General features: G+C 67.4%; 85 protein-coding genes and 1 tRNA gene (2 of these 86 running past the window's edge). 32 read left to right on the top strand and 54 right to left on the bottom strand.

Annotated features, from left to right (window positions below; all coding sequences use genetic code 11):
* The 5 genes from FHJ30_RS07200 to FHJ30_RS07180 form a co-directional block, all read right to left on the bottom strand.
* Positions 1–491, bottom strand: the 5' portion of a protein-coding gene (locus FHJ30_RS07200; protein WP_139028618.1) for a DUF5666 domain-containing protein. 109 nt of this gene lie to the left of the window's left edge; the window shows 491 of its 600 coding nt (coding positions 1–491); its start codon is at positions 489–491; the stop codon falls past the left edge of the window.
* Between the two features lie 214 nt (positions 492–705).
* On the bottom strand, positions 706–2,214 hold the full coding sequence (gene gatB, locus FHJ30_RS07195; protein WP_139028617.1) for an Asp-tRNA(Asn)/Glu-tRNA(Gln) amidotransferase subunit GatB: 1,509 nt from the start codon (positions 2,212–2,214) through the stop codon (positions 706–708).
* The gene (gene gatA / locus FHJ30_RS07190; RefSeq protein WP_139028616.1) at positions 2,214–3,794 is read right to left on the bottom strand and encodes an Asp-tRNA(Asn)/Glu-tRNA(Gln) amidotransferase subunit GatA; all 1,581 of its coding nucleotides are present in this window, start codon (positions 3,792–3,794) and stop codon (positions 2,214–2,216) included. The genes gatB and gatA overlap by 1 nt, the downstream gene beginning before the upstream one ends.
* A gap of 3 nt (positions 3,795–3,797) precedes the next feature.
* Positions 3,798–4,094 carry an Asp-tRNA(Asn)/Glu-tRNA(Gln) amidotransferase subunit GatC gene (gene gatC, locus FHJ30_RS07185; protein WP_139028615.1) on the bottom strand — a complete coding sequence of 99 codons (297 nt, stop codon included), beginning with the start codon at positions 4,092–4,094 and terminating at the stop codon, positions 3,798–3,800.
* Between the two features lie 146 nt (positions 4,095–4,240).
* Positions 4,241–5,716: a CitMHS family transporter gene (locus FHJ30_RS07180; protein ID WP_139028614.1), complete on the bottom strand. Its 1,476-nt coding sequence runs from the start codon at positions 5,714–5,716 to the stop codon at positions 4,241–4,243.
* Between the two features lie 211 nt (positions 5,717–5,927).
* Between FHJ30_RS07180 and FHJ30_RS07175 the strand changes: the two genes are divergently transcribed.
* Together FHJ30_RS07175 and FHJ30_RS07170 are read left to right on the top strand one after the other, a co-directional pair.
* Positions 5,928–7,673: an ATP-binding protein gene (locus FHJ30_RS07175; RefSeq protein WP_139028613.1), complete on the top strand. Its 1,746-nt coding sequence runs from the start codon at positions 5,928–5,930 to the stop codon at positions 7,671–7,673.
* Positions 7,666–8,331, top strand: coding sequence for a response regulator (locus tag FHJ30_RS07170; protein ID WP_139028612.1), 666 nt, complete (start codon positions 7,666–7,668; stop codon positions 8,329–8,331). Before FHJ30_RS07175 ends, FHJ30_RS07170 begins: the two co-directional genes overlap by 8 nt.
* A gap of 14 nt (positions 8,332–8,345) precedes the next feature.
* Here the strand turns inward: FHJ30_RS07170 and FHJ30_RS07165 are convergent, their stop codons facing one another.
* From FHJ30_RS07165 to FHJ30_RS07075, 19 genes are all read right to left on the bottom strand, one after another.
* Complete coding sequence (locus FHJ30_RS07165; RefSeq protein ID WP_139028611.1) at positions 8,346–8,726, bottom strand: RidA family protein; 381 nt, start codon at positions 8,724–8,726, stop codon at positions 8,346–8,348.
* Between the two features lie 47 nt (positions 8,727–8,773).
* A complete protein-coding gene (locus FHJ30_RS07160) occupies positions 8,774–9,277 on the bottom strand; it encodes a GNAT family N-acetyltransferase (protein ID WP_139028610.1) in 504 nt (167 codons plus the stop codon).
* A 64-nt stretch (positions 9,278–9,341) separates the two neighbouring features.
* Positions 9,342–10,151 carry an inositol monophosphatase family protein gene (locus FHJ30_RS07155; protein WP_139028609.1) on the bottom strand — a complete coding sequence of 270 codons (810 nt, stop codon included), beginning with the start codon at positions 10,149–10,151 and terminating at the stop codon, positions 9,342–9,344.
* Positions 10,148–12,358 (bottom strand): NAD-dependent DNA ligase LigA, encoded by a 2,211-nt coding sequence (gene ligA / locus FHJ30_RS07150; protein ID WP_240793635.1) that lies wholly within the window; start codon positions 12,356–12,358, stop codon positions 10,148–10,150. The genes FHJ30_RS07155 and ligA overlap by 4 nt, the downstream gene beginning before the upstream one ends.
* A gap of 80 nt (positions 12,359–12,438) precedes the next feature.
* Positions 12,439–13,044 carry a hypothetical protein gene (locus tag FHJ30_RS07145; protein ID WP_139028607.1) on the bottom strand — a complete coding sequence of 202 codons (606 nt, stop codon included), beginning with the start codon at positions 13,042–13,044 and terminating at the stop codon, positions 12,439–12,441.
* 120 nt (positions 13,045–13,164) lie between these two features.
* A complete protein-coding gene (locus FHJ30_RS07140) occupies positions 13,165–17,610 on the bottom strand; it encodes an FtsK/SpoIIIE domain-containing protein (protein ID WP_139028606.1) in 4,446 nt (1,481 codons plus the stop codon).
* Entirely contained in the window at positions 17,607–18,311 is a 705-nt protein-coding gene (locus FHJ30_RS07135; protein ID WP_139028605.1) for a hypothetical protein, read from the bottom strand. The genes FHJ30_RS07140 and FHJ30_RS07135 overlap by 4 nt, the downstream gene beginning before the upstream one ends.
* A gap of 65 nt (positions 18,312–18,376) precedes the next feature.
* Entirely contained in the window at positions 18,377–20,092 is a 1,716-nt protein-coding gene (locus tag FHJ30_RS07130; protein WP_139028604.1) for a serine/threonine-protein kinase, read from the bottom strand.
* On the bottom strand, positions 20,089–21,930 hold the full coding sequence (locus FHJ30_RS07125; protein ID WP_139028603.1) for an FHA domain-containing protein: 1,842 nt from the start codon (positions 21,928–21,930) through the stop codon (positions 20,089–20,091). The genes FHJ30_RS07130 and FHJ30_RS07125 overlap by 4 nt, the downstream gene beginning before the upstream one ends.
* Complete coding sequence (locus tag FHJ30_RS07120; RefSeq protein WP_139028602.1) at positions 21,927–22,850, bottom strand: PP2C family serine/threonine-protein phosphatase; 924 nt, start codon at positions 22,848–22,850, stop codon at positions 21,927–21,929. The genes FHJ30_RS07125 and FHJ30_RS07120 overlap by 4 nt, the downstream gene beginning before the upstream one ends.
* Positions 22,847–24,124 (bottom strand): RDD family protein, encoded by a 1,278-nt coding sequence (locus tag FHJ30_RS07115; protein ID WP_139028601.1) that lies wholly within the window; start codon positions 24,122–24,124, stop codon positions 22,847–22,849. Before FHJ30_RS07115 ends, FHJ30_RS07120 begins: the two co-directional genes overlap by 4 nt.
* A 311-nt stretch (positions 24,125–24,435) precedes the next feature.
* The gene (locus tag FHJ30_RS07110) at positions 24,436–27,081 is read right to left on the bottom strand and encodes a transglutaminase domain-containing protein (protein WP_171058955.1); all 2,646 of its coding nucleotides are present in this window, start codon (positions 27,079–27,081) and stop codon (positions 24,436–24,438) included.
* Positions 27,078–28,409 (bottom strand): DUF58 domain-containing protein, encoded by a 1,332-nt coding sequence (locus FHJ30_RS07105; RefSeq protein ID WP_139028600.1) that lies wholly within the window; start codon positions 28,407–28,409, stop codon positions 27,078–27,080. Before FHJ30_RS07105 ends, FHJ30_RS07110 begins: the two co-directional genes overlap by 4 nt.
* A gap of 49 nt (positions 28,410–28,458) precedes the next feature.
* Positions 28,459–29,430 (bottom strand): MoxR family ATPase, encoded by a 972-nt coding sequence (locus FHJ30_RS07100; RefSeq protein ID WP_139028599.1) that lies wholly within the window; start codon positions 29,428–29,430, stop codon positions 28,459–28,461.
* 50 nt (positions 29,431–29,480) lie between these two features.
* On the bottom strand, positions 29,481–35,606 hold the full coding sequence (locus FHJ30_RS07095; protein ID WP_139028598.1) for an Ig-like domain-containing protein: 6,126 nt from the start codon (positions 35,604–35,606) through the stop codon (positions 29,481–29,483).
* Positions 35,607–35,923: 317 nt separating this feature from the next.
* Positions 35,924–37,048 (bottom strand): adenylate/guanylate cyclase domain-containing protein, encoded by a 1,125-nt coding sequence (locus FHJ30_RS07090; protein ID WP_139028597.1) that lies wholly within the window; start codon positions 37,046–37,048, stop codon positions 35,924–35,926.
* Entirely contained in the window at positions 37,038–37,637 is a 600-nt protein-coding gene (locus FHJ30_RS07085; RefSeq protein WP_139028596.1) for a PH domain-containing protein, read from the bottom strand. The genes FHJ30_RS07090 and FHJ30_RS07085 overlap by 11 nt, the downstream gene beginning before the upstream one ends.
* Positions 37,630–38,538 (bottom strand): biotin--[acetyl-CoA-carboxylase] ligase, encoded by a 909-nt coding sequence (locus FHJ30_RS07080; RefSeq protein ID WP_139028595.1) that lies wholly within the window; start codon positions 38,536–38,538, stop codon positions 37,630–37,632. The genes FHJ30_RS07085 and FHJ30_RS07080 overlap by 8 nt, the downstream gene beginning before the upstream one ends.
* Before the next feature lie 80 nt (positions 38,539–38,618).
* Positions 38,619–39,506 (bottom strand): NAD(P)-dependent oxidoreductase, encoded by an 888-nt coding sequence (locus FHJ30_RS07075; RefSeq protein ID WP_139028594.1) that lies wholly within the window; start codon positions 39,504–39,506, stop codon positions 38,619–38,621.
* A 222-nt stretch (positions 39,507–39,728) separates the two neighbouring features.
* On the opposite strand from FHJ30_RS07075, the gene FHJ30_RS07070 reads away from it, so the two are divergent.
* The 4 genes from FHJ30_RS07070 (at position 39,729) to FHJ30_RS07055 (ending at position 44,908) form a co-directional block, all read left to right on the top strand.
* Positions 39,729–41,312, top strand: a complete 1,584-nt coding sequence (locus tag FHJ30_RS07070; protein WP_139028593.1) for an acyl-CoA carboxylase subunit beta — start codon at positions 39,729–39,731, stop codon at positions 41,310–41,312.
* Positions 41,309–41,545 (top strand): acyl-CoA carboxylase subunit epsilon, encoded by a 237-nt coding sequence (locus FHJ30_RS07065; protein ID WP_139028592.1) that lies wholly within the window; start codon positions 41,309–41,311, stop codon positions 41,543–41,545. Before FHJ30_RS07070 ends, FHJ30_RS07065 begins: the two co-directional genes overlap by 4 nt.
* A 41-nt stretch (positions 41,546–41,586) precedes the next feature.
* Positions 41,587–43,269: a DUF885 domain-containing protein gene (locus tag FHJ30_RS07060; protein WP_139028591.1), complete on the top strand. Its 1,683-nt coding sequence runs from the start codon at positions 41,587–41,589 to the stop codon at positions 43,267–43,269.
* Positions 43,270–43,450: 181 nt separating this feature from the next.
* A complete protein-coding gene (locus FHJ30_RS07055; protein WP_139028590.1) occupies positions 43,451–44,908 on the top strand; it encodes a dicarboxylate/amino acid:cation symporter in 1,458 nt (485 codons plus the stop codon).
* 112 nt (positions 44,909–45,020) lie between these two features.
* Here FHJ30_RS07055 and FHJ30_RS07050 read toward each other — a convergent pair whose 3' ends face one another.
* Positions 45,021–45,587 carry a hypothetical protein gene (locus tag FHJ30_RS07050; protein ID WP_139028589.1) on the bottom strand — a complete coding sequence of 189 codons (567 nt, stop codon included), beginning with the start codon at positions 45,585–45,587 and terminating at the stop codon, positions 45,021–45,023.
* 163 nt (positions 45,588–45,750) lie between these two features.
* Here FHJ30_RS07050 and FHJ30_RS07045 point away from each other — a divergent pair, with 163 nt between their 5' ends.
* From FHJ30_RS07045 to FHJ30_RS07020, 6 genes are all read left to right on the top strand, one after another.
* Positions 45,751–46,455, top strand: a complete 705-nt coding sequence (locus FHJ30_RS07045; protein WP_139028588.1) for a TetR/AcrR family transcriptional regulator — start codon at positions 45,751–45,753, stop codon at positions 46,453–46,455.
* Positions 46,456–46,473: 18 nt separating this feature from the next.
* Positions 46,474–48,996, top strand: a complete 2,523-nt coding sequence (locus FHJ30_RS07040; RefSeq protein WP_139028587.1) for an MMPL family transporter — start codon at positions 46,474–46,476, stop codon at positions 48,994–48,996.
* Between the two features lie 9 nt (positions 48,997–49,005).
* Positions 49,006–49,653, top strand: a complete 648-nt coding sequence (locus FHJ30_RS07035; protein WP_139028586.1) for a nucleoside triphosphate pyrophosphatase — start codon at positions 49,006–49,008, stop codon at positions 49,651–49,653.
* 155 nt (positions 49,654–49,808) lie between these two features.
* On the top strand, positions 49,809–51,620 hold the full coding sequence (locus tag FHJ30_RS07030) for a biotin carboxylase N-terminal domain-containing protein (RefSeq protein ID WP_139028585.1): 1,812 nt from the start codon (positions 49,809–49,811) through the stop codon (positions 51,618–51,620).
* A gap of 16 nt (positions 51,621–51,636) precedes the next feature.
* On the top strand, positions 51,637–52,071 hold the full coding sequence (locus FHJ30_RS07025) for a nuclear transport factor 2 family protein (protein WP_139028584.1): 435 nt from the start codon (positions 51,637–51,639) through the stop codon (positions 52,069–52,071).
* A gap of 46 nt (positions 52,072–52,117) precedes the next feature.
* A complete protein-coding gene (locus FHJ30_RS07020) occupies positions 52,118–52,849 on the top strand; it encodes a glutamine amidotransferase (protein WP_139028583.1) in 732 nt (243 codons plus the stop codon).
* Between the two features lie 137 nt (positions 52,850–52,986).
* Here FHJ30_RS07020 and FHJ30_RS07015 read toward each other — a convergent pair whose 3' ends face one another.
* Positions 52,987–54,399: an MFS transporter gene (locus tag FHJ30_RS07015; RefSeq protein ID WP_139028582.1), complete on the bottom strand. Its 1,413-nt coding sequence runs from the start codon at positions 54,397–54,399 to the stop codon at positions 52,987–52,989.
* Positions 54,400–54,685: 286 nt separating this feature from the next.
* Here FHJ30_RS07015 and FHJ30_RS07010 point away from each other — a divergent pair, with 286 nt between their 5' ends.
* Genes FHJ30_RS07010 through FHJ30_RS07000 form a run of 3 tightly spaced genes read left to right on the top strand, consistent with a single transcriptional unit; the run spans position 54,686 to position 59,932 of the window.
* On the top strand, positions 54,686–56,146 hold the full coding sequence (locus FHJ30_RS07010; protein WP_139028581.1) for an MFS transporter: 1,461 nt from the start codon (positions 54,686–54,688) through the stop codon (positions 56,144–56,146).
* A 1-nt stretch (position 56,147) separates the two neighbouring features.
* Complete coding sequence (locus FHJ30_RS07005) at positions 56,148–58,376, top strand: molybdopterin oxidoreductase family protein (RefSeq protein WP_139028580.1); 2,229 nt, start codon at positions 56,148–56,150, stop codon at positions 58,374–58,376.
* Positions 58,373–59,932, top strand: a complete 1,560-nt coding sequence (locus FHJ30_RS07000; protein WP_139028579.1) for an FAD-dependent oxidoreductase — start codon at positions 58,373–58,375, stop codon at positions 59,930–59,932. Before FHJ30_RS07005 ends, FHJ30_RS07000 begins: the two co-directional genes overlap by 4 nt.
* A 33-nt stretch (positions 59,933–59,965) precedes the next feature.
* On the opposite strand, the gene FHJ30_RS06995 is transcribed toward FHJ30_RS07000, so the two are convergent.
* The 8 genes from FHJ30_RS06995 to FHJ30_RS06960 all read right to left on the bottom strand — a co-directional run bounded on the left by FHJ30_RS06995 (position 59,966) and on the right by FHJ30_RS06960 (position 65,670).
* A complete protein-coding gene (locus FHJ30_RS06995) occupies positions 59,966–60,511 on the bottom strand; it encodes a flavodoxin domain-containing protein (RefSeq protein ID WP_139028578.1) in 546 nt (181 codons plus the stop codon).
* A gap of 83 nt (positions 60,512–60,594) precedes the next feature.
* Positions 60,595–60,780: a PspC domain-containing protein gene (locus tag FHJ30_RS06990; protein ID WP_139028577.1), complete on the bottom strand. Its 186-nt coding sequence runs from the start codon at positions 60,778–60,780 to the stop codon at positions 60,595–60,597.
* A 72-nt stretch (positions 60,781–60,852) separates the two neighbouring features.
* Positions 60,853–61,224: a hypothetical protein gene (locus FHJ30_RS06985; RefSeq protein WP_139028576.1), complete on the bottom strand. Its 372-nt coding sequence runs from the start codon at positions 61,222–61,224 to the stop codon at positions 60,853–60,855.
* Positions 61,225–61,234: 10 nt separating this feature from the next.
* Complete coding sequence (locus tag FHJ30_RS06980; protein ID WP_139028575.1) at positions 61,235–62,839, bottom strand: radical SAM protein; 1,605 nt, start codon at positions 62,837–62,839, stop codon at positions 61,235–61,237.
* Between the two features lies 1 nt (position 62,840).
* Positions 62,841–63,110: a hypothetical protein gene (locus tag FHJ30_RS06975; RefSeq protein WP_240793623.1), complete on the bottom strand. Its 270-nt coding sequence runs from the start codon at positions 63,108–63,110 to the stop codon at positions 62,841–62,843.
* 43 nt (positions 63,111–63,153) lie between these two features.
* Positions 63,154–63,450, bottom strand: coding sequence for a hypothetical protein (locus FHJ30_RS06970; RefSeq protein ID WP_139028573.1), 297 nt, complete (start codon positions 63,448–63,450; stop codon positions 63,154–63,156).
* Complete coding sequence (locus FHJ30_RS06965; protein ID WP_139028572.1) at positions 63,447–64,205, bottom strand: prolipoprotein diacylglyceryl transferase; 759 nt, start codon at positions 64,203–64,205, stop codon at positions 63,447–63,449. The genes FHJ30_RS06970 and FHJ30_RS06965 overlap by 4 nt, the downstream gene beginning before the upstream one ends.
* A gap of 49 nt (positions 64,206–64,254) precedes the next feature.
* On the bottom strand, positions 64,255–65,670 hold the full coding sequence (locus FHJ30_RS06960; protein WP_139028571.1) for an NAD(P)H-quinone dehydrogenase: 1,416 nt from the start codon (positions 65,668–65,670) through the stop codon (positions 64,255–64,257).
* 105 nt (positions 65,671–65,775) lie between these two features.
* On the opposite strand from FHJ30_RS06960, the gene FHJ30_RS06955 reads away from it, so the two are divergent.
* Both FHJ30_RS06955 and FHJ30_RS06950 read left to right on the top strand, forming a co-directional pair.
* Positions 65,776–66,594: a purine-nucleoside phosphorylase gene (locus FHJ30_RS06955; protein WP_139028570.1), complete on the top strand. Its 819-nt coding sequence runs from the start codon at positions 65,776–65,778 to the stop codon at positions 66,592–66,594.
* An 83-nt stretch (positions 66,595–66,677) separates the two neighbouring features.
* Positions 66,678–68,438: a phospho-sugar mutase gene (locus FHJ30_RS06950; RefSeq protein ID WP_171058954.1), complete on the top strand. Its 1,761-nt coding sequence runs from the start codon at positions 66,678–66,680 to the stop codon at positions 68,436–68,438.
* Between the two features lie 6 nt (positions 68,439–68,444).
* Here the strand turns inward: FHJ30_RS06950 and nirD are convergent, their stop codons facing one another.
* On the bottom strand, positions 68,445–68,819 hold the full coding sequence (nirD, locus tag FHJ30_RS06945; protein WP_139028568.1) for a nitrite reductase small subunit NirD: 375 nt from the start codon (positions 68,817–68,819) through the stop codon (positions 68,445–68,447).
* A 274-nt stretch (positions 68,820–69,093) separates the two neighbouring features.
* On the opposite strand from nirD, the gene nirB reads away from it, so the two are divergent.
* From nirB to FHJ30_RS06915, 6 genes are all read left to right on the top strand, one after another.
* Complete coding sequence (nirB, locus tag FHJ30_RS06940) at positions 69,094–71,736, top strand: nitrite reductase large subunit NirB (protein WP_139028567.1); 2,643 nt, start codon at positions 69,094–69,096, stop codon at positions 71,734–71,736.
* A gap of 2 nt (positions 71,737–71,738) precedes the next feature.
* The gene (cobA, locus tag FHJ30_RS06935; protein WP_139028566.1) at positions 71,739–72,773 is read left to right on the top strand and encodes a uroporphyrinogen-III C-methyltransferase; all 1,035 of its coding nucleotides are present in this window, start codon (positions 71,739–71,741) and stop codon (positions 72,771–72,773) included.
* A gap of 14 nt (positions 72,774–72,787) precedes the next feature.
* Positions 72,788–73,948, top strand: coding sequence for a uroporphyrinogen-III synthase (locus FHJ30_RS06930; protein ID WP_139028565.1), 1,161 nt, complete (start codon positions 72,788–72,790; stop codon positions 73,946–73,948).
* Between the two features lie 216 nt (positions 73,949–74,164).
* Complete coding sequence (locus tag FHJ30_RS06925; RefSeq protein WP_139028564.1) at positions 74,165–75,025, top strand: FAD-dependent oxidoreductase; 861 nt, start codon at positions 74,165–74,167, stop codon at positions 75,023–75,025.
* Positions 75,026–75,159: 134 nt separating this feature from the next.
* Positions 75,160–75,885 (top strand): deoxyribose-phosphate aldolase, encoded by a 726-nt coding sequence (deoC, locus tag FHJ30_RS06920; RefSeq protein WP_139028563.1) that lies wholly within the window; start codon positions 75,160–75,162, stop codon positions 75,883–75,885.
* A 53-nt stretch (positions 75,886–75,938) separates the two neighbouring features.
* A complete protein-coding gene (locus FHJ30_RS06915) occupies positions 75,939–76,214 on the top strand; it encodes a hypothetical protein (RefSeq protein ID WP_139028562.1) in 276 nt (91 codons plus the stop codon).
* A gap of 136 nt (positions 76,215–76,350) precedes the next feature.
* On the opposite strand, the gene FHJ30_RS06910 is transcribed toward FHJ30_RS06915, so the two are convergent.
* Both FHJ30_RS06910 and mfd read right to left on the bottom strand, forming a co-directional pair.
* Positions 76,351–77,163 carry a metal-dependent hydrolase gene (locus tag FHJ30_RS06910; RefSeq protein ID WP_139028561.1) on the bottom strand — a complete coding sequence of 271 codons (813 nt, stop codon included), beginning with the start codon at positions 77,161–77,163 and terminating at the stop codon, positions 76,351–76,353.
* 6 nt (positions 77,164–77,169) lie between these two features.
* Positions 77,170–80,874, bottom strand: a complete 3,705-nt coding sequence (gene mfd / locus FHJ30_RS06905) for a transcription-repair coupling factor (protein ID WP_171058953.1) — start codon at positions 80,872–80,874, stop codon at positions 77,170–77,172.
* Between the two features lie 234 nt (positions 80,875–81,108).
* Between mfd and FHJ30_RS06900 the strand changes: the two genes are divergently transcribed.
* The 3 genes from FHJ30_RS06900 to FHJ30_RS06890 are packed head-to-tail and all read left to right on the top strand — an operon-like array spanning position 81,109 to position 83,383.
* A complete protein-coding gene (locus tag FHJ30_RS06900; protein WP_139028560.1) occupies positions 81,109–82,617 on the top strand; it encodes an SDR family oxidoreductase in 1,509 nt (502 codons plus the stop codon).
* A 43-nt stretch (positions 82,618–82,660) separates the two neighbouring features.
* The gene (locus FHJ30_RS06895; RefSeq protein WP_139028559.1) at positions 82,661–83,158 is read left to right on the top strand and encodes a DUF2505 domain-containing protein; all 498 of its coding nucleotides are present in this window, start codon (positions 82,661–82,663) and stop codon (positions 83,156–83,158) included.
* Positions 83,159–83,161: 3 nt separating this feature from the next.
* The gene (locus tag FHJ30_RS06890; RefSeq protein WP_139028558.1) at positions 83,162–83,383 is read left to right on the top strand and encodes an SCO4848 family membrane protein; all 222 of its coding nucleotides are present in this window, start codon (positions 83,162–83,164) and stop codon (positions 83,381–83,383) included.
* 86 nt (positions 83,384–83,469) lie between these two features.
* On the opposite strand, the gene sufU is transcribed toward FHJ30_RS06890, so the two are convergent.
* From sufU to FHJ30_RS06845, 9 genes are all read right to left on the bottom strand, one after another.
* On the bottom strand, positions 83,470–83,919 hold the full coding sequence (gene sufU / locus FHJ30_RS06885) for a Fe-S cluster assembly sulfur transfer protein SufU (protein ID WP_139028557.1): 450 nt from the start codon (positions 83,917–83,919) through the stop codon (positions 83,470–83,472).
* 21 nt (positions 83,920–83,940) lie between these two features.
* Positions 83,941–85,266: a SufS family cysteine desulfurase gene (locus tag FHJ30_RS06880; protein WP_139028556.1), complete on the bottom strand. Its 1,326-nt coding sequence runs from the start codon at positions 85,264–85,266 to the stop codon at positions 83,941–83,943.
* 475 nt (positions 85,267–85,741) lie between these two features.
* Entirely contained in the window at positions 85,742–88,282 is a 2,541-nt protein-coding gene (locus FHJ30_RS06875) for a LuxR C-terminal-related transcriptional regulator (RefSeq protein ID WP_139028555.1), read from the bottom strand.
* A gap of 106 nt (positions 88,283–88,388) precedes the next feature.
* Positions 88,389–91,124, bottom strand: coding sequence for a LuxR family transcriptional regulator (locus FHJ30_RS06870; protein ID WP_139028554.1), 2,736 nt, complete (start codon positions 91,122–91,124; stop codon positions 88,389–88,391).
* 169 nt (positions 91,125–91,293) lie between these two features.
* A complete protein-coding gene (gene pth, locus FHJ30_RS06865) occupies positions 91,294–91,887 on the bottom strand; it encodes an aminoacyl-tRNA hydrolase (protein ID WP_139028553.1) in 594 nt (197 codons plus the stop codon).
* A 125-nt stretch (positions 91,888–92,012) separates the two neighbouring features.
* Entirely contained in the window at positions 92,013–92,630 is a 618-nt protein-coding gene (locus FHJ30_RS06860) for a 50S ribosomal protein L25/general stress protein Ctc (protein WP_139028552.1), read from the bottom strand.
* 244 nt (positions 92,631–92,874) lie between these two features.
* Positions 92,875–93,855, bottom strand: a complete 981-nt coding sequence (locus FHJ30_RS06855; RefSeq protein WP_139028551.1) for a ribose-phosphate diphosphokinase — start codon at positions 93,853–93,855, stop codon at positions 92,875–92,877.
* Between the two features lie 2 nt (positions 93,856–93,857).
* On the bottom strand, positions 93,858–95,336 hold the full coding sequence (glmU, locus tag FHJ30_RS06850; protein ID WP_139028550.1) for a bifunctional UDP-N-acetylglucosamine diphosphorylase/glucosamine-1-phosphate N-acetyltransferase GlmU: 1,479 nt from the start codon (positions 95,334–95,336) through the stop codon (positions 93,858–93,860).
* A gap of 102 nt (positions 95,337–95,438) precedes the next feature.
* Positions 95,439–95,510: transfer RNA gene (locus FHJ30_RS06845), tRNA-Gln, on the bottom strand.
* A gap of 165 nt (positions 95,511–95,675) precedes the next feature.
* On the opposite strand from FHJ30_RS06845, the gene FHJ30_RS06840 reads away from it, so the two are divergent.
* Complete coding sequence (locus FHJ30_RS06840) at positions 95,676–96,302, top strand: TetR/AcrR family transcriptional regulator (protein ID WP_139028549.1); 627 nt, start codon at positions 95,676–95,678, stop codon at positions 96,300–96,302.
* Positions 96,303–96,410: 108 nt separating this feature from the next.
* Here the strand turns inward: FHJ30_RS06840 and FHJ30_RS06835 are convergent, their stop codons facing one another.
* From FHJ30_RS06835 to FHJ30_RS06815, 5 genes are all read right to left on the bottom strand, one after another.
* On the bottom strand, positions 96,411–98,234 hold the full coding sequence (locus FHJ30_RS06835) for an ABC-F family ATP-binding cassette domain-containing protein (RefSeq protein ID WP_139028548.1): 1,824 nt from the start codon (positions 98,232–98,234) through the stop codon (positions 96,411–96,413).
* Positions 98,235–98,271: 37 nt separating this feature from the next.
* Complete coding sequence (locus tag FHJ30_RS06830; RefSeq protein WP_139028547.1) at positions 98,272–99,234, bottom strand: 4-(cytidine 5'-diphospho)-2-C-methyl-D-erythritol kinase; 963 nt, start codon at positions 99,232–99,234, stop codon at positions 98,272–98,274.
* The gene (rsmA, locus tag FHJ30_RS06825; RefSeq protein ID WP_139028546.1) at positions 99,231–100,100 is read right to left on the bottom strand and encodes a 16S rRNA (adenine(1518)-N(6)/adenine(1519)-N(6))-dimethyltransferase RsmA; all 870 of its coding nucleotides are present in this window, start codon (positions 100,098–100,100) and stop codon (positions 99,231–99,233) included. Before rsmA ends, FHJ30_RS06830 begins: the two co-directional genes overlap by 4 nt.
* Positions 100,101–100,309: 209 nt before the next feature.
* Positions 100,310–101,500: a resuscitation-promoting factor gene (locus FHJ30_RS06820; RefSeq protein ID WP_171058952.1), complete on the bottom strand. Its 1,191-nt coding sequence runs from the start codon at positions 101,498–101,500 to the stop codon at positions 100,310–100,312.
* A 255-nt stretch (positions 101,501–101,755) separates the two neighbouring features.
* Positions 101,756–102,661 (bottom strand): TatD family hydrolase, encoded by a 906-nt coding sequence (locus tag FHJ30_RS06815; protein ID WP_139028545.1) that lies wholly within the window; start codon positions 102,659–102,661, stop codon positions 101,756–101,758.
* Between the two features lie 162 nt (positions 102,662–102,823).
* On the opposite strand from FHJ30_RS06815, the gene FHJ30_RS06810 reads away from it, so the two are divergent.
* Genes FHJ30_RS06810 through FHJ30_RS06800 form a run of 3 tightly spaced genes read left to right on the top strand, consistent with a single transcriptional unit; the run spans position 102,824 to position 107,913 of the window.
* Positions 102,824–103,951, top strand: a complete 1,128-nt coding sequence (locus FHJ30_RS06810; protein ID WP_139028544.1) for a MoxR family ATPase — start codon at positions 102,824–102,826, stop codon at positions 103,949–103,951.
* Positions 103,952–103,960: 9 nt separating this feature from the next.
* Positions 103,961–105,394 carry a DUF58 domain-containing protein gene (locus FHJ30_RS06805; protein ID WP_139028543.1) on the top strand — a complete coding sequence of 478 codons (1,434 nt, stop codon included), beginning with the start codon at positions 103,961–103,963 and terminating at the stop codon, positions 105,392–105,394.
* A complete protein-coding gene (locus FHJ30_RS06800; protein WP_139028542.1) occupies positions 105,391–107,913 on the top strand; it encodes a DUF3488 and transglutaminase-like domain-containing protein in 2,523 nt (840 codons plus the stop codon). Before FHJ30_RS06805 ends, FHJ30_RS06800 begins: the two co-directional genes overlap by 4 nt.
* 20 nt (positions 107,914–107,933) lie before the next feature.
* Here the strand turns inward: FHJ30_RS06800 and FHJ30_RS06795 are convergent, their stop codons facing one another.
* Together FHJ30_RS06795 and rsmI are read right to left on the bottom strand one after the other, a co-directional pair.
* Positions 107,934–109,433 (bottom strand): NAD-dependent succinate-semialdehyde dehydrogenase, encoded by a 1,500-nt coding sequence (locus tag FHJ30_RS06795; protein ID WP_139028541.1) that lies wholly within the window; start codon positions 109,431–109,433, stop codon positions 107,934–107,936.
* 186 nt (positions 109,434–109,619) lie between these two features.
* Positions 109,620–110,495, bottom strand: coding sequence for a 16S rRNA (cytidine(1402)-2'-O)-methyltransferase (gene rsmI, locus FHJ30_RS06790; RefSeq protein WP_139028540.1), 876 nt, complete (start codon positions 110,493–110,495; stop codon positions 109,620–109,622).
* Positions 110,496–110,541: 46 nt separating this feature from the next.
* Between rsmI and FHJ30_RS06785 the strand changes: the two genes are divergently transcribed.
* Both FHJ30_RS06785 and FHJ30_RS06780 read left to right on the top strand, forming a co-directional pair.
* Positions 110,542–112,269, top strand: coding sequence for a dolichyl-phosphate-mannose--protein mannosyltransferase (locus FHJ30_RS06785; RefSeq protein ID WP_139028539.1), 1,728 nt, complete (start codon positions 110,542–110,544; stop codon positions 112,267–112,269).
* Positions 112,270–112,336: 67 nt separating this feature from the next.
* Positions 112,337–114,166 (top strand): long-chain fatty acid--CoA ligase, encoded by a 1,830-nt coding sequence (locus FHJ30_RS06780; RefSeq protein WP_139028538.1) that lies wholly within the window; start codon positions 112,337–112,339, stop codon positions 114,164–114,166.
* Between the two features lie 104 nt (positions 114,167–114,270).
* On the opposite strand, the gene FHJ30_RS06775 is transcribed toward FHJ30_RS06780, so the two are convergent.
* Positions 114,271–115,343: the 3' portion of a TIGR01906 family membrane protein gene (locus tag FHJ30_RS06775; RefSeq protein ID WP_139028537.1), read on the bottom strand. Its footprint extends 97 nt past the window's final position; the window shows 1,073 of its 1,170 coding nt (coding positions 98–1,170); its start codon lies beyond the right edge, outside the window; the stop codon is at positions 114,271–114,273.

The raw sequence follows: 115,343 nt of genomic DNA, 5'->3' as shown, positions 1-115,343 counted from the left end.
GCCTGGTCCCCGTTCTTGACCCCGGAGATCCGGACCGTGCTCCCGGTGGCGATGTCCGCGATAGTCCCGTCGGTTGGCTTAAGCCGCTTGCCGCCGTCGGGCGTTGCCGAAGAGCCGTCTGCAGAAGGTGCCGGCACCAGCTTGATCTTCGTCTCGGCGTTGACCGCGTAGGTCTGCGAGTAGCCGTCCTCACTCTTGACGGTAATCGAGCTGTCACTGACAGCGTCCACTGTGCCGCGCTGCTCGAGGACGGTCTGGAAGGTGCCGTCAGCTTTCTTGACCACCCCCTCGCTGTGCAGGTGCTGCGGTCGCTGGGACTTGTCCGGTTTGGCCGGCCGGTCCGACCGCCCGGGCGCGGACTGCGACGGCGACGGGGAAGGTGGGGGCGAGTCGGCGGCCCAGGCGATGGCCACCCCAGCCCCAGTCAGGGTCAGGGCCACAGCGCCCGCCAGCACGGCCTTGCGAATCTTCAACGGGTCCCGGACGGACATGTTGCTCCTCCCACAGCATCCTCCACGGCACCGGCAGGGCCTGGTTGTGCCCGGAGCGGTGCCCTGCGCTTCAGTGTAGGACCGCGGCCGGCCAGTGAACATAAGTACTTTCGCGGCACAGGCACCTGAGTACTTAAAACAAAACTGGGTAGCGCTAAGTGTCGTTATGGGCGGTCAAAACGACACTTAGCGCTACCCAGTTGGGGTGGGAGGGCTAGACGGTGACGCCCAGCTTCTCCAGGATCAGCTCGCGGACCCGGGCGGCGTCAGCCTGGCCACGGGTGGCCTTCATGACCCCGCCCACGATCGCGCCGACCGCCTGGACCTTGCCGCCGCGGATCTTGTCCGCGACGCCGGGCTGGGCAGCCAGTGCGGCGTCGATGGCCTCAAGCAGGGGCCCGTCGTCGGAGACCACGGCCAGGCCGCGCTTCTCCACGATCTCCGCAGGGGTGCCCTCGCCGGCGAGGACGCCGTCCAGCACCTCGGAGGCCATCTTGTTGTTGATCTTGCCGGCTTCCACCATGCGGGCGAGCTCCACTATGGTGGCGGGCTGGACACCCAGCTGGCCGGGGTCGACGTCGGCGTTCTTGGCGCGGCCCACGATCTCGCCCATCCACCATTTACGGGCAACCGATGCCGAAGCGCCGGCGGCGATGGTTTCCTCGATCTCGTCCATCACACCGGCGTTCACGACGTCTCGGAACTCCAGGTCCGAGTAGCCCCAGTCGGCCTGGAGGCGCTTGCGGCGGGCGGCCGGCGGCTCGGGCAGGGTGGCCCGGAGCTCCTCGACCCATTCGCGGGACGGAACAACGGGGACCAGGTCCGGCTCCGGGAAGTAGCGGTAGTCGTCGGCGTCGGACTTGGCACGGCCGGACGTGGTGGTGCGGGTGTCCTCGTGCCAGTGGCGCGTCTCCTGAATGACAGGGTCGCCGGCGTCCAGGACGGCGGCATGGCGCTGGATCTCGTAGCGGACGGCGTGTTCGACGGCGCGCAGCGAGTTCACGTTCTTGGTCTCGGACCGGGTGCCGAACCTTTCACGGCCGTGCGGGCGGAGCGACACGTTGGCGTCGCAGCGCACGTTGCCGCGTTCCATCTTCGCGTCGGACACGCCCAGGTTCTTGACGATCTCGCGGACTGCCGCCACGTAGGCCTTAGCCAGCTCGGGCGCGCGGGAACCGGCGCCCTCGATGGGCTTGGTGACGATCTCCACCAGCGGCACGCCGGCGCGGTTGTAGTCCACCAGGGAGAAGTCCGCGCCGTGGATGCGGCCAGTGGCCCCGCCCATGTGCGTCAGCTTGCCGGCGTCCTCCTCCATGTGGGCGCGCTCGATCTCCACCCGGAACACAGTTCCGTCAGACAGCTCGACATCCAGGTAGCCGTCATACGCGATGGGTTCGTCGTACTGGGACGTCTGGAAGTTCTTGGGGGTGTCCGGGTAGAAGTAGTTCTTCCGGGCGAAGCGGCAGGACTCGGCGATCTTGCAGTTGAGGGCAAGGCCGATCTTGATGGAGGACTCCACCGCGGCCTTGTTCACCACCGGCAGGACGCCGGGCATCCCGAGGTCCACTTCGTTGACGTTGGTGTTGGGCTCGTCGCCGAACACGTTCGGGGCGGAGGAGAACATCTTGGTCTTGGTGTTGAGCTCCACGTGGACCTCGAACCCCAGGACGGGATCGTACTTCTCCATGGCCTCTTCGAAGCTCAGGACTGCGTCAGTGTTCATTATTTTGCCTCCTGGCTTCCAACAAGGGTTTCGACGGGCTCAACCGCGGAGGCCGCCAAGGCCGGGGCCTGCGCCAGCAGCGGGCCGCCCCACTTCGCCTCGAGCAGCGATTCCAGGACGGCGCCCACCCGGTACAGGCGGGCGTCCTCGCGGGCAGGGGCCAGCAGCTGGATGCCCACGGGCAACCCATCCTCGTCCGCCAGGCCGCCCGGCAGGGACAGCCCGGGAACGCCGGCAAGGTTGGCGGGGATGGTGGCGACGTCGTTCAGGTACATGGCCAGCGGATCGTCCAGCTTCTCGCCAAGGCGGAAGGCCGTGGTGGGGGCCGTGGGCGAAATCAGGACGTCCGCCACGGTGAAGGCGGCGTCGAAATCGCGCTGTACCAGGGTGCGGACCTTCTGGGCCGAACCGTAGTAGGCGTCGTAGTAGCCGGCGGACAGCGCATAGGTGCCCAGGATGATGCGGCGCTTCACTTCGTCGCCGAAACCGGCGGCGCGGGTGGCAGCCATGACGCGTTCAATGGTCATGGGGCCCTCCTCGGGGAGGACGCGCAGGCCGTACCGGACGCCGTCGAACTTGGCGAGGTTGGAGGACGCCTCGGAAGGCATGATCAGGTAATAGGCGCCCAGGGCGTACTGGAAGTTGGGGCAGGACACCTCAACGATTTCCGCGCCGGCCTCCTTGAGCAGTTCCAGGGCATCGTTGAAGCGGTTTTCGACGCCGGCCTGGTAGCCCTCGCCGTGGAGTTCCTTGATGATGCCGATCCGGAGGCCCTCAACATTGCCCGTTTTCGCAGCGGCAACGAGGTCGGCGAGCGGGTCCGGCAGCGAGGTGGAATCGCGGGGATCGTGCCCGCCGATGACCTGGTGCAGGAGCGCGGAGTCCAGGACAGTCCGGGAAACCGGCCCGATCTGGTCCAGCGAGGACGCCATGGCGATGGCCCCGTAGCGGGACACGCTGCCGTATGTGGGCTTCACGCCCACAGTGCCGGTGACGGCGCCGGGCTGGCGGATCGACCCGCCGGTATCGGTGCCAAGGGCCAGTGGGGCCTCGAAGGCAGCGACGGCGGCAGCGGAGCCGCCACCGGAACCGCCGGGGATCCGGTCCAGGTCCCACGGGTTGAGGGTGGGACCGAAAGCGGAGTGCTCCGTGGAGGAGCCCATGGCGAACTCATCGAGGTTGGTCTTGCCCAGGATGGGCATCTTCGCGGCGCGCAGGCGCTCGACGACGGTGGCGTCGTACGGGCTGTGCCAGCCTTCGAGGATCTTCGATCCCGCGGTGGTGGGCTGGCCCACCGTGACGATGAGGTCCTTCACGGCGATGGGCACGCCCGCGAGGACATGCAGGGCTTCGGCCTCGGCTCCGCCGGCGGCGCGGATGGCGTCCACCTCGGCGGCGACGGCGAGCGCCTCCTCCGCGTTGACGTGCAGGAACGCGTTGACGCCCCGTGCGCCGCCGTCCACCTCGGCGATCCGGTCGAGGTACGCCTGGGTGACCTCGACGGAGGTGACCTCGCCGGCTGCGAGCTTTTCGGCCAGCTCGGCGGCGGAGAGGCGGATGAGTGTGTTGGTGTCAGTCATGGGTTATGCCTCATCCAGGATTGCCGGGACCTTGAAACGGTTGTCATCGGAGTCCGGCGCGCCGGAGAGTGCCTGTTCCGCCGTGAAGGTGTGGCCCACCACGTCCTCGCGGAACACGTTGGCCAGCGGAATCGGGTGCGAGGTTGCCGGGACATCGTCCCCCGCGGCTTCGCTGACCGACTTGACCGAATCAACGATGACGGCGAGTTCTCCGGCCATCCTGTCCAGCTCTTGAGCACTCATCTCAATGTGAGCGAGGCGCGCGAGGTGCGCAACATCGTCACGGTTGATCGCAGCCATGGATCTCCCCTGCAAAGTTTGAATTGATTTCCGATCCATTCTAGTGGGGAAACGGAGATGCCCGTCTGACGACCCCCAGCGGGCGTCAGACGGGCACCTTCATACCGTGGTGCCACCCACAAGGGGCAGCACACGGCAACTACAGACTAACCGATTCCGATGGCTCCAGTCAGCATGCCAATTCCCAGCATGACCAGGGACACCACCGCGCTGCGCCACAGGACTTTCTTGTGGTGGTCGCCGAGGTCCACCTTCGCCAGCGAGACCAGGAGCAGGATGGCGGGAACCAGCGGGCTCTGCATGTGGAAGGGCTGGCCGGTGATGGATGCCCGGGCCATTTCCGCAGCGCTGATGCCGTAGTGGCCGGCGGTCTCGCTCAGGACCGGCAGGACGCCGAAGTAGAAGGCGTCGTTGCTCATGAAGAACGTCATGGGGATGCTGAGGACGCCGGTGATGACGGCCATGAGCGGGCCCATGCTGAACGGGATGATCTGCACCAGCCACGCGGACATCGCTTCCACCATGCCGGTACCGGTCAGGACGCCGGTAAGCACTGCCGCAGCCATGACCATGCTGACCACGGCAACGATCGACGGCGCGTGGGCCACGATTTGCGTGGCCTGGTCCTTGACACGGGGGAAGTTCACCAGCAGGGCGATGGCCGAGCCCACCATAAAGACGTACGGCAGGGGCACGAGGTCGGCGATGAGCATCCCCATCACGGCCACCGTGAGGACCAGGTTGAACCAGAACAGCCTGGGCCGGAGCGTGGCGCGGTTGGGGTCCAGGGCCGTGTCCGCCAGCCCGGCGTCCTGCGCGTCCGCGGGAGCTTCGGCGCGTTCCAGGACTGCAACGGAAGAGCTTCCGACGGCGGGGGCTGCTCCGCCGGGGTTTCCCGCCTTGCGTCCGCGGCCTGAAGCGTTGCCCAAGCTGCCGCTGCCGCCCACCGGCGCGCCGCCGTCGAACGCTTCAGCAGTTTCCGGTACGGCCCAGATTTCAGGCTGGGTGGCGCGGAGGCGGTTGCGCTCCTGCAGTCCGAGGACCCACGCGAAGGCCATGACGACGGTGATGCCCGCGAGGAGGGACGGGATCATGGGGACGAAGACGTCGTTGACGTCGATCTTCAGGGCGGTGGCTGCACGGGCGGTGGGGCCGCCCCACGGCACGATGTTCATGGTGCCGTTGGCCAGGCCCGCCACGCAGGTGAGGACCACGGGGCTCATCTTCAGCCGGAGGTAGATCGGCAGCATCGCGGCGGTGGTGAGGATGAAGGTGGTGGAGCCGTCGCCGTCCAGGGATACGGCGGCGGCGAGGATGGCGGTTCCCAGGACAACCTTGGCGGGGTCGTTCCCCAGCTTCCGGAGGATGAACCGGACCAGCGGATCAAAGAGCCCGACGTCGATCATCAGGCCGAAGTAGATGATGGCGAACATGAGCAGGGCTGCGGTGGAGGTCATGGACTTCATGGAGTCCATCACCATGTCTCCGATGCCCAGGCCGGCGCCCGCAAAAAGACCAAAAACAGTGGGGACGATGATCAACGCCAGCACTGGCGTCAACTTCTTCGTCATGATCAGCACCATGAATACCGCGATCATGGCGAATCCAAGTAATACCAGCACGGCCGGCTCCTTCTTGTGAACAGCGGCACAGCGGTGTGACGCGTGCTACAGACTGTAGGGTGGCCGCCGTCACGGCGGTGTCTTTGGCTCAATTGATTGGCATACTGCTTATTGGGAGCATTTTGCTCATTGTGCTCACATGGCTTTGGCCACTTGTGAGCCGCCGCCCCAGCCGCACCAGGGCCGTACCAGAGCCGTATCGAGGAGGATCATGCAGCGTTCCAGCCGGCGCGCGCCGCTGCGGTTCTCCACCCAGACCCTCCTGCTGCAACTGTCCGTGGTGCTGCTGGTTGTCCTGTTCAGCACTGCGGTGCATGCGTGGCTGACCTACGACCGCGTGGGGAGCGAGGCGGAGAACCAGGCGCTGACCTTGGCCCGCACGGTGGCCTCGGACGCTTCGGTGCGGGCGGACGTGCTGGCCATCAGCCAGCAGCCCGGCACTCCCCCGCCGTCCCAGCTGGCCGCCGGCCCCCTCATGGAGGCAGCCGAAGCCGCGCGGGCGCGGACCGGTGCCCTGTTCGTGGTGATCACCGACGAGACCGGCCTCCGGCTGGCCCACCCGGACCGGCAGCGGCTCGGTGAGAAGGTGAGCACCGATCCGTCCGAGGCCTTGGCCGGCCGGGAGGTCACCACCCGGAACACAGGGACGCTGGGACCCTCCGCGGGGGCGAAGGTTCCCGTCTACGCGCCGGAGGGCACCACCGTGGTGGGCGAGGTCAGCGTGGGCTACTCCATGGAAACCGTGGGACAGAGCCTGGCCCGCGATATCGGTCCGGTGGCCGTCACGGCGGCCGGCGCACTGCTCGCCGGCGTCCTGGGGTCTTTCCTGCTGCGCCGCCGGCTGCAGCGGCTCACCCTGGGGCTGGAACCCGAAGAGATCAGCACGCTGGTCCACGACCAGGTGGCTGTGCTCGAAGGCGTGGACGACGGCGTCATTGGCGTTTCGGCCGACGGCCGGATCAGCGTGTTCAACACCGCGGCGCAGCGGCTGCTGGGGTTGCCGGACCTCGCCGGAAGCCGCTGGGACGAGGCGCCGGTTCCGGACCAGCTGAAGTCGCTGACCCGGCCAGGATCCGGCGGAACGAAACGTCCCGGCCCGGAGGCCCTGGAACTGGTGGCCGGCGGGCGGGTGCTGGTGGCCAACGCCCGCAAGGCCCTGCACCGGCGGGAGGACCTGGGCTGGGTGGTGATGCTGCGGGACCGCACCGAGCTGCAGCAGCTCACCCGGCAGCTGGACGCCGTGGGAACCATGTCCACCGCATTGCGGGCCCAGCGCCATGAGTTCGCCAACCAGCTGCACACCATCGCCGGTTTCATGAGCATCGGCCAGCACCAGCAGGCCCGCGAGTACCTGGCACGGCTGGCTGCCACCGGCCCGTTGAAGTTCCCGGTGGACCAGGCGGAACTGCTCCAGGACCCCTACCTCCAGGCGTTCGTGGGGGCCAAGGGCGTGGAGGCGGACGAGCGGGGCGTGGCCCTGCGGATCGGCCCGGAGACCCTGGTCCGCGGTCAGGTTGCAGAACCCCAGGACGTCACCACCGTACTGGGCAACCTGATCGACAACGCGGTCAACGCTGCGGTGGCCGGCTCCTCGGCGGACCGCTGGGTTGAGCTGGAGGTGCTGGACGAGCCGGACGACGACGGCGGCACGCTGCACATCGTCGTCGCCGACTCGGGTGACGGGCTGGCGGAGGGAACGGACCCGGAGGCCTTCTTCGCCGAAGGGTTCAGCACGGCGTCCGGGCCGCTGGCCCGGAACGGCCGCGGCGGCGGCCAGGGGTTTGGGCTGGCCCTGGCGCGGCAGCTGGCCCGGCGCCGCGGCGGGGACGTCAAACTGCTGGATCCGGGCACCACCGGTGGACCCGGGGCAGTCTTCATGGCCACGCTGCCGCGGACAACCGCGGGACGGGCCGGCAGGAACATCACGGGGGCAACCGGAAAGGACACCAATGCCTGAAGACTTTCGGGTGCTGATCGTTGACGACGACTTCCATGTGGCCAAGCTGCACGCGGCATATGTGGATTCCGTGGCAGGATTCCTGGCGCTGGCCCCGGTGGGCACGGCGTCGCTGGCCCTGCAGTCCATCCACAGCCTGCGGCCGGACCTTGTGCTGCTGGACGTCTACCTGCCGGATGCCTCCGGCCTGGACCTGCTCCAGCAGCTGGACGTGGACACCATCATGCTGAGCGCGGCCTCCGATGCCGACTCCGTCCGGACGGCGTTCCGCCGCGGAGCCCTGGGCTACCTGCTGAAGCCGTTCACGTCCGAAGCCCTGTCCCGGCAGCTGCGGTCCTATGCCCGGTACCGGCGCCTGCTGGCGCAGCCCGGGGCGCTGGACCAGGACGCAGTGGAGCGTGCCAAGCGGGCCCTGATCCCGGGCGATGCCACGCCGTCGTCAAAACCGCGTTCGGCCACGGAGGCAGCGGTGCTGGAATCGCTGGTGCCCGGGGAGCAGTATTCGGCAGCGGAGGTGGCCGGCCGGGTGGGCGTCTCGCGCGCAACCGCCCAGCGGTACCTGTCCTCCCTGGCGGACGACGGCGCGGTGGACATCCAGCTGCGCTACGGGACCACGGGCAGGCCGGAGCACCGCTACGGCCTGCCGGCAACGTCCTAAAAACCCGCTCGCTGCTAGCTGGCCTTCTGCGCCACAAGCTCGATTTCCACGAGCATCTTGGGGTCCAGGAACGGCAGGACGTGCACCAGGGACAGCGTGGGGCGGATGTCGCCGAAAACCTCGCCGTGGGCCCGGCCTGCGTCTTCCCACTTGCTGATGTCCGTGATGTACAGCTTGGACTGGACCACGTCCTCGAAGGTGAAGCCGGCGTCGGCCAGGACTTTGCCGAGCTTCTGGAGGATGTACTGGGTCTGGGTGTAGAAGTCCTCGCCCACGATCCCGTCCTCGCCGCTGGCAGCGGTGGCTGAGATGTAGAGGGTGTTGTCCACCTGGACGGCCCGGGAATAGCCGAGGGTCTGCTCCCAGACGGAGCCGGTGCCGAAGGTCTTGCGCATGGTGGTGCCTTTCAAAGCTGGAGTGGGTCGGCACCACTGTAGGGCCGCTACAGGTCCAGCCGGTAAACCAGCAGTTTTATGTCCGTTCCGGGGACCAGCCAGTCACGCTCCGGGACCCGGCTGAAGCCTGTCTTGCGGTACAGGCCGTGGGCGCTCTCCCAGGTTGCTCCCGTGGTCAAGGCAACGGCCCTGATGCCGGGAAGCGACCGGGCGTACTCGATGATGGCCGCCACCATGGCCTTGCCGGCACCGCTGCGCTGCACCGCCGGGTCCACCACCAGCATCCGGAACTCCAGCTCATCCTCCAGCGCGATGTCCGCGTACGGTTCCCCTGCACGGGCCAGCGTCACCGAACCGACCACCTCGCCGTCCCGCTCGGCCACCCAGATGGTGGCGCTTCCGGCCCGCAGCGCAACGTCCTGGACCTTGCGCATGTACGGGTGGTTGGCGTCCTCGAAGTAGCCCGCCGCAAGGTAGGAATCACGCGTGATGCGGGCAACGGCGTCGTAATCTGTTGCGACGGCGGGACGGACTGTTATCTGCGGCTGCACCCGTCAATGGTAGTGGTACTGCCCGGTAACCCCCGGCGAAACGGCAGCTTCCGTGACCGAACTATCAGAGCGGAAACTTGCCGGAGAGCTCCAGGCCGCCGGCGCAGGTCCAGGCGTCCAGCCGGTCCCCGTCCGTGGGGCCACCCTCCAGCGGGCTGGCAAGGCGGGGCCGCCGGACCCAGCAGCCGGCCTCTTCCGCGATCAGCGCCCCGGCGGAGAAGTCGTGCTCGTTGAGGCCGCGCTCTCCATAGGCGTCATGGGTGCCGTCCGCAACGAGGCACAGGTCCAGGGCCGCGGACCCCAGCCGCCGGACATCCGCGAAACCGTCCAGCAGTTCGGCGAGGAAGGCGGCCTGCTCGGCGCGGACGGCGGGATCGTAGCTGAAGCCCGTGGCAAGGATCTGCCCCTTCCGGCCGGGAACGGGCCCGTCCAGCCGGGTGACCCTGCCGCCTTCCTCAAGCCAGGCGCCGTGGCCTCGGGCGGCGTAGTAGGTGCGGCCCAGCGCCGGGGCGTTGACGACGCCGGCCAGCCAGACGCCGTCGGCATCCGCCACCGCCACCGACGTGGCGTAGTAGACGATGTTGCGGATGAAGTTGGTGGTGCCGTCCAGCGGGTCGATGGACCAGCGGTAGCCGCTGGGTGCCTCCGGTCGGGTGGTTCCGTGTTCCTCACCAGTGATGCTATCCCGCGGCCGTGCTGCCGAGATGACGTCCCGCACCGCGTGCTCAGCGGCGACGTCGAACGCGGTGACCCAGTCGCCGGCGTCGCCCTTGTTGCTGGCCTGCAGTTCCTTGGCGTTCCTGCCGGCCAGGACCCGGGCACCCGCGGCCGCGGCCGCCTTGGCGATCTCCAGCAGTTCCGTGGGGCTGGTCATGAGTCGGCGCTTTCTTCCAGGGCGGCGGGGCCGCCGGCCAGGAGCCGGCGGAAGCCGTCCTCGTCCAGCACGGGAACGCCGAGCTGCTCGGCCTTGTCCAGTTTGGTGCCGGCGCTTTCGCCGGCCACCAGGTAGCTGGTGTTCTTGGACACCGAACCTGCCGCCTTGCCTCCCCTGACCAGGATGGCTTCCTTGGCCTCGTCGCGGCTGAAGTTCGGCAGGGACCCGGTGACCACCACGGTCAGTCCTTCCAGGGTCCGCGGCGTGGACTCGTCGCGTTCGTCCTCCATCCGGACCCCGGCGGCTGCCCAGCGGTCAACGATCTCCCGGTGCCAGTCCTCAGCGAACCATTCCTTCAGCGCTGCGGCAATGGTGGGGCCTACGCCGTCAACATGTGCCAGGTCTTCCTCGGACGCCTGGCGGATGGCGTCCATGCTGCCGAACGCCGTCGCCAACGCGCGCGAGGCCCGCGGCCCGACGTGCCGGATGGACAGGGCCACCAGCACCCGCCACAGCGGCTGGGCCTTGGCCTTGTCCAGTTCCTTGAAGAGCTTCTCGGTGGTGGCCGTCGGCCTGGACGGGGTCTTCGCCGTGCCCTTGCTGTAGAAGTAGGGCACAAGTTCGTATTCCCCGGTGGGGACGCCCTTTGACCGTTTCTCGCGCCGGATCCGGACGCCGGCAAGGTCCTCGGGGGTGAGGTCGAACAGCGCAGCTTCCGAGGTGAGCGGAGGAACCTCGGGTTCGGCCGGCTGGGTCAGTGCGATGGCCGCCTCCCAGCCAAGGGCCTCGATGTCGAAGGCTCCGCGGCCGGCCAGGTGGAACACCCGCTCCCGCAGCTGGGACGGACAGGACTTGGCGTTGGGGCACCGGATGTCCACGTCGCCCTCCTTGGCCGGGGCCAGCGGGGTGCCGCAGGAGGGGCATTCGGTGGGCATCACGAAATCCCGGACCGGAGGGTCCTGCTGGTCCCGGAGGGCAAGGACGGGGCCCACGATCTCCGGGATGACATCGCCGGCCTTGCGCAGCACCACGATATCGCCGATTTTCACGCCTTTGGCCTTCACCACGTCCTGGTTGTGGAGGGTGGCCATCTCCACTGTCGAGCCCGCCACTTTGACCGGCTCCATGAGGCCAAAGGGCGTCACGCGGCCGGTGCGGCCCACGTTGACCTGGATGTCCAGCAGTTTGGTGTGCACTTCCTCAGGCGGGTACTTGTAGGCGACAGCCCACCGCGGCACCCTGGTGGTGTAACCGAGCGCCCGCTGGGTGGCGAAGTCATCCACCTTGATGACGATGCCGTCGATCTCGTGCAGCAGCTTGTGGCGTTTGTCCCCGTACCGCTTGATGAATTCCAGGACCTCGTCCAGGCTGCCCAGCACCTCGGAATAGGGGCTGACGGGAAGGCCCCACCCCTTCAGCAGGTCATAGGTTTCGGACTGGCTGCGGGCCTCGAGGCCCTCCCGTGCACCGATGCCGTGCACGAACATCTTCAGCGGGCGCTTGGCCGTTTCTGCCGGGTCCTTCTGCCGCAGGGAGCCTGCTGCTGCGTTGCGGGGGTTCGCCAAGGGCGCCTTGCCCGCTTCAATGAGTGCCTCGTTGAACTCGGCGAATTCCTTGGACGGGATGAAGACCTCGCCCCGGACTTCCATCTCTGCCGGAAACCCGCTGCCCTGGAGCTCCTGCGGGATTTCCTTGATGGTCAGGACGTTGTGGGTGATGTCCTCACCGGTGGTTCCATCGCCGCGGGTGGCGGCGCGGACCAGCTTTCCGTCGCGGTACAGGAGGTTGACCGCCAGGCCGTCGATCTTAAGCTCGGTCAGCCAGGCTGCGGGCGGGGTTCCGTTACCCAGTTTCTCGATGCCGGCTGCCGCTTTAGTGAGCCAGGCTTCGAGTTCTTCGAGGGAAAAGACGTCCTCGAGGCTGTACATCCGCTGCAGGTGCTCCACGGCCGCGAATGCGGCGGACACTTCCCCGCCCACCTCCTGCGTGGGCGAATCGTTGGCCACGAGTTCGGGGTGGAGCGCCTCAATCTCCTCCAGGCGGCGGAAGAGCTCATCGAATTCGGCATCGGAGACCAGCGGGGCGTCTTCCTGGTAGTACGCGAACCGGTACTTCCTGACCAGGTCCACCAGGTCCTCGTACTCCCCGCGGACGGAGTCGGACGGGACAGCCTCCGGCTCGACGGGTTCCGTGGTGCGGGTGGCGATCTGTTCTGCGGGGCCTGGTCCTGTACTCACAGACCTATCTTGCCATCTAGCCGAGACGGGGCCATGGCTCAGTGGTCCTGTCAGTGCGTCCTGAAGCGGTTCCTGCCCCACCAGGCGAAGGCGGCCGCAGCCACGCCCAGCAACAGGGTGCCAGCGATAATCGGCAGGAGCGCGGGCCCGCCGTCGCCGTCTGCGGGTGCTACTGCCGCCACCCGGGTGGCCGTGGCGGACTTGGTGACGGGCTTGTTCCAGTCGTGCCCGCTGGATGCGCCGGTGGGCGGCGGGGAAACTGCCGATTCCGTGGCGCTGGAAACGGTGGGTTCGGAGGTTGGTTCTTCCGGTTCTGCCAGGGGCGCGTCCGGCGCTGGAACAGTCCCGGCGGGTGTCTCCACGGGCGGAGCGGGCTGCTGCGGAGGCGCCGGCACAGGATCAGCGGGCGGGGCCGGCGGGCTCTGCGGTTCCCTCGGTTTCTGGGTCCGTGCGGGCTCGCCGGGTTTTGGATCAGCAGCGGTTTGGGGCTCACACAGCAGCAGGAAGCATTGGTCCGGAGATGTTGTGGCGGCCGGGGTTGGTTCCGTGGAATCAGCGCTTGCCGGGCCGTCCGGGAAGAAACACAAGGTGACGGCCAGGACAGCTGCTGCTGCGGTTGCCGGGACGTAGCGGAGTACTGGTGCGGACGGGGTCATGCACTACCTTTCGATGCGCGCGGTCCCCCCGCCGCGGCTTTCTGGTGTCCCCGGTAGTCTTCTACACCTCATTGGGGGCCGCAAATCACCGGGATCTGCGGCCCCCATTCTGCCCGGGCGTCAGTCCCTGTTTTCCGGGGGCAGTGCCACCTGGATCTTCCGTGCCTTGCCGCGGCCCACCACGTAGCCGCGGCCAGGGACGAAGTCCGGGCTGACCCGGCCCAGGGAGGTGTTGAGCAGGCTCTCCCCTTCGATGTCCCCCGGGTTCAGCAGCAGTCCACGCCGGCCGGATTTGAAGGGCTGCGCAAGGGACCATGCCGAGGACCAGGTGGAGGTTTCGGACTCCCCCACCACCCACTGGTCGGCCTTGATGGACACCGCCACCAGCTGCCCAACGCCCGATTCGGCCAGCGTGTCCGTGAACTCTGTCAGGCCCTCAATGAAGAAGGCCAGGGACCCGGGGTTGCCGGACGAATGTTCAACCAGGTCCTCCACGACCTCCGCGAGGTCGTCCGCACCCACCACGGACCGGTTCCAGATGGGCAGCGAGGCGACGGCGGAGCGCCGGGCACCCAGGTAGATCAGCTCGGTGTCCGGGTTGGAGCGCCGCAGGGCGTAGGCGAGCGTCACCAAAGCAACGGTGCGGCCCGCACCCGGAGGGCCGGCCAGGAGCAGCGGGCCCCTGGCCATGATCTCGGCGGGCCGCAGCGTTTCGTCGTCGACGCCAATGACCGGAAGTCCCGGGCTGCCGGCTGGCAGGACATCCAGGTCCACCTGGTCCGGAAGCCTTTCGATGCCGGGTGCGGCCTCCAGCCCCTGCCGGAGCATGGCTTCGCTGAGCTTGTGCACTTCACGGGCCTGCAGCGCCAGGTTGGAGTTGCCGCCAAGGACTGCCAGCTGGACTTCGAGCCCGTCCAGCAGTCCCCGCCCGGGCGGCGAGGCAGCGGTGAGGACGTCCCGGGGCACATCCATGGAAATGTAGTCGTCCTCGGAGGACAGGCGGAGCACCAGGCGGCGCTGGATGGACGCGAGCAGGGAGGCGGGAACGGCGTTGGGCCGGTCCCCGGTCACCACAAGGTGGATGCCCAGGGTGCGCCCGTCCGTGGCCAGTTGGAGGAAGATGTCCCACAGCGCGGACAGCCTGCTGTGTTCGTAGGCCTCCCGGAAGGCGGACATCCCGTCCACCAGCACAAAGATGCGCTTTTCATCGGGCCTGTCCGCCAGTTTGCGGTACTCCACAATGGTGGACGCGCGGACCTCGGCAAACCGTGCCGACCGCTGCTCGGCGATGTCCCTCAGCAGGCGCAGCAGCCGCCCAACACGTTCAACGTCGTCGCCGTTGATGACCTCGCCCACGTGGGGCAGCTCTTCCAGCATGCTCAGCCCGGAGGAGCCGCAGTCGATCCCGTAGACGTGGACCGGCCCGCCGCGGGGCGTCACGGCCGCGGCAATGGCGATGCCGCGCAGCGCAGCAGATTTTCCGGAGCCGCCGGTGCCGTAGATGGCCATGTTGCCGTCCTTGTCCGGTTCGTAGAACACGGTGGGCTGGGCCTGGCGGGCGGGATCGTCGGCCACTCCCAGGAGCAGCTGTTCGTCGGTGCGGGGGTTGGGCAGCCTGGAGAAGTCGTAGGTCTTGGCGAGTTCGTCCAGCCACGGCTTGCGCGGGGCGTTGATGGACAGGGCCTCCGCTGCCCGGACGATGGTGGAGGTCATCCTGGCGATGTCGTTGGGGCCGGCGGGCGCGGCCGCTTCGGGTTTCTCCGGCGCCGGGGCCTCCCAGCTGGGGCCGGAGCCGAACGCCATTTCCACGACGTCGATCTGGGGCCGCTGCGGTTTCTCCGTAGTCCAGCCGCCAGCGTAGCCGGTCTGGAAACCCTGGATCCGGCCCGGGCCGGTCTTGGCCGCACCGCGGCCGGGGATGGCCGGATCGAAGTAGGCGGCGTCGGGAACGCCGAGGATGTCCGTGGCGTCGTCCTCATCGGCCATCCGCAGGGCAACCCGAAGATTGGTGTTGGCGCGCAGGCTGTCCTTGATGACGCCGGCCGGGCGCTGGGTGGCCAGGATCAGGTGCAGCCCCAGCGACCGCCCGCGGGCTGCAACGTCCACCACCCCGTCGACGAATTCGGGAACCTCATTGGCCAGCGCGGCGAATTCATCGACGACGATCACCAGGTAGGGCGGCGCGTCCGGATCTGCCTCCCGCTGCAGGGCCAGCAGGTCCTTGGCCTTCTTCCGGTTCAGCAGGTGCTCACGGTAGTGGAGTTCAGCCCGCAGCGAGGTGAGGGCACGCCGGACCAGGTGCGGTGAAAGGTCGGTGACCAGGCCCACCGTGTGGGGCAGGTTGATGCAGTCGGCGAACGCGGCCCCGCCCTTGTAGTCCACGAACAGGAAGCTGACCCGGTCCGGGCTGTAGGCGGCCGCCATGCCCATCACCCAGGACTGCAGGAATTCCGACTTGCCGGCGCCCGTCGTGCCGCCTACCAGGGCGTGGGGGCCCTCGTTTTTCAGGTCCAGGTACAGCGGCTCAATGCCTTTGGAACCCACCAGGGCCCGGAGGGTGCCGTTGTCCTTGCGGTTGGCCACGGCGCTGGCGTGCACGGAGTTGTTTTCCGTCCAACGTTCGGCCACGGCCTGCGGGTTGTCCAGGAAGTCCTTGCCGATCAGGGTGGCGTAGGAGACGGCCCGCGGAAGGTCGGAATCGTCGTTCACGGGTTTGCCCACGTCCATGACGGGCGCCAGCATCCGGGCAAGCTGGGCAGCCAGTTCCGCGTCGACGCTTTCGCAGCTGACGGGGTACGTGTGCCTGCCGAGCCGGACCTGCCCGGTGGTGGTGCCGTGCTCGCCGTCCACCACCATGAAGTCCCGACAGGCTGCGGGGAGGGACTGGATGTCGGTGGCCACCCAGACCACGTGGACGCCGGAGTCCGGGCCCCGCTCGGCAAGGCGCGTGAGCCGGCCACGGTCCACCGGGGCGTCGTCTTCCACGATCACCAGGACCGCCGGCAGCACAGGCTGGTCAACATCGTGCTTGGCCGGGTCCAGCCCGGGGCGAAGGTCCGGGCCGGAACGCTTGGCGGCGGCTTCCCTGGCGTCGAGCAGGTCCTCGAGCCGGGCCAGCAGGGAGGACCCGCCCGCCGATCCGGCGGCCAGGTGGTCACCGGCAAGGGGGCTGTGCCCCGAACCCACGTGCGGCAACCACTGCAGCCAGTTCCAGCGTTCCCGGGACTGCGCGGAGGTGATGGCCGCGAGGACAACTTCCGCGGGCGAGTGGAGCCCCACGAGCTGCAACACCATGCCCCGGGCGACGTCGTCCACCAGGCCGCGGGCACCTGCAACACCCAGGGACCCGGAGGTGCGCAGCTGGGAAACCACGGGGACGCCTTCGATGTCGCGGAACTGCTTCAGGCAGTCCCGGATCTCCTGCGCGTACTGCGCCTCGGTGTCGTTGCTCGACGGTTCCTCCAGCAGGACCCGCGACGGGGACGTTCCCAGGCCGAACCTGAGGCCCAGGAATCCTGTGTGCTCCGGACGGTGGGTCCACAGCAGCGGACCGAGCTTGTAGATGGCGTCCACGGTGTCGCTGACCGAGGGCGCTTCCTGCAGCCGGACGGCACGTTCAACCTGCTGCAGTTCCGTGAGGTCCTGCCTGAAGGAGGCCATGGCGGCGCGGAAGTGCTTGAGCTGTTCCTTCTGCTGGCCCCTGCTCCGCATTTTCTGGTCCACGTAGTGGCCCACGATGAAGAGCGGCATCATCATCATGAACAGCACAGAGAGCGCGTTGCCGGTGGCGGCGAAGATCACCGCCCCCATCAGCAGCGGGGCGATCATCATGATGTACGGGAACGGGTGGTCCTCGGGACGCTTGGGTCCGGCCGGGAGCACGCGTTTGGGTTCCTCGAAGCGGGGAACCACGCGTGGTGAGCGGTTGAAGTTCACCAAGGGCGACGACGGTGCTGCCGCCTGGTTGTGCCCCAGCGGCACCACAGTCACGGTGGTGTCCCCCAGGGTGACCGTGTCCGAGGAGTTCAGGGTGGCACGGGTGACGGGGAACCCGTCCATCAGCAGCCCGTTGGCGGAATTGGTGTCCACGATTTCCACGCCGTCGCCCACCGTGATGCGGGCATGGCGCTTGGACGTCAGGGGGTCCGAGAGGCGGATGTCCACGTCCCGGTCCCGGCCGATGTAGCTGGTGCCGACGGGCAGCGAAAACTCGCTGCCGGCGTCGGGCCCCGAAAGGACGCGGAGGGTGGCGGCCGCAGGGCCGCGGCTGGCACCCTGCACGTCGAACTGCGCGCTCACCTGGGCCAGGGACACCACGGAGCCGGGCCGCAGCCCGGACTCAAGGAGGTTGTCCGTGCGGGTGAGCATGTTCCCGCTCAGGCCTGCACCCACGAAGGCCTCTTCGATGCGCAGGGAAAGGTTGTCCGGAAGCGGGGTGCCCTTGCGCCCCGGATCCGCGGCCCAGAGCATGGCGGCGGTATCGGCCACGGTGGCCAGGCCGTCCACGGTGACGGCCAGGTCCTTTGTTTCGGCAGGGTCCCGGCGGAGGGTCAGGCGGATCCTCATCCCTCGTCCACGCCCCTCATCTTCTCCAGCAGGTGCAGGTCATCCGGGGTCACGAGGTGTGAGGTGACGGCGTGCTCCACCAGCCGGGCGCGGCGGTTGGTGGCAAGTTTGCCGCCGCCGCCCCGCAGTCCAGCCACGCCCACGCGGTCCAGCTTGTCGCACACATTGTCGAGCTTCCGGTTAAAGCGGGTCAGCGCCCATCCCAGAGTTTTGGCAGCCGCGGCCGAGGACGGAATGGCGCTGAAGCCGGTCCCTTCCCGCCGGAGCATGGGTTCCGCGAGCGCCACGATGAGGGCCTTCTGGGAGTCGGTGAACACTACGGGGCCGATGGTGGTGTCGCCGTTGCTGTCGCCCTCGCGCGCCTCCTGGCGGAAGGACGGAGTCCTGAGGTGCACGGCAAACTCGTAGGTGGTGGGCCCAGCCGTGAAGATGATGTTCGTGTGGCTGAAGACCAGCGGGATCCGGGCTCCCGGTGACAGCCAGGCCTGCATCCCTCCGCCGGCGTCGGCCACCGTGGCCGAGAGCATGCTTCCCACGTTACTGAGCCACCAGATCCCGTCATAGCGGGCCACCTGCAGGAACTGCCGGTGAAGATAAGGGTTGTCGTCGACTTCAAGGTCGCCTTCGCGGCCGATGTTGAAGACGTCCTCGTCCGACGGCTCGTACCATTCACCACAGAAATCTATTGCTAGATCCCCCATGTTCTGTGCCTCCTCGTTGGGCAAAACTGAGCTTGTTGCGGAGCTGGTTGCAGGGCTTTCCGCGGTCATGTGCCGGCGCAGGCGATCGAGCCTTCTTCCAGCGGCGAGAACGCTCCGTCCGAGCGCACGATCATCACCTGGATGCAGGTCTCGCCGGACGGATTCGCCGTGACACGGACCGGTGGCTGCGCGACGGACTGGTATTCGCCGCCGCCCCCGATGCTGTACACCCGCCATTTGTACGTGTCACCCTCTTTGGGCTGCGGGTTCAGCCACGTGAAGGACGCGTTGCCGTCGCCGGATACTGTTCCCGTGAGGCCTTCCACATCCGGCACCGTCCCGTTGTCCAGGGCGTCGGCCGGCGGCTTGCTGGCCTGCTGGGTTTCCACGGCCTGCGGTTTGTTGGGCGAGGCGTTGGCCACCACCAGCCCCACCGCCGCGGCAAGGGCCAGCAGGGTGCCGCCCGAGATTGCCAGCCACAGGTTGCGTTTTCCGTGGTCCGTGGCGGGCACAGAGTCGGCAGCAGGTTCGTCCCGCCTTGCTGGCCGGTGGATGGTCGTGTCGGCTGCGTCAGCGTCCCCGCGAAGCCGGTTCCGGGCCACCGTTCCGTCATCGTGGGTCATGGGCGCGCCGCCGGCGGCACCCCGCAGCACGGTGGCATGCGCCCACTCCTGCGGCTGCGGCGCCGGCTGCTGCGCCGGGGCGGGCCCGGGGGTAAACAGCGACGGCGGTGCGTCCGCTGGGCGAGCTTGCCCGCCAACGCCCTGCCCAGTACCGGCACCGGCTTGGGGCCAAGTGCGCGCGGGGAAGGTGGGCGCGCTGCCCGTCCGCTCCGGATCGATTGCCGCGATGCTCCGCACCCGCGTCTCCTCGACGCCGTCGTCCGGCTGGTTGTCCTCGTGGTGCGGCTCCTCCAGCACCTCGAAGGGCGTGACCGACAGGTTGAGTTCCGCCTGGATGCGCTGCAGGGCCAGGGCGAAGGCGTGCGCGGAGGAATAGCGGGACCGCGGCGACTTGGCCATCGCCGTCGAGAGCGCCAGTTCCAGGGACTCGGGGACGTCCGCGCGGCCCAGCCGCGGCAGCGGCGTATTGCTGATCCGGTTGATCAGCTCACGCTGCGAGTTGTCCGCTCCGGGCAGGACAAACGGTGAGCGACCGGCCAGGAGGGTGTAGAGCGTGGCTCCGAGGGCCCACACATCCACCATCACACCGTCCACTTGGCCGTCGGTGAACTGTTCGGGCGGGGACCACGGGATAGACATGCCGGAGTCGTCATCGGCGTCCCCGGCGAGGGTGCCGGAGATGCCAAAGTCGGTCAGGGCAGGGCGGTTGTAGTCCGTCACCAGGATGTTGGCGGGCTTGATGTCGCGGTGGGCGATTCCGGCCCGGTGGGCGGTCTCGACGGCGGACGCCACCTGGATGCCCACGGCCAGGACCTCGTCCACGCTGAACCGCTGGCGGCGGTACCGGACGTCCAGGCTGGGCCGTGAGCAGTACTCCATGGCCAGGTAGGAGTGCCCGTCGTCGGTTACTTCCGCTTCAAAGATGGTGACGATGTAGGGGTGCGAGGACAGCTGGGCCATGAGGTTGGCTTCGGACTCGAACCGCCGGCGGGCGCCTTCCGTCCTCAGGTCCGAGAGCAGCACCTTGACGGCCACCTTGCGGCGGGGCCTGTCCTGTTCATACAGGTAGACGTCGGAAAAACCGCCGGAACCGAGCAGGCTGATATACGTAAACCCCTGGATGCGGGGCGGCGGCGCTACAGGCCGTTTGGAACTCAAGGAATCTCCTCAAAACGCAGCGAGATATTGTCGCCAAGCTCAGCGATGTCCCCGTCCAGCAGGATGGCCATTTCGTTCTGCGCCAGGCGGCGGGGCGGCTGGCCTTCGCGCACCAGGACGGTGCCGTTTGTGGCTTTGAGGTCGCAGAGCATGACGTGCCAGCCCTCCAGCCGGACCTCCACGTGGGACCGGGAAATGTCGCCCTCAGGGCTCGGCACCTGGACCAGCCGGGGCATGATGCCGCCCTGGACCCGAGAGACGGACGGCTGCCTGCCAATGACCAAGGACTGGTCAAGGTCCAGCAGGTCACCGGTGGAGAGGCGCACGCGTCCCAGCCGGGGCCGGGGCACCTGCACCGCGTCCGGATGAAGCCCCGCCCCGCAGGCGGCGCACTGTGCGCGCGTGGGCGGATTCGCGTGGCCCTGGCTGCAGACCCGGGCCAGGACGGTGGGCCCACCGTGTGGGTCTGCAACCGCAGCCGGGGCGGGTTGCGCCTGCGGGGCCCCGATGCTGCCCTTCATGACCGTCCGTCCGTCATGGTCGTTGTCGAACGCCACGTTTCCAGGCAGGGACACGGGGATGGCCGCAGCTACCGGGACAGGCGCGGGTGCAGGCGCCGGCGCGGCATCGGCGGCGCCGGCCGTTCCTGGGATGGTGGTGCTCGTGCCGGTGCCCTTTTTCCACGGCACGGAATCGATGAGCACCCCGGCTGGCGGCACACCGGGCGCGGGTATTCCAGGCGCGTCTATTCCGGGCGCCTGCACCCCCGGCGCGCGTGTTCCGGGCACGTGTTCGACGGCGGACGGGGCCGCCGTCGCTTCCTTCGCATCTACGCCGGCAGGCGTGGGGAGTGGGATCGCGATGTGTTCCTCCGCCTCCGCAACCGCTTCGTGAGTCCCGGCGGGGGCAGCGCCGTTGCCCGCGGGTGTGCCGGCGCCGGCATCATCTGTGTCCTCGCGGACTGCGGCGTCTTCGATGCTGCGCATGACCGTCCGCTCCCACAGGTGGTCGTAGGAGCTGGTCTGGTCGCTCGCCGCCGTTGCCGCGTCTGCCGGCCGGGCTTCAGCGGTTTCGGTGGACCGCTGTATGCCTGCGACCGCCGCCATCCCGGAACCGGCGCCTGCTGGGGATACGTGGCCGTCATCGTCGTGCCCGGCGCCATGCGCACCGTCGTTCATATGGACGGGCGCCTCGTCGTCGGGCACGGCGAGGACCGTCTCGGCTGAGGCTTCCGGTTCCGGTTCCGGCACGATAGTTGTCCCGCGTGCTTCCGGCTCCGGCACAATGGTTGTCCCGCGCAGCTCGTCGGCACCGGGCGCGGCCTCGCTGATATCAACGACGCCTGCCGAATCGACCGCCACTGCCGCCGGTGCGGACGCCAGTTGGGCTTGGGCCGGGCCCAGCCCGAGGGCCAGCGACTGCAGCAGGACCACGCCCTCCCCCAGCGGCAGCTCCGGCGGATATGCGGAACCGGCCCCCGGGACGGTGATCCGGCAGCCGCCAGGCAGGGCAAACCGGCGCTCGTTCCAGGTGGTGACATCCCGTCCGTCCAGTTCCACCCGGCCGTCCGGGAGTTCCACGGCGAGGTCGAGGTCGCCGCGGAGGAACACCCGCAAGGGACCCGAAAAATCGAGGATGGCGAATGGCGGGATCCGCGTGAGTGAGCCGCCGGAACTGCCGGTGACGGCGTGGAGTACCTCGTGGACGGCCGGTTTGCTTCCGAGGAGTTCCCACACAGCGCCCGCCGTGGCCGGCGGCGTGTCCGGACCGAGGAGGACGGCGGTGCGCGAGCGGAGGATGCCCAGCCAGCTGCCCGGAACGTAGCTGGTGCCGGTCATCGTGGGCTTTCCCCGCTCTCGTGCGTCGAAGCGCCGTTATCCTGCTGCGGCAAGGGCTGGGTCACCGCCTGGCTCCCGGGCGAGCGGGGCAGCGTGTCTGCGTCTTCTGCGTCCGGATCGTGCCGCGGTGCGGTGGTGGCGGCGCCGGCATCGTTCAGGACGTTCCGGGCATCAACCACAATCACCGTGATGTTGTCGCTTCCCCCGTTCCGCAGCGCAGCCTGGATCAGGGCGTCGGCGGCGTCCTGCGGGTTGCCCGCCGTGCTGAGGATGCGCAGGATGTCCTCGTCGGCCACTTCGCCGGTCAGGCCATCCGAGCAGACCAGGACCCGGTCGCCTTCCTCCACGGGGAGCAGCCAGTAGTCGGCCTCGGTCTCGTCCCCGGTGCCCAGGGCGCGGGTGACAACGTGGCGGCGTGGATGGACCGTGGCCTGCTCGGCGGTGATCTCGCCCGCATCCACCAGTTCCTGCACTTCGGAGTGGTCCACGCTGATCTGCTCAAACCGTCCCTGGCTGAGGCGGTACGTGCGGGAATCGCCGATGTTCATGACCAGCCAGTAGGGCAGGCCAAGTTGTTCCACCACCACTGCACCGGTCAGGGTGGTCCCTGCCCTGGCGCCCGTAGCCTCCCGGATGGAATAGTCCGCCCGGAGCAGGTACTGCTGGAGGACCGCAGCGGTGATGCTGCGTTCACCCGTGGCGAGCTGCGGCATGCCTGCCAGGGCCCGGACGCACATGCCACTGGCCACTTCACCTGCTTCGTGGCCGCCCATCCCGTCCGCCACGGCGAACACAGGATCGGAAGCAAGGAAGGAATCTTCGTTCAGCTCCCGGCGGAGCCCCCGATCCGTGCCATAGCCGTAGCTCAGGCTGGGGCCCGGCTTGACGGTGGAGGGAACGCTGGCGGGCTGTTGGTTCATGCCTGTCCTAGGTAAAAGGTCCGGTCTCCGAAGTGGACACTGGATCCGGGCGTAACAAAAGTGGGGACGCCCGGTGCCAGCGGCGTCCTGGCACCGTTGGGGGTGGTCACGGCGCTGCCATTCGTGGAGTTCCTGTCCGTCACCCAAATCCCGGCGCCGTCGGTCAGCAGGTGGAGGTGGGTTTTGGAGATGGAACGGCCGGGGTCGTCGACGGCGAGGAGTTGGGCATGCTGTTCACCGGACTGGCCCACGGGATTACGGCCCACCAGGACACTGCGGTCCAGCTGGAAGTCGCGGCCGTCGTCCAGGCGGATCCGGAGGACGGCGACAGGCACGGGCCCGCCTGCGCCCGGGCGCACCTGGGTGCGTTCGACGTCGTCGTCCACGTGGTGCTGCCCGCCCTGCCCGCTGCCGGCCACCACGGCGGCACCGAGGGCAGGCGCCGGCGGCGGCGTGACGGACGACGGCGCGAGGGAGGGCGGTGCGAAGGAGGGCGGTGCGAAGGACGCAGGCGCGGTGTAGGGCATGGTCTGCGACGGCGACGTCTGCACAGGCGCGGCCTGCACGGGCCGGGCCTGCACGGGCGGGGCATCCGTGCGCAGGGGGGAAGCCGGGGCAGCGCCGGCCACCGGGGAGAGCACCTGCTGCACGGGCGGCAGGTCCAGCGGAGCAAAGCTGTAGGGGCCCTGGATACCGCCGGTGGCGATGGGATCGCGCCCCGCCTTCACATCGAACACGAGGGCTTTGGCCGCTTTGTCGTGCCAGCCGCGCAGGCGCCCGTTCCTGTCCCATGTGTTGGATACCACCACCAGCACGGCCCAGGCGGAACCGGCAATGAGCAGGGGCGCGAGGATGAACAGGGCCGGACCGAACCATTGGAACACCACCACCAGGACCGCCGCCAGCAGCACAACCAGGATGCCGGCACCGGTGATGAGTCCGCGGAGGAAGACTGCCCCGGCGCCGGGCGCGTAGCCGTCGTTGTCCGCGCTGCGGATGCCCATCAGCAGGTTGCCGGGCGTTTTGCCGGTCCTCGCTTCAATGCCCATGACCACGAACAGGTACACCAGCGTCAGGCCCAGCCCAATGCCGCCGAACAGCACCAGGGACCCGGTGTCATAGGTGATGTACTGGCCGTTGCGGGTGCGGGTGATCCCGGCAAAACCGACGGCGAGCGTCAGCACCAGGACTGCCAGCGGCGGCAGCCAGTCAATGACGGCAGCACCAAGCCGCTTGCCGGCCGTGGCCGGGACAAGCTGAAGGTTCACTGCCATTCCCGTTCCTCCCCCTGGGACGGCCCCCGTCTGAGCGGTGGAACCGCCGGCGCTCCCCCACCCGGTGCCTGCGTTTGCGAACCCCGCGGCCTGAGTCGCCGGAGGGCTTTGTACTACCGGGATAGTACCGGGAATCGCCGCGTGGTGGGCAGTCACAGCCACCGCCGGCGCATCGCTGCCCGTGGCGCCGGTGTGCAGGTTGCGGCTGCTGCGCGCCGCCCTGTTGGAAAGGGGCGCACCGCAGGAGGTGCAAAAGGCCGCGCCCGCCCGGATAGACCGCCGGCAGCGGGGGCACGGTTGCAGTTCCGCGGTCACGGCGCCTGAGGTCCTTGCCTTGGCGGTTCCGGCACTGGCGGCTCCTGCACTGGCGGCGCCGGCGCCGGCGCAGCCTGGGGTGCAGGGTCTGCGGAGCCTTCCCCTCCCATGCCAGGACGACGACGGGCGGCCGACTTGAGAGCCGGCAGGGCCGGCAAAGCCAGCCGGCCCCGCTGCGCCAGGGGGTTGCGGCGGGTCAGGGCATTGCGCGCGTCAGCAAGCAGCGACCGCGGGGAGAACCTCGCCTGCTGCCGCTGCCAGAAACCTGCCGTTGAGGTCATCTCCTTCAGCGAGCTGTCCACGATCGTCCAGTACTCCCGCACCTCGTCCTCGGTGGGCTGGCCGGCACCGAAGATGGATGCATCCGCCCGGCGGGCCAGCATCGTGGTGGTTCCGCCCGCGGCTGGAAACGCCTCGGCCAGGACAGCGGCGCTTTCGCGGCGGGTGGCGCGGGTGTCCACGGCCGCCCCCATGTCCGTGGCGAGGCTGACCACCTCGCTCCAGCCGCCTCCCACACGCTGCGCAGGGTGGCCTTCGCTGAACCGTGACTTCCGGCGTCGTGATTTCAAAAGGACGATCAGCAGCAGCGGCAGCGCAAGGACGGACAGCGGGATCAGGACGATGCCCAGCGCACCCAGCAGGGCACCCCAGAAGAGCCACGGGTTGTCCTTCTTCTGGTCCGCATCCAGCGCATCCGGCGACGAGTCCGGCGGAAGATCCGCGGGTTCCTGCGGCGGGGGCGGCGGCTGCAGCACCTGCGGCTTGGGCTTGGACTTGTTTTCCGGATCGGGCGGGATGGGAATGTTGTCCTTGGGCGGCGTCGGATCGAAGCTCACCCAGCCCACCCGTTCAAAGGCCACTTCCACCCAGGCGTGAACGTCCTTGCCGGTGATCTTGACTTCACCCGCTCCGTTTTCAGGACTGGTGGGCTCAGGGTAGAAGCCCATCACCACGCGCGACGGGATGCCCAGGTGGCGGAGCATCAGGGACATGGCCACCGCGTACTGCTCGTCGTCGCCCAGCATCTGCTTTGCCGTGAGGAGGTTCCTGATCCGGGCTGACCCGTGGCCGGACACGCTGGGGAGCTGGCCTTCGCTGACCAGTCCGTTGCTGAACGCCCCGGTCTTCTGGAAATGGGCCTCGATCTGGCGGACCCGGTCGATGGCGGTGGGCGCGTCAGTGGAGAGGTCATTGGCCTGCGACCCCACCACCGGGGGCACTTCAGCGGCGTCGGGCAGGGACAGTTTCGCGAAGTCGTACTGCGCCAGCTGCCCGTGTTCCAGCTTCACCGGATCCGAAACCTGGACCTTGTAGGAATCGCCGCGGGAGAGCCCGCTGGTGGTGACGGCGGTATCCGTGCCGGAGTTGAAGTAGAGGCCGGACGCCGCGGCCGAGGCGCTGTCATCAAAGCTCAGCCCCGTAGTTTTCCGGCCACCGGGCACGAAGAAGCCCTGGTAGTCCTCGATGCTGATGCCGAGGGAGTAGTCGTTGGTGGGGACCACTCCGGAGGTGTCTGCGAGGGTGTTAATGGACTCGGTATCCCCTACCTTGCTGAAGTTGCCCGAGCCGTTGGGATCCATGGTGTAGTTGGTGCCGTTGAAGGCGTCAAGGGCCCCCAGCCGGACCCGGCCGTCGCGCGGCAGGCCCTTGACCACAAACAGGGTGTCGTCCTTCTTGTCCTTGACGAACGTACGGAAACTGGCCAGCGGCGTGATGTAGTCCTTGGGGTCGAACGGCGGGACCACGACGTTCCGGAGCACTTTGCGCTCATTGCCCGCGGTGACCAGCGGGGCGGACAGCGCCGTAACGGCCACGCTGACGGCGATGACGCCGGCGGCCATCCCCAACCTGCGGACCTTCGCCCGCTGCGCGGTGGCGGTGTCCGTCTGCGGATTGTTGACGGCCACCTTTCGCGTGGAGTTCTTCCTGAGGGCATCCCGGCGGAAGGTCGCCCAGGCGATGCCCAGGACCGTAAGTCCAATGCCGCGCTCGAGGGTGAGGAAGGCGGCGTTGGTGCTGAAGGCGATTCCGGTAACGAACAGGACCAGCACCGGCAGGAGCGGAAAGTAGGGGCTTCGAAGGCGCCACGTCAGGACACCGGCTGTCAGGGCGGTGACCAGGGAGCTCAGGAACGGAACGATCAGCACCCCGCCTGCCGTGCCCACGGGAACTCCGACGGTCAGCATGTCCTTCCAGGCGAACACGACCCCCAGGAGCAGGGTCCGGAGGGAATCCAGGGTGGGGACAAAACCCGCGACGGCGGCGTCGGGCACAGCCAGCACCGTGCCCAGGACCAGGTACGCGCCGAGGACGATTGCGGTGGTGATGAGCAGTCCGAGCCGCAGGTGTGCGTTGAGCGCGCCGATGGCCAGGCCCAGGAGGATGCCGCCGAAGCCGGAGAACAGGTAGTACGGGTCGCCGCCGAAGCTGAGGCCGAAGCCGAGCAGGCCCAGCCCCAGCAGCACCGTCAGGGCAGCGGCGTCCAGGAGGAAGTGCCAGGACGGCTGGCCGTCGGCAAAGGCGGAGGCGGCCTGGTTGCGGTTGCTGCCGGGCCCGCCACGGTTGGTGCCACGCGGTCCACTGCGTGGGCGCGTGGCCCGGGGACGCGTGCTGCGCGGGCGCAGGCCTTCCGTGGAGGTCATGCTGCGGCCTTTCTCAGTACTATGGCAAGATCGTCCAGGTCGCCGAGCGTCAGCACCGTGAGGTCGGCGATGTTCGCGCGGCCAGGCGAGGCGCCGGCTTCCACCCGGACCGCGAGGCTGCGGACGCCCGGCGGCACGGATGCGGCCGCGGAGCGCAACTGGGTGGCAGTGACGTTGCTGCCCACCACGAAGAAGACCACGGAGGCGTTGGGGACGGTGTCCGCCAGGGTCCTGGCGAGGTCGACGGCGGTGCGACGCATGGGAGAACCCACAATCCGGGTCATGTCATCGAGCATGTTCCGCCCGGTTTCACAGCGCAGGGGGCCTTTCTGGGTGAGGACGTCCAGCTCACGCTGCTCGCGGATGGCCTGCCGGCCGATCGATGCGGCTACGGAGATGGCCATTTCGAATTCGGCTTCCGAGGCGTACTCGTCGGTGTTGATGGACAGCGAGATGGCCAGGTGGGCGCGGCGTGTTTCCTCGAACTGGCGCACCATGAGCTTGTTGGTCCGCGCGGTGGTTTTCCAGTGGATGTGCCGGCGGTCGTCCCCCGGCACGTAGTCGCGGAGCGCGTGGAAGGAGACGTCCGCGCTGGACAGGTCCGTGGTGGGCATTCCTTCCAGGTCGCGGATGAAGCCTGCGGCCGAGCCGGCCAGGGCCACCGTGCGCGGATGGACGAACAGGTCCTCCGGCTCTGTCCACAGGACCTGCCGGCGCAGCAGGTGCAGCGGGTCGGCCCGGACGGACCGGACGGGTCCCACGACGATCACTGCACGGCGTGCGGTGGGGATGGTGAAGAGGTCCTCGTGGACCTGCTGCGGCTTCATGCGGGGCAGGTGGAATACCGCAGTGACGCTGCCCACCGGAAGTTCCAGCGCTGCCGGCAGCAGGGGCCTGGCAGAGGTATTGGACACGGCGATGCTGCCTACGGCGCTGTCCCCCACTGCCACCCGGGTGCGGGCGAGGTCCAGGAGCACTCCATAGGATGACCGGCCCAGGACGAAAGCCACGGCGATCACGAACATCACGAAGGCCGCGATTGCCGCCGCCTTTGCCTCCTGCCAGCCGAACGCCTGCCCGGCGGTCCAAAGGAGGATGGCGGCAGCCAAAACGGACCAGCCCAGGACGCTGACGATGGACAGCACGGGCCAGGGGTACTTCAGCCAGGCAGTCCGGACTGTACGCCAGGCTGGCGCCAGCGCCATGGCTCCAGTGTTCCGCGCCTCGGCCCAGACGGCCGACGGGTCCAGCTGCGTAGGCCGGCCGTCCCTGTGGAAGGGTCGCTTGAGACGCTCCGCGAGCCGGGTCAACGGGGTGCCGGTGGACATATGTGTGCCTTCGTTGTTGCGTGGAAGTGGTGGGGTCCGTGCCGGACCGTCAGGCGCTGGCGCGCTGCTGGGGAGCTGCGACGTCCGCCAGGATCCGCACCAGGACAGCTTCCGCCGTGGCTCCGGAGAACTCCGCTTCCGGATCCATGACGAACCGGTGGGTCCACACCACGGGGGCAAGTTCCTTGATGTCATCCGGAAGGACGAAGTTCCGCCCCTGCCCGGCCGCCCAGACCTTTGCTGCCCGGACCATGGCCAGGGCCCCGCGCACCGAGACGCCCAGCCGGGTCTCGGGGGCAGTGCGGGTCTCCTCGCAGAGCCGCGAGATGTATTCGAGCACGGCGGTGTCCACATGCACCGTGGCGGCCAGGTCAGCCATGTCGGCGACGGCCTGGGTGGTGATGACGGCGGAGAGTTCCTGGGACCGGTCCTTCAGGTTGGAGCCGCCCAGCAGCCGGACCGTGGAGGCGTGGTCCGGGTAGCCGATGGAGGTCTTGATCAGGAAGCGGTCCAGCTGAGCCTCCGGCAGGCGGTAGGTGCCTGCCTGCTCGATGGGGTTCTGCGTGGCCATCACCATGAACGGGCGTCCGGCCTCGTAGGTGACGCCGTCAACCGTGACCCGGGATTCCTCCATGACCTCCAGCAGCGCCGACTGGGTCTTCGGCGAGGCGCGGTTGATTTCATCGGCCAGGACGATGTTGTTGAAGATAGGGCCCTTGTGGAACTCGAACTTCTGCGTCTTCTGGTCGTAGATGGTCACACCGGTGACGTCCGACGGCAGCAGGTCCGGGGTGAACTGGATGCGGTTGTTGGATCCCTGCACGGTGGCGGCCAGGGCGCGGGCGAGGGAGGTCTTGCCGGTGCCGGGAGCGTCCTCGAAGAGCACATGGCCTTCGGCGAGCATGGCGGTGAAGGTCAGCCGGATGACGTGCTCCTTGCCCAGGACGGCCTGCCCCACATTGGCAACGAGTTTTTCGAAGGTGCCTGCAAACCACGCGGCCTGCTCGGTGGTCATGGTCATGATGTAAGTCCTTTTCAATGTCAGCGGTGTTTTGCAGCGGGGCGGGTTGACTAGCGCTGCGGCATGCCGGGCGGCGGGCCCTGTCCCTCCCGGTTGGTGGTGTCGTGGCGGACGTAGTTGCCGGCGGCGGGGCCGCTGGTCAGGTGGTACCAGATGCCGGTGGGGTTGTTGGACGTCTTGTACCAGACAACGTAAAAGTCCGATTGCGACGGCGTGTTTTCCGGCAGCCACTTGCCCGGGCTCACGCAGCTGGAGGGGTTGCCAGCCCTGAAACTGTCCACGCCGTAACCGGGCTCGGTGCAGCTTCGGACTGGGGTGGCGGTAATGGTCCACGATGTGGGGACGGGAGGCGGCGGTTCCGCGCCACTGCGGGACGTATCGCTGCCGATCCGGCCTGGCTGGCCAGCGCTGATGGCACGCACCCGCAGAGTGTGCGTCTCGCTGTACCCCACGGTCTTGGAGAAACGCCGGTCCTGGGTATCCTGCCAGGCGCCGCCGTCCAGGCTGTACTGGTAACCGGTCACAGCGCGGCCGTTGCCGTCCGGCTGGTTCCACGTCCAGGACACTGTCCTGTCCCCTACGCCGCTGCTGTTGCTGCCCGTAACGTTCGGAGCGAAAGCGAGGCCGTATGGATTGACGGAGTTCGATGCAGGGCTGGCATCACCGGCCGTAGAGCTGCGGGACGACACTGCCCACACCACAACGGCGGTTTCGGTGCCGTTGGCTGCCGCCACAGTGCCGCCACCGGCAGGAATGTTGCCGCTGCCCCCACCCGATGTCAGGCTGTACTTGTACGTAATCTCGTCGGCGGTCGAACCGTTTCGCTGGGCAGCGGTCAATACCGGGAACCGTACGTCGATCTTTCCGCCATTCCCTCCTGTGTCAACCAGTGTGGCAGTCGGCGTGCCCACCATGCCCGGCTTGCCTACGGCCCGGATGGCTGCCGATTGGGCGCTTGTGCCGCTGGTGCCCGCCTTGTTCGTGGCGGACACGGTAAAGCTGTAGTTTGTTTCGGAGTTGTCCACCGTCACGTTCTGCGAGGTGCCGGCCACCTGCTGGGTGGACACCGCGGCTCCGCCGCGGAGGGTGGTCAGGGTGTAGGCCGAGACGGCGTCGCCATTGTTGTTCGGCGCAGTCCAACTCACCTTCAGCTGGCTCTGTGAACCCACTGAACCCGCCTGCGCAGCAGACGGTGCCGCGGGCGTGGCCGGAACTCCAGCCGGCACCTCGGCTGCCGAGTACGGGCTCCATTCGGACGGTTCCTTGGCGTCATTGCGGGCCAGGACCCGCACCTTGTAGGACACACCGTTCTGCAGGCCCTTCCAGACGTAGCTGACGGACGTCAGTCCCTGGATCTGTGCGTTCTGGCCGGCAGGAGGCGGCGAAATTTCCAGGTCGTAGGACTTCACCGGGGAGCCCTTGCTGGCCGGTGCGGTCCAGTTGATGGACAACTCCTTGTCACCGAACTTCAGCGATGGTGCCAACGGGGTATCGGGCTTCACATCCGGACGCACTTCGGCCGACGCAGGCGAGCGGTCCGACTCGCCAAACTCGTTCGTGGCCGTGACCTGGAAGTGGTACTTCGTGTTGTTGGCCAGTCCGTTGAGGGTGCAGGTGTTGGCCGGGCAGTCCTGCCGGAACCCGCCTTCTCCGTACACGGTGTACTTGGTGATCGCCGAGCCGCGGTCTGCCGGCGCCGTCCAGTTCAGCAGCGCCGTCTGGTCGCCAACACTCTGGGCCTGCGGGGTGGTGGGAGTCTGGGGTTTGTCCTTGACGGTGAGCCGGATCCGGGCCGTGGCATTGCGGGAGTCATCGCCCGTCTTGTCGGCCACCGTGTAGGACACCACCATGGTGCCGGTGAAGCCCGGGGCCGGTGTGACCGTTATGGAATCACCGTTTACGTCCACGTTGCCGCTGCCGGTTTCGGCTGCCGCCGCGATAATCTTCAGCGCACTTTCCGGGAAGGGGTTGGCGTCGTTGGCGAGCACGTTGACCGTCACGGGCTTACCGGCGGCAACATTGTCCTGCACGTCGTCGTTGGCCACTGGCTTCGGCCGGTTCGAGGCAGTCACCCTCAGCTGGTAGGTGGCCGTGGCTTCGAGCCCGCGGGGATCCGTAGCTTTGACCTGGACGGCGGCCGTGGTCCCGGCGCCGCTTGAGTCGGCCGCGGAAACCTTGAGGGTCCTGCCGTCGATGCTTGCGTTGAAGCCTGCCGGTGCGCCTCCCACCAGCTCGTACTTCATCTTGTCGACGTCGTCCCGGTCCGGGTCCGCGGTCAGCTTACCCAGGTCGGTGCTGGCGGAGTCGCCCTTCGGCACGTCCAGGTTTGCGCCCAGCAGTTCCGGAGGGTTGTTCTTGTTCGGATCCGGCAGCACCTTGGTGCGGATGCTGAGGGTGGACTTCAGGCCGGCCGGATCGTCCGGGCCGGTTCCGTCGGTCACCTCGAAGGTCAGCGAGCCCGGTCCCACATAGTCCGCGCCGGCGGTGTACTTGAGCCCCGTGCCGTCGCCGGTCACGGGGTTGCTGCCGTCGGCACCAATGAGCTTGATGCGGTCTATCTGGGTGAGCCGCGGCGAGCGGCCCTCCCGGACCTTGACCCACTCATCCAAGCCAACGTCCACGGACTGGCCGGCAACAACCTCCAGCACTTCGTCCTTGGCCAGGGTGGGCACCTGCTGGCCGAGTCCCGGTACCCAGATCACCGCCGTCGACTGCTGTCCGTCCACGTCCTCCACGGTGTAGGGGATGAGCTGGGGCTGCTCTGTGAGGTCCACGATCATGGTGCCGTCTGTCCCTGGCCGGGCGGTGGTGGCTTCGGTGCTGATCTTGAGGTTCTCCCCCACGCCGTCCGGATCCTCATCGTTCTTCAGGACGGGGACGTCAACAGCGGTTTTCCCCATGGTCTGGGCGGACGTCACCCTGTCGTCACGGGCGATGGGCGCCTTGAGCGGAACCTCGTTGTCCGCCACCACACGGATGGCGGCCTGGGCGGAAGCGTCCCGGTCATCGGCGATGGTGTAGCGCACATTGACGGTCCCGGCTTCCGCGGGCGCCAGCAGGATAATGCGGCCGCTGGTTTTGCTCACGGTGGCCTGCAGCGCGGCGTCGGCCTCGATGCCATCGGTGAGGATGCGGATGAGGTCGCCATCGGGATCGGTGTCGTTGCCGGCGGCGTCGACGGCGATCTGGCGGCCCGGGCGGACCCTTACCTCGTCGTCCACGGGGGTGGGCTTCTGGTTGACGTCGCCGCGGGGTGCGATGCCCACGGTGACGGTGCCGGTGTTGACGGCGCCCTGCCGGTCCACCACTTTGTAGCGGAACGTGTCTGTTCCGGCGCCGTCACCGGCAGCGGTGAAGTCGATGAAGTTGCTGCCCACGGTGGCCATGCCCATGGCGGGCGTGCTGTCGATGCCGGTCAGCTGGACGGAGTCGCCGTCGGGATCGATGCCGTCGAGCGGCACCGGAATCCGGACCGTGCCCGCGGCCACGACGCGCGCGGTCAGGTTGCGCGGCTGCGGGCGTGAGTTCTCGGCCCCCTCCAGCGGAAGGATGTGGATGGTCACCGCGGCGGCACTCTTTTGGCCCTGCGGATCCACGGCGTTGTAGATCGCCCGGACGGTCTTGGGCTGCGGTCCGGCAATGAACCGGAGCGTGTTTTCCGAGACGAAGCCCTTGCCGTCCACCGGATCAACACCCTGCGGCAGGACCGGGTCCACAGTGAGTTCCTGGCCCTGCGGGTGGGTGTCGTTCTCGAGCACGGGGATGGTGACGACGTCGTTGACCCGGACGTTCACTTCGTCGGGCTTGGGCTGGGGTGCTTCCAGGACCGCGGGGGCCGGGACGGGCACTACCGAGACGCTGCCGGTGGCCGACTTCTTGCCGTTGGACATGGTGTATTCGAAGAGGATCGGGTCCTTGGTACCCAGGATGTCGGTGATCCGCAGGACGCTGTGGTTGATCACGCTCACCGACGCTGTGGAGTTTTCCGGCAGCTTCACTGACTGCAGCACCAGGACTCCTCCGGAGGGGTCGGAATCATTGGCCAGCGGGTCCACCAGCACGCTTCCGCCGGTCGGCATGAGCGCTACGTCATGGACGGCCACGGGATCGCCGGTTTCATCCCCGGATTCGACGTCGACGCGGATCAGCCCCTGGCTGCTTTGCGGCCCATTGCTGGCAATGTACGTGAGGTAGACCGGACCGGGGGTGGTGCTCCGGAACGTGAAGGTGCCGCCGTCGGTCACGGGCCCCAGCTCTGCCGGGCCGCTGGCTTCCACCTGGGCCAGCCGGAGGGCGCCGCCGTTGGGATCGACGTCGTTCTTGAGGGGCGAGATGACGAGGTCCTGCCCCACCACGGCCGTGACATGGTCGGCATTGACTACCGGTGCGAGGGCTCCGGGGGGCTGGACGTTGACCACCACTTTTCCGGTGACAGTGGTCCGGCCGTCCCAGATGGTCACCTCCACGGCCTTCTTGCCGGCTGTCGCGCCGGAGTCCTGGAAGGTCAGCAGGCCGTCGCGGCGGACCTTGACCTGGTCCTGGTCGTTGTCGGCCTTGGCGTCGAGGAGGACCAGGTCGTCGCCGTCGGGGTCGATCCAGTCCGTGAGGATGTTCTGGCTGACGGTTTTGCCCTGTTCCACGAGCATGGTGGTGTTGTCGCCGCGCTTGAACTGGGGCGGCTTGTTCTCCTCGGGGGCCACCACAGCCAGCGTGACCTGCCCGGTTGCGGAAAGGCCGCGGCCGTCGGAAGCGCTGTAGCTGAACGTTTCCGTCCCGGGCTTCGCGCCGGCCGGAACGGAGACCTGGAAAGCCGTGCCGCCGTAGATGTTCTCAAGGCTGCCGGCCTGGGGTCCGGAATTACCGACGGCGGCAGTCAGGACATCGCCGTCGGGGTCCGAATCGTTGTCCAGGACACTGAGGATGGTAGTGCGGCCAGGCCGCACGCCGACGGCGTCGGGCTTGGTTTCCGGCGGACGGTTGGGCTTGGTGCGGTCCGGCAGGATATTGACGGTGTTGTTGTCCGCGGATTCCTGGTCCTGCTCGTCGGACTCGTTTTTGGGCGGGATGACGTCGTCCCAGTTGTTGACCAGCTGCATGTTCTGGTTCACCAGCCACACATTGCCCGAGTTCACGTCATTCAGGACCACCAGGTCCCGGTTCACCCGAAAAACATACGACGGCGAGGCACTGGCCTTGGGCACGTCCACGTTCTTGTCATCACCGTCATTGACGCAGTCCCGCACATACTTGTTCGCCCCGGACCACGCCGCATGCACGCACCCGCCCAACTGGACGGGGGCCGCCGGCACACCTTCGCCGTCGAACGCCACCGCCTTCGCCGCGGAACCATCCAACGGCTGCTTCAGCAGCGCCTTCTGTGTGGAAACGGCCACAAAGCTGCTGCCCGAACCGCCCTGCTGCAGCTTCGCCTCCCGGGCATTCTCCAGCTGAACGGGTTTCCCGCCCGGCAGGAACAGCGTCCCGGCAGCGGCGTCCAGGACCACGGGTTTGTCCCCCACCACCGTGATCTGGAGATCCCCCGAACCCTTCAGCTCCGCCCAGGTCTCCGACTCGGACAAAACCACCCCGCCACTGGCGTCAACCTCCGTCACCGTCACGGCACCGGACTTGGGGTCCGCGGAATAAATCCGGTCATCATCCCCAACCGCCGAGACAATCCCCTCCGAACCCACCATCACCGGCTCGGACGCTTCCTCGTCAAAACCGTTAATAGTGGACGGAGACACCGCCCACACCTTGCCCGAGGCCGCGTCCGTCACGGAAATGACCTCGGAACCAAAACTGACGTCCGCGGACCCGGGCAGCTGCTTGTCCCCGCCCAGCCGCATGTTCGCCGGTGAGACCTGGTTCAGCGTTGAACCCGTCTCGTCATCAACAAAGACATCACCGGCGTCCTGCAGGATGTCGAACGTTGTGGACGCAGGCGTCACCGCCCCATCAAGGACACGGGAGGGATAATTCAGCCGGCCCACCGCATTCTTGGACTTGGACACCACCCACACGCCGCCGTCGTTCAGCTCCACCTCGGTGGTCTTGAACCCCGGATACAGCACGGCACCGGTGACCAGGACAGCGACGGCGGCACTGAAGGCAGTGCCCGTGACGAGTTTTTTATGGCGCCTTTTCAGCCCCAGCTTCCCCAGCAGAGTTGTCACAGCGTTACTATCCCCCGACTTACCGCTGCCGCAGGCAGCTGACGGGCCAGGGGTGCTACCCGGCCCTTGATTTTTCGCCGCCCCCGGTGGGAGCAACAGAGACCTGACATTGTTGGCACGCCGGGCCCGGGCGCAGGGACCCGGACGAGGCAGCGTTTGTCCGGTGGCAAGCTTACCTACCGGCGCTTCCTGCCGCGATGGGGAGCCCTACCCACACCAGAGGTTCAGCGTTGCCGCCGCACCAACTGTACCGTGATAGACCAACAACTGGATAAACTGTTTGCCCGCGAAGGTCCTCCGCGTGCACGGCGTCCCTGCTAGTCCACCACCAGGCCCTTGCCCAGCCCGCGCCCCAGCCGGACGGGGCGGATTTCGCCGAAGCCGCGGACGTTTTCGGGCGGCTGTGGCTCCAGCACGAAACGTTCATCGTGTTCCAGGGCTGAGGCGGTCATTGAGTCCACCAGCACGGTGCCCGGATCCGCGAGGGTGGTGAGGCGCGCGGCAAGGTTCACGGTGGGACCGTAGATGTCGCCCAGCCTGGACAGGATCCTTCCCCACACCATGGCCACCCGCGCTTCGGGAAGGATTTCGTCTTCCGTGAAGGCCTGCGCCAGGGCCAGTGAGATCTCGGCGCCGGCGGCAGGAGTTTCGGCGATGTAGAGAACTTCGTCGCCGACGGTCTTCACCAGCCGGCCGCCGCCCACGGAAATAATCTCCGCGCACTTGTTTTCGAAGCGCTGGACCAGCCGGGCCAGTGTTTTCTCGTTCATCCGGCGGGACAGGCTGGTGTACGAAACCAGGTCAGCGAAACCTACGGCACGGGCAAGCGGCAGCGGCGCATCGTCTTCGTCGCCCTCCCGGCCCTCTTCGCTGGCCTGCAGGCCTGCTTCGGCCCGGACGGCGAGCCGCTGGACGCCTGCATTGAGCTGGCGCCGCCAAGAGTAGACCAGGATTTCCTCGAGCGCATCCACCAGACCGGGAAGTTCGTTGACCAGGCGCTTGCGGGCTACGGCGTCGGTGACGCCCTGTTCGTGGACCATGTCTTCCACGAGGGCTTCGATCTGCCACACCACCATCCGGTCCGTCATCTGCCCGATGGAACGGGTGATGGAGATGGCGGCCTCCTCGGTCAGCTTCCCCGAGCGGACAAGGTCCACCACTGTGGAGAGTGCCTCCTGGTCGCGTTCGGTGAACGCCACGTCCTCATCGCCGAAGTTGGGGAAACCGAGGGCACGCCACAGTTTGCGCGCGGACAGCAGCGACAACCCGGCTCCGGCGGCGACTTCACGGCGCCGGAGCTTGCGTTCACCGCCCAGCAGCCGGGCCTCAAGGGCCTTCATTGCAAGCCGCTCTGCGGACATCGTGCCGGTGGCGGGGTGGGAATCCATAGCTGGCGGGGCTGTGATGGAGTCCACGCTCTCCTGCTGGTCCTCATCGTTCATCCCGTCCACCTTCTCTCAGCTCCCATGGCAATGCTCCGGCTGGACCATCCATGGTTCCGCCGGCTTGGCCGTCACGTTCGTCGGGCAATTCCTCAATGGCATCAAGGATGAAGTCCCGGAACCTGGCAACCTCCGGCACGTCCTGGAATGTCACCACGCCCTGATACCCGGTTTCCAAGGATATATTCCCGGAACGCAACAGGCGCTGAAGTACCGATTCGTGGACAGTCAGGTTGCGCACCGAAGCAAGGTTCACCTGCTGGTCCCGCCGCCGCAGGATGCCGGAGCGGGCGACAAGCCGCCGGCTGGTGAGCGTGTACCTGGTGCCCTGCCAGCGCAGCAGCCGCGGCAGGCAGTAACCGAGCCAGACCCCCGCCACCGCCAGGACTAAGCCGGCCACCAGCCACGGGGTCCACCGCGGAGCCAGGGCTGGAATGAGCCTTGCCGCTTCCCCGCGCGTGGCCCAGGCGGAAGCGAACGCGGCTAGTGCCGGTGAAAAGATGAAGGCTGCGGCTGCCCCGGCCAGCTTCCTCGGCTGCGGGCGGGTGGTGACAATCACCTGCTCGCCCGGAACGAGGTCTTTACGCATAACCGCCCTGGCCGGAAGCGTCCGGGGAATTCCACGGACGCAGATGCACCACGTCACCGGCCGTCACCACGTGCTCCCTGGACTCCCGGTCCACCACCAGCAGCGATCCGTACTCGTCGAGGCGGGACGCGTGGCCGATGATTTCGTGGTCGCCCGGCAACTGCGCCCGCACCTGCTTGCCGAGGGTGGTCATAACGCCTTCCACGCGCTTATGCAGTGACTGGCCGCCTGCCAGGCCCGCCGCCGGGTCGCCGTCGGCGTTGCAGAAACCGCGGTAGAGCACGGCAAAGTGAAGCAGGTAGCTCTTCAGCAGTTCCGTCCGGTCCGCAGTGCGCGGTGATTCCAGCACCACGGAGGTGGCCGTGGGGACCGGGAGTTCGGCCTCCTGCAGAGTGACGTTCAGGCCGGTTCCCAGGATGACAGGAGGCACGGAGCCGTCCCCCATCGGACCCAGCTGCGCCAGGATTCCCGCGATCTTCTTTCCGCGCACCAGGACGTCGTTGGGCCATTTCAACTCTGCGGGCAGGCCGGCGGTTTCCAGCAGGGTTTCCCGCAGCGCCAGGGCGCCGATGAGGGACAGCCAGGAATAGCTATGGGTGGGAAGCGGCCTTCCTTCGGCGTTCGCCGGCCGCAGGACAACGGAAACGGAGACGGAGCTCAGGGGCGGCGCCTCCCAGCGCCTGTCCAGGCGGCCTCGGGCCGCCGTCTGGTACTCCGCGGTCAGCACGGACATGTCCGGCCACGCCGCAGGCTCCACGGTGACAGACCGGAGGAGATCGGCGTTGGTGGAACCGGTGGAGTCAACCACCTCGAGCCGCGGGATGCCGGCCGCGGACAGAAAGTCCTGGTCCGCGAGGGCCCTCCGGTCCAGTGGCGTGCCGGGGGCATGTGCGTCATCCATAGCTAAACTCTACCGACACCGCCAGGCCCTGGCTGCCCGTTGAGCAGGCCCGCCGGAACCCTGGCGGACGACGGCGGGGGCTACAGGAAAATGTCCGGCACCAGCTGGTCTTCGGGAGCACCAAGGCTGTACGGGCGGAAGTCAGTGACCCCCGCTGCCGTGAGCACCTCTTCATCCGTGTAGAAATTGCCGCTTGGCCGGCCGCCGTCCGTGAGGTTGCAGCCCGTCAGCACGGCATGGGCTGCGTCCGCCATGATCTCCGCTCCCCGGGCCGCCTGGACGATCGTGTCCCCGTGCGGCATGTTCCTGATGGCGGCGGTATCGATGAGGGTGCGCGGCCACAGCGAATTCACCCGGATGCCGTCGGCTTTCAGCTCCTCTGCAAGGCCGAGGGTGGTAAGGCTCATCCCATACTTTGCCATCGTGTAGGCCAGGTGCTTCCCGGCCCACCGGGGATCGAGGTTCAGCGGCGGCGAGAGCGTGAGGATGTGGCCCTGGTCCGAGGCCCGGAGTGCCGGGAGCGCCAGCTTGGACATCAGGAACGTGCCGCGGACATTGATGTCCTGCATGAGGTCGTACTTTTTCATGTCCACGTCATCGGTCCGGGAAAGATCAATGGCGGAAGCGTTGTTGATGACGGCATCGATACCGCCGAACCGCTCCACGGCAGCCGCCACGGCCCGCGCCACGTCGTCGTCATTGCGCACGTCACCCACGAGGGGAAGCGCCTGTCCGCCCGCCTCCACCAGTTCCTGGGCGGCTGTATGGACAGTTCCGGCCAGCTTGGGGTGCGGCTCCCCCGTCTTGGCCATCAGCACGATGTTGGCGCCGTCCCGCGCCGCGCGCAGTGCGATTGCCAGGCCGATCCCCCTGCTCCCGCCGGAGATAAGGATGGTCCTTCCCTGGAGTGAACCGGCAGCCTGGTAGGGTCCGCCGGAGACAGGGGAAGCGTCATTGCTCGAAGTCATGGCACCACTGTAACCCAACTAAGTTACCGGCAAGTAACATCGGGCTGCTGCTGATGGCGGCGCAGAAAATTGTAGGTTCCCTACAGCCGCAGCCGCCGGAAGCGTCACTAGACTTGCCAGCAGGGTTCGCCTTTTGTGTGGAAGCTACTTAATCCACAGCGCCACAGCCCGCAGCATTCACAGCACCACAGAATCAATCTGCTACAGAGCCGGAGACACTTGATGAGCCACGATCTGACAACGACAGCGGGAAAGATCGCCGATTTCCGCGACCGCCAGGCACGTGCAGAACAGCCCTCCGGCCCTGAAGCCATCGAGAAACAGCATGCGCGCGGCAAGAACACCGCCCGCGAGCGCATCGCCCTCCTCCTGGACGAAGACTCCTTCGTCGAGTTCGACGCCCTTGCCGTACACCGCTCCACCGCGTTCGGCATGGAAAAGAAGAAACCGCTCGGCGATGGCCTGGTTTCCGGTTACGGCACCGTGGACGGGCGCCTCGTAGCCGTGTACAGCCAGGATTTCACGGTCTACGGCGGCTCCCTCAGCCAGGTCAACGGCGAAAAGATCGTCAAGGTGCAGGAGTTTGCGCTGCGCAACGGCTGCCCCGTCGTGGGCATCCTGGACGGCGGCGGAGCACGCATCCAGGAAGGCGTTGCGTCCCTGGCCATGTTCGCGGACATCTTCCGCAACAACGTCCATGCCTCCGGCGTGGTCCCCCAGATTTCGCTCATCATGGGCCCGTCGGCCGGCGGCGCCGCGTACTCCCCCGCGCTCACCGACTACGTGGTGATGGTGGACAAGACCTCCCACATGTTCATCACCGGACCGGACGTCATCAAGACGGTCACCGGCGAGGACGTGGACATGGAGACCCTCGGTGGAGCCCGGCAGCACAACGCCACCACGGGCACCTCCACCTACCTGGCCTCCGACGAGGCGGACGCCATCGAGTTCGTCCGCGAGCTGCTGGACTTCCTGCCGTCCAACAACCTTTCGGAGGCGCCCGTCCTGGAGCACACGCAGGAATTGGAGCTCGACGACGACGACCTCGCCCTGGACGCGCTGGTCCCCGATTCCGCCAACCAGCCCTACGACATGCGTACCGTGGTTGAGCAGATCGTGGACGACGGCCACTTCCTGGAGATGCAGGCCCTCTACGCGCCGAACGTGATGATCGGCTACGGCCGGGTGGAGGGCCACACGGTGGGCATCGTCGCCAACCAGCCCCTGCAGTTCGCCGGTACCCTGGACATTGCCGCCTCGGAGAAGGCTGCCCGGTTCGTGCGCCACTGCGACGCGTTCAACATCCCCATCATCACGCTGGTGGACGTTCCCGGCTTCCTGCCCGGCAAGGACCAGGAATTCCAGGGCATCATCCGGCGCGGCGCCAAACTCCTCTACGCCTACGCTGAGGCAACCGTTCCCAAGCTCACCGTGATCACCCGCAAGGCCTACGGCGGAGCCTACATCGTGATGGGTTCGAAGAAACTGGGCGCCGACCTCAACCTGGCCTGGCCCACCGCGCAAATCGGCGTGATGGGCGCCCAGGGCGCCGTTAATATCCTGTACCGACGCGACCTTGCGGCCGTCGCGGAGGCAGGCGGCGACGTCGAGGCACGGCGCGCCGAAGTCATCCGGCAATACGAGGAAGAGCTCCTCAACCCCTACCAGGCAGCGGAGCTCGGCTACGTCGACGCCGTCATCGCCCCGTCCGAGACCCGCCTGCAGATCATCAGGGGCCTGCGTGCCCTGCGCGACAAGCGTGCCAGCCTCCCCGCCAAGAAGCATGGGAACATCCCGCTGTGATCCCCACCCGCCAGCCCGAAGAGATCCAGGCACCCGCCGAACCCCTGCTGTCCGTCGTCAAAGGGCAGCCGACCGCCGAGGAACTGGCGGCGCTGACCGCCGTCGTACTTTCCCTGGGCGGCGCCGAACAGGCGGACGCGGACAAGCCGCCGGTGCGGCACTGGGTCCGCCGCCAGCAGCTCAGGCTGGACCCCACCCCCGGCCCCGGAGCGTGGAAACGAAGCCGCGGCTGAAAAGGACTGATCTTTCGCAGCCGGGCGATTAGTCTCGTGATGTGACTACAGACACTTCTCCTGCCGCCCGCCCGCATACCCGCATCGACGCCGTCGCAGATGACTACACCGAGACGCTCATCAGGCTCAATCCGTCCTTCGCCACCACCCTTGGCGTTCCCGGCCACGAAACCGAATACCAGGACTTCTCCCCCGCCGGCATCGCCGGATTCGCCGAGGCAGCACGGAAGGCCCTGACCGACCTCGAAGGCCTCGAACCGGAGGACGACGTTGACTCCGTCACGCTGGACGCCATGCGGGAGCGGCTGGGCCTGCAGCTGCTGATCCACGCGTCCGGCTGGGATTACGCGGACCTGAACAATATTGCGTCCCCTGCGCAGGACATCCGTGCGATCTTCGACCTCATGCCCACGGAGACGGAGCAGGACTGGCAGCACATTGCCGGCCGCGCCCACAATGTTCCGGGCGCCATCAGCGGCTACACCGAATCCCTGCGGGAGGCGAAGGACGCCGGCCGGGTCGCCGCCGCCCGCCAAGTGAACACCGTCATTGAGCAGGTCACCAAGTACGCCGCAGAGGACGGGTTCTTCGCGAAGCTGGCTGCCGGAGCAGCCACCGCCGCCGGCCCCCTGCCTGCCGCCCTCCAGGAAGAGCTCGACGCCGGTGCTGCCGCCGCCCGCAGCGCCTACGCCGGACTGGCCGGCTTCCTCCGCACAGAGCTGCTCCCCGCCGCGCCCGAGAAGGATGCCGTGGGACGGTCCCGCTACGCCCTGGCCTCCCGCTCCTTCCTCGGGGCCACCGTGGACCTGGAGGAAACCTACGCCTGGGGCGTGGAGGAACTTGACCGGCTTATCGCCCAGCAGGAACAGGTAGCCCACACCATCAAGGCCGGCGCCACGATCGCCGAGGCCAAGGAAATCCTGAACAACGACCCCGCCCGCCAGCTGAAGGGAAAGGAAGCCCTGCGGGAGTGGATGCAGGAACTGTCCGACAAAGCGGTGGCCGAGCTTGCCGGCGTCCATTTCGACATCCCCGACGTGATGAAGAAGCTCGAATGCCTGATCGCCCCCACGGACGAGGGAGGCATCTACTACACCGGCCCGTCCGACGATTTCAGCCGCCCGGGCCGCATGTGGTGGTCCGTCCCCGCCGGCGAGGACACCTTCACCACCTGGGCCGAGACCACCACCGTCTACCATGAGGGCGTCCCCGGCCACCACCTCCAGGTGGCCACCGCCACCTACCGCCGGGAACTGCTGAACAAGTGGCGGCGCAACGTGTGCTGGACCTCCGGCCACGGGGAAGGCTGGGCACTGTACGCCGAGAAGCTGATGCAGGAACTTGGCTACCTGGACGATCCCGGCGACCACATGGGCATGCTGGACATGCAGCGGATGCGCGCCGCCCGCGTCGTGTTCGACATCGGCGTCCACCTTGAACTCGAGGTCCCCGAACGCTGGGGCTCCGGCACCTGGACCGCGGACAAGGGCTACCAATTCCTGAAACAGAACCTGCCCATCAGCGAAGGCCAGCTGAAATTCGAGTTCACCCGCTACCTGGGCTGGCCCGGCCAGGCACCCTCCTACAAGGTAGGCCAGCGCCTCTGGGAACAGATCCGCGCCGAACTCGAGTCCCGGCCCGGCTTCGACCTCAAAGAGTTCCACACAAACGCACTCAATGTCGGCTCTGTCGGACTGGACACCCTCCGGCGGGCACTGCTCTGATATGCCAGCTCCGCGGCCGCTATCTGCGAGACATTAAGCACACCTTGGCCGGGAATAAGTAACATAGCCGGCTGGGACCCTTGGTTTCTCGGGGTTTTTTGGGTCTGCATGAAACTGGAGGCGCGTAATATTTCTCAATGTTCTTTCGACGTGGTATGCGGGGTGGCTTTAGCGTGTTTAGGTGAGCACTCAGACAAGCACCCCATCCCCCGCCGGGAAGACCGGCTTCCAGCTGCCCAAGTGGGCCGGCTCGTTCGGCGTCCAGATCATTGCCGCCCTCATCGTGGGCCTGGGCCTCGGCCTGCTGGCCAAGTACACCGGCAGCACCAAGGCCAGCCCCAACGGCCTTGGCGCCACGCTGCAGACCATCGGCTCCAGCTATGTATCCCTGCTGCAGACCGCCGTCGTACCCCTGATCTTCACCGCGGTTGTCAGCTCCATCTCCAACCTCCGCCAGGTGTCCAACGCCGCGAAGCTGGCCTGGAACACGCTCCTTTGGTTCGCCATGACCTCCCTGATCGCCGTGCTGATCGGCATCGGGCTGGGCGTCCTCCTGCAGCCCGGCGCCAACACGGGCATCACCGGGGAAGCCAAGTACTCCGGCAAGTCCGGTGACTGGTGGGCGTTCCTGGTGGGCCTGTTCCCCAAGAACTTCCTGGGACTGGGCGCCAGCTCCACCGTCGCCGAGTCCGGCGCGGTCACCACCTCCGTCAGCTTCAACGTGCTCCAGATCCTGGTGATTGCCATTGCCGTCGGTGTTGCCGCGCTCAAGGTAGGCAAGGCTGCCGAACCCTTCCTGAACCTGAACGCTTCGGCGCTGGCCGTCATCCAGAAGGTGCTCTGGTGGATCATCCGCATCGCACCCCTCGGCACCGTGGGCCTGATCGGCAACGCCGTGGCGGTGTACGGCTGGGACACCATCGGGTCCCTCGGCAAGTTCACCTTCGCCATCTACGTGGGCCTCGCCCTGGTGCTCTTCGCGGTCTACCCCATCCTGGTCCGCACCCACGGCCTCTCCGTCAAGCAGTACTTCTCCGGCGTGTGGCCCGCCGTGCAGCTGGCCTTCGTTTCCCGCTCCTCCGTGGGAACGCTGCCCCTGACCCAGCGCGTCACCGAACGCAGCCTGGGCGTCCCCCGCGCCTACGCCTCCTTCGCCGTGCCCCTGGGCGCCACCACGAAGATGGACGGCTGCGCGGCCATCTACCCTGCAATCTCGGCGATCTTCGTGGCCCAGTTCTTCGGCATCCAGCTGGACTTCAGCCAGTACCTGCTGATCGCCCTGGTGTCCGTCCTGGGGTCCGCCGCCACCGCCGGAACCACCGGCGCCGTGGTGATGCTCACCCTGACGCTGTCCACGCTGGGACTGCCGCTGGCCGGCGTCGGACTCCTCCTGGCGATCGATCCCATCCTGGACATGGGCCGCACCGCCGTGAACGTGGCGGGCCAGGCACTGGTCCCCACCATCGTGGCCAAGCGCCAGGGCATTCTTGACGAGCAGCTGTACAACGCTCCCCGTAACGGCACGCCCTTCGTGGACGATACTGTCGACGTCGATGCTGCCAAAGCCGGCACCGCTGCCCCTTCCGATGGGACCTCCACGGATACCGCATCGCGTGAACTGGCGGACGCGAAGGCCTAAGGGCCCCCGCCCAGCCAGCGCAACACACAGGGAAGTCCCCGGGAAAAGTTCCCGGGGACTTCCCTGTGTTCGATGCCGTCCTACAGTCAGGCGCCGTCCGGCGGGGCTGGCGTCAGTGACCGCCGCCGCCGATCACGCCGTTCTCCACCGCCTTGGTGACGGCGTCGGCCTCGGCCTGCGTCAGCTTTCCTTCGGTGACGGCCTGGTCCAGCCGGGTCTTGAGGGCGGCAGCCTTCGCAGCCTGCCTCTCGGTGCGGAGCTCCTCCAGCGCGGCGGTGACCTTGGACTCCTCGATGCCCAGCGATTCGGCAAGCGACTTGGCCAGGGCGGCGTCACGTGCGGCGGCGTCCGGCTTCTCCCCCTCCGCCGGCGGGGTGGTGGGCCTGTTGGCTTCGCGGAAGGCCTGGAGCGCCTCCGTCACCTTGGCCTCCTCTACGCCGAGCTTCTCCGCGAGCGCGGAAGCCTGGGCCACGCCCCGCTCGCCGCCCCGGCCGCCGTGCTTGCCCATGCCTCCGCCGGGGGCGGTGCCGGTGCTCCCGTCCGCGGACGCGCTGGAGCTGGCACTGGGTGTGGGAGTGGGGGTTGTGGTGGCGGAGGCCATGCCGGCAACTCCGATACCGGCGCCAAGGGCCAGCGCCGCAGCTGACAGGCCGAGGGTCATCTTCTTTGTGCGTGACATTACTTGTCTCCTGGATCCGCCGTCAGGTGACGGCTGCTGATGATTCGCCCTTTCGGGACAGTTCCAGAATTGGGCACCAAGTCATGGGGAGGCTGTTCGGAACCTTTCATTCTCCTGTGAAAGCAACTTGCCCAGAGTGCAAAGTTGCACGTAGTGTAAATGCGTGACCGTTTCCGCCGATTCCGCCCACCCGGGAACCTCCGTCCCGCCGCCGGCCGCACTGTCCCGCCGCGAGCTGAACAAGGCGGCCACCCGCCAGGCCATTACCGACGCCGCACTGGGCCTCCTGCGCAGCGCGGGTCCCGGCAACTTCACGGTGGAGGACATCGCGGACGCCGCCGGAATCTCCCGCCGGACCTTCTTCAACTACTTCGGCAGCACCGATGCCGCGCTGGCTTCCATCACGCACGGCTTCCTGGACACCGCCATCCAGCAGTTCAAACTCCGGCCCGCGGAGGAGCCCGTCCTGAAGTCGGCGCAGGAGGCACTGATGGCCCTGGCGGACCCCATGACCGTGGCCCCGCTGGCCGAACTCTTTACCCTGACCCAGCAGAGCACACTCATGTCCCACTCCGAACTTGAAGCCTGGGACCATTGCCGGGAACAGATCACCGCAGTGGCCCGCAGCCGGGCTGCCGCAACACCGGACGCCGGGAATGAGCTGTACCTCCGGGCCTTTGCCGGTTCCGTCATCTCCTGCGGCAAGGCGGCAATGGAGGTCTGGTTTGCCCGCCGCGGCGCGGACCTCTCGCCGGCCTCCCTTGCCGAACTGCGGCAGCTGCTGATCGACGCCATGGCGCTGCTTGGCTCCGGCTTCACCACGGGCACCACCCCTGCCCCCGCACCTTCAGCCTCCCGTTCCTCCTGATCAGATCGGTTTCCTCGCATGGCACTGTTCCTGTACCGCCTGGGCAAATTCTCCTACCGCCGGCGCTGGCTGGTCATCTCGCTCTGGCTCGCCGCCCTGGTTGCCGTGGGCGGCTCAGCCGCCGCCTTCCACGGCACGCTGTCCAACAACTTCCAGATCCCCGGCACCGAGACACAGCGGATCGCGGACAAGCTGAAGGAAGAGCTTCCCTCGGCATCCGGCGGCACCGCCACCATCGTCTTTGAAGCGCCCGACGGCGGTTTCACCGCCGGGAGCCGGGCCGCCGTCTCGGATGCCCTGGAGAAGCTGAAGACCGTGCAGGATGTCCGCGGCACCGTGGACCCCTTCGCCACCCAGGCGCAGGTGGACCAGGCCGGCAAGGCCATCACCGACGGCGAACAGCAGCTTGCCGCGGGCCAGGCACAGCTGGACGCCTCCCGCGTCCAGCTTGAAGCCGGCCAGGCACAGCTGGCCGCGGCAGAACAGCAGCTCACTGCGGCGGGCGCCCCTGCCGCCCTGATCGAAGCCCAGCTCGGCCAGCAGAAGGCCGCCCTGGCCGAAGGACAGGCCCGGCTCGACGCCGGCACCCGGGAGCTGGAAGCCGGCAAGGCAAAGCTCGAGCTGGGCAAGCGCCAGGCAGAGGCATCGTCCGCGATCCGCTTCGTCTCCGAAGACAACCAAGCCGCCGTGGCCCAGGTGCAGTTCAACACCTCCATCAACGGCCTCAGCCCGGAGGTCCGCCAGCAGGTCCAGGACATCGCCCATGAAACTTCCGCCGCCGGCGTCACAGCCTACGCGAGCAAGGAAATCACCGAGGATATCTCCGAACTCTTTGGCGCCGCCGAGGTCATCGGCATCGCCGTCGCCGCGCTGGTCCTGATCCTGATGCTGGGCACCCTGGTTGCCGCCGGCCTGCCGCTGCTGATGGCCATCGTGGGAGTCGGTGTGGGGGTCGGCATCACGTTCGCGCTGTCCGGCCTCTTCGACATGAGCTCCATTTCACCCATGCTGGCCCTGATGCTGGGACTGGCCGTGGGCATCGACTATTCCCTGTTCATCGTCAACCGGCACCGGACGCAGCTGCTCGCCGGAATGGACCCGGAGGAATCGGTGGCCCGGGCTACCGGCACGTCCGGCAATGCGGTGGTTTTCGCTGGCCTGACCGTGATTATCGCCCTGGCAGCGCTGGTAGTGCCCGGGCTGCCGTTCCTGGCGGTCATGGGCCTGGCCGCGGCGGGAACCGTGGCCGTGGCGGTCCTGGTGGCCATTACCCTGACTCCGGCCATGCTGTCCCTGATCGGCCGGCGCGTCATTTCCCGGCGGGCCTGGGCCAAGGCGGAGGCGCACAACGCCGAGCCCGGCCATGAGTCGGCCGATGAGGCAAAGGACCGCGAGCGCAGCACGCATGGCTGGGGCGGCCTCGTCACCCGGCACCCGGTGCTTGCGCTGGCGGCCGGGGTGCTCGTCCTCGGCACCCTCGCGCTTCCGGCCACCCAGCTGCAGCTTGCCCTGCCAGACGGCGGCTCGGAGCCGGTGGACTCCGAGGCCTACCAGGCCTACGACTTGACCGCGCGCAGCTTCGGCGAAGGCGTCACCGGCCCCATCGTGGCCGTGGGTGAATTCCCCGCCAACCTGGACGAGGCCCAGGCGCAGGCGCTGCAGTTTGACGTCGCTGACAAGCTCCGCGCCGTGGATAACGTGGTCGCCGCCGTGCCCGTCGCGCTCAGCGAGGACCGCCGCACCGCTGTCTTCCAGGTCATCCCCGAGGAAGGCCCGGCGAGCGCCAGTACCGTCCAGGTGGTGTCGGAGCTTCGCGGGCTGAACGGCGAAATCCAGTCCGGGTATGGCGTGGCAATGGGACTGACGGGCCAGACCGCCGGCAACGTGGACGTCTCCACGAAACTCGGCGATGCCCTGCCGCCCTACCTGGCCATCGTCGTCGGACTTTCCCTTGTCCTGCTCCTGCTTGTGTTCCGCTCCATCGTGGTGCCGCTGTTGGCAACCGGCGGATTCCTGCTCTCCCTCGCCGCGGCCTTCGGCGCCGTGGTGGCCGTGTACCAGTGGGGCTGGCTGGGTGGGGTCTTCGACGTCGCCAATCCCGGCGCCGTGCTGAGCTTCCTGCCCATCATCCTGATCGGCGTGCTGTTCGGCCTGGCCATGGACTACCAGGTGTTCATCGCCTCCGGAATGCGCGAGGCCTACATGCACGGCTCATCGGCCAAGGAGGCAGTCCGGGTGGGCTTCAGCCACGCTGCCGCCGTGGTCACCGCCGCCGCGATCATCATGGTCAGCGTCTTCGCCGGCTTCATCTTCAGCCACCTCACCATGGTGCGCCCGCTTGGCTTCGCCATGGCGTTCGGCGTGCTCCTGGACGCCTTCGTGGTGCGGATGACCATCGTTCCGGCCGTGATGTTCCTGCTGGGCGAAAAGTCCTGGTGGCTCCCCCGCTGGCTGGACCGGATCCTGCCGGACGTGGACGTGGAGGGCGCCAAGCTCAACCGGGCCGAGGCAGCACCGGCGTCCGGGGAACTGGTCCACTAGGCTGAAACTGTGCCCAGCCTGATTCTCGCTTCCCAGTCCCCCGCCCGCACCAAGCTCCTGGCCGAGGCCGGTATCCGCCACACAGTCCTGGTCTCGGACGTGGATGAGGACGCAGTCCAGGCCCGGTACGGCGTTACCGACCCCCATGACACCGCGCTGCTGCTTGCGCGGGCAAAGGCGGAAGCTGTGGCCGCCCTCCCGGAAGCGGAAGGGTCGCTGGTCCTCGGGTGCGATTCCGTGTTCGAGTTCGACGGCGAGGCACACGGCAAGCCGTACACCGCCGAAGTGGCCCGTGAGCGCATGCTCCGCATGAGCGGCAACACAGGGGTGCTGCACACGGGCCACTGGCTGGTGGACTGCCGGGACACGGATCCGGACGACGACGGCGGCGGGGAACAGGGTTCCGGCGCCACTTTGGGGACTGTCGCCTCAGCCGCGGTCTCCTTCCTGGAGATGGAACCGGCCGAGATCGATGCCTACATCGCCACCGGCGAACCGCTGCACTGCGCCGGGTCCTTCACCATCGACGGCCTGGGCGGAGCGTTCATCCGCAAGGTCGACGGCGACCCGCACACCGTCGTCGGGCTCTCCATATCCACGCTCCGGGACCTGCTGGCCTCGGCAAACGTGCGCATCACCGACCTCTGGCCCGCGTGACCGGGCCTGCGGCGCACGGAGGCAAAAGTGCCGCATTTCGCAACGTCTTGTAGCTTCCCTACAAAGGCTGGCCCGTTTACACGCGGATTCCGCAAGTAATATCGGCGGAACCTCCAAAACCGCGCTAGGCTCCCTGAAGGAAAGAAGGAGACGCCTTGTCAGCAAATTTGGAGCAGTCCGCAGGATCCACGCAGTCGACCCTCACAAAGGTGCTGATCGCCAACCGCGGTGAAATCGCCGTCCGCATCATCCGCGCCGCCCGTGACGAAGGCATTGCCTCCGTGGCCGTCTACGCGGACCCGGACCGGGACGCCCTGCACGTCCGCCTTGCTGACGAGGCCTACGCCCTGGGCGGGAACACCGCCGCCGAGTCCTACCTGGTGATGGACAAGATCATCGACGCCGCCCGCCAGTCCGGCGCCGACGCCATCCATCCCGGCTACGGCTTCCTGGCGGAAAACGCGCAATTCGCTGCCCGCGTCATCGACGCCGGCATCACATGGATCGGGCCCTCCCCGGAAGCCATCTCTGCACTGGGCGACAAGGTGCAGGCCCGGCACATCGCCGAGAAGGTAGGCGCTCCCCAGGTTCCCGGCACCGCCGATCCGGTGGAATCCGCCGAGGAAATCCTTGACTTCGTGGACCAGTACGGCCTGCCCGTGGCCATCAAGGCCGCTTTCGGCGGCGGCGGCCGCGGCATCAAGGTTGCCCGAACCCGCGAGGAAATCCCCGAACTGTTCGAATCCGCCGTTCGCGAGGCCACCGCCGCCTTCGGCCGCGGGGAGTGCTTCATCGAGCGCTTCCTGGACGCCCCCCGGCACGTTGAAACCCAGTGCCTGGCGGACGCCCACGGCAACGTGGTGGTCGTATCCACCCGCGATTGCTCCCTGCAGCGCCGCAACCAGAAACTGGTGGAGGAAGCCCCTGCCCCGTTCCTCACGGAGGAGCAGAACCGGCGCCTCTACGAATCCTCCAAGGCCATCCTCAAGGAGGCCAGCTACCTGGGCGCCGGCACCTGTGAATTCCTGGTGGGCCAGGACGGCACCATCTCCTTCCTCGAGGTCAACACCCGCCTGCAGGTGGAGCACTGCGTCTCCGAGGAAGTCACCGGCATCGACCTGGTGCGCGAGCAGTTCCGCCTGGCCCGCGGCGAAGAGCTGGGCTACGGCGACCCCGAAGTCCGGGGGCACTCCATCGAGTTCCGCATCACCGGCGAGGATCCGGGCCGGAACTTCATGCCCGCACCCGGGACCATCCGTGTCCTGAAGAACCCCACGGGCCCCGGCGTACGGATCGACTCGGGCATCGAACAGGGCGACGAGATCAGCGGCAACTTCGACTCCATGCTCTCCAAGCTGATCGTCACCGGCGCCACCCGCACCCAGGCACTGCAGCGCTCCCGGCGTGCACTCGAGGAGATGGTGGTTGAGGGCATCCCTACCGTCATCCCGTTCGACCTCGCAGTGGTTTCGGATCCGGCTTTCGCCCCGGCCGAGGGACCCTTCAAGGTCCACACCCGCTGGATTGAAACCGAGTTCGTCAATAACCTTCCGGCCTGGACGCCCGACGGCGCTGCCGGGACGGACGGCGCCGAAGAGCGCCAGCGCGTGGTGGTGGAAGTGGGCGGCAAGCGGCTCGAGGTGGTCCTGCCCGCCTCCCTCGGTTCCCTGGGAACGGGAGGCGCGGCAACGGCAGCCAAGCCCGCCAAATCGAAGAAGCGTTCACGCTCCGGCGGCCCCGCCGCTGCCACCGGCAACGCCCTCACCTCCCCCATGCAGGGCACCATCGTGAAGGTCGCCGTCGCCAACGGGGACGTTGTGGCCGAGGGAGACCTGGTGGTGGTCCTCGAGGCGATGAAGATGGAGCAGCCGCTGACCGCGCACCGCTCCGGAACCATCATCGGGCTCCAGGCATCCTCCGGTGAGACAGTGTCCGCCGGGGCCGTCATCGCCATCATCGAAGACTAAGCGGCGGAGGAAACCAATGCTGGCACCCAGTTTCCAGGAAGAGGTGGACCGCTACCACCTTGCCGTCCCCGAAATCACGCAGGGCAACCCGGGCCCCATCAAGGAGCTCTATTCGCAGCTCGACGACGTCACCCTGGCCAACCCGTTCGGCGGGATAGCCCGCGGCTGGGCGCAGGTGGAGGCCCGGCTGGACCAGGCTGCCCGGCAGTTCCAGGACGGCCAAATGCTCGGATTCGACACCATCTCGTCCTACACCGCCCGGGACACCGCCTACCTGGTGGAGACGGAACACTTCCGGGCACGCCTGGACGGTGCCCCGCTGGAGGAGTTCGCGCTCCGGGTCACCAGCATATTCCGGCGCGAGGAAGGCTACTGGAAGCTCGTGCACCGGCACGCGGATCCCGCCGCCCGGCCGCAGTCACGCCGCTCCCTCACCCAGCCTGCCAGCTAATCAGGGCCGGCTGGCAGGCCGGCCCGCAAACCTGCACACTTAGCAGATGCTGCCTTTCCTGCTCCTTGCCTCCCGGGCGGAGGATGCCGCCGCCGAGGACGAGTACGCTGCCTACCTTCGGTACGGCGGACTCGAGCCGCATGAGCTGGGAAGGGTACGCCTGGAAGCTGCGCCGCTGCCGGACCTGGACCTTTCCAACTATTCGGGCGTGATCGTAGGCGGCAGCCCCTTCACCTCCAGCGACCCGCCGGAACAGAAATCCGCCGTCCAGCACCGGGTGGAGCGCGAACTCTCGGGGCTCCTGGACGAGTTGGTGGCGCGGGACTTCCCGTTCCTGGGCGCCTGCTACGGCGTGGGCACCCTGGGAAGGCACCAGGGCGCCGTGATCGACAGGACCTACGGCGAGCCCTTGGGCGGGGTTGAGATCGAGCTGACGGACGCCGGACGCGAGGACCCGTTGCTGCAGGGACTGTCACCAACCTTTACGGCTTTCACCGGCCACAAGGAGGCGTGCACAGTCCTGCCGGCGCATGCCGTCCTGCTGGCCCGGTCCGCTGCCTGCCCGGTGCACATGTTCCGGATCCGGGGAAACCTCTATGCCACGCAGTTCCACCCGGAGCTGGACGCCGAAGGCCTCTGCACGCGCATCGACATCTACCGGCATGCCGGCTATTTCCCGCCCGAGTCAGCCGAACAGCTGATGGCGGACGCCCGGCAGTTCACTGCCACCGAGCCCATGAAAATCCTGCGCAACTTCGTTGCCCGCTACGCCCGCTGAGTTGCGGCAGCCCGCCGTCGTGCGTTCCTGCCCGGTTACTCCCGCGCCCACAGAAAAGTGCCCGGCACGATCCCCGAAGTTATGGGAATCATGCCGGGCACTTCAGCCACTAACTGGGCCGGAACGCACAGGATCCGTCAGGCCACGTTGTTCTCGTAGTCCAGGTCGCGGGTTTCCTTGCTCACGAACAGGGCAATGAGGGTCAGGACCGCCATGGCCGTCAGGTAGATGCCCACCAGGACCGGGCTGCCGTCCGCCAGTTCCCACAGCGCGACGGCGATGAAGGGTGCCACCGCCGCGCCGAGGATGCTGGAGAAGTTGTAGCTGACGGCTGAGCCGGTGTACCGGACGTTTGTCGGGAACAGTTCGGGCAGCAGCGCACCCATGGGCCCGAACGTAAGGCCCATCAGGGAGAAGCCGATCACCAGCAGCGCCATGGTGCCAATGAAACCGCCGCTGAACAGCGGGACGAACAGCAGGCCGAAGACGAAGATGCCGCCGGTAACGGCCAGGAGCATCTTGCGGCGGCCGTACTTCTCGGCCAGCGGGCCGGAGACCAGGGTAAAGATGCCGAAGAAGACGACGCCGGCGATCAGCATCCACAGGAAGTCGTTGCGGGTGTAGCCCAGGCCTGGCACGAACGCGGCGGCGGCCGCTTCCGTCATGGGCTTGCCGGCCTTTTCAGCCGCAGCCTTTGCAGCCTCCAGGCTGGCCGGGCGGGTGCCGTAGGTCAGGGTGAAGGTGGTCATCAGGTAGAACAGCACGTACGTGGCGAGCATGATGAAGGTACCCAGGATGAGCTGGCGCCAGCTGGTCTTGAACACCCGGCCCAGCGGCAGCTTGGCCACCTCGTTGGACTCGATCACCTTGGTGAAGGCCGGGGTTTCGATCAGCTTGAGGCGGACGTACAGGCCGATGATCACCATCACGGCGCTCAACAGGAACGGAACGCGCCAGCCCCAGGCCTGGAAATCGGCCGGGGAGAGTGAGTAGCTGAACACCAGGAAGATCACGTTGGCGATGATGAAGCCGATGGGGGCGCCCAGCTGCGGGAAGGTGCCGTAGATGGCGCGCTTGTTCGCGGGCGCATTCTCGGTGGCCAGGAGTGCAGCGCCGCTCCATTCACCGCCCAGGGCCAGGCCTTGGGCGAAGCGCATGACCACCAGCAGGGCCGGAGCCCAAAAGGCCCAGCCCGGAACCAGTGCGGTGGGCAGGCAGCCGATGAGGAAGGTGGCAATACCCATGGTCAGCAGGGATGCCACCAGCGTGCCCTTGCGGCCAAACTTGTCGCCGAAGTGGCCAAAGACGATTGAGCCGAGCGGACGGGCCACAAACGCCACACCGAACACCGCAAAGGAGCTCAGGAGCTGGGTTGTTTCGTTCTGGTTGGGGAAGAACAGCTGCGGGAAGACGAGCACCGCGGCCGTGGCGTAGACGTAGAAGTCGTAGAACTCGACTGTGGTGCCGATCAGGCTGGCTACGATCACGCGGCCCCGGGAGTTCACCGGCTGCGGGGATCCGGGCACCGTGGAGGTTTCGGTGGATGACATAGGTAAACGCTTTCGTGAGAACCGTCCGGACGCAGCAGTCGCGCGCCGGGTCGAAATAGTTAGAGTTCAATATTAGTTCCCGCGGTCCAGTCAATGGACAAAAGGTCCAGCATGCGGACATGTGCGATTCGTCCCATTTTTGCCGCCCCACGTCGGCCTCACCGGGCCTAACGGCAGGCCCCGGCCGTCGATAGGCAAATGTCACAGCGCGTTAACAAACATCGTCGGTCCGTGAAACGCGGCATCCCTACCTTGGAGGAACAACATCCCCCGAAGGAGGTACACCGTGACTGTTGATCGCACCGCTGATGCCGGCACCGGCAATTCCCTTGACCTCGACGTGCAAGGTCCCGCAGCCGCCAGCGCACAGCCCGGCACCACCCGCACCACAGACTCCCCCGCCCTTGAATTCCGCCCCGGCCGCTGGATCGCCAACTGGGATGCCGAGAACAAGGAGCAGTGGGAAACCGCAGGCCGCTCCATTGCCCGCCGCAACCTCAACTGGTCCATCTTCGCCGAGTTCCTCGGCTTCGTCGTATGGCAGCTCTGGTCCATCGTGGTGGTCCAGCTGCCCGCAGTCGGCTTCAACTTCTCCACCTCCGAGATTTTCTGGCTCATCTCCATGCCCAGCCTGGTGGGCGCAACCCTCCGCATCCCCTACACCTTCATGGTTCCCCGCTTCGGCGGCCGCAACTGGACCATCGTGTCCGCCCTGCTGCTCCTGATCCCCGCCATCGGCCTCGGGATCTGCGTGGCCAACCCGGAAACCCCGTTCGGCGTCATGCTGCTCGTGGCAGCCCTGGCCGGCTTCGGCGGAGGCAACTTTGCCAGCTCGATGGCCAACATCACGTTCTTCTACCCGGCCCGCGAAAAGGGCTGGGCCCTGGGCCTGAACGCCGCGGGCGGCAACATGGGTGCCGCCGTGGCACAGCTCGCCGTCCCGATTGTGATCACCCTGCTCGCCGTCGGCAGCGTCAACCTTCCCATGGCCGGCTGGATGTGGGTCCCCTTCATCCTGATCGCCGCATTCGGCGCCTTCAAATACATGGACAACCTCACCAGCGCCAAGGGTGACGTGGCCGGTTCTATCGCAGCGCTCAAGGAACCGCACCTGTGGATCATGGCACTGCTGTACATCGGCACCTTCGGTTCCTTCATCGGATTCGCCGGCGTCTTCCCCAAGCTCATCAAGGACTACTTCCCGGCCTTCTCCTCCATTGGAGTGGGCACCGTGGCACTGTCCCTCGCGTTCCTCGGTCCGCTGGTGGGTTCCCTGGCCCGGCCCTACGGCGGACGGATGGCTGACCGGATGGGCGGCGCCCGCATGACCATCGCGGCCTTCGCCTCCATGGCGGTGATCACCCTGACCATGATCTGGACCCTGCCGCTGAAGAACTTCTGGCTCTTCCTGGTCCTCTTCCTGATGCTCTTCACTGCCAGCGGCTTTGGAAACGGCGCCACCTACCGGATGATCCCGGTCATCTTCGCCACCTCCAGCCGGGCGGCACGCAACGGCGCCAACTCCGTAGCCACCCAGCGCCTGGCGTCCTCGGCACTTGGCCTCATTTCGGCCATCGGCGCCTACGGCGGCTTCGTGATCCCCCAGGTGCTGAACGCGTCGAACTCCGCCAGCGGCTCCTACACCCCCGCCTTCTACGGCTTCGTCGGGGCGTACGTCCTGATGCTGGTTGTCTGCTGGGCCTGCTACATCCGCAACGCCAACCGAAATGCGATGGGACACGTCTAACATGACCACAAGCGCCGACACGCACTGCCCTTACTGCGCCCTGCAGTGCGCCATGACGCTCACGTCTCCATCGGGACTGGCCCCGGCTTCCCAGCCGGGGCCAGTCCCCGTGCCTGCACCGCCTGTCCTGGACACCCGCACAACGGCTTCTCCCGCCCTTGGGGCGCCCCTCGAAGTCCAGGGCCGGGACTTCCCCACCAACCGCGGCGGCCTGTGCCGCAAAGGCTGGACCTCCCCCAGCCTCCTGAACCACGCCGGCCGGATCACCGAACCCCTGTTGAAAGGCCCGGACGGCGTCCACCGGCCCATCAGCTGGGACCACGCCCTGGACCTTGCGGTCGCCGCCGTGAAGGATGCCCGCGCACGCTACGGGGCGGACGCCGTCGGCGTTTTCGGTGGCGGTGGCCTCACCAACGAAAAGGCCTACATGCTGGGGAAGTTCGCCCGGCTCGCCTTGGGCACGTCCAGGATCGACTACAACGGCCGCTTCTGCATGTCCTCCGCCGCGGCTGCCGGGATGCGGGCCTTCGGTGTTGACCGCGGCCTGCCGTTCCCGCTGGAATCACTGGACAGCGCCAGCACCATTTTGATGCTGGGTTCCAATGTGGCCGAGACCATGCCTCCCTTTGTGCAGCACCTTAAGGGAACGCGCGACGCCGGCGGGCTGATTGTCGTCGATCCGCGCCGGTCCGCCACGGCTGCTTTCACGGCCGACGGCGGAGGCCTCCACCTCCAGCCCCTGCCGGGCACCGACCTGGCCCTCCTCCTGGGCATCTCCCACGTGGTCATCCACGAGAACCTGGTGGACACTTCCTACCTCGAGGAACGCACCTCCGGCTACAGCGCCGTAGCCCGCAGCGTCAACTCCTTCTGGCCCGAACGTGTCCAGTCCCTCACCGGCGTCCCGGCCGAACTCATCCGGGAAACAGCCCGCCGGCTCGCTGCAGGGGCCCGCGAGGGTGGCAGCTACATCCTCACGGGCCGGGGTGTGGAGCAGCATGTGGACGGCACCGATACCGCGACGGCTGCCATCAACCTGAGCCTCCTGCTGGGCCTGCCCGGCTCCGCCCGCAGCGGCTACGGCACCCTCACCGGCCAGGGCAACGGCCAGGGCGGCCGGGAACACGGCCAGAAGGCGGACCAGCTCCCCGGCTACCGCAAGATCACGGACCCCGCCGCGCGCGCCCATGTGGCCGGGGTGTGGGGCGTCCCCGAGGAGTTGATCCCCGGTCCCGGCCTGCCGGCCGTCCAGTTGCTTCAGTCACTGGGACAGCCCGACGGCGTCCGTTGCCTTTTCGTCCACGCCTCCAATATCGCTGTGGCTTCCCCCGATGCGAACGCTGTGATCCGGGGGCTCCGCAGCCTGGACTTCCTGATGGTCTGCGACTTCTTTATGTCCGAGACCGCGGCCGAGGCGGACCTCATCCTCCCGGTGCTCCAGTGGGCGGAAGAGGAAGGCACCCTGACCAACCTCGAAGGGCGGGTGCTTCGCCGCCGCCGTGCCCTGGCTCCCCCGCCGGGCGCCCGCAGCGAACTCTGGATCATGGCGCGGCTGGCCGAGGCCCTGAACGCACCGTCCACGTACAGCGAAGACCCCGAAGCCGTCTTCGAGGAACTCCGCCTGGCCTCCGCCGGCGGGCTGGCCGACTACTCGGGCATCGACTACGCCATGCTGGACCGCGGTGAAGCCGCCTACTGGCCGTACCCCGCCGGCAGCACCGGGACGCCGCGACTGTTCCAGGACGCTTTCGCGCATGCGGACGGCAAAGCCGTGATGGTCCCGGTGACGCCGCGCCGCCGTCGTACTCCTGCCGCGTCCCCTGACCCGGCTGCCAAAACCATGACCCTGATCACCGGCCGCCTCCTGGAGCACTACCAGTCCGGCGCACAGACCCGTCGGGTGCCTGAGCTGCTGGCAGCGCAGCCGGAGGCGGCCGCGCAGATCCACCCGGCAGCCGCGGCATCCATGGGCATCACCGAGGGCGCACTCGTTTCGGTGGCCAACGAGCGCGGCGAGGTGGTGTGCCGTGCCCAGCTCAGCAACGCCATCCGCCCTGAGACGGTCTTCCTGCCCTTCCACTTCCCCGAGCTGGAGAGCGCCAACCGCCTCACGGAGGCCGCCACGGACCCCATCTCCGGGATGCCCGAATTCAAATTCAACACCGTGTGGGTCCTGCCCGTGGCCGTTCCCCTCTCCACCAACATGCTGCAAACGACGGAGGCCTCATGAGCGAGCAGATTGTCATTGTGGGATTCGGCCCGGTGGCCGCCCGGCTGGTGGACGAACTCCTGCCCGCGGTCCGCACCGGCCGGGCAACCCTGACCGTGGTGGGCGAGGAAGCGGAAGCGGCGTACAACCGCGTGCTGGTGGCCGACCTCGGAGTGGGCCGGACCACGGCCGAGGCCCTGGCACTGTCCGACGCCCCGGCCTTGGCCGGCGACGGGGTGGACGTCCGTCTCGGCCTCCGCGTCCGCAGGGTGGACCGGGCCCGGCAGCAGGTCATCCTCTCCGACGGCGCCGCCGTCCACTACGACCGGCTGGTCTTTGCCACCGGCTCACGCCCGGTGATTCCCAACCTCACCGGCATCAACCCGGACCCCACCCACCCGGTCCTTCCGCCAGGCGTCACGGCGCTGCGTGACCTGCGTGACGCCGGCGTGCTGCGGCAGGCAGTGGAGGGCGGCAAGCGGGTGGTGGTCCTGGGCGGCGGCGTGCTGGGCCTGGAGACGGCCCTGGCGGCGGCCGAAGAGGGCGCCACCGTCACTGTGGTCCATAACGGCCCGCACCCCCTGGGCCGCAACATCGACCGCGGCGGTGGCGCGGTCCTGGCCGCCAGCCTCCGCCGCTGCGGCGTGCGGATGGCCGGCAACGCCCGTTCCACCGGCGTGGAGCACAACGCGCCCGACGGCGGTTTCTCGGCTTTGCTGCTGGACGACGGCTCCGCGATTGACGGCGACCTCCTGGTGCTGTCCTGCGGCGTCCGTCCCCGCACGGAGCTGGCCGAGGGCTGCGGGCTCTCCACGTCCGCCGGAATCCTGGTGGACCACAAGCTCCGCGCCCACCACGAGCCGCACATCTTCGCCATTGGTGACTGCGCAGAGGTGCGCTGCCCGGACCCGGGCTGCCCGTCCTGCCGCAACGCCAAAGGACCCTCAGGGCTGGTGGGGCCGGGCTGGCGGCAGGCCGAGTGGCTGGCCGAATACCTGACGCTCCTGGCAGCGGGCACCCCGGAGGAAGCCGAACTCCTGCCGACGCTGCCTGCGGAGCAGCCAGGCGTCATCGTCCTGAAGGCGCGCGGCATGAACATGGCCGTGGCCGGCGACAATTCTGCCGAGCCATGGGACGAGGACGCCCTGTCCGCCGGTGCCGTGAACGGGCGGCCGCGGCTCCACGTTGCCCAGTGGGCTGATCCGGAACATGGCCGCTACGTGAAGATGACCACCCGCGGCGGCGTCCTGGAAGGCCTTGTGGCCGTGGGAATGCCCCGGACCGCCGCCGAGCTCGTGGGGCTGTTCGAACGCAGCGCCGAACTGCCGGCAGACCGGTCCCTCCTCCTTCGCCTGGACGGCCCGGACCAGCTGCCGGGTGCCGGCGCCGATCCCCAGGGGACGGTGTGCCGGTGCGCCGGCGTCAGCGGAACCGCCATCCAGGATGCGGTAGCTGAAGGCTGCTCCACCGTGGCCGAAGTGTCCAAGGCAACCCGTGCCGGCACGGGTTGCGGAGGCTGCCACGAGGACATCAAGGGACTCATCGAAAAACACTTCCAGGCGGTTCCGGCCGCCTGAACTCCGGCCCGGTGACTGAGGTTCCCCCAGCCGCTATGAGGGGTTTGCCGGGCTGGCCAGCCTGGCCAGGAAGTCCTCCGTGAAGTGCTTGACGCCGTCCCACTCGGTGTAGATGTAGTCGCGGGACGTGTCCAGGTCCGGGGAGCCCTGGTCCTTGACGATCTTCTTCATCAGCTGGCGCTTGAGGAAGTTGTAGTGGGTGTACAGCAGCGCCCCGCCGAACATGGCCACGTGCTTGGGATGCCAGCCGGTTTCCTCCTCGAACTGCGCCACTTGGCTTTCGGCGTTGGCTGCGTCCCCGTGGGCGGCCAGGCTGACCGAGACCAGGGCGGAGGGCACCTGCTCGAGTTCTGCGCGGTTTTCGCGGACGAAGTCGGCAACAAAGCCCTCGTGCTTGCCCATATGCACCGATGCCGCCACAATGATGCCGTCCTGCCCGTCCGGGAGGCTGCGCGCGTTGTGCTTGAGGTCCGCCGTTTCGGCTTCGTGCCCGTGGGCCCGGATGACGTCCGCGATGTACTCCGCGATCTGGGCTGTCTGCCCTTCAAGGCTGCCGTAGGGAATATAGATCTTAGCCATGCTCCACTGTGCGTGCAGGGCGCAGTGGAGCACTAGGGCACAACGTCCCCGTGCGGGGAAGGATAATGCCCCTACGGGCCCGCCTACACCGGTTCCTTGGGGATGATGATCCACAGCACGATGTAGGCCAGTTCGCCCACCCCCACCAGCCCAAAGATGACGAAGCCCAACCGGACCAGGAATTTCGGGAGTCCAAAGCGGGCTGCCAGGGCTGCGCAGACACCGCCAATAATCTTGCCGCGGCGTGGCCTCACGAGTGCTGTTGTCATGGCTGTTACCTAACCTTTCGTACTGCTTGATGTGTTGATACCGAAGATTTGATGCCACGTAGGTGCCCAGCGTCAACGGCCCAGGAACCCGGCCGCCACAGCATAAATGCCCCAGAGCCCGGCCCCGAGCAGGAGGCCCAGATAAACCAGCACCAGCCTGGTGTCTCGAAGGTAGCAGTTTGACCTCGTGAGGCCATTCCGGCGGGCCTTCCAGTAGCCGGCGAACCCGATCGCTGCGAACACCGTCAGCGCCGCCGGACCCGCCACCCAGCCGAGCAGGGCGATCGTGGCGAAGATGCACAGCCGCAGCGGATCAAACGGTGCCGTGGGCTGTCCGTCGGGGTCGGCGCCCCCGCGGGACGGGTGCCGGGCCTTACCGGCAGCCATGAGCTCCGACGGCAGTGCTCCCGCTGCAATGCGCTTGGCATCCGATGCAGAGCTCATCATTTCCTCCTTAAACCTGGCGGACAGGGAGAAGCTGGCGGCCCGTCGCCGTACTCATCCGCTGCCCCGCCAGGGCCGGCCATGCCTGGACCGCGCAGAAGGGAGCGCACTGGTGGTCACCGGCGTCGCTCTTGGTTCCCACGTGGACACAGCACTGGGTGAGCCGTTCTTCGATCATGGTGGACATATCCATAAACGGTTTCACCATGATCCTGGTTACCCGCTCCGCGAGGAGCCGGCGGAGCCGTTGCTGCTGGCCCGGAAGCTTGCCGGCGGCCAGCGTGGTCAGCGTCCCGATGCCAAGATCGCACTGGGTGCAGATGTTTTTCCAAAGGTCGGCAGTCCGCGGGTGCGACAGCGAGGACTGCTCGCTGAGCAGGTCGAGAAGCGAAGACCTCATGAGGCTGCGCAGTTCAAGAGGGACTGCGCTGTCCGCTATCCGGTTGGCAATGCTGTCGGGATGCAGCTCCAGCCATGCCAGCAGTTGGTCATGACCTATGAGGGCCGCGAGGGACCGCCATGTTCCTGAATCGTCCTTCAGCATGTATCCCACGGACGCGCAGTGCGGATGCGAGCACGGGAGCGCCGTCAGGTCGTGCCAGGAAACTACACCGTTGGTTTGCGCCTCCAGCCTCTGGAGGACGCCCGTGTGCGTGAGCCGGTCCGTGGGGTCGATGCCGTGGCCGCGTCCTGAACCAAAGACGGGCTGCAGCGCGACTCCTCCAACGAACGGCGTCTCCAAGGCGCGCATGACCACCGCACCGACCTCACCGTCGTTGACGCCGAGCGTTGCCGTCATGGTCAGGGTGGTGAAGACCCCGGCTTCGGAGAGGCGTGCGATCGCTGCGTCTTTGAAGCGCGTCAGGTCACCGCCCCGGTGGTGGATCGAGGCTTCCTTGGACGGGCCGTCGTACTGGAGGTACACCTCCACGCGGTCCCGGTGCCTGGCCAGCAGCGAGAGCAGCCCATCATCGGTGGCGATCAGCATGCCGTTGCTGTTCACCATGATCCGGACAATCGGCCGCGCTACCAGCTCGTCCAGCAGTTCAGCGAGCTGGGGGTAGAGCGTCGGTTCCCCGCCGGACAGCATCAGCACGTCCAGGCGCCCATTCTCACGGGAAAGCCGGGTGTCGACGTTCGCCAGCACCTGGTCCAGCGGTGCGACCCCCTGCAGCTGCGGGCCGGATGCCGTGAAGCAGGTGGGGCAGCGCAGGTTGCAGTGCTCGATGATGTCCTGGAGGAGGATGCACGTGTGCTGCGTCTGCATTGCCGGAAGGCCGTAGGCATACGCCTCCGGCACCTGGCGGTAGTTGCCGGCCTGGTCCGGGATGTGTTGCTTGGTGGGCGCCTGCCACTTCTCGAGGTAGCGCAGGATTTCCGGCGACTCGTCGTACAACGTGCTGACGAGTCCGTGCTCGGGGCAGCCGCGTTCCAGCCATACCCGGTCATCGCGGATCAGCAGCGCGCCGGAGAGGCGCCGCACCTGGGCGAGCGGGGGGTTCGCCTCGTGGCAATGCGGACAAAATGCGGTGACGTACCGGTGGATCCGGTCGCCGCGCAGGGGCTGGCCCGGTCCGGGAAGTGTGCGTGGCGGCCGTGCCCGTGAAGTATCCATTTCAGCCCAATCCTGCCAGCGACCCGACACAGAGTCCGCCGCCGAGCAACGTAAAAATTCCGAGGCCGATCAGCAGGCCGGCACCGAACCGGGAGGTCTGGCGCCTTATTGCGAGCAGGATCGCTATGAGTAGATAAAGTCCGACCGGCACAAAGGCAGCTGCTCCACCGAGGAAGCTGGAGGGCCACATTGTGGGTCCGCCGTAGGGAAGGGTGGCGCTCAGGTAAAGGGCATAGAGGGCAAAGACTCCGAGCGAGATTCCGGTGCCCATTGATCCGCCACGTGGTTGCCGCGGGAGTTCTCCCCGGCCCATCTCAGGCCCTCATCCGCGCCAGGCTGCCCACGCAGATCCCGCCGCCGAGCAGGGTGAAGATCCCCAGGCCAATGAGCAGCCCCGCCCCCAGCCGCGACGTGCGAGGCCGGACCGCCAGCAGGACGGCAACCGCCACGTACAGTGTGATCGGTACGAATGCTGCAGGCCCGGCGAGGAAGGTCTTGTAGCCCTGGTCCGGAGCGATCCCACTTGTTGTCCCGAAATAGAGGGCATAAAGGGCCGGCGTCCCCAACAGGATCCCGAGCGCCATGGAGCCCCGCCTTGGTTCCTCGCTCATGCGGCTGTCCCTTCCAACGTCGGGCGCAATGGTTTCCCGAATACCCGCAGCGTCCGCCAGAACAGCAGGGGGAGGACCGCCAGGAGGAACAACTGGGGGCGGCTCATCCCCAGCCAGAGCACCTCGTTGCCGCGGACGAATTCGACACCGAACCGGAACAGGGCATAGGAGGCCACAAAGCAGATGAAAAGGTCGCCAGGACGTGGCAGGCTGTCCCGGTAACGCCACATTGCCGCAAACGCCACAAGGTGGAAGGCAATCTCGTAGGCAAAGGACGGATGGAGTCCCACTCCGGCCTGCCCGCCGACCACTCCGGCCTGCGCCGGGGTGAGGATTATCCCCCAGGCTCCCCCGGTCGGAGTGCCCGGCAGTTCGGTAAGGAGGCAGCCGACGCGGCCGATGACCAGCGACAAGGCCACCGCAGGCGCCAGCAGGTCACCGGTTTTCCCCCGGTACCCGGTCAGCCGTTTGCCGAGGAGGACGCCAAGCCAGGCGCCCACAAGGCCGGCAAGGATACTGCGGTCACCGTTGCCCCACCAATCCGCAAGGGAAACCTGCCGCGACAAATCCCACGTGAGCACCCTGGAACCAATGGCCCCGAAAGCTACGGCGAAACCGGCAATAGGCCACAGCCGGGGATCGGACAGGCCGCGGCGGCGCTTCTCATAGGCGTAGAACAGCAGGGCTGCGAGGATTCCCAGCCCGACGAAGCCGGCATGTACCAGCCCGTTTCCCGCGAAGGGAAGCCCGATCATGTGCAGAGTGTAGCAACGGGGCGCACCCCTCCAGGGGGACTTTCGGCCCTTACATGTGGACGTGCAGGCGCCGCGCCGCTTCTGAGATCGATCCACTCAGGGAAGGGTAGACAGTAAACGTGCTGGCGACGTCGTCAACGTGCAGCTTCTGCTTCACCGCGATGGAGATAGGGAAGATCAGTTCGGACGCGTTCGGGCCCACCACCACACCGCCGATGACGGTGCCCGAGCCCTTGCGGGCGAAGATCTTGACGAAGCCGTCCCGGTGGTTGCGCATCTTGGCGCGGGCGTTGCTGCGCAGCGAGAGCTTGATGACGTCGCCCTGGTACTTGCCGGAGTCGATCTCGGCCTCGGAAACCCCTACGTTGGCAATTTCGGGCGAGGTGAAGATGTTGGAGGCCACCTGGTGCAGCTTAAGCGGGGTGACGGTGTCGCCCATGAAGTGCGCCACCGCAATGCGCCCCTGCATCGCGGCTACGGAGGCAAGCGGGAGCACGCCGGTGCAGTCGCCTGCAGCGTAGATGTTGGGGGCGGAGGTGCGCGAAACGCCGTCGACCTTGATATGGCCGCTCTCACTGAGCGCCACTCCGGCCTCCTCAAGGCCGATCCCGGCCGTGTTGGGGATGGAGCCCAGGCACAGCAGGCAGTGGCTGCCGGTGACCGTGGACCCGTCGCTGAGGGTGACCAGCACGCCGTCGTCCGTCCGTTCGACGCTCTCGGCGCGGGATCGGGACAGGACGCGGACGCCGCGGCGCTCGAACACTTCCTCCAGCACCACTGCCGCATCCACGTCGGACCCGGGAAGCACGCGGTCACGGCTGGAAATCAGGGTCACCTTGGACCCCAGCCCGTTGTAGGCAGAAGCAAACTCAGCCCCGGTGACGCCCGAACCCACCACAATCAGTTCCTCGGGGAGTTCGTCGAGGTCGTAGATCTGCGTCCAGTTGAGGATCCGCTCGCCGTCCGGCCGGGCGGTGGCAAGCTCGCGCGGGTGGGCACCCACGGCCAGCAGGATGGTGTCCGCTTCGACTGTTTCCGTGCCCTCCGCCGTGAGGACCTCGATGGTGTGGTCGTCCACCAACTTGCCTGACCCTGCAAGGATCCGCACACCCTGGTGCTCCAGGCCGTCATGGATGTCCTTCGACTGGCTGCGCGCCAGGTTCAGCAGCCGGTCGTTGATGTGCTTGAGGTCCGCGCGCATTACCGGGACAAAGTCGCCGCCGTCGACGTCGAACTTCACTCCCAGCTCGCCCGCCTCGCCGACGCGGGTCATGAGGTCGGCGGTGGCGATCAGCGTCTTTGACGGGACGACGTCGGTCAGCACGGCCGATCCGCCCAGCCCGGCCCGCTCGATGATGGTGACCTGCGCCCCGAGCGAGGCGGCAACCATGGCGGCTTCGTATCCGCCGGGACCACCTCCCAGGATTGCGATCCGGGGCGAACTGAAATCTGGATGCGTAGTCACAATCAACCATTGTCCTGCAACTCCCCCGCACCGCCAAAGAAAACGGTCTCTCGGCAATCCGCGCGAAGGTGGGCGGCACCACGGGCGGCAGGATAGCTTGTACCAGTGAGTACAACTGACTTCCTGAACACTGATCCCTTCGCGGCCGCCCACGCTGCCGCCGACTACATCGCCGAGGAAACCGGCGTGGACAGCCACGACGTCGCCCTGGTGCTCGGCTCCGGCTGGGCCGAAGCAGCGGACCTGATCGGCGAGACCACCGCCACGCTGTCCGCGGAGGAGGTTCCCGGCTTCCACGCTCCTGCGGTGGAAGGCCACGTGGGCACCATCCGCTCGGTGCTGACTACGGGCGGCAAGAGGGCCCTGGTCCTGGGCGCCAGGACGCACTACTACGAGGGCAAGGGCGTACGCGCGGTGGTGCACGGCATCCGCGCAGCAGCGGCGGCTGGCTGCAAGACCCTGGTGCTCACCAACGGCTGCGGCGGGCTGCAGGAAAACTGGACCCCCGGAACCCCGGTGCTCATCAAAGATCACATCAACCTCACCGCCGCCTCGCCGCTGGAGGGCGCCACATTTGTGGACCTGACAGATCTTTATTCGGCCCGGATCCGCGGCCTGGCCCGTGAAGTGGACGCCACCCTGGAGGAAGGCGTCTACGCCCAGTTCCCCGGCCCGCACTACGAGACTCCTGCCGAGGTGCAGTATGCCAAGCGCATCGGCGCGGACCTGGTGGGCATGTCCACGGCGCTGGAGGCCATCGCCGGGCGGCACGCCGGGATGGAGGTGTTCGGAATCTCACTGGTCACCAACCTTGCAGCCGGGATCAGCCCCCAGCCCCTGAGCCACCAGGAAGTCATCGAGTCCGGACAGGCGGCAGGGCCCCGGATTTCCAAGCTGCTCGCCGAAATCATCGCCCGGCTCTAAGGCGGGGCACCGCTTCGGTGAATTTTCCGCTTTCCGCGGGAGGCGGCACAGCTTCGGCGCCCAATGACGATAGGTTTATGCCCATGACGTCTTCCGATGCCGATTTCCGCCTGCTCAATGAAGCCCGCGAATGGGCTGCCCAAGACCCGGATCCCGTCACGTCGGCTTCCCTCCTGGAACTCGTCCAACTCGTTGACAACGGCGTCCCCGCCGCACGCCAGGAACTGGCGGACAGCTTCCGCGGCACGCTGCAGTTCGGAACGGCGGGACTCCGCGCCGCCCTGGGTCCGGGCCCCAACCGGATGAACCGGGTGGTGGTGCGCCGCGCTGCTGCCGGCCTGGCGGACTTCCTGCTCTCGGCGGTGGGCGACGCCTCGCCGGGAACGCGGCCGCGCGCCGTCGTCGGCTATGACGCCCGCTACAACTCGGACATCTTCGCGGAAGAAACGGCCGCTGTCTTCACGGCCGCCGGGATCGAGACCTTCCTGATGCCGGCGGCGCTGCCCACGCCCCTGCTGGCCTACGCCGTCCGGGCGCTGGAGTGCGACGGCGGGGTCATGGTGACAGCCAGCCACAACCCTCCGCAGGACAACGGCTACAAGGTGTACCTGGGCCGCCACGCCGTCACGGACAGCGGCAACGGCGCCCAGATCGTGGCCCCCTATGATGCTGAGATCGCGGCCCGGATCAACGCCGTGGGCCCGCTGGAATCCATCACCCTGGCCCCCTCCGGCTGGACCGTCCTGGACGGCTCCCTTGCGTCGGACTACGAACGGGACACCGCCGCGCTTGCCCTGCCGGAACACTTCCCTGCCCGCGACCTGCGCATCGTCCTGACCCCCCTGCACGGCGTGGGCGGCGGGACTGCACTGGCCGTGCTGAACGCGGCAGGTTTCACGGACATCACGCTGGTGGCGGAACAAGCCGAGCCGGACCCGGACTTCCCCACGGTCAGCTTCCCGAACCCGGAAGAGCCCGGGGCGCTGGACCTGGCACTGGAAGCCGCTGAGCGGCAGGCCGCGGACATCGTGATCGCCAATGATCCCGACGCCGACAGGGCCGCCGTTGCGGCAAAGGACCCGGACACCGGCGCGTGGCGGATGCTCCGCGGGGACGAAGTGGGTGCGCTGCTTGGCGCGCACATCGCCGCGCGGCTTGCCGCACGCGGGAGCACGGACGACGGCGGCACTGACGAGGGCGCCAAGGGAGTGTTCGCGAATTCGATTGTGTCCTCAAGGCTGCTGGCCCGCATCGCCGCTGCCGCCGGATACGCCCACCAGGAGACCCTGACCGGGTTCAAGTGGATTTCCCGGGTACCGGGACTGGTGTACGGCTACGAGGAGGCGCTGGGCTACTGCGTGGCGCCGGACCTGGTGCGGGACAAGGACGGCATTTCCGCTGCCCTCCTGATTGCGGAACTCGCCGCGGCGGCCAAAGCTGACGGTAAATCCGTCTTTGACACCTTGGACGAGCTCTACCTGCAGCACGGCCTGCACGCCAGCGACCAGCTCAGCATCAGGGTTGCAGACCTCGGGCTCCTGGACGCCATGATGAACCGGCTGAGGGTTTCCCCGCCGGAGACGTTCGGGTCGTCCGCAGTCGAGGTTTACGCAGATCTTGCCGAGGGCAGCGACGGGCTTCCGCCTACTGACGGCCTGCTGTACGTCACCCGCAACCTCACCAGGGTGATTATCCGGCCCAGCGGCACCGAGCCCAAGCTCAAGTGCTACCTCGAGGTAATCCACCACGTGGGCTCCGCGGCCGAACTGCCGGCTGCCCGGCAGGCGGCGCGGGCGGCGCTGGACGAGGTGCTCCGCGACGTCAGCGAAGCCCTGGGGCTCTAGCCCCTGCTACAGCTCGATCTCGATGACGCCGCCTGCAGTGCGGGTCCGGAACGTGGCAAGGCTCAGGTCCGGGCTGCTGAAGCATTCCCCGGTTTCGAGGTCGTAGACCTCTTTGTGGAGCGGCGAAGCGATGGTGGGACGGGCACCCCGTGATCCCAGGATTCCGCGTGCCATGACATGCGCACCGGTTGCAGGGTCCTCATGGGCCACGGCGAAAACCTCATTGGCGCCGGTGCGGAAGAGGGCCACCTGGCGTCCAGCGACCAGGGCGGCTTCACCCCAGGCAAGCTCCAGGTCGTCCACCCGGCAGACTGTGTGCCAGCCGGATACGGCCTCGTCCAGGCCGGCTTCAAATGCCCCAAGTTCCAGTGTTGCCGTCATGTCCGGTTCCTCTCCCTCTGCGTGTAATCCTTCTCAGCAGCCACCTCTGCGGCCGTGTTCCACGCTAGGCTCCGGGTGTTTCAGCGGCATGCGCTGAATGTGTCCAGCGCGTAAAAGACACCTAACCCGGCCGGAAATGCGTTCGTGATGCAGAAGTTAAGTTGGCGAAACAATTGGGAAACTGAAGCGAAACTGCGTCTCCCTAGTCTGGATGGACAGCTCGTCAGAGAAGGCTGCAGGAAAACTGCCTGCGGCCCATGCGAAAGGCCCATCAGTGACCGAACAGACTTCAAGCACAGAGACTCCGCGCCGCATCGTCGTCGCCGGCGGCGGCCCCGCGGCCCACCGTTTTGCGGACGCAATGCATGCCCGTGGCCTCAATGGCTGGCATGTCACGGTCCTCACTGAGGAAGCCCACCTCCCCTACGACCGCGTTGCCCTGTCCAAGGCCCTGACAGATAAGGACGTCGACCTGACGCTGGGGACGGCGTCCATGTGGGAGCATCCCTCCCTGGAGCTCAAGACCGGCGAGCGCGTCGTCAAGATCAACGCCGAAGCCAAGAGCGTGGAAACTGCGGCCGGCCACGTCTTCGAATATGACGAACTGGTGGTGGCCACCGGTTCCAATGCCGCCCGCCTTCCCATCCCCGGCGCGGACAAGACGCACGTCTACCGCACCCTCGAAGACGTGTGGGCCATCAACGAGGCCATTGCCGGGCTGAAGGAGAAGCTGGGCCGCAAGGTCAACGCCGTCACCATCGGCGGCGGGCTCCTGGGCCTCGAGTCCGCCGCCGGCACCGAGCAGCTGGGCGCCAACCCGATCGTCATCGACGGTTCGCAGTGGCTGATGGCCACCCAGCTGGACGAGGGCGCCGGCCAGGCCATGGGGAGGCTCATCAAGGCCAAGGGCTTCGAGGTGCACGGCGGTGTGTTCCCGTCCGAGGTTCTCTCGGACGACGACGGCCAGGTCACCGGCGTCCTCATGGCAGACGGCCGCATCATCGACGCGGACATGGTCATTGTGGCCATCGGCGTCCGGCCCCGTGACGAACTCTTCCGCGCCGCCGAGGGCGAGGAACAGGTGTTCAGCCTGGGTCCCCGCGGCGGCGTGGTCATCAACGACTACTGCGAAACCGAAGTGCCGGGCATCTGGGCCATCGGTGAAGTGGCCAACTACGGCGGAATGTGCCTGGGCCTGGTGGCCCCTGCCAACACCATGGCGGAGATCGTGGCCGACCGCCTCCACGGCGGGGACGCCACCTTCCCCGGTTTCGACACCGCCACCAAGCTGAAGCTCTCGGGCGTGGACGTTGCCAGCTTTGGGGACGCCTTCGCCAAGACCGAGCACGCCCTTGAGATCGTCTACGCGGACCCGGCCCGCGGCGTGTACCAGAAGATCGTCACCACCGACGACGCCAAGACCCTCCTGGGCGGCATCTTCGTCGGCGACGCCTCACCGTACATGAGCCTGCGCCCCCTGCTGGGCCGCGAACTTCCCGCCGAGCCCGGCGCTTTCCTCAGTGCCGCCGGCGGCGGTGAGGCCCCCGAGACCGAACTGCCCGACGACGCCACCCTCTGCTCCTGCAACAACGTCACCGCCGGAACCATCCGGGATACGATCAACGGCTGCGGCGCCTGTGAAGGCAACGCGCCGGTCCAGGAACTGGGCGAGCTGAAGGGGTGCACCCGCGCCGGGACCCAGTGCGGTTCCTGCGTGCCGATGCTGAAGAAGCTGCTTGAAACCGAACTCACCAAGTCCGGCGTCGAGGTCTCCAAGGCCCTCTGCGAGCACATCGAACTGTCCCGCCAGGAACTGTTCGACGCCATCCGCGTCCTGGAACTGACCTCCTTCGAGGAGATCATGGCCAAGTACGGCACCGGCGCAGGCTGCGACATCTGCAAGCCCACCATCGCCAACATCCTGGCCAGCCAGAACAGCGCCTACGTCCTGGACGCCGGCCGCGGCACCCTGCAGGACACTAACGACCGCGCCCTGGCCAACATGCAGAAGGACGGCACCTACTCGGTGGTCCCCCGCATCGCCGGCGGCGAAATCACCCCCAAGAAGCTCGGCGTCATCGCGGCCGTGGCCGAGAAGTACAACCTGTACACCAAAATCACCGGTGGCCAGCGGATCGACATGTTCGGCGCCCGCCTGGAGCAGCTCCCCGAAATCTGGAAGGAACTGGTGGACGCCGGCTTCGAATCCGGCCAGGCCTACGGCAAGAGCCTGCGCACCGTGAAGTCCTGCGTCGGATCCACCTGGTGCCGGTTCGGCGTCCAGGATTCGGTGGCCATGGCCATCCAGCTGGAACTGCGCTACCGCGGCCTCCGCAGCCCGCACAAGCTCAAGATGGGCGTCTCCGGCTGCGCCCGTGAATGCGCCGAGGCCCGCGGCAAGGACGTCGGCGTCATCGCCACCGCCGACGGCTGGAACCTGTACGTCGGCGGCAACGGCGGCGCCACCCCGGCCCACGCCCAGCTGCTGGCCAAGGACCTGGACGACGAAACACTGATCAAGTACATCGACCGCTACTTCATGTACTACATTCGCACCGCGGACCGCCTCCAGCGCACCGCGCGCTGGCAGGAAGAGCTCGACGGCGGCATCAAGCACGTCGAGGACGTGGTGGTCAAGGACACCCTGGGCATCGCCGCGGACCTCGAAGCTGCCATGGCCAAGCACGTGGACACCTACATCGACGAATGGGCAGACACCCTCAAGGACCCCGAGCGACTGCGCCGGTTCCGCTCCTTCGTCAACGCGCCCGACCAGAAGGACGACTCCATCACCTTCGTCCCGGACGAGCGCGGCCAGATGCGCCCCGCCACGCCCGAAGAAAAAGGCAAAGTCCTGATCGGCGCTTCCATTCCAGTCCGGCCGGGCACGCCGGAACCCATCAGGAACGAGGTATAGGCATGCAGCTCAGCATTGATCTCACCGGACGGGAAGTACTGGTTACCGGCTCCGACCACGCCGCCCGGCAGGCCGTACGCCGTTACGAAGCCGCGGGCGCCGTCGTCTACCGCCTCAGCACCCCCCAGGGGGCAGGACATGATGGCCCGCTGCCCGAACGCCCCTTCCTGGTGGCAGCGGTCGACGACGGACAGCCCGGCTGGGAGTCCCTGCTGGACCGGTGCCGCACCACCGGCATCCCGGTGGCGGCTGAGCCAGCCGCCGGCCCTGCCGGCCATGTCACCCTGGTGGGCGGCGGACCCGGAACCACCGAGCTGCTCACCGTCGCTGCCATCAAAGCACTGCGCGATGCCGACGTCGTCTTCTATGACCGGCTGGCCCCGTACCAGGAGCTGCCGTCCATGACCTCGGCAGAGCTTGTGGACGTCGGCAAGAAGCCCGGCCACCACAAAGTAAGCCAAGGGGACATTGAGAAGCTCATGGTGGAAAGTGCCCTCGCCGGCAACAACGTGGTCCGCCTCAAGGGCGGGGACCCCTACGTGTTCGGCCGCGGGGGCGAGGAAGTTGCCGCCTGCGTTGCCGCCGGCGTCAAGGTCCGCGTCATCTCGGGCGTCACCAGCGCCATCTCCGTCCCGGCCGCTGCCGGGATCCCGGTGACCCACCGCGAAGTCAGCCACATGTTCACCGTGGTTTCCGGCCACGCCCCGCTGACCGAAAAGGAGCACAAGCACCTGGCCGGACTGGGCGGGACCATCGTGGTGCTGATGGGCATCGGAACCCTCCACCAGCTGGCCGCTGGACTGCGCAGGGCGGGAATGCGCGCTGACATGCCCATGGCCGTCGTCGAACGCGGCTACCGCCCCGGCCAGCGCACCACCATCGCCGATCTTGGCACCATCACCGCGGCAGCCGCCGGGTGCAGCAACCCCGCCGTGCTTGTCATCGGCGAGGTGGTTCGGGTGGCTGAGGCCAACCGCGGGCATGCCGAGGCCGCCGCCGACCTGGACAGGCTGGCGGCCTCGCTGCTCGGTTCATGAAAGGATTGACCCCCATGACTGCACTTGCACCGGCCGAAACACCGCAGGTCGAACAAAGGGCTGAAGAAGCACCGGACACCGCCGAATCGCCCCTGGAGGGCTTCCGTATCGGCGTAACCTCGGACCGCCGCTCCAGCGACCTCATCGAGGCCCTGGAGCGCCGTGGCGCCGAAGTACTGCACGCCCCCGCGCTGAAGATCGCCCCCGTGCAGGAGGACATGCGGCTCATCGAGGACACCAAGGCCATCATCGCCGCCAGGCCTGACCTCTGCATTGCCACCACCGCCTACGGCATGCGCCGGTGGTGCGAGGCAGCGGATTCCTTCGGGATCGGCGAGCAGCTGCTGGACACCCTGGGCGCCTGCCGGATGTTCGTGCGTGGGCCCAAAGCCCGCGGCGCCGTGCGCGCGGCCGGCCTTGCCGACGTCGGAATCAGCAGCGACGAAACCACCGCAACACTGGTGGACATGCTGCTGGCCGAGGGCGTCCGGGGCAAGACCGTGGCTGTGCAGCTGCACGGCTACACCGACGTGCGGCAGCTGGAGCGCCTGCGGATGTCCGGCGCCACCGTCCTGACAGTCACGCCCTACCGCTGGGTCAAGCCCGACGGCGAGGACCGGCTTCCCCGGCTCATTGAAGCTGCGTGCAGCGGAAACCTTGATGTCCTCACCTTCACCAGCGCGCCCGCCGTTGATGCCCTGTGGAGCACTGCCCACGAGATGGGCGTGTACAAGCAACTGATCGACAGCCTGAAGACGAATGTCACCACTGCCGTGGTGGGCCCGGTCACGGCGCAGCCGCTGCTGGATGCCGGCGTGACCCCGCTGATCCCGGAACGCTTCCGGATGGGCGCCCTGATCCGGCTGGTGTGCGAGCACCTCGCCCTGAACCATGTCCGGCGGCTGGACACCAGGTCCGGCAGCATCGAACTGCGCGGCCGCAGCCTCCGCATCGACGGCCAGGTGGTGGAACTGGCGCCCGCTCCGCTGCTGCTCCTGCGCGCCCTGCTCGGTGCGGGCGGCGCGGTCCTGTCCCGCGAATCGCTGTCCGACCTGCTGGAACTGCGCGGGTCCGTCCATGCACTGGACATGACCGTGAGCCGGCTCCGCTCGTCCCTGCCGGACGGGCGGCTCGTGGAGACCGTGGTGAAGCGCGGGTACCGGATCCGCGTCTAGTTGTACTGCTCCAGCTGCGCGGCGGCGGGCAAATGTGTCCGCCGCGCGCGCGGATGAGAGGCAGGTCACTGGTTCTGTTACCGGCCGGTAAACACTGGCGAACACGGCCCTGATAAACAGCAACTGCGGGGAAACACCCCGGAAAAGGCGCGGGCCTACGCTGGGTTCCACCACGAAGTTCCGGCCGCTTCCGGCCGCCAGCGAAAGGGCCAGCACATGTCCGCTCCGGCACCCTCCACCTCCACCGCCCCCGCCACCCGCATCGTCATTGCCGGGGCCGGCCCAGCTGCCCAGGCACTGGTCAGCCAGCTTGACCGCGCCCGTTTCACCGGCACCATCACGGTCCTGAGCAACCGGGACGACACGCCGGCCGAACTGCTGGAGCTGGCCATGCTGCCCCAGGTTTCCGTCCGGTTCGGGCAGCCAGCCAGCCACATCGACGCCGCGAACCGTACAGTAGCCACGGCGGACGGCCTGGAATTTGCGTACGACCAGCTGGTCATCGCCACCGGCTCGGCACCGGTGGCCAGCCCCGTCCAGGGCGCAGGCCAGTGCCTGAGCTACTCCACCATCGACGACGCGGCCCGCGTCGGCGAGGCCGTCAGCCAGGTGGCCAGGGAGCTGGGCCGGCGTCCGCTGGGAATCCTGGTGGGCACCGGTGCCGCGGCTGGCCAGGCGGAGGCCGTTCTCCGGGCCCGCGGCGTGCGCCCCATCCGCACGACGGCCCGCCCAGCCTCCGTGATCCCTGCCCCTTCAACGACGGGCTTTGCCGCCTCCGGTGTGGTTTTCGAGGACGGCAGCAGCATGTACGGCGACCTGGTGGTCCTGGCCGAGGAACGCGAATCCCGGGACGACCTCGCGGCCAGTGCGGGCTTGGAGACAGCGGCCACCGGCGGGATCGTCATCAGCCAGGACTTCCGGACCTCCGTACCGGGCATCTGGGCCATCGGCGATGCCGCAGCGTTCGACGGCGTCCGGCTGGGCCTGCTGGTAGCCGCAGCTTCTGCTGCGGGCGCCTGCGCCACCCAGCTGCTGACGGCGGCCTCCGCTCCTGTTACGCTTCCAGCCGCGGCCTGACTGCCCGCCAGGCTGCCGGGGCTGCGCGTCCTGGTGACCTGCGCCGGCGGCTCCGTGCGGCTGTGGCAAGATGGTTCCGAAACGAGTCGAGGGCGTTACAACGCCCGGCCCACAGGCCCTTGGAGAGGACCATCATGAGCAACGAAGCCACCCCTTCCGTTCAGGCAGCAGCCACCGGCGCCGCAGGTTCAGGCAGCATAGCGTCCTTCATCGACCACACGCTGCTGAAGCCGGAGGCAAGCGAGGCTGACGTCCTCAAGGTCTGCGCGGAAGCCGCGGAATACGGCTTCAAGTCCGTCTGCGTCAACCCCATCTGGGTCAAAACGGTGAAGAAGGCCCTCAAGGGATCCGGCGTCCTGACCTGCTCAGTGGTGGGGTTCCCGCTGGGTGCCACCCCCACCGACGTCAAGACCTTCGAAGCCCGGGGCGCAGTGTTGGACGGTGCGGACGAAGTGGACATGGTCATCAGCATCGCCGCCGCCCGGGCCGGGGACAAAGGGGCGCTTGTCGAGGACATCGCCTCAGTGGCGGAGGCGGTCCACGCCAGCGGGGCCATCCTGAAGGTCATCATCGAGACCGCGTTGCTCACCGACAGCCAGAAGGTCATCGCCTGCGAGGCAGCAGTGGAGGCAGGCGCAGACTTCGTGAAGACCTCAACGGGGTTCAATGGCGGTGGCGCGACGGTGGAGGACATCGCCCTGATGCGCAAGACTGTGGGCCCTGGTTTGGGCGTCAAGGCCTCCGGCGGAGTGCGGTCCCTTGCAGACGCGCAGGCTATGATTGCAGCAGGTGCAACACGTATTGGTGCCAGCTCCGGAATTGCCATTGTCAAGGGTGAACAGGGTTCATCCGCGTACTGAGGGAAACCGGACGCGGCACACAGATTGAGCCCCGCGGGGCCGAGGAGGAATTAATGTCCAGCAAGATTACGGCGTCCAACGACGGCACGGATTCCGGCCGCGGAGCACAGCAGGGCACGCTGCAGACTCCCCAGAATGAGAACAAGCTCGGGACCAGCATCCTCCTGTTCGTGGTCTGCATCGCCCTGTTCTTTGGTGCCGTGTACTCGCTTTCCTTCCTCACGCTGGACAACCCCTGGCCGATGGCTGTCTGCATCGTGCTGTTCGCCCTGGCCTTCTGGATTCCGCAGACCGTCCTGGGACGCTCCGACTCCGCCGGCGAGCACTAGCCCACCCCAACCAGGTAGCGCTAAGTGTCGTTTTGACGCTCCAAAACGACACTTGCCGCTACCTACTTGGGCACCACGGAACCCCTGGACACCGTCCGGGGGTTCCGTCGTTTCTCCGGCCCGGGTACCGCCCGGGCTACAGCCAGAGCCGGGCCCAGGCCAGCGCGGCGTCTGCCGCGCGGCCCCAGTGGCTGTGCGCTATGGACCAGCCGGCCACGCACATTCCCACCATGGCGTAGGCGCTCACCGGGATCAGGACCAGCCATTCGCGTTTTGACCCCGCCCGGCCCAGCAACGGGAGGGACAATGCACCGTTGGGCCGCCAGACCTGGCGCAGCAGCGGGATCCGCCGCAGGGGTTTGGGCGGCCTGACCACCAGCGGCCACAGCAGCGGCACGCCGCCCGTGGTGATCAAGTCCCCCACGATGTGGACCACCACGCCGGTCAGCATCGAAATCGGGAGCCAGGTCCACTGGTCCGGGGCGAACCAGGTGACCAGGCCGGCCATGGTCAGCGCAAAGATCCAGTTGCTGATGAAGCCCGCCTTCGGAAAGAGCTTCAGGGCCTTGGCCGCGATGTTGATCATGAACATGCACAGCAGCCCGGCCCCCACGGACAGCAGCCCCCAGTCCGTCTGCACCTGGAATTGCCCCGCCAGCGTGGCCAGCAGGACAAAGAAAGCTGCCCCGAGGACGGAATGCGTGCCCTGGCGATGCCCGCCGCTGGCATTCTCAATCCCGACGGCGATCACGTTGGACAGCGGCGGCAGGGAATTCGCCACGGTGCTGTGCCGGTGGTCCCAGTCGCACACCAAGGCGGTTCCCGCCGTCGCCATCCCGCCGATCAGGATGCCCGTGGCGTCCAGCGGGTACCAGCCAAGCGTGTATGGCCCGGTCGAGGCAATAGCCACCCACGCCGCGGCTCCCGACGCGGCGTGGTGTCCTCCCATCAAGTGCTAGCTCCCGGCGGGCGAAACAGAAACCGGCTGGTCCGAGAAGATGTTCCGGATCACCCCGTTGGCCCACTCCAGGATCTCCGCGTCCTGCAGGTCCCGGCCGCCGATCCTTGCGGTCTTCGGCTTGGGGATCAGCACGGCGTCGAGGGCAGGCTTGGACTGGGATCCCGGGTACAGCCGGTTCAGGCGCATCACCTTGGATTCGGGAAGGGTGGCCGGCGAGAACTTGATGAAGTTGCCCTGCAGGGCGACATCGGACAGCCCCGCTTCGCGGGCACCCACCCGGAAGCGGGCCACGGACACCAGGTTCTGGGCCGGCAGCGGCGGCTCGCCGTACCTGTCCACCAGTTCCGCCAACACCTCGTCGATGGCCTCGTTCGTCAGCGCGGACGCGAGTTTCCGGTAGGCCTCCAGGCGGAGCCGCTCCCCTGGCACGTAGTCGTGCGGAAGGTGCGCGTTGACGGGCAGTTCGATCTTCATCTCCGCGGCCTTCTCCTCCGCCTCACCGCGGAAGTCAGCCACGGCCTCGCCCACCAGGCGGATGTAGAGGTCGAAGCCGACGCCCTGGATGTGGCCGGACTGCTCACCGCCCAGCAGGTTGCCTGCTCCGCGGATTTCCAGGTCCTTCATGGCCAGCTGCATTCCGGCACCGAGCTCGTTGTGCGTGGCCACGGCCTTCAGCCGTTCCAGCGCCACCTCGCCCAAGGGCTTCTCCGAGGGGTACAGGAAGTAGGCGTACGCGCGCTCACGCCCGCGGCCCACGCGCCCGCGGAGCTGGTGCAGCTGGGACAGGCCGTACTTATCCGCGCCGTCCACGATCAACGTGTTGGCGTTGGAAATATCCAGGCCGGTTTCGATGATGGTGGTGCACACCAGCACGTCAAAGCGCTTCTCCCAGAAGTCCACGATGATCTGTTCCAGGCGGCTCTCGGACATCTTGCCGTGTGCCACCTCCACGCGGGCCTCGGGCACCAGTTCGCGGATTTTCGCAGCGGTGCGCTCGATGGTGGACACCCGGTTGTGCACAAAGAAGACCTGGCCTTCGCGCATCAGCTCGCGGCGGATGGCGGCGGAGGTCTGCTTGTCCGTGTAGGGGCCAACATAGGTCAGGACCGGGTGCCGCTCCTCCGGCGGGGTGGCCAGGGTGGACGTCTCCCGGATTCCTGTCAGGGACATCTCCAGGGTTCGAGGGATGGGGGTTGCGCTCATGGCCAGCACGTCCACATTGGTGCGCATTTTCTTCAGCGCCTCCTTGTGCTCCACACCGAAGCGCTGCTCCTCGTCCACGATCACCAGGCCCAGGTCCTTGAACTCGAAGTCCTTCGACAGCAGCCTGTGCGTGCCGATCACCACGTCCACGGTGCCGTTCTTGACGCCCTCCGCCGTCTCCTTGGCTTCCTTGGACGCCTGGAAACGGGAGAGCGGCTTCACGCGCAGGGGGAAACCGGAGAACCGTTCAGTGAACGTCTCATAGTGCTGCTGGGCCAGCAGCGTGGTGGGCACGAGCACGGCCACCTGCTTGCCGTCCTGCACGGCCTTGAACGCGGCGCGCACGGCGATCTCGGTTTTGCCGTAGCCCACGTCGCCGGAGACCAGCCGGTCCATGGGGATTTCCCGCTCCATGTCCGCCTTGACCTCGTTGATGGTGGTGAGCTGGTCCGGAGTCTCCACGTACGGAAAGGCTTCCTCGAGCTCGCGCTGCCAGGGGGTGTCCGGCGCGAAGGCATGGCCGCGCGACGCCATCCGCGCCGAGTAGAGGCGGATCAACTCACCAGCGATCTCCTTGACGGCCTTGCGTGCTTTGGACTTGGTGCTGGCCCAGTCCGCGCCGCCCATCTTGCTCAGCACCGGGGTGTCGCCGCCCACATAGCGCGTCACCTGGTCCAACTGGTCCGTGGGAACGAACAGCCGGTCCCCGGGCGCGCCGCGCTTTGACGGTGCATACTCCAGAACCAGGTATTCCCGGACACCATCACCACCGCCAGCCACCTTGCGCTGGATCAGCTCCACGAACTTGCCGATGCCGTGCTGCTCATGGACCACGTGGTCACCGGCCACGAGCTGCAGCGGGTCCACCGCGTTGCGGCGCTTCGAGGGCATCCGCCGCATGTCCTTGGTGGACCCCGCAGAGGTCCTGCCCAGGAGATCGGCTTCAGTGAGCAGCCCAAGTTTGAGGCCGTCCAGGACAAAACCGCGTCCGACGGCGGCAGTGGTCACCTCGATGATGCCCGCCTGGGGTTCGTGGTCCAGGCTGTCCACGCGGGCGCACGGGATATCGTTTTCGTGGAACAGCTCCGCCAGGCGCTGGGCAGGTCCGGGTCCTTCGGTGGCGACGACGATCCGCCACTGGTCGCGGACGTGCGAGCCGATGAAGTCCATCATTTCCGCCACATCGCCCTGGTAGCCCCTGGGTTCGCGTGCGTGCAGGTTGAGGACATCGATGTCCGGCAGCAGTTCCTCGTCCTGTGCCAGGGATGTGATGGACCACCAGGAGACGCCATGGCCAAGGGAGGAGCTGCGGGTTTCCGTGAGGGAGCGGAAACTGGCGGAATGGAGCGCAGCGCTGGCCTGCGACGTGAGGTCCAGCGGCGCGGTCCCGCCGTCGGACGCTGTGGACCAGGCGGCCTCCAGGAATTCCTCGTTCGTGGCAGCGAGGTCATGGGCGCGGGTGCGGACCTTCTCCGGCTCGATGACCACCGAAATGGAGCCGGCGGGCAGCTGCTCCACCAACGGGACCATGGAGTCCACCAGCACCGGCGCCAGGGATTCCATGCCCTCCACGGCAATGCCGCCCGCAATCTTTTCCAGCATGTCGGCAGCGGCCGGAAGCTGTGCCTTCAGCGTGGCGGCGCGGGACATGACGGACGGGGTGATGAGGATTTCCCGGCACGGCGGCGCATGCAGTTCGGTGGGGTGGTGCAGCCCTGGCGAGGACAGCGAGCGCTGGTCTGCCACCGCGAACCAGCGCATCTGGTCTACCTCGTCACCGAAGAACTCCACCCTGATGGGGTGGTCCTCGGTGGGCGGGAAAACATCGATGATTCCGCCGCGGACGGCGAACTCGCCGCGGTGCGTCACCATGTCCACGCGGGCGTAGGCGGCGTCCGCCAGGCTTCGGACCACCTCAGTGAAGGGTTTCTCCTGGCCCACTTTCAGCGTGACCGGGACCAGCTCGCCCAGGCCGGCCACCAAGGGCTGGACCACGGCGCGGACCGGCGCAACCACTACGCGCAGCGGTCCCGCCGTCGAACTTTCCGGATGCGCCAGGCGGCGCAGCACGGAGAGGCGGCGGCCCACGGTGTCCGAGCGCGGCGAAAGGCGTTCGTGCGGGAGGGTTTCCCAGCTGGGGAATTCGGCGACGCAGTCGGCAGGAAGGTACGCCCGAAGCGCCGCTGTCAGGTCCTCGGCCTCGCGGCCGGTTGCGGTGACGGCCAACACCACACCCGGCCTGCCGTCGTCGTGCCCTTCGCCTGCGGCGGCAGCCAGGCCGTCCGCCATCTCGGCAAGCAGAAGCGGGCGGAGCCCGGCGGGTGCACTGATCTGGTAGTCCTGGCCCCGGACCTCGAACCCGCGTGCCGCCTCGGCGCGGACGCGGGCGAAGGTCTGGTCCGCGGCGAGGGCGCGGCGCAGTCCGTCCAGCGACGGGGCGGTTTTGGATGCGCTAGCGCCGGATGTGCCGGCGGCGGACGGGCCGGGAAGGCTCATGGCAGAAAGCTCCTGTGGTGTGCAACGAAAGGCAGGCAACGCGAAAACCCGAAATTCTCTTCGAATCCCGGGTAAACCCAGCCTACCGCGCAGGAGCGACAATACGAGCCGCCCCAGGGCTAGGCTGGCAGGGCGGGACCTCCGGCCAACGGGCAAGAAGACAACCCGCCCGGAAGAACGGGCCGTCCAAACGGCGAGCCACTCCGAATGGCCTATGGACAAAAAGGAGTCAGCATGACCGAAACCGGCAACACCAAGCGAACATCCAGAACCGTCCTGGTCACCGGTGCTACCGGCTACATCGGCGGCCGGCTGGTGCCCAAGCTCCTGGAGGCCGGCCATGCGGTCAAGGTCCTGGTGCGCTCACCGGACAAGATCGCCGGTGTGCCCTGGCGGGACCGGGTGGACGTTGTGGAAAGCAGCCTCGACGACGGCGGCGCCCTCCGCCAGGCGCTGGCCGGTGTCGACGTCCTGTACTACTTGGTGCACTCGATGGCGGCCGGGGCGGGGTTCGAGGCGAAAGAACAGGCGATGGCACGCACCGCAGCGGACGCCGCGGCTTCGGCAGGAGTCGCCAGGATCGTCTACGTCGGCGGGCTCCACCCGGCGGGCGTGGAGCTGTCCACCCACATGCGCTCAAGGGAGGCCGTGGGACAGGTGTTCCTGGACAGTCCGGTGGACGCCGTCGTATTCCAGGCCGGCGTGGTCATCGGCTCCGGTTCGGCGTCCTTCGAGATGATCCGCCACCTCGCCGAAACACTCCCCCTGATGCCGGCGCCCAGCTGGGTGCGGAACCGGATCGAGGCTATCGCCGTGCGCGATGTCCTGTACTACCTGGTCTCCGCGGCTTCCCTGGCCGGCCCGCTCAACCGCACGTTCGACGTGGGCTGCCGCCAGGTCCTCACCTACGCCGGGATGATGCAGGAGTACGCGGCCGAGGCAGGCCTGCCCTACCGCCCGGTGCTGGCGCTGCCCATTCCCGCGCCCAAGCTCGCCGGCATGTGGGTTGCCCTCACCACGCCAATCCCGTTGTCCATGGCCATGCCGCTGGTCCAGTCCCTGCAGCACGACGCCGTGTCCGACGAACACGACATCGACCAGTACATCCCGCAGCCCGACGGCGGCCTGACCGGCTATCGCACCGCCGTCGCCCTTGCGCTCGGCAAGGAACGCGACGGGCAGGTGGAAACCACCTGGGCCAATGCCGGCGCCGCATCCGATCCCCTGCCCAGCGACCCCGAGTGGGCCGGCCACAAGGTGTACATCGACGAGCGGACGTTCCACGGCGATGTGGACCCCGCGAAGGTGTGGACGGTCATCGAGGGCATCGGCGGCCGGAACGGCTGGTATTCCCTGCCCCTGGCATGGCAGGTACGAGGCTGGCTGGACAAGCTGACAGGGGGCGCCGGGCTGCTGCGCGGCAGGCGGCATCCCCACACCCTTGCGGCCGGGGAGGTGGTGGACTGGTGGCGTGTTGAACGGATCGACCGCGGCAGGCTGCTGCGGCTCCGCGCGGAAATGCGTGCGCCGGGCAGGGCCTGGCTGGAGCTCTCCGTGGAGCCCGACGGGAACGGCAGCCGCTACCGGCAGCGGGCCATCTTCTTTCCCAAAGGACTGAGCGGCAGGCTGTACTGGCTGGCGGTCCTCCCGTTCCACAGCCTGATCTTTCCCGCCATGGCCAGGAACATCACCAGCGCGGCACAGGAGATCGCGGATGCGGAGCGCGCGGCAAGGACCCCGTAGGATGTTTGGAGCCTAATCCGACCCCCATGTCCCAGGAGGACCCATGGCCTTGAGTGCAAACACCACCCTTCCCCACTCCGTCGACAGCGTCGCAGCCGTGCTGGTGAACGAGGACTTCCAGCGCCACGTCAGCCAGTTGGTGGGCGGTTCGCTGGAGTCATTCACCGTGGACGGAGATGTTGCCGGAGCCTTCAGCGCCACGTCCGTGCGGACCCTTCCCACCACCCGCCTCCCCGAGATCGCCCGGAAGTTCGTGGGTGAGTCCCTGAAGGTGACGCAGGTGGAAAACTGGGACGCCCCCGCAGCGGACGGGTCCCGCCAGAGCAACATCTCCTTGAAGATCGCCGGCGCACCGGTGGACGTCACCGCTGTGCAGCGGCTGGTAGCGGCCGACGGCGGGACGCGCGTAGAGCTCGAAGGTGCGGTTTCGTCTTCTGTGCCGTTCCTCGGCGGAAAGATTGCCGACGCCGCCGAGCCGATGGTGGCCAAGGCCCTTAACCTGCAGGCCCAGCAGGCCCAGGCCTGGCTGGAAAGCCACTAGTCCATGGAACTGCCCGTCTTCGCCTCACTGGTCCTGGTCATTGCGGGGGTGTGGTCCCTTGTGGTCTGGCCGCAGTTCCTGCGCCGGGTCATGAAGGATCCGCGTGCCAGGGACTCCGCCGGCAAGGCGACGAAGTTCCTCACGGTCCACGTGGTCCTGGTGGGCGTCTCCATGGTGCTGGGCGCGGCCACCGCCGTGATCGGCATCATGGCGCTGGCCGGCTAGGGAACTGCAAAAGGAAGGCCCCCGTCCCGCCGGGACGGGGGCCTTCCTCTTTTTCGCCCGGGCACCCGCGCGATGGCAGGCCTGGTTCAGGCGGCCTGATTGAGCGCGTCCTCCGCCGCAACCCAGGAAATCATTGCGCATTTGACCCGCGCCGCGTAGCGGGCCACGCCCTCAAACGCGGCGGCATCCCCCAGCAGCTCCGGATCCGCCGGGACCTTTCCCCGGGAGCGCAAAACCTCACGGAAGCTGTCAATCACTTCGTGCAACTCCGCCACGGTCATTCCCTCAGCCATTTCGCTGAGCACGGAGGCGGATGCCATGGAGATGGAGCATCCTGCCCCGTCCCACGAAACCTGGGCCACTCTTCCGTCAGCCACGGCGAGCCTCACGGTGACCTCGTCGCCGCACACCGGGTTGAGCTGGTGCGACTGGCCGGTGGAAGCGCCTTCGGGGGCCGCTGTTCCGGCAAGTCCGCTGCCGTGACGGGCCTTCGAATGGTCCAGGATGATCTGCTGGTACAGCTGGTCAAGGCTCATGGGTGTCCTTCGGTTTCCCCGCTAAGCGCGGAAATAAGCCCGCACGCCGGCTACGGCATCCAGGAATTGGTCGACGTCGTCCGTCGTGTTGTAGAGGTAGGCGCTGGCCCTGGTGGTGGCGGTAAGGCCCAGCCTGCGGTGCAGGGGCTGCGCGCAGTGGTGGCCAACGCGGACGGCGATTCCCCGCGAGTCCAGGAACTGGCCCACGTCATGGGCATGGACCCCTTCGACGTCGAAGGCAGCCAGTCCGATGCGTTCCTGGCCCGCGGCGGGGCCCAGGACCCGGATTCCGGGAAGGGACTCCAGCCCGGTGACCATGCGCTGGCCGAGCCCGGCTTCCCACTGGTGGATCCGGTCCAGCCCGGTTTCCGTCAGGTAGTTGGCTGCAGCCGCCAGCGCCACGGCCTGGGAGATCCGCTGCGTTCCGGCTTCGAAGCGCTGTGGTGCCGGCAGGTACTCGGCCCGTTCCATCGTCACGGTGGTGATCATGGAGCCGCCCGTCAGGAAGGGCGGCAGGACATCCAGCAGATCCTGCTTGCCGTACAGCACCCCGATCCCGGTGGGGGCGAGCATCTTGTGGCCGGAGAACACGGCAAAGTCGACGTCCAGGGCCTTGACGTCCAGGGCCAGGTGCGGGGCGGACTGGCAGGCGTCCAGGACCACCAGGGCGCCGGCCCGCCTGGCAAGGGCCACGAGGTCGGCGACCGGGTTGATGGTGCCCAGGACATTCGACGCGTGGGTGAACGCCAGCACCCGGGTCCGGGCGCCGATGATCTCCGCGGCCGCATCCATGCGGAGGTGGCCGGCGTCGTCGATGGGGATGTACCGCAGGGTGGCGCCGGTACGGAAGGCCAGTTCCTGCCACGGGATCAGGTTGGCGTGGTGCTCCATCTCGGTGACCACGATTTCATCGCCCGGGTTCAGGGCCAGCTCCTTGAGCCTGGCGTCGCCCCTGCCCTGGGCGGCCCATAACCCGGCGTTGGACAAGGCGTAGCTGAGCAGGTTGAGGCCCTCGGTGGCGTTTGACGTCCAGACAGTCTCCGCGTAGTCAGCGCCGATAAAGTCCGCGATGGTCTGCCGGGCATCCTCGAAGGCCTCGGTGGCCTCGACGGCAAGGTGGTGCGCACCCCGGTGCACGGCCGCGTTGCGCTGTTCGTAGAATTCCTGTTCCGCTTCGATGACGCTCAGGGGGTTCTGCGACGTGGCGCCGGAGTCGAGGTAAACGAGCGGCTTGCCGTTGACCAGCTGGTGCAGGACCGGAAAGTCATTGCGGATGCGGAGAACCTCTGCATCGTCCATGGCCGGCAAGGCGCGTTCCAGTGTGGCTGGCGTTGATACTACGGCCAAAACTAACTCCTTGAGATGCCAATGGATGACACTCAATTGTCCCACAGCACGGCTGTGGCGGCCGCCCGGGAAGGGCAGCCGCCACAGCCGCTCCGGGCTTCAGCCCGCGGAATGGAGGGCCGGCGACGGCTGGGGGGAGAGTCTCGGTCTCAGAAGACTCTGACGCCGCCGGCCCCGTCTGGCCCGGTCACGGGGACCGGAAACTTGAGGAGCCTTGTACTGCTTTCGGCATTCTCTGCGGCTTTTGTTCGCCGCGTCCTTTGCTTCCTTAAGTAAATACTGCGGCGGCGGGACGTACACGAGTAGGCAGTACTCGAATTCTCGGACCAGGTACTACCGGGACCGCCCGGCTGATACCCGGGCGGGTGATGTGCGACGGCGGCCGGTGCCCTGTGCATCAGGCGGCAGCGGGCAGGGCAAAGTGCGGCTGTGCCGCGACGGCGCCGGGGCCGGTGTTTTTTGTACCGCTACTTGGCTACTTGGGGAGTGCTGCGTCGAGCTCATCCCGGCTGCGTACACCAAGTTTCACGTAGGTGCGGTACAGGTGTCCCTCAACTGTGCGGACGGACACCATGAGCCGCTGGGCGATCTCCCGGTCCGTGAGGCCCTGCACGGCGAGCTCGACAATGTCCTGTTCGCGGCGGGTGAGCTGGACGGCCGGGGTCGCGGCAATGAAACGGCCCTCCCGGAACCGCTCGCCGAGTTCGTGGTCACACTTTTCGCGCTGGGCGACGGCCTGCCTGGACCGGCGGCGCTCCCCTGACTGTTCCAGCACGGTGCTGGCGCGGGCGTAGGCCTCACGGGCGAGGTTGACGAAGCCGGATTCCTCCAGCGCGGCCGCGGTATCCATCAACGCATCCCCGTCGGCGGCTTGCCAGTCCGTGGCCAGTTTCAGCATCGCGGCTGCCCAACGGCCTTCCACGCCTTGCGCTGCGGTCTGCACCATGGGGATCACCGAGGGGTCCCCCAGGTCCCAGCCGAGTCCGAGGAGCTCCAGCAGCGTACCCGCCCTTGTAGAGGCCTCATTGGTCGTCATGAGCGTGTGCAGTGCAGCCAGGCCCTTGCCGTCCCGTGACAGGTACTCTGATGCGGCGGCAACGTAGGCGCGGGCAACAAAATCGTGGGCGGGCGCGCCTGCCACGGCGTCCTTGTAGTCCTGTTCGAGCCGCTTGCCCTGGGCAGTGTCCCCCAGCCGCGCCGCAACATAGAAACCCAGCGCAGACCCGAAACGGAACAGCTGGAGCGGATCGTTCAGCCGCAGCGCTTCGACCGCCGGCAGCAGCAGCTGGTACGCCCGTTCCATCCGGCCCTGCCGCAGCATGGAATAGCCGCGAAGCACCTGCAGGCTGCCGTTGAAGGTGGCGGCCGAGTGCGCATGGCCTGCAGCGTAGCTTTCGAGCTCACGCTCTGCGGATTCCCACTCCCCCATGGCAAGGTAATCGGCAACCAGCCGGCCCAGGACGTACTCCGAAAAGAAAAAGAGCCTCCCTTCCAGCGGCCGCAGGTCCGAGGCCGCGAACAGTGCGGCCTCAAGTCCTTCGGCAGCCTTACCAGCTGCGGCCAGGGCGTGTGCCAGGACGGCCTCTCCCACAACCCTGGCAACCGGCGCCTCTACCTCGGTGGAGCTGCGGTTCCTGAGGTCTGCCACGCGGCCGCGCAGTGCCTCCGCATCCAGGTCCGCACCGAGCTGCAGCAGCTGGAGAAGCTCCTCCCGCCACCCCGCAGCTGCCTCCGCCGGATCGGGGTGTTGTTCCCCCATTTCCTCTGCCAGGACGGCAAGGGGGCGGCCCGTCGCCTGATGGGCAGCAGCCCTCAGGAGCAGGACGGAAGGGCCCTCGGGGTGGCCTGCCAGCTGGTGCCAGCAGGAGTCAAGCAGGGCCGCAGCCTCGGGATACGAGGCCTCGTTGTACAGGGCGCGCGCTTGGATGGCACGGGCAAGCGGCAGGAACTCCGGGTCCTGCACCTTGGCAGCGATGGCGCGGGCGCTGTGGTTCCGGAAACGGGTCAATGCCTCGCGCGCGGCGTCCAGCATCTCGGCGTCGGGCACCCGCAGGCCACACTCGAGGGCCCATTCCACGGACCGCAGCCGGCCTTCGCCGCGCAGTGTGGCGGGGTCCTTGTGCTCCCGGATTTTTTCCAGGAGCTGCAGGCTGCGGGAAACCGAGATGGTGTTTCTGATGGCCTCCGCGAACAGGCCGTTCCAGACGGTCAGTTCAGCGGGAACGCCCGAGTTCTCGACCACCATCTGCTGGTCCAGCAGCGAGCGGACCACCGGCGCCCCGCAAATGTCCTCGATGACCTTCCGGCCCACCGGCCCGCCAAGCGCAATGAATTTCAGGGCTTCCTGTTCCTCCGGCCGGCGCCGGAGGTGGTCTTTTGTCACAACTGCCGTGAGCCGGACACCGTCCGTGGGCAACGGACCCAGCAGGACCCAGATTCCGTTCCGCTTGGCCAGTATCCCGGCTTCTGCAGCATCATGGAGCAGTGCGTCCAGGATCCGGGGGTTGCCGCCGGAGGCGCTCCAGACGGCGTCCACGGTGGCGTCCGGCACAGTCCCGTCAAGGACGTGGTCCAGGACTTCCTCGATATGTTCACGGTTCAGCGGTCGCAGGTCCACGCGTTCGGCAAGGCCGTCGTACCAGAGCTGGTCCAGCGGCTGCGGAAGGCCCGGCCGCGGCCTGGCAGCGGCAACCACTGTTGCCCAGCCGGCCGAAATCAGGTCCGCCACCACGCCGGCCGAAGCCTCGTCCAGGTAATGCGCGTCATCCACCAGGAGCAGGACAGGTGCTCCGTTTCCGGTCTTCAGTTTTTCGAAATAACTCCACATGGACCGCAGGACGGCAACCGGAGACACTGACTCCTCCGCAGTCAGCTCGCCGGTATAGGGAGTAAGGACGCCGAACGGCACGGCAGCAAGGGCAGAACTGCCGTGCAGCTGCAGAACGTTCAGGTCACCGCCGAAGCGTTCCGCGATCCCCTCCGTCAGGGATGACTTCCCTATGCCCGGCCCTGCCATGACAAAAACCGCCTGGCTGGAGTGGTTCCGGACTATGGTGCAGATCCGTTCCAGCGGCTCCCGCCGTCCGGTGAGGAGCCGGTGCGCGGTGGCAGGCTTATGGCCGTTAGACGAGTCCAGTCAGATCACCCCTGGAAGTTACACCGAGTTTCGTGAAGACCTGGTAAAGGTGGCCTTCCACGGTACGGACCGAGACGCCCATCTCCAGGGCGATGTCGCGGTTGGAGGCGCCCCGGCCGGCCAGCCGGGCAATCTGGCGTTCCCTGCTGGTCAGCAACGGGCTTCCGCTGCTGGGCACGATGGGCAGGTTCGAGACCGTGGCGGCGAGGATGTCCAGCCGGGCCTGTGCGGTCCGTGCGGTGAGTGAGTCGCCGTCCTGGCGTGCAAAGTCCACGGCCAGGGCCATGCACCGCGCCTCCACGGCATCCAGTTCGAGGGTGGCGGCCAATTCGCCACCTGAAAGGAGGGTCCTGGCGTCCTTCGTCCTGCTTCCCACAGCGATCAGCCGGGAAACCTCCGCGAGCGGGCCCTGGCGGTGGCCGGCAAGGTCCTCGAGCAGGCGGAAGTCGGCATCACTGCCGTTCACGGTGGCAGCGAGCAGGTTGATTCCGGCCAGGGTAAAGCGCCCGGCGTCCATGTCCTGCCGGGCGCACCGCTTGAGGCTGGTTACTGCGTCCGGATCGCCCAGCCAGCGGCCCGCCAGGAGCGAGCAGAACTCAACGATGCTGTCGGTGATGAAGCTGGACTTTCCCGGCGTCCTTTGCAGTTTGGCCAGGTACTTGCGCGCCTGGGCTGCGTTTCCGGTCTGGGCGTGGGCCAGTGCAGTGGCCGCGTACGCGCAACGGAGGGCCGCCTGGACCGGCTGAAGCTCCAGCTGCGCAGCGGCGGAGATCAGGGGGTCGAGGGCAGCCATGCCCCGGCCCGAATAGACGTAGGCGATGCCCGCTGCCAGTTCGGTTGCTGCGCTGCGGAAGGGAAGGCTGTGCGGCTCCTCCGTGGCCTGCGGACCCAGGAGGTCGATGCAACGCCGCCACTGACCCGCCGTCAGCAACACCAGGTAGGCCTCCCTGGTGTAGCGTTCCCGCAGGCCGACAATATGGGAGGCATCGCTGATCTGGCCGCCGAGCTGGCGCATGAGGCTGAGGGCGTCCATCTCGCGTCCGGTCATGGCGAGTGCGGTCATCAGCAGGATGGCCGAATTCATCCGGTAGCCGGTGTCCGGGTTCAGCGCAGGGTCCGCAGCCTTTTCAAGGTCCGGGATGATGGCAGCGTAATCGCCCACGAAGGCGCGGTATTCGAACCCGCTCAGGGCCACCCGGTTCGCCGCCGCGGCCGCAGGGTCCGGCCACGCACCGCTGTTGGGGGCCCTGTCCAGCCTTTGCCTGGCTTCGCCGAGCAGGTCCGGCACCTTGCCTGCAGCCTCCGGGAGCCGCATCATCACGTGCGACTTGGCGGCTATGACGTCCGCATATTCTTCGACGCCAAGGCTTTCCAGTTCCGGTTGCGAGATGTCGTCAAGTGCGGCCATGGCCTGGACCGGCATGTCCAGTTGCAGGTATGCGGCGGCTTTCTGCCGCTGGCCGGCCGTCCATTCCCGGTCCGTCCGCTGAAGCATTTCGGCGTACGTCAGGGCAAACCGCGGATCGAACAGCTGGACTGCCGCTTCAGCCGCCGCCAGTGCCAGGGCGGGATTCAAGTCCGCCTCGCATTCGTGCGTCCACGCCGCGAAGGCCATCAGCTCCTCCACGGTCATGGCGGCAGGATCAGGTTCCAAACCCGCCAGGAGCATGCTCCGCAGTTCCCTGCGGCGGGCAATGCTCAGCCATGTGCGCACCACGTCACCGATGTATTTTTCGCGCAACGAAACCCAGCGGTGGTCTGACTGGTCGATCTCCAGCAAGCCGCCGTCTTCCATGTCGGCCACCACTTCGGCCCGATAGATGGACGTCAGCCTGGACAGCTCAACCTTGCGGGCGCAGGAAAGCATTTCAATGACTTCCCGGGTTTCCGGCGTTTCCCTGGACCACCTGGACCGGACGATGTCGTCAAGGCTGGCCGCGCCGTCCAGCACCACTTTGTCCCGCAGTGTCCAGACCGAATCGGAGAGCACCAGGTTCCCGGACAGCTGCTGTTCGGTGACGAGCGCCTTCAGCAGCAACGGGTTGCCGCCCACCATGTGGTGGTAGGTGCTGACCAGGGATGCCGAGACTCGGTGTCCCAGCAGGGACAACAGGACCTGGCGGGTCTGCAGTTCATTGAGGTTGCTCAGCCGGACTTCGGTCAGCCGGTGGTCCGTGAGCAGCCAATGGAAATCGGCGGGAAGATCGCTGATCTTGGGGGCCACAGCAATGATTTTTGCCGTGCCCGTCAGCAGCACGTTGAGCAGCACTCCGGCGCTCATGTCGTCAATGCTGCCGGAGGTATCCAAGGTGATGACGCAGGGCCGGCCGGCCGCATCACTGCGGATCAGGGATGTAATGCCCCGGAGGATGGCCGTGGGTGAGCCCATGTAGGCCTGCGGAAGTCTCGCCAGGAGGAAGGAAAGGCAGCCGTAGGGCGTGGTGGAGCCGGCGGGTCCGCTGCGGAGCTGCAGCGACCACACGTCGGGACCGAGGTCCATCACGGCGGCACGTGCCAGGGAGGACTTTCCCACGCCGCGGCCGCCGGTGATCACCACCCCAAGGGAATCTGCGCTGGTCAGGGCCGTGCGGACTGTCTCAAGGTTGGCGCCGCGGGCAGGGGCAGACCAAAGCTTACCCTCCCGCCTCTCGGAGGTGTCTGTGTTCAGCCCGACGTGGTGAGGTGTTGACCCACGTCCCCAGCTGAGTGGCTCGATTGACATGAACTTTTCCCCTACATCCCGCTCTAGCGGGATGTAGCCCCATCGCTCCCCCGCATAGGTAGAAGACTACCCCGCCCCAGAGACAAGGAGACAGGGCCAAAGGCCTTAAGTTTGCAAAGTTACCGGAGATTTCAAGTTGATGGAGTAATTGAGTTACTGGAGTGACGCGTTACTGGCTCCCGGACTTCGCGGGGTGGAACTTCTGCTGCGCCGCCGTGAGGCCGTCACGCACCAGCGCTTCCACCGCGTCAGCTGCATCATCGAGGAGGAAGGGCAGTTCCTTGAGCTCGGCAGTGCCGAAGTCGCGGAGGACATAATCGGCGGTATCCATGCGTCCGGGCGGCCGCCCCACCCCCACCCTGACGCGGAGGTAGTCCTTGGTGGCCAGGGCCTTGGAGATGTCCCGCAGCCCGTTGTGGCCGCCTTCTCCCCCGCCGATCTTGAGCTTGACAGTATTAAAGGGGATGTCGATCTCGTCGTGGACCGCCACCACATGGTCCGGGGTGATGCCGTAGAAGTTTGCCAGGGCCGCTACGGGGCCGCCGGAAACGTTCATGTAGCTCATCGGCTTGGCCAGCACGAGGCGCGGTCCGCCGATGCCAAGGCGCCCTTCGAGGACCTGGGCGCGGGCCTTGTGGCTTTTGAAGCCGGCACCCATCCGGCCGGCAAGTTCGTCAAGAACCATCTGGCCGACGTTGTGCCGGTTGCCCTGGTACTGGGCTCCGGGGTTTCCGAGGCCGACAATCAGCCAGCTATCAGTCATGAGTCAATCCTAGGTGGGTGTCCCGCCGGGCTCGGCGCCGCAACGGGCAGTAGACGCAACGGGCAGTGGACATGCCAATGGCCGGACCCCGCGGGAGTCCGGCCATTGGCAGGGAATGCGGCTGATTACTCGGCTGCGGCTTCCTCGGTGGCTTCGGGAGCGGCCGCGGAAGCGCCTTCAGCTTCGCCGGCTTCTTCCTCGGGGGCTTCGATGGCCTCGGAGATGTTCACCACGAGCGCCTCGGCGTCGGTCAGCAGGACGGAGCCCTTGGGCAGCACCAGGTCCGAAGCGTGGATGTGCTCGCCGGCGCCACGGCCTTCGATGCTGACCTCAACGGCCTCGGGCAGGTGGGTTGCCTCGGCCTCGAGGGACACCACGGTCAGCTCCAGGTTGTGCACGGTGCCCGGGGCGGTTTCGCCGGCTACGTGTACGGGAACGTCAACGGTGACCTTCTCGCCCTTGCGGACGGTCAGGAGGTCGATGTGCTCGATGATCTGCTTGATGGGATCGCGCTGGACGTCCTTCACCAGGGCCAGGTGGCCTTCGCCGTTGATGTCCAGGGACAGCAGGGCGTTGGGGGTGCGGACTGCCAGCGTGGTGGCCTTGGCCGGAAGCGTGACGTGGACGGGCTCTGCGCCGTGGCCGTAGATGACGGCGGGGATGAGGTTGGCCATCCGGGCGCGGCGGGCGTAGCCCTTGCCGAATTCGGTGCGCAGTTCTGCTGCGAGCTTCTGCTCAGACATGGAAATCTCCTTGAATCCTAAACGGTGTTCAGCAAGGGCGGAGGTCTGTTGCGACCTTCAACGCCGGGCGGCCGGAGCCGGCCCATCCTAGAAGGGAGATTCAGACCCAGTCGATAACGGAGACCTGCAACGGGTTCCCGTCCATACGGTTACCGGTGCTCTCCCTCGCCAAGGTATCGCTGAACAGCTTACCAGCGCCGGGCCCGTTTCCTGAAAACGGGCCCGGCGCCGGCCAAGCGGAGTGTCAGGCGTTGCCGTCAAAAAGGCTGGTGACTGAACCGTCGTCGAACACTTCCCGCACGGCGCGCGCGATCAGCGGGGCGATGGAAAGCACCGTCAGCTGGGGGAACCGCTGGGACGCGGTGAGCGGCAGGGTGTTGGTGACTACCACTTCGCGGGCGCCGGACTCGGAGAGGCGCTTGGCGGCGGGATCGGAGAAGACGGCGTGGGTTGCGGCGATGATGACATCCTTGGCCCCTGCGTTTTTCAGCACCTGCACGGCGCCCGAAATGGTCCCGCCGGTGTCGATCATGTCGTCGATCAGGACGCAGGTGCGCCCCTCGATCTGGCCCACCACGGTCTTGGATACAGCCTGGTTCGGCACGGTCAGGTCGCGGCTCTTGTGCACAAAGGCGAGCGGGGCCCCGCCCAGGCGCTCGGCCCACTGCTCCGCGACCCGGACGCGTCCGGTGTCCGGGGAAACAACGGTGACGTTTTCGGCGGCAACGCGGGTGCGGATGTAGTCAGCGAGGAGCGGGATGGCCATGAGGTGGTCCACCGGGCCGTCGAAGAAACCCTGGATCTGCGAGGTGTGCAGGTCCACGCTCATGATGCGGTCCGCGCCGGCGGTCTTGTACAGGTCAGCCACAAGGCGCGCGGAGATGGGCTCCCGGCCCCGGCCCTTCTTGTCCTGGCGGGCGTAAGGGTAGAACGGCGACACCACCGTGATCCGCTTGGCGGAGGCACGCTTCAGCGAATCAATCATGATCAGCTGTTCCATCAGCCAATTGTTCAGCGGCGCGGGATGGGCCTGGATGACGAAGGCGTCCGTGCCGCGGACGCTTTCACCGGCACGTACATAGATCTCACCGTTGGCGAAGTCATAGGCGTCCACCGGCAACAGGTCCGTACCCAGTTCCTTGGCGATCTCCTTGGCCAACTCCGGGTGGGCCCGGCCGGTTGCGAGCACCAGTTTCTTCTCGCCGCGCGCCGTAATTTCGCTCATGGTTACTTGCCCTCTTCTGTAGGTGCCGGGGTACTTGAGGAATCTGTGGTGGCCGCCTGGGCCAGTTCAGCGGAGCGGGTCCCCGGGCGGTTGGCCGCGACCCATCCCTCGGCATTGCGCTGGACGGCAACGGTCACCGCGAGCGCTCCCGCCGGCACGTCCTTGCGGATCACGGCGCCGGCGCCGCTGTAGGCCCCGTCCCCCACGGTGACCGGGGCAACGAACACCGTGTTGGAACCTGTCCGGACACCCGAGCCGATGACCGTTCGGTGCTTCTTCTCGCCGTCGTAATTTGCCGTGATGTTGCCGCAGCCGATGTTGGTGTCCTCGCCGATTTCGGCATCGCCGGCATATCCGAGGTGTGACAGCTTGGAGCCGCGCCCAATGGTCACGTTCTTGGTTTCGTAGAAGGCACCGATCTTGCCGGTATCCCCCAGGACAGTGCCCGGACGCAGGTAGGTGAAGGGCCCGACGGCGGCGCCCGCACCGATGATGGCACCGGATCCGTGGGTGCGGGTGACCTTTGCGCCCTCGCCGATGGCGACATCCGTCAGGGTGGTGTCGGGGCCGACGACGGCGTCCCTCGCCACGGTTGTGTCGCCGTGGAGTTGGGTGTTGGGAAGGATCCGGACGTCCTCGTCCAGGGTTACGGACGAGTCGATCCAGGTGGTGGCGGGGTCCACTACCGTGACGCCGGCGCGCATCCAGGCCTCAACGGTGCGGCGGTTCAGTTCTGCGCCGAGGGCGGAAAGCTGGACGCGGTCGTTGGCGCCTTCCACCTGCCAGCGGTCCGCGGTGACGACGGCGGCAACGCGGCCGCCTGCCTTCCGTGCGAGTCCGAGCACATCAGTGAGGTATTTCTCGCCCTGAGAGTTGTCGGTGGTGACGTGGGTGAGTGCGTCCCGGAGGACGGCGGCGTCAAAGGCGTAAATGCCGGAGTTGACCTCACGGATCAGGCGTTCGGCGTCGGAAGCGTCCTTGTGCTCGCGGATGCCCGTGACGGTGCCGTCCTCACCGCGAAGGATCCGGCCGTAGCCGGTGGCATCGTCAAGATCGGCGGTCAGCACAGTCACGGCGTTGGCCTCGCGCTGGTGCGTGGCAACCAGTTCCGCGAGCAGTTCGCCGGAGAGCAGGGGCACGTCGCCGTAGGTGACCACCACGGTGCCCGTAAGGTCCTCTTCCGCGTCCAGGGCCTGCAGGGCCACTTCCACTGCCCGGCCCGTACCGGGAATGTCGTCCTGGTCCACGATCAGGGCCGCAGGGTCCAGTTCGGCGACGTGGCGTGCCACCAGGTCGCGTTCGTGGCGGACCACGATGGCCAGCTGCCTGGGGTTGACGCTGCGGGCGGCCAGCAAGGCGTGGCCCACCATGGACCGGCCGCCGATCTCATGGAGGATCTTGGGGGTACGCGACTTCATCCGCGTACCGGCGCCTGCCGCCAGAACGATTACTGCGGCCGGGCCGGTATTCTCGGGGATCACGTACGGGCTCTCCTTGCTTGGTTACGCTTGGCGCTTACGGTATCCGGCCAGATTTGCGGGCGGCACCGTATGTCATCCTACTGAACGCTCCTCGCACAGCAGTTCCGCCCATAGGATTCGAACCTATACTCCACGGCTCCAAAGGCCGGGGTGCTGCCATTACACCAGAGCGGACCATGCCCTGGCGCGCGGCCGGGCACAAGTAGTTATTTTGCCACGGGTTCGGGGCGCCGCGCGACACGGACCGTTCATCCCCCGTTCCCGTCCCGCCCCTCCGCTTTCCCGGTGCGGCCCGAGCGCCGCGAATTCCGCCGGGAACGCGTAGTGCATGATGGAACGGTGAGCAACAACCCCCCGCGGAGACGGATGACCGGACTTCAGCGGCGGAGCCAGCTGATCGACGTCGGACGCGGCCTCTTCGCTGTCCGGGGGCTCGACGGCACCACCATCGAAGAAATTGCGGCCTGCGCCGGAGTGTCCAAGCCTGTCATCTACGAACACTTCGGCTCCAAGGAGGGCCTGTACACCCAGGTGGTGGACCACGAGTTCCGGCTCCTCCTGGACTCGATCAACGCTGCCCTTACCGAGGAAGCGAAGCCGCGCGTCCTGGTGGAACGTGCCGCCCTGGCCCTGCTCACCTACATCGAGGAGCGCACGGAAGGCTTCCGGATCCTGATGCGGGACGCGCCGCCGTCGCAGCCGGAAGGCGCCTTCTCCACGCTGCTCTCGCACGTGACCGCGAAGGTGGAGCACATCCTCTCCGACGAGTTCGACCGCCGCGGCTTCAGCGCGCGGGACGGCGCCATGTACGCCCAAATGCTCGTCGGCATGGTGGCCATGACCGGCCAATGGTGGCAGGACTCCCGCCAACCCGACAAGCACACGGTGGCCGCCCACCTGGTCAACCTCGCCTGGAACGGCCTGACCGGCCTCAAAAAAGACCCGGAACTGCAGTCTGAACTCTAGGCCTCGCCGTGGTTCCGTCCGCGGCGAAGGGGGTCATCCTCTGCATGCTGGCTCGTTCCTCGCCTCTGACGCATGCTGCCGGATAACCCCCTTCCCCGCTTGTGAGGGTCAGTCGCCCAGGAGTTCCGAGGACTCCAGCCATTCGAGTTCCAGGGCGTCCTTTTCGTCGGCCAGGTCCTTGAGCTGCTTGTTCTGTTCTGCCAGGGCGTCGAAGTCGGACTTCTCCGTGCTCTTGACCATGTCGTCGTGAAGCTTCTTTTCCAGCTGGTCCAGCTTCTTGATCTGCCGTTCGATCCTGTTGAGGGCCTTCCGCGCGTCGCGCTTCTCTGCTTCTGAGGCCCCGGCGGGGGCTGCGGGGCTGCTGCCGGCGCTGGTGACGGGGTTGCCGCCGCCGGTGACCGTGGATCCGGCCAGCGCTGATTCGCGCAGCTCGAGGTACTGGTCCACGCCGCCGGGCAGGCCGCGGAGCTTGCCGTCGCCCAGGAGTGCCATCTGGTGGTCGGTGACCCTTTCCAGCAGGTAGCGGTCATGGCTGACCACCACCAGCGTTCCGGGCCAGCCGTCCAGGACGTCCTCGACGGCGGCGAGGGTGTCGGTGTCAAGGTCGTTGGTGGGTTCGTCCAGCATCAGCACGTTGGGTTCGCCAACCAGCAGCCGGAGGAGCTGGAGCCGGCGGCGTTCGCCACCGGACAGGTCCTTGACCGGGGTCCACTGCTTCTCGTTGGTGAAGCCCAGCTGTTCCACCAGCTGACCGGCACTGAATTCCTTGCCGCCCACGTTGAAGGACCGCTTCTCCCGCTCAATCACTTCGATGACGCGGAGGTCCTTGACGTCGTCGAGTTCCTTGACCTCCTGGGTCAGGACAGCGGTAACCACGGTCTTGCCCCGCTTGACCTTGCCGGCGTCCGGCATGATCTCACCGTTGAGGAGCTTCAGGAGCGTGGTCTTGCCGGCACCGTTGACGCCCACCAGCCCCAGGCGTTCGCCGGGGGCAAGGCGCAGGGTGATGTTGTCGAAGAGCTTCCGCCCGTCGTCGGCGCCCTGGAAGTCGAGGGAAACATTCTCCAGGTCCAGCACGTCCTTGCCCTGGCGCGCCGTGGCCATCTTGCTGAGGGCCATGGAGTCCCGGGGCTCAGGCACGTCGGCGATGAGGGCGTTGGCGGCCTCGATCCTGAACTTCGGCTTTGCCGTCCGCGCCGGTGCACCGCGGCGGAGCCAGGCGAGTTCCTTCTTCACCAGTTGCTGGCGCTTGCCCTCAACAACCGACGCCATACGGTCCCGCTCGGCACGGGCCAGCACGTATGCGGCATAACCGCCTTCAAAGGGGTCAACGATCCCGTCGTGGACTTCCCAGGTCTTATTGCAGACTTCGTCGAGGAACCACCGGTCGTGGGTCACCACCAGGAAGGCGCCCTGGTTGGCCCGCCAGCGCGTCTTCAGGTGGCGCGAAAGCCAGGCCACACCCTCCACGTCCAGGTGGTTAGTGGGCTCGTCCAGCATGATGACGTCGTGGTCCTCGATCAGCAGCTTGGCCAGCGCCACTCGCCGCTTCTGGCCGCCGGAGAGCGCGTGGACGTTGGCATGCCAATCGACGTCGGACACCAGCCCGCCCATGATCTCGCGGATCTGCGGATTCCTCGCCCACTCGTAATCCGCCTGGTCCCCCACGATCGCCGCGCCTACCATCAGGTCGCCGTCGAGCACGTCGCTTTGGTCCAGGTAGCCCACGTTGACGTCGCCGCGCTTGGTGACGCGGCCCGAATCCGGCGTGGAGCGCAAGGCCAGCAACCGCATCAGCGTGGATTTACCATCGCCGTTGCGCCCCACCATGCCGATCCTGTCACCCTCTTCGAGCCCCAGGGTGATGCCGTCCAGGACGGTTCGGGTTGCGTAGGAGACCGTCAGGTTCTCGCCGCCAAGAAGGTGTGCCAAAAGGAACTGCTTTCTGCTTCAGGTAAAGACTGGAGTTTTAGATGAGGGTGTCGGAAATGATGCGCGCCCCCGGGACCGGGCCGTGGACGGCGAGGGCCGTCAAGCCGTAGTGCCGCAGATCCGTGGCCAGGCCTTCAGCGGCCACCGAATCATCAGCCAGCAGGGCCACCGTTGGCCCCGATCCGGAGACGATGCCCGCAATAGCTCCGTGCGATTCTCCGATACCCAGCGTATCGCGCAGGGCGGGCGCCAGTTCAATGGACGCCCGCTGGAGGTCGTTGACCAGGACGCGGCTCAGCGCTTCGGCGTCACCCCCGCGCAAGGCGGTAAGGATCTTCGGGTCCACCCCGGTGGGTTCGGCGGCGTTGATGCCGGCCGCTTCCCGGAGGCGGTCAAGGGTTCGGTACACCTCGGGTGTGGGGAGTCCGTAGTCTGCGGTTACTAAAACCCAGTGGGTCTGCGCTTTGGCCAGCGCCGGCGAGAGCTCGTCGCCAACGCCCAGGCCAACGGCTGTGCCGCCGAGGAGGGAAAAGGGGACATCGGCACCCAGCTCGGCTGCCAGGTGCGCCAGCTCTTCCCGGGACAGCCCACTGTTCCAGAGAGCGTCGCATGCCAGCAGGGTTGCGGCAGCATCGGCCGAACCGCCGCCCATGCCTCCGGCCACAGGCACGCGCTTGGTGATTTCCAGGTGGACTCCGGTGGTGTGCTCGGAGACGTCCGCCATGATCGCGGCTGCCTTGTGGGCAAGGTTGCTTCCGTCGAGCGGGATGTCTGCGGCATCCAGGTCCACCGTGCTGGCGGGGCTGAGGCTGATGGTAATCCCGGGCGCCTCCGTGCTGGTGGCGGCCACTTCCTCGTAGAGGGAAACCGCCAGGTAGACGCTGGCGACCGAGTGGTAGCCGTCCGGACGCAGCGGCCCCACTTCCAGTGAGACGTTCACCTTCCCGGGGGCTTTGACGCGGACAGTCCTGGCAGCGAACCGTCCCGCCAGGGCGCTCATGCCAGCGCCTGCTTGGCTTCCGCGATTTTCGCGAAGGCTTCGATGCCGATGACCTCGCCCCTGGCGGTGGGGTCGACGCCGGCCGCGACGAGGCAGCGCTCTGCTTCCGGCGCCCCGCCGGCCCAACCGGCCAGGGCGGCCCTCAAGGTCTTGCGCCGCTGGGCGAAGGCGGCGTCCACCACGGCGAAGACCTGTTCCCTGGTGGCTGTGGTGACCGGGGGCTCGCGCCGGGTGAAGGCCACCAGACCCGAATGGATTTTGGGGGCCGGCCAGAAAACGTTCATGCCGATCACTCCGGCTTTGCGCATCTGGCTGTACCAGGCGGCCTTTACCGACGGAACACCGTAGGTTTTGGAACCCGGGCCTGCGGCCAGCCGGTCCGCAACCTCGTCCTGGACCATCACCAGTCCGTGCTGGAGGCTGGGGAAGTGCTGGAGGAGGTGCAGCACCACAGGAACGGCGACGTTATACGGCAGGTTGGCCACCAGCGCGGTGGGCTGCACCGGCAGCTCCGTGACCTTCATGGCATCGGCGTGCACAAGGTGGAAGGACCCCGCGGCGGCCGGGCGCCACTCCTTAACTGTTTCCGGCAGTTTGGCGGCGAGCACCGGGTCAATTTCAACTGCCACCACCGAGGCCGCGGCATCGAGCAGTCCGAGGGTCAGGGATCCCAGTCCCGGTCCCACCTCCAGCACGGTCTCGTCCGGGCGCACGTCCGCGGCGGCGACGATCCTGCGGATGGTGTTGCCGTCGATGACGAAGTTCTGGCCGAGGGTCTTGGTGGGGCGGACGCCGATCTCCTCCGCGAGCCGGCGAATGTCGGATGCACCGAACAGCGGTGCGGGCGCGGGGATCGGTTCAGTCACCTAGGTATCCTATCCCGCGCGGCATATCGGGCCCCGCCGGGAGAACAACCAGGGCGAAACAGGCAGGGCGAAAGCAGGCACGGAGAAACTGCCAGCGAGAAACCGGGCCGGAGGAATCTGACCCGACAGCCGCCCGGTTAAACGGCTGCGGCCGGGCCCGGGTATCCGGGACCGGCCGCAGCGCCCTGGCGGGCGGGCAAAGACGTTGCTCAGCTGGTGGCAGCCCAGCCGCAACCCCAGGGCTGCAGGCCGCGCTGGGCGTAGACGCGGTTGGCGATGTCGATCTGCTGGGCCTTGGTGGCCAGGCTGGCGTTGGGGGCGTACGCGCCGCCGCCGGAGCCAATCCAGGTCCGGATGTCGAACTGCAGGCCGCCGTAGTAGCCGTTGCCGCTGTTGATGCTCCAGTTTCCACCGGACTCGCACTGGGCAATCTTGTCCCACATGGCTTCGTTCATCATTGCCGGAGCAGCTGCGCCGGTGTTGGTTCCTGCGGCTGCGGGGCCAGCCTGCGCAACGGGCTTGGGCTTGGTGCCCACGGTGACCTTCTCAGCCACGGGCTGGACCGAAACAGTCTCCGACACCAGGGTGCGGGAGGCTTCGCGGCCGTCCACCATGACCAGCTTGAAGGTCTTCTCCAGCTTGCCGGCGGCACCCTTCTGGGTAACTTCCTTTTCGCCCTTAAGCAGTTCAGCGCTCTCACTGGCAACCGTCTCGAAGGGGACGGCCTCGCTGGTCACCGCGGTCTGGCTGTTGTCCACGCGGGAGACCTTGATCACCATGTTGTTCACCACGTGCGCGTTGGCCGGCTGCGAGGTGCGGTCGTTGGCACCAAGTGTCAGGCCGGCATCTTCGAGGACCTTGCCCACGGTGCCGGCGGTGGTGGTGGCAGTGTCCACCTTGCCGTCGGCAACAATGCTGACGCTCTTGGGGGTGGAGATGGAAACGTAGGATCCGGCAACGGAAAGCTGGGCATCCTTGGGGACGGACACCGAGGACGCACTGGCCACACCAAGTTCAGTGACCAGGCCCGCGACGTCCTGGGCCGTGGTGTTCACCGTTTTCTCGGCGCCATCGAGGCTCACCTTGACTTCTTTGGCCTTGTTGACGTTGATGACCGTGCCGTTCTGGACCGACGCATCGACGGCAGGGGACACACGGTCCGCAGGGTTGAGTTCCAGATTGGCGCTCTTGACCACCTGGCCAACCGTTCCGCCGAACGTCTGCACGGACGAGACCTTGCCGTCAACATTGAGTGTGATGGTCTTGTTATTGCCGACGAAGGCTACTAGGCCCACCACCAGTGCGCAGAGCACCAGCAGTTGCGCGCCAACCTTGACGAAGCTGAACTTACCGTCCGACGTAAAGAACTTGATCACGATTGCCCGTAACTTTAGGTCCATCCGGGCACGGGGAAACGCGCAATAAAATGCCCGGTACCGCCGTGAAGGGCAGTCCGGGCACCGTTGCACCGCCAAAAACTCCGCTCAACGCGCAGGCCGGGGCAACGCCCGGCAGCCTGCTGCAGAAAGAAGTGAATTACCCGCTGGCCTTCCCCGACCCCGGCTAATATTTGTCCACTGTAACCGTAGCGTTATAAACCAGCCAACAATTCTGCATACCGGGTATCTAGATGGTAACGCCTGGCCAACGTCGGCTTAGTCCCAGGTTCCGTATGCCCGCACGGTATTTTCCCCGATTACGGCGCACAGCTCTGCAAGGTCTGTTCCTGTCAATTCGGCCATGGCCCGGACCGTGTAAGGGACCATGTAACTGGCGTTCGGCCTCCCGCGGTGGGGATGCGGCGTAAGGAACGGCGCATCGGTTTCCACCAGGACCAGGCCGGGGTCCGCAGCGGCGAGGGCCCGGCGTAGATTCGCCGCGTTCCGGAAGGTCAACGTACCTGCGAAGGACATCCACCACCCTTCCTCGTTGCAGATCCTCGCCAGCCCTTCATCACCGGAGAAACAGTGGAAGACCACCCGCCCGGGTGCGCCTTCTTCCCTTAGTACCTGGACGACGTCGTCATGCGCGTCCCGGTCGTGGATCTGGAGCGTGAGGTCCAGGCGCTTGGCGATGTCGATATGGCGCCGGAAGGAGTACCGCTGATGCGCCAGCCCCTCCCCCTCGGTGCGGTAAAAATCGAGTCCGGTCTCCCCGATCGCCCGGATGCGGGGGTGGGAGGCGAGCTGCTCAATCTCTGCGAGCGCTTCTTCCAGTTGGCCCCGGGCGGCGTAGCGGGGGGCGTCGTTGGGATGCAGCGCCACCGCCCCCAGCAGCCGTTCGTCCAGGTCCACCGCCCGGACCGTGAAGCGGGACGATTCAAGGTCGCAGCCCACCTGCACTGCCCCCTGGACGCCCACAGCCGCGGCCGCATCCATCGCCGCCTTCACCCCGACAGGGGCGTGTCCATCCGGGAAGTCAAGGTGGGTGTGGTTGTCCATAACGGGCACCGGCAGGGGTTCCGGGGCTGGCGGAAACGCCTTTTGCCGCAAACTCCCCGGTTCCGGTGCGCCTGCCGTTGCAGGGTCCTGGTAAGCGGCGGGAGGAAGCGAAGTGCACATCCGTCCAGCCTAGCCGCGGATGGTGCCGCATATTTGTCGGAACTCTCTGTCTGCCGTGGCAGTTGTGTTAGTAGTCTGGTACGAACACATGCGAACGCCCACCCGACGGGCGAAGGCAGGCTTGCTGTCCCGTCCAGGTGAACCCGGGCTGAAAGGTTGCCGATGGAACCCCACCGACGCATTGCCAACGATGTGAGCGCTGTGAACCGGAACCTGGCGGGCATCGCGGACCCCGTCAGCCATTTGAACGGCCACCGCCCCGCAGCCATGGACGCTGCTTCCTTCCATGCGGCGAGCCAGCGCATCCTCACGTCCGTTAACACTGTCATCGATGGGAAATCCGACGCCGCCAAACTGGCGCTGACCGTGCTGCTGGCCCAGGGGCACCTCCTGCTGGAGGATGTCCCTGGGGTGGGTAAAACACTCCTCGCCAAGACGCTGGCGCGTACCATCGACTGCACCGTCAACCGGATCCAGTTCACCCCGGACCTGCTGCCGTCCGACGTGACGGGTGTGTCCATCTACAACCAGTCCACCCGGCAGTTTGAGTTCCGCCCGGGCGCTGTCTTCGCCAACATAGTCATCGGCGACGAAATCAACCGCGCCTCGGCCAAAACCCAGTCCGCGCTGCTCGAATGCATGGAAGAGCACCAGGTGACGGTGGACGGCAACTCGTACCGGCTCGACGAGCCGTTTATGGTGGTCGCCACCCAGAACCCCATCGAAATGGAAGGGACCTACCCGCTGCCGGAGGCCCAGCGGGACCGTTTCATGGCCAGGATCTCCATGGGATACCCGGACAAGGACGCCGAGATCGAGATGCTCGAAACGCACCAGGCCACCTCCCCCCTGGCCAAGGTCTCTGCCGTTGTCACCGCCGCAGAGGTGGCCGCCATGGTCACCACCGTCCAGCAGGTTTACGTGTCCCAGGCGGTCAAGGAGTACACCGTGTCCGTGGGCAGGGCCACCAGGGAAAGCCCGCTGCTGCGGCTGGGCGCCAGCCCCCGGTCCATGCTGCAGCTGCTGCGCGCGGCGAAGGCCACCGCAGCCCTCGACGGGCGCGACTTCGTCCTGCCGGACGACGTCGTCCACGTCGCCGAAGCCGTCCTGGCACACCGGATCATCCTGGACCGCAAGGCTGCGGGCGCCGGCGAAACCCCACACAGTGTCCTGAGGGGGATCCTGTCCCGCCTTCCCGTCACGCCCGGGACCGCGGGAGCCGGCACCAGGGCTCCCGGGTCCGCCGGCAGGACGGCTGCCCCGGTCACCGGCCTGGGCAGGAACCACTAGGCGGCTGCCATGGCACTGCTGGACCGGCACCTCTTCACCACACGCGGCTGGGGCATGATCTGCGCCGGCGGCATTGCCCTCGGGGCCGCGTACATCATGGGCCGCCGGGACCTGCTGACCTTGAGCGTGCTCCTCATTGTCCTTCCCCTGGTTTCCCTGGCCGGAATCCGGCTGGTGAAGCCCCGGTTCAAGGTGTACCGCGAGTTCAACCCCTCCCCCGTGGAAACGTCCGCGTCCACAACCGTGCGGCTCGCGGTGGCAAGGACGGGAACCGGCAGCGGCAGGGCCACCATGGAGGAGCGGCTGCCGGCCCGCCTGGGCGAGTCGCCTGCCTTCCGGTTCCCTTCCCGGTCCGCCACCGGCGGCATCAGCCGGTACGAGTATCACTTGCGGTCAGCCCGGCGCGGACAGTTCCTCATTGGCCCGGTCACGGCGGAGTTCACGGACCCGTTCGGCCTATCGCTGCATCGCCAGGCGATAGACGACGGCGACGTCCTCACCGTGACGCCTGCCGCCGTCGTGCTTCCCTTGACGGGGCTGGCCGGTGCCCGGGGCAACGACGGCATCACGGCCACCCGGATCCGGGCCAATCCCAGCGACGACGACGTTATGACCCGCGAGTACCGGCACGGGGACCCGATGCGGCGGGTGCACTGGGCTGCCACTGCACGCCATGGTGACCTCATGGTGCGGCAGGAGGAGTCGGTCACCACTCCCGAAGCAACCATCATCATGGACCACCGGCACGGTGCATTCTCCGGCGGCTCCGGTGCAGGTCCTGCCGGGCAGGAGGGCCCGGACGGGCATCCGGTGGCCAGCAGCGCGGCCTTTGAATGGAGCGTCGTGGCGGTCATGTCGATCAGTGCGCACCTGGCGGAGCGAAACTACGCCCTGCGCCTGCTGGACACCGCGGGCGGGCCCGCCTTCCTGCACTCGCCCTCCGCCCCCGAACCTGAGGCGGAGGAGTACAGCGGTGGTGCCGGGCTCCAGTCCATCGGGGAAAGCCTTGCCGCCATCCACCTGACCGGATCCCATCACGCCCGCCGCAACGATGTCCTTCGCGGCTGGGCGGGCAAGGCGGCCAACGGCGACCGCACCTCCCATGACCCGGGGCCGGAAGCCTTCGACGACGTCCTCATGGACAAGCTGTCCGCGCACCGTATGCGGGGTCCCGTGATCGCGGTCCTGGGATCCATTTCGCGCATGGAGGCCCTTGCCCTGGCCCCGGCGGCGGGCTATGCCACCAATGCTTTTGCCATCATCGCCACCGAAAAGCCGGCAGAGTATGCGGACGTCCTGGAGGCGCTTCGCCAGGGAGGCTGGCGGGCTGTAGCCATTGCCCCCTCGGTTCCTGTTGCGGCGGCGTGGAGCCAGTTCGACCAGGAACTGGCCATACCCGCCCCGACCACGGACGTTCGCCGCGGGACGGGGGTGGCCCTGTGACCATGGCACCAGCCCGCAAGCATGGAACGGGACGGCCGTCCGGGACCCAGGGGGAAGAGCCCGCCGTACGGCCCCGCGTTGGCGCTTATCCCTGGGCCATGGCCGGTGCTATTGCCCTGGCCGTCTGCGGCGCCGCTCTCTCCCTGAACGGAGTGCTCCGGGGCTGGGGCTGGTACTGGCCCGTACTGACCACCGTCCTGGTGGTCAGCTTCACCCTGGCTGCCCTCCGGTCCCTGCGCGCCCAGCCACTGCTGGTGACGGCAGGCGGTTTCCTCTCCCTGGGTGCCATCCTGACGCTGACCTTTTTCCGCAGTTCGAGCTTCGCCGGGATTTTCCCCACCGGGGGCAGCTTTGGCGAACTGGACCGCCTGATCCGGCGCGCCAGCGAGACCGTCCTGTCCGAGACCGCGCCTGTGGCACCAAACGTAGGCATAGTCATGGTTGTCTGCGCGGTCCTGGGCCTGGCGGTCATCCTGGTGGATGCCCTTGCGCTGCCGCTCGGCATGCCGGCTGCTACAGGGGTGGGGCTGCTGGCCATCCTCGTGGTGCCCGCGATGATCAAGCCGCAGAGCGTGGGCTTGTGGGGATTCGCCGCCACAGTGGCCGGATACCTGATGATCCTTGGCTGCAGCCAGTATTTCGCCCCCGACGCCCGGTTCCAGACCGATGCTTCCCGGAGCCCGGGACACCTGCGGCGCGCCCTGCTCACCGGGTCCGTTGCACTCGCTGCGACCCTGGTGGCGCCCCTAGCCATTCCCGGCTTTGACCAGGGCACCTTCCCGCAGGGGTCCCGCCTCAATCCGTGGGGCACGTCAACCGGGCTGAACCCCATGATCACGCTGGGCAACAGCCTGCGCACCCCTGACGGAAGCGGACGGATCACCTACGCCACCAATGCATCCATGCCGCTGTACCTTCGCTCCGTCACCGTGGACAATTTCGACGGCGACTCCTGGGGCCCGGACGACCGTGACGCCTCCCGCCTGCCGATGGGCGGCCGGATCGACCCCGGTTATCCGGTCCTTGCCGACGAACAGCTCCGGCTGGTCACGGCCATCGACGCCGGCAGCTTCAACAGCCCCTACCTTCCTGCGCCCTATGCCCCCGAAACGGTCCGCGGGCTTAGCGGCCGGTGGACCTGGGACCCGGCCACCTTGAGCATCAAGGGGTCCGACACCACAACGTCACGGAGGCAGGAGTACCTGGTCACGTCCTCCGTGCCGAAACTGACGGCCGGGCTCCTGGCGCAATCCTCGGCAGCCGTCCAGGGCATCCCGGAGGACTTCACCCGGATCCCGGGCAACGTTCCCCAGATCGTCCGCACCACTGCAGATGCCGTGGCCGGGACCGGCACGCCCTACCAGAAGGCGATGGCAATCCAGAAGTACCTGCGCTCGGCCGAGTTCACCTACTCCCTGCAGTCTCCGGTGCAGGGCGGCTACGACGGCAACGGGCTCTCGGTGCTGGCTGACTTCCTGCAGCAGAAGAGCGGATACTGCATCCATTACGCGTCCGCCATGGCCGTCATGGCAAGGCTGGAAGGGATCCCCAGCCGGATCGCCGTAGGGTACGCCCCCGGCAGGCTCACCGGCGCCACCGTGACCGTGGCCGGGCAGGGAGCACTGCCGGAATATGAGGTGGACGCACGCGATGCCCACGCCTGGCCGGAACTTTACTTCCAAGGGCTCGGCTGGGTGCCCTTCGAGCCCACGCCTTCCCGCGGTGTGGTTCCCGAGTACGCAACGGAATCATCGGTCTCTGCGGCCCCCGACGCACTGGACAACAACCAGGACCTGATCCCGGGCGCCACTCCCACTCCCCTTCCCGCGCCGAGCGCCGCCCCGCTGCCGGCCCCGGGCGGTGGCGGCGGAAGCACCGATACTGGCTTCCTGCTCCTGCCGTGGCTGCTGGGCGCCGGCGGCCTCCTGGGAGCGGTGCTCCTTGTGGCCGCCCCCCGGCTGGTGCGGGCGGGCATCCGGGCAAGGCGGCTCCGGCCCCAGGACCCGGGCAAGGCTGTGCCCCTGGGATGGCGCGAATTGCTGGACCTCGGCACAGACTACGGGCTGCGACCCGGCGCCAGCGAGACACCCCGGGCCTATTCGGCGCGGCTCCGCGGCACACTGCTGGGCGACCCGGAAGGCCTGGACCGGCCCGCGCACCAGGCAGCCGTTGCGCTCACGGAAGACTTCGAACGCCACAGCTACGGCCGCCCGCCCCGCCCCGTCCCTGAACAGGAAGCCGGCGGTGCAAAGTCCAGCGCCGCCCGTGGCGGGGCAACCATAGCGGCCGAGGTGGCGGCCGTGGAAGAAACACTGCGCGCCAACGCCCCGTTCAGGCGGCGGCTGCAGGCGGCGTGGATCCCGCCGTCGGTCATGGACGCGCTGGGGCGCTTTCTCGCCGCCCCGTTCCGCGCCACAGGCCGCGTCCTGGCCAAGACGGCAAAAGCCGCCGCGCGCTCCTGGCCTGTTCATTCCAGGCAAGGACCGCACGACGGCGTCCACCGGCGAAGCGGGGGCTGACCCGCTACCAGTGGAGGGGGTTAGCCGGCGTAGGGGTCGGCGATGCCGATGTACTGCGTGTAGAGGTACTCCTCGATGCCTTCAAGGCCGCCTTCGCGCCCCAGGCCGGACTGCTTGACCCCGCCGAACGGGGCAGCGGCGTTCGAGATGACGCCGGCGTTCAGGCCCAGCATGCCGGTCTCGAGCCGCTCACCCATCCGGATGCCGCGGTTCAGGTCCTTGGTGAAGACGTAAGCCACCAGGCCGTATTCGGTGTTGTTGGCCAGGCGGACGGCGTCATCCTCGCTGCTGAACGTGATGATCGGTGCCACGGGGCCGAAGATCTCCTCTGAAAGGATGCGCGTGCCTTCGGCGACACCGGAAAGGATGGTGGGCTGGTAGAAGTAGCCCGGACCCTCCACGGGCCCGCCGCCCAGGACGGCCTTGGCGCCGGAGGCAACGGCGTCGGAGACGAGTTCATGGACCTTGTCCCGGCTCTTGGCGTCGATCAGCGGGCCCACCTTGGACTCCGGCTCGGTGCCGCGGGCGGTGGTCATCTCCTTCATCTTCGCCGCGAACTTTTCCGCGAACCCGGCGGCGATGGACTCGTGCACGATAAAGCGGTTCGCTGCCGTGCAGGCCTCGCCCATGTTGCGCAGCTTGGCGAGCATTGCCCCTGCGACGGCGGCATCCAGGTCTGCGTCCTCGAAGACAATGAACGGTGCGTTGCCGCCAAGCTCCATGGAGGTGCGGAGGACTGTTCCGGAGGCGTCGGCGAGAAGCCGGCGGCCCACCTCCGTGGACCCGGTGAACGAGAGTTTCCGCAGCCGGGAGTCCTTGATCAGCGGCCCGGTCGTGGCACCTGCCGTTGAGGTAGGGATGACATTCAGGACGCCGGCCGGCAGGCCCGCTTCCATCATGACGGCGGCGAACAACTGGGAGGTCAGCGGGGTGAGGTTCGCCGACTTGAGGACCATGGTGCAGCCGGCGGCGACGGCAGGGGCGATCTTGCGGGTGGCCATGGCCAGCGGGAAGTTCCAGGGCGTGATCAGCAGGCAGGGTCCCACCGGCTTCTTGGTCACCAGCAGGCGCGACTTGCCATCCGGAGACACGGAGTAGCGGCCGAAGGCACGGACGGCTTCCTCCGAGAACCAGCGCAGGAACTCGGCGCCGTAAGTGACCTCCCCGCGGGCTTCGGCCAGCGGCTTGCCCATTTCCATGGTCATCAGCAGCGCGAAGTCCTCGGCGCGCGCGGTCACCAGTTCAAAGGCCCGGCGGAGGATTTCGCCCCGCTCGCGGGGAGGAACCTTGGCCCAGGACTCCTGCGCGGCTGCGGCGGCGTCCAGGGCTGCGGCACCGTCCTCGGGTCCGGCGTCGGCGAGGCTCAGCAGCACTTTCCCCGTGGCGGGATCTTCGACGTCGAAGGTCTTCCCGGAGACGGCGTCGCGCCATTCGCCGTTGATGAGCAGGCCAGTGGGGACAGAGGCCAGAAGGGCGCTTTCGCGGTCTGCGGAAACGGCCGGCTGTGCAGTGACAGTCACGATGACTCCCTCGTCAGTAGGGTTGGTGCAGCCCTTCGGCAGCGGCCGGAGTGACCGGGCCCATACAGGCTGGATTACTGCCAGACTACTGCGGCGGCTTCACGCTGGTCTACGCCGTTGCGCACTGCCGGGCCGCGCTGGTGCTGTGCAGCTGCACAGCCGGCGGCCGCCCGCTGCCAATGGCCCTCAGCGGGCCGCCAGCACCGCCGAGTAGAGCTCCCTTTTACTCACCCGGACGTCCTCCGCAACGGCTGCCACGGCCTCCTTGAGCCGGATGCCCTGGGCCACGAGTTCGTTCACCGCTGCCACGTGGTCCTCCGGCGTCCCTGCCGCCTGCTCCGGCGCCCCGCCAAGGACAACGGCGATCTCTCCCCTGATCTCAGTGCTTTCCGCCCAGGCCAAAAGTTCACCTAGGGTGCCACGGATGACTTCTTCATACGTTTTAGTCAGTTCGCGGCACACCGCAACGGGCCGGTCCGGCCCAAACCGTTCACGCAGTGCCCTGAGCATTGCCTCCAGCCGGTGCGGGGCCTCGAAGAACACCATGGTCCGTTGCTCCCCGGCAAGGTCCGCCAGGCGCGACGCCCTCTCCCCGGCCTTCCGCGGCAGGAAGCCTTCAAAGCAGAAGCGGTCCGTAGGCAGTCCGGACAGCGCCAGGGCGGTGAGGACTGCGGAGGGCCCCGGGACGGCGGTAACTGTGAGCCCCGCCGCCACGGCACCTTGCACCAGCCGGAACCCGGGGTCTGACACCGAGGGCATTCCGGCGTCGGTGACCATGACCAGGGTGCTCCCTGCCCGGACCTGGTCCAGCAGTTCGGCAGTTTTCGCAGCTTCATTGTGTTCGTGGTAGCTGATAACGCGTCCGGCCACGGTCACGCCCAGGCTCTGGACCAGGCGGTGCAGGCGGCGGGTGTCCTCGGCGGCCACGATGTCAGCGGTTCCCAGCAGCTCCACCAGCCTTGCGGAAGCGTCCCCGGTGTTACCGATTGGAGTAGCGGCAAGCACGATGCGCCCTGCATTTGCCGGGCCGGATTCTGGAGGGGTGCTGGGGTTAGGGTCCACGCCACCAGCCTACTGCTGCGGGGGACCGCCAGCCGCAAACGGTAGCATGGGGCTCGTGACGCAGACCTCGACGCGGCCGGGCGGGACCGGACACGCCGCCCCGGCAGCACCCGGCAGTGGAACAGGGACGACGCCGGGCAGTCCGGGGAGTACCGCGAAGCGGCCGTGGGTCAGCCGCCCCGCCGAGGCGTTCACGGTGGAAGCCCTCACGGCCAGGCTCCTGGGAAGCGCCCAGACATGGCGCGACTATCCGCCGTCGCTGCGGCTGTGGCTCCTGCTGGTTCCCGTCCTGACCGCCCTTGCCGGCGGAATCCTGCGGTTTGTCCGGCTTGACGCCCCGCCCAAGCTGGTCTTTGACGAAACGTACTATGTGAAGGACGCGTACTCCTACCTGGTCAGCGGCTACGAACGAAGCTGGCCGGACAAGGCCAACGATGCGTTCAACGCCGGAAACCCGGGAGTGCTGCTGGAGACCCCCGAGTACGTGGTCCATCCGCCCGTGGGCAAGTGGATGATCACCGCGGGGATGTGGCTCTTCGGCCCGGACAACCCCTTTGGCTGGCGCTTCTCGGCCGCACTGACCGGAACGCTGTCTATCCTGCTGCTGTCCCTGATCGCCCTGAAGCTGTTCCGGTCCCTCCCCCTGGCGGGCGCCGCGGGACTTCTGCTGGCCGTCGACGGCCACCACCTGGTGATGTCCCGGACCTCGCTGCTGGACATCTTCCTGATGTTCTGGGTGCTCGCCGCGTTTGGCGCCCTGCTGCTTGACCGGGATGACGGCCGGCGCCGGCTCGCGGTCCGGCTGGCCCGGGCTGCCGCAGGAAACGGCGGCCGCCCCACCGCCGCCCACCTGCTCTCCGGGCCTTGGCTGGGCGTCCGCTGGTGGCGGGTGGCAGCAGGAGTCTGCCTGGGGCTCGCCGTTGGGACCAAATGGTCCGGCCTGTTTTTCCTGGCCGGGTTTGGACTCCTTACCGTCCTCTGGGACCTGAGCGCCCGGCGCGTGGCAGGCATCCGCGGCTGGATCAGCGGCGGCCTCATCAAGGACGGTATCCCGGCGTTCGTGGGCATGGTTCCGGTGGCCGGCGTGGTCTACGCGGCGGCCTGGACCGGCTGGTTCCGGTCCGACAACGCCTACTTCCGCCGGTGGGCGGAGACCAACCCCTCCGCCGAGTGGGGCTGGCTGCCGGACTCTGTCCGTTCGCTGGCCCACTACCACCAGGAGGCCTATACGTTCCACCAGGGCCTCGGCTCGGAGCACCCGTATGAGGCATCCGCCTGGAGCTGGCTGGTACTCGGCAGGCCGACGTCGTTCTTTTACGAATCGCCGCAACAAGGAACGCCCGGCTGCGCAGTGGAAAAATGCACCTCCGCGATCCTCTCCGTCGGAAACCCCCTGATCTGGTGGGGTGCAGCGATATCCCTGGTGGTCCTGCTGTTCTGGTGGGCCGGACGCCGGGACTGGCGCGCCGGGGCGGTGCTCGCCGGTGTGGCCGCGGGATACCTGCCGTGGTTCCTGTACCCCGAACGGACCATGTTCTACTTCTATGCGGTGTCCTTTGAACCGTTCCTCATCCTGGCTCTGGCGTACTGCCTGGGGCTCGTCCTGGGCAAAGCCGCTGACCCGCCCTGGCGCCGCCGCTCGGGCCTGTACCTGGTTGCCCTTTTTGTGGCCGCCGCCGTCCTCCTGTCAGCCTTCTTCTACCCCATCTGGACTGCCGAAGTCATCCCCTACGAGGACTGGAAAGTCCGGATGTGGATGCCGTCCTGGATCTAGGGCAGGATGGCATCAGACCCCCGACGGAGCCGCTGCCGCGGCGTGGCAGCGGAAACGGAGACCTGCTGTGAGAGAAGCGAGCACCGAACTGCTGGTTGAGCTTGACGCCGCCAGCAACGTGACCGACCTGCTGCTGGAGCAGCATGCGGCCAACCCCGCCCATGCCCTGTACCGCAGGAAGGGGCCCAACGGCTGGGTGGACGTCACTGCCCACAAGTTCCTGCAGGATGTCAGCGCCCTGGCCAAGGGCCTGATCGCCGGCGGCATCGAACCGGGCGACGCCGTGGCCGTGATGTCCCCCACCTCCTACGAATGGACCCTGGTCGACTTCGCCATTTGGTTCGCGGGCGGCGTGACAGTGCCCATCTATGAGACGTCCTCCGCGCGCCAGGTGGAGTGGATCATCCAGGATGCCAGCGTGCGCCGCGTGTTTGCCGGGGACCGGGCCACAGTGGACCTGGTCACCGGCGTACTGGAGGGGTCCTTCCTGCTGAGGGACCGGCTGGTCAACGTAGTGCGGATGGATTACGACGGCGAGGCACCGGACCTTGCCAGCCTCGCCGCTGCCGGCACCGGGGTTACGGACGCGGAGCTTGAGCGGCACCGCAGCCGCGCCGGGCTGGACGACGTCGCGTCCCTGGTGTACACGTCGGGCACCACGGGAAATCCCAAGGGGTGCGAGATTACGCATGGAAACTTCGCGCTGGTGGCGAAGAACATCGTGGCGTTCCTTCCGGAGCTGCTGCTGCAGGACCAGGCCCGTACCCTGATGTTCCTGCCGCTGGCCCATGTCCTGGCCCGCGCGGTGCAGGTAGTGTGCCTGGCCGCCGGCGCCACCCTGGGCCATACCCCGGGAGCCGCCCAGCTTCTTGAGGACCTGGGCACGTTCCGGCCCACTTTCCTGCTGGTGGTCCCCCGGATCTTCGAAAAAGTCAGGGCCACCGCCGCGCACAAGGCGGCCCTCGCGGGCAAGGCCGGACTCTTCCGGGCCGCCTCTGCCGCGGCCATCGAGTTCTCCCAGGAAGAGGATAAGCGCAACCGCGGGAAGGGCAGCGGACCCGGGCTGCTCTGCCGGATCCGCCATGGAATCTTTGACCGGCTGCTGTATCCGCGCCTTCGCCAGGCCCTCGGCGGGCAGGTGGGGTACACGGTATCCGGCGCCAGTCCGTTGGCCCTCGAGGACGCCCACTTCTTCCGCGGCGCAGGGATCCCGGTGCTGGAAGGCTACGGGCTGACCGAAACCACGGCGCCGTGCACGGCCAACACACCGTCGCGGACCCGGGTGGGCTCGGTGGGGATACCCATCCCCGGCACCACCATCCGGGTGGCGGAAGACGGTGAGATCCTGGTCAAGGGGATCGGCGTCTTCAAGGGCTACCACGCCAACCAGGCCGCGAACGCCGAGGCTTTTGTTGACGGGTTTTTCCGGACCGGCGACCTCGGGGAACTGGATCCGGAGGGGTTCCTCACCGTCACGGGCCGCAAGAAGGACCTGCTGGTCACTGCGGGCGGCAAGAACGTGGGGCCGGGTCCGCTCGAGGAAAAGATCCGTTCACACCCGCTGGTGGCCCATGCCGTGGTGGTCGGCGACGGGAAGCCCTTTGTGTCGGCGCTGGTCACCCTCGACCCTGAGGGCCTGGACAACTGGCGCTCCGAACTGGGCCTGCCCGCCCTGGCCGCCGGCGACGCGGTCAAGGACCCGGACGTCGTCGCGGCGGTCCAGGGTGCGGTGGACCAGGCCAACCTGCTGGTGTCCAAAGCCGAGTCCATCCGGAGCTTCAGGCTCCTTGACGCCCAGTTCACCATGGAGTCGGGACACCTGACCCCTTCGCTCAAACTGAAGCGTGCCGCCGTCGTGCGTGACTACGGCGACGAGATCGCGAAGCTGTACGCCTGAACCCCCGGTTTCGGCCAGGCTGCGGTGGAGCCAGCTGGCCGGACCGCCGGCCTGGCCTGGTTACTCGGCCATGGTTGCTCGGGGCCTCGTTACTCCTGGATTGGTTACTCCTGGCTTGGGGCGGGAGCCGGTTCGTCCTTCACCAGGCCGCGCCTGCGGCGGGTGGGCCAGGTGAGGATGAGCGTCACGAGCGCCGTCAGCAGCACCAGGGCGGCGATCACCATCCCGGCATCGATCCAGAACTGGCCCGGGAAGAGCCGGATCAGGGTGTCATCCATGCTGAAGGTCCAGGTGCCGTCGGCGAAGAAGATCCGGTGGAACTCGGTAAAGAACTGCTGCCAGCCCAGGAACGCCAGCGTCCCCAGGCCCAGGATCAGGACCAGGGTGACGATGGAACCGGCGAACAGGCCCCGCCGGACTCCCCCGGTGCTTCGCTTGCGCAGGTAAAGGACGGCAATAAGACCCACCAGGAGCAGCAGGACGCCCGCGCCGAAGGTTGACAGGATCACCAGCTTGACGTCCGCCATGTGGCTGACCTCGCCGTCCTTGAACAGCTTGTCTCCGCCCCGGTGCACCAGGTCGCCCAGGTAACGGGGGCCGGACCAGTTGCTGAGGTAATCCACGGCATAGGAGCCGTAGGTCATCCGGTCATCCGCGCTGAAGCCGTACCCGTCGCCGGGGAATCCGGGGCGGTTGTATTCCACCCACAGGAACAGCGGGCTGGTCACCGCCCGGACAGCCAGGATCAGCAGGATCACCGGGAAGAAGATGGCGAGCAGCACCTGCATGACGCGCGGTGCCACCGGTTTGGCGTTCGCGGCACTCTCCCGCTGGGCGTTGCGCCGCTCCACCTCTTCCTCCGGCGGCCGGACCTGCAGCGCGGACGTGGCCAGGGGCTCCCTGAAGACCGGCGAACCGTCCTCGCCGTCGGGACCGGCGGCGGCTTCGGCTGCTTTCCTGTCCGCCCTGGTCTCCGGACGGCCGGTCCCCTCCGGAACGCTTGGCTTCGCCTCTTCATCGCTGGCAGGGCCAGCGCCCTTCGTGCCAGTGGTGGCGGAAGCAGCGGCGGAACGGTCAGCCGTGGATGAGGCAGGGGCTGCGGTGGCTGGAGCGGCCGAGGACCCGGAGGCTGTGCCGGAACCACCGGCTGCGGTGGAACCGCTGCCGGGTGTCAGCC

The sequence above is a fragment of the Arthrobacter sp. BB-1 genome (assembly GCF_006151685.1).
In the GTDB taxonomy this organism is placed as follows: Bacteria; Actinomycetota; Actinomycetes; order Actinomycetales; family Micrococcaceae; genus Arthrobacter.
This window is presented reverse-complemented; position numbering and strand designations above follow the sequence as displayed.

Excerpts from the sequence above, each read along its gene's own strand:
- FHJ30_RS07120 (WP_139028602.1), bottom strand. The coding sequence starts at position 22,850 with ATGAACCAACAGCCCGCCAGCGTTCCCTCCACCGTCAAGCCGGGCCCC.
- FHJ30_RS07000 (WP_139028579.1), top strand. The coding sequence starts at position 58,373 with ATGAGCGAGCAGATTGTCATTGTGGGATTCGGCCCGGTGGCCGCCCGG.
- FHJ30_RS07090 (WP_139028597.1), bottom strand. The coding sequence starts at position 37,048 with ATGAACGATGAGGACCAGCAGGAGAGCGTGGACTCCATCACAGCCCCG.
- FHJ30_RS07145 (WP_139028607.1), bottom strand. The coding sequence starts at position 13,044 with ATGACCCCGTCCGCACCAGTACTCCGCTACGTCCCGGCAACCGCAGCA.
- FHJ30_RS06785 (WP_139028539.1), top strand. The coding sequence starts at position 110,542 with ATGGGGCTCGTGACGCAGACCTCGACGCGGCCGGGCGGGACCGGACAC.
- FHJ30_RS06870 (WP_139028554.1), bottom strand. The coding sequence starts at position 91,124 with ATGTCAATCGAGCCACTCAGCTGGGGACGTGGGTCAACACCTCACCAC.
- gatB (WP_139028617.1), bottom strand. The coding sequence starts at position 2,214 with ATGAACACTGACGCAGTCCTGAGCTTCGAAGAGGCCATGGAGAAGTAC.
- FHJ30_RS07075 (WP_139028594.1), bottom strand. The coding sequence starts at position 39,506 with ATGACTTCGAGCAATGACGCTTCCCCTGTCTCCGGCGGACCCTACCAG.
- FHJ30_RS07005 (WP_139028580.1), top strand. The coding sequence starts at position 56,148 with ATGACCACAAGCGCCGACACGCACTGCCCTTACTGCGCCCTGCAGTGC.
- FHJ30_RS07135 (WP_139028605.1), bottom strand. The coding sequence starts at position 18,311 with ATGGGGGATCTAGCAATAGATTTCTGTGGTGAATGGTACGAGCCGTCG.
- FHJ30_RS06820 (WP_171058952.1), bottom strand. The coding sequence starts at position 101,500 with ATGGACCTAAAGTTACGGGCAATCGTGATCAAGTTCTTTACGTCGGAC.
- FHJ30_RS06915 (WP_139028562.1), top strand. The coding sequence starts at position 75,939 with ATGTCCAGCAAGATTACGGCGTCCAACGACGGCACGGATTCCGGCCGC.
- FHJ30_RS06965 (WP_139028572.1), bottom strand. The coding sequence starts at position 64,205 with ATGATCGGGCTTCCCTTCGCGGGAAACGGGCTGGTACATGCCGGCTTC.
- FHJ30_RS07175 (WP_139028613.1), top strand. The coding sequence starts at position 5,928 with ATGCAGCGTTCCAGCCGGCGCGCGCCGCTGCGGTTCTCCACCCAGACC.
- FHJ30_RS06855 (WP_139028551.1), bottom strand. The coding sequence starts at position 93,855 with ATGAGCGAAATTACGGCGCGCGGCGAGAAGAAACTGGTGCTCGCAACC.
- FHJ30_RS06815 (WP_139028545.1), bottom strand. The coding sequence starts at position 102,661 with ATGTGCACTTCGCTTCCTCCCGCCGCTTACCAGGACCCTGCAACGGCA.
- FHJ30_RS07165 (WP_139028611.1), bottom strand. The coding sequence starts at position 8,726 with ATGCGCAAGACCTTCGGCACCGGCTCCGTCTGGGAGCAGACCCTCGGC.
- FHJ30_RS06930 (WP_139028565.1), top strand. The coding sequence starts at position 72,788 with ATGACTGCACTTGCACCGGCCGAAACACCGCAGGTCGAACAAAGGGCT.
- FHJ30_RS07100 (WP_139028599.1), bottom strand. The coding sequence starts at position 29,430 with ATGACCATGACCACCGAGCAGGCCGCGTGGTTTGCAGGCACCTTCGAA.
- FHJ30_RS07020 (WP_139028583.1), top strand. The coding sequence starts at position 52,118 with ATGCTGCCTTTCCTGCTCCTTGCCTCCCGGGCGGAGGATGCCGCCGCC.
- FHJ30_RS06910 (WP_139028561.1), bottom strand. The coding sequence starts at position 77,163 with ATGGGAGGACACCACGCCGCGTCGGGAGCCGCGGCGTGGGTGGCTATT.
- gatC (WP_139028615.1), bottom strand. The coding sequence starts at position 4,094 with ATGGCTGCGATCAACCGTGACGATGTTGCGCACCTCGCGCGCCTCGCT.
- deoC (WP_139028563.1), top strand. The coding sequence starts at position 75,160 with ATGAGCAACGAAGCCACCCCTTCCGTTCAGGCAGCAGCCACCGGCGCC.
- FHJ30_RS07125 (WP_139028603.1), bottom strand. The coding sequence starts at position 21,930 with ATGACCGGCACCAGCTACGTTCCGGGCAGCTGGCTGGGCATCCTCCGC.
- FHJ30_RS07115 (WP_139028601.1), bottom strand. The coding sequence starts at position 24,124 with ATGGCAGTGAACCTTCAGCTTGTCCCGGCCACGGCCGGCAAGCGGCTT.
- FHJ30_RS06890 (WP_139028558.1), top strand. The coding sequence starts at position 83,162 with ATGGAACTGCCCGTCTTCGCCTCACTGGTCCTGGTCATTGCGGGGGTG.
- FHJ30_RS06810 (WP_139028544.1), top strand. The coding sequence starts at position 102,824 with ATGGAACCCCACCGACGCATTGCCAACGATGTGAGCGCTGTGAACCGG.
- pth (WP_139028553.1), bottom strand. The coding sequence starts at position 91,887 with ATGACTGATAGCTGGCTGATTGTCGGCCTCGGAAACCCCGGAGCCCAG.
- FHJ30_RS06975 (WP_240793623.1), bottom strand. The coding sequence starts at position 63,110 with ATGGGCACCGGAATCTCGCTCGGAGTCTTTGCCCTCTATGCCCTTTAC.
- FHJ30_RS07105 (WP_139028600.1), bottom strand. The coding sequence starts at position 28,409 with ATGTCCACCGGCACCCCGTTGACCCGGCTCGCGGAGCGTCTCAAGCGA.
- FHJ30_RS07140 (WP_139028606.1), bottom strand. The coding sequence starts at position 17,610 with ATGAGGATCCGCCTGACCCTCCGCCGGGACCCTGCCGAAACAAAGGAC.
- mfd (WP_171058953.1), bottom strand. The coding sequence starts at position 80,874 with ATGAGCCTTCCCGGCCCGTCCGCCGCCGGCACATCCGGCGCTAGCGCA.
- FHJ30_RS07085 (WP_139028596.1), bottom strand. The coding sequence starts at position 37,637 with ATGCGTAAAGACCTCGTTCCGGGCGAGCAGGTGATTGTCACCACCCGC.
- sufU (WP_139028557.1), bottom strand. The coding sequence starts at position 83,919 with ATGAGCCTTGACCAGCTGTACCAGCAGATCATCCTGGACCATTCGAAG.
- FHJ30_RS06875 (WP_139028555.1), bottom strand. The coding sequence starts at position 88,282 with ATGGCAGGGCCGGGCATAGGGAAGTCATCCCTGACGGAGGGGATCGCG.
- FHJ30_RS06980 (WP_139028575.1), bottom strand. The coding sequence starts at position 62,839 with ATGGATACTTCACGGGCACGGCCGCCACGCACACTTCCCGGACCGGGC.
- FHJ30_RS07110 (WP_171058955.1), bottom strand. The coding sequence starts at position 27,081 with ATGACCTCCACGGAAGGCCTGCGCCCGCGCAGCACGCGTCCCCGGGCC.
- FHJ30_RS07155 (WP_139028609.1), bottom strand. The coding sequence starts at position 10,151 with ATGACCAGCCCCACGGAACTGCTGGAGATCGCCAAGGCGGCCGCGGCC.
- cobA (WP_139028566.1), top strand. The coding sequence starts at position 71,739 with ATGCAGCTCAGCATTGATCTCACCGGACGGGAAGTACTGGTTACCGGC.
- FHJ30_RS07050 (WP_139028589.1), bottom strand. The coding sequence starts at position 45,587 with ATGTCACGCACAAAGAAGATGACCCTCGGCCTGTCAGCTGCGGCGCTG.
- FHJ30_RS07170 (WP_139028612.1), top strand. The coding sequence starts at position 7,666 with ATGCCTGAAGACTTTCGGGTGCTGATCGTTGACGACGACTTCCATGTG.
- FHJ30_RS07040 (WP_139028587.1), top strand. The coding sequence starts at position 46,474 with ATGGCACTGTTCCTGTACCGCCTGGGCAAATTCTCCTACCGCCGGCGC.
- FHJ30_RS06860 (WP_139028552.1), bottom strand. The coding sequence starts at position 92,630 with ATGTCTGAGCAGAAGCTCGCAGCAGAACTGCGCACCGAATTCGGCAAG.
- FHJ30_RS06995 (WP_139028578.1), bottom strand. The coding sequence starts at position 60,511 with ATGGCTAAGATCTATATTCCCTACGGCAGCCTTGAAGGGCAGACAGCC.
- FHJ30_RS06985 (WP_139028576.1), bottom strand. The coding sequence starts at position 61,224 with ATGAGCTCTGCATCGGATGCCAAGCGCATTGCAGCGGGAGCACTGCCG.
- gatA (WP_139028616.1), bottom strand. The coding sequence starts at position 3,794 with ATGACTGACACCAACACACTCATCCGCCTCTCCGCCGCCGAGCTGGCC.
- FHJ30_RS06895 (WP_139028559.1), top strand. The coding sequence starts at position 82,661 with ATGGCCTTGAGTGCAAACACCACCCTTCCCCACTCCGTCGACAGCGTC.
- FHJ30_RS06990 (WP_139028577.1), bottom strand. The coding sequence starts at position 60,780 with ATGACAACAGCACTCGTGAGGCCACGCCGCGGCAAGATTATTGGCGGT.
- FHJ30_RS06950 (WP_171058954.1), top strand. The coding sequence starts at position 66,678 with ATGACGTCTTCCGATGCCGATTTCCGCCTGCTCAATGAAGCCCGCGAA.
- FHJ30_RS07025 (WP_139028584.1), top strand. The coding sequence starts at position 51,637 with ATGCTGGCACCCAGTTTCCAGGAAGAGGTGGACCGCTACCACCTTGCC.
- FHJ30_RS07080 (WP_139028595.1), bottom strand. The coding sequence starts at position 38,538 with ATGGATGACGCACATGCCCCCGGCACGCCACTGGACCGGAGGGCCCTC.
- FHJ30_RS07015 (WP_139028582.1), bottom strand. The coding sequence starts at position 54,399 with ATGTCATCCACCGAAACCTCCACGGTGCCCGGATCCCCGCAGCCGGTG.
- FHJ30_RS06925 (WP_139028564.1), top strand. The coding sequence starts at position 74,165 with ATGTCCGCTCCGGCACCCTCCACCTCCACCGCCCCCGCCACCCGCATC.
- FHJ30_RS06900 (WP_139028560.1), top strand. The coding sequence starts at position 81,109 with ATGACCGAAACCGGCAACACCAAGCGAACATCCAGAACCGTCCTGGTC.
- FHJ30_RS06805 (WP_139028543.1), top strand. The coding sequence starts at position 103,961 with ATGGCACTGCTGGACCGGCACCTCTTCACCACACGCGGCTGGGGCATG.
- nirD (WP_139028568.1), bottom strand. The coding sequence starts at position 68,819 with ATGACGGCAACACTGGAACTTGGGGCATTTGAAGCCGGCCTGGACGAG.
- FHJ30_RS06830 (WP_139028547.1), bottom strand. The coding sequence starts at position 99,234 with ATGAGCGCCCTGGCGGGACGGTTCGCTGCCAGGACTGTCCGCGTCAAA.
- FHJ30_RS06970 (WP_139028573.1), bottom strand. The coding sequence starts at position 63,450 with ATGAGCGAGGAACCAAGGCGGGGCTCCATGGCGCTCGGGATCCTGTTG.
- FHJ30_RS07070 (WP_139028593.1), top strand. The coding sequence starts at position 39,729 with ATGAGCCACGATCTGACAACGACAGCGGGAAAGATCGCCGATTTCCGC.